Source organism: Microbacterium hydrocarbonoxydans (genome assembly GCF_011752045.1).
Classification (GTDB): Bacteria; Actinomycetota; Actinomycetes; order Actinomycetales; family Microbacteriaceae; genus Microbacterium.
The window spans coordinates 622,930-736,005 of the sequence record NZ_JAAKXW010000001.1 but is presented as its reverse complement, the minus strand read 5'-3'; the positions used below and the strand labels follow the sequence as shown (position 1 = coordinate 736,005).

104 protein-coding genes, 3 tRNA genes, 1 other RNA gene and 1 riboswitch (2 of these 109 cut by a window edge) are annotated in these 113,076 nt (G+C 70.0%); of the genes, 73 read left to right on the top strand and 35 right to left on the bottom strand.

Translation table 11 applies throughout. The annotated features are described in order from the left end of the window. Positions 1-257 carry the 3' portion of an HAD family hydrolase gene (locus G6G98_RS03495; RefSeq protein ID WP_208321415.1) on the top strand. 409 nt of this gene lie to the left of the window's left edge, so 257 of the gene's 666 nt are visible here — the last part of the coding sequence; its start codon lies off the left edge, out of view; its stop codon occupies positions 255-257. Between the two features lie 9 nt (positions 258-266). Here the strand turns inward: G6G98_RS03495 and G6G98_RS03490 are convergent, their stop codons facing one another. Continuing rightward, the gene (locus tag G6G98_RS03490) at positions 267-908 is read right to left on the bottom strand and encodes a class I SAM-dependent methyltransferase (protein WP_067351217.1); all 642 of its coding nucleotides are present in this window, start codon (positions 906-908) and stop codon (positions 267-269) included. A 68-nt stretch (positions 909-976) separates the two neighbouring features. Between G6G98_RS03490 and hflX the strand changes: the two genes are divergently transcribed. Continuing rightward, positions 977-2,488, top strand: coding sequence for a GTPase HflX (hflX, locus tag G6G98_RS03485; protein WP_067351220.1), 1,512 nt, complete (start codon positions 977-979; stop codon positions 2,486-2,488). A gap of 18 nt (positions 2,489-2,506) precedes the next feature. Here hflX and G6G98_RS03480 read toward each other — a convergent pair whose 3' ends face one another. Continuing rightward, positions 2,507-3,172, bottom strand: coding sequence for an SIMPL domain-containing protein (locus G6G98_RS03480; RefSeq protein ID WP_067351222.1), 666 nt, complete (start codon positions 3,170-3,172; stop codon positions 2,507-2,509). Between the two features lie 142 nt (positions 3,173-3,314). Here G6G98_RS03480 and ssrA point away from each other — a divergent pair. Then, positions 3,315-3,684, top strand: a transfer-messenger RNA (tmRNA) gene (ssrA, locus tag G6G98_RS03475). Between the two features lie 73 nt (positions 3,685-3,757). Here ssrA and G6G98_RS03470 read toward each other — a convergent pair. The 4 genes from G6G98_RS03470 to G6G98_RS03455 all read right to left on the bottom strand — a co-directional run bounded on the left by G6G98_RS03470 (position 3,758) and on the right by G6G98_RS03455 (position 6,881). Beyond that, positions 3,758-4,558 (bottom strand): hypothetical protein, encoded by an 801-nt coding sequence (locus G6G98_RS03470; protein WP_067351225.1) that lies wholly within the window; start codon positions 4,556-4,558, stop codon positions 3,758-3,760. Continuing rightward, positions 4,558-5,433 carry a hypothetical protein gene (locus tag G6G98_RS03465; protein ID WP_164233670.1) on the bottom strand — a complete coding sequence of 292 codons (876 nt, stop codon included), beginning with the start codon at positions 5,431-5,433 and terminating at the stop codon, positions 4,558-4,560. Before G6G98_RS03465 ends, G6G98_RS03470 begins: the two co-directional genes overlap by 1 nt. 61 nt (positions 5,434-5,494) lie before the next feature. Continuing rightward, positions 5,495-6,061, bottom strand: a complete 567-nt coding sequence (locus tag G6G98_RS03460; RefSeq protein WP_067351231.1) for a hypothetical protein — start codon at positions 6,059-6,061, stop codon at positions 5,495-5,497. Between the two features lie 22 nt (positions 6,062-6,083). Then, positions 6,084-6,881, bottom strand: coding sequence for an inositol monophosphatase family protein (locus G6G98_RS03455; RefSeq protein ID WP_067351235.1), 798 nt, complete (start codon positions 6,879-6,881; stop codon positions 6,084-6,086). Between the two features lie 148 nt (positions 6,882-7,029). Between G6G98_RS03455 and G6G98_RS03450 the strand changes: the two genes are divergently transcribed. Then, positions 7,030-7,102, top strand: a tRNA-Lys gene (locus G6G98_RS03450). Positions 7,103-7,284: 182 nt separating this feature from the next. Next, positions 7,285-8,385, top strand: coding sequence for a serine hydrolase domain-containing protein (locus G6G98_RS03445; protein WP_067351239.1), 1,101 nt, complete (start codon positions 7,285-7,287; stop codon positions 8,383-8,385). 10 nt (positions 8,386-8,395) lie between these two features. Here G6G98_RS03445 and G6G98_RS03440 read toward each other — a convergent pair whose 3' ends face one another. The 4 genes from G6G98_RS03440 to G6G98_RS03425 are packed head-to-tail and all read right to left on the bottom strand — an operon-like array spanning position 8,396 to position 11,389. Continuing rightward, entirely contained in the window at positions 8,396-8,869 is a 474-nt protein-coding gene (locus tag G6G98_RS03440) for a YbaK/EbsC family protein (protein ID WP_067351243.1), read from the bottom strand. Positions 8,870-8,902: 33 nt separating this feature from the next. Beyond that, a complete protein-coding gene (locus G6G98_RS03435; protein WP_067351247.1) occupies positions 8,903-10,129 on the bottom strand; it encodes an MFS transporter in 1,227 nt (408 codons plus the stop codon). Then, the gene (locus G6G98_RS03430; protein ID WP_067351250.1) at positions 10,126-10,560 is read right to left on the bottom strand and encodes a MarR family winged helix-turn-helix transcriptional regulator; all 435 of its coding nucleotides are present in this window, start codon (positions 10,558-10,560) and stop codon (positions 10,126-10,128) included. The genes G6G98_RS03435 and G6G98_RS03430 overlap by 4 nt, the downstream gene beginning before the upstream one ends. Positions 10,561-10,600: 40 nt before the next feature. After that, positions 10,601-11,389, bottom strand: a complete 789-nt coding sequence (locus G6G98_RS03425) for an IclR family transcriptional regulator (protein ID WP_067351253.1) — start codon at positions 11,387-11,389, stop codon at positions 10,601-10,603. A 105-nt stretch (positions 11,390-11,494) separates the two neighbouring features. On the opposite strand from G6G98_RS03425, the gene G6G98_RS03420 reads away from it, so the two are divergent. The 3 genes from G6G98_RS03420 to G6G98_RS03410 are packed head-to-tail and all read left to right on the top strand — an operon-like array spanning position 11,495 to position 14,116. Continuing rightward, positions 11,495-12,268 (top strand): CoA transferase subunit A, encoded by a 774-nt coding sequence (locus G6G98_RS03420; protein WP_164233671.1) that lies wholly within the window; start codon positions 11,495-11,497, stop codon positions 12,266-12,268. Between the two features lies 1 nt (position 12,269). Further along, entirely contained in the window at positions 12,270-12,917 is a 648-nt protein-coding gene (locus G6G98_RS03415) for a CoA transferase subunit B (protein ID WP_166706050.1), read from the top strand. 14 nt (positions 12,918-12,931) lie between these two features. Further along, entirely contained in the window at positions 12,932-14,116 is a 1,185-nt protein-coding gene (locus tag G6G98_RS03410) for an acetyl-CoA C-acetyltransferase (RefSeq protein ID WP_067351259.1), read from the top strand. A 100-nt stretch (positions 14,117-14,216) separates the two neighbouring features. Here the strand turns inward: G6G98_RS03410 and G6G98_RS03405 are convergent, their stop codons facing one another. Next, a complete protein-coding gene (locus G6G98_RS03405) occupies positions 14,217-14,495 on the bottom strand; it encodes a hypothetical protein (RefSeq protein ID WP_067351262.1) in 279 nt (92 codons plus the stop codon). Between the two features lie 10 nt (positions 14,496-14,505). Further along, complete coding sequence (locus tag G6G98_RS03400; RefSeq protein ID WP_067351265.1) at positions 14,506-15,699, bottom strand: PLP-dependent aminotransferase family protein; 1,194 nt, start codon at positions 15,697-15,699, stop codon at positions 14,506-14,508. A 157-nt stretch (positions 15,700-15,856) separates the two neighbouring features. Here G6G98_RS03400 and G6G98_RS03395 point away from each other — a divergent pair, with 157 nt between their 5' ends. The 3 genes from G6G98_RS03395 to G6G98_RS03385 all read left to right on the top strand — a co-directional run bounded on the left by G6G98_RS03395 (position 15,857) and on the right by G6G98_RS03385 (position 19,502). Continuing rightward, on the top strand, positions 15,857-16,888 hold the full coding sequence (locus G6G98_RS03395) for an iron ABC transporter substrate-binding protein (protein WP_067351268.1): 1,032 nt from the start codon (positions 15,857-15,859) through the stop codon (positions 16,886-16,888). A gap of 77 nt (positions 16,889-16,965) precedes the next feature. Further along, the gene (locus G6G98_RS03390) at positions 16,966-18,450 is read left to right on the top strand and encodes an ABC transporter permease (protein WP_243841985.1); all 1,485 of its coding nucleotides are present in this window, start codon (positions 16,966-16,968) and stop codon (positions 18,448-18,450) included. Beyond that, entirely contained in the window at positions 18,447-19,502 is a 1,056-nt protein-coding gene (locus tag G6G98_RS03385; RefSeq protein ID WP_067351271.1) for an ABC transporter ATP-binding protein, read from the top strand. The genes G6G98_RS03390 and G6G98_RS03385 overlap by 4 nt, the downstream gene beginning before the upstream one ends. Here the strand turns inward: G6G98_RS03385 and G6G98_RS03380 are convergent. Then, positions 19,481-22,057, bottom strand: a complete 2,577-nt coding sequence (locus G6G98_RS03380; RefSeq protein WP_067351274.1) for an AMP-binding protein — start codon at positions 22,055-22,057, stop codon at positions 19,481-19,483. The two genes, G6G98_RS03385 and G6G98_RS03380, sit on opposite strands and share 22 nt — an antisense overlap. Before the next feature lie 176 nt (positions 22,058-22,233). Between G6G98_RS03380 and G6G98_RS03375 the strand changes: the two genes are divergently transcribed. The 8 genes from G6G98_RS03375 to G6G98_RS03340 all read left to right on the top strand — a co-directional run bounded on the left by G6G98_RS03375 (position 22,234) and on the right by G6G98_RS03340 (position 32,375). After that, the gene (locus G6G98_RS03375; RefSeq protein WP_067351276.1) at positions 22,234-23,487 is read left to right on the top strand and encodes an MFS transporter; all 1,254 of its coding nucleotides are present in this window, start codon (positions 22,234-22,236) and stop codon (positions 23,485-23,487) included. A 48-nt stretch (positions 23,488-23,535) separates the two neighbouring features. Further along, positions 23,536-24,948, top strand: coding sequence for an alpha,alpha-trehalose-phosphate synthase (UDP-forming) (locus tag G6G98_RS03370; RefSeq protein ID WP_067351279.1), 1,413 nt, complete (start codon positions 23,536-23,538; stop codon positions 24,946-24,948). Between the two features lie 4 nt (positions 24,949-24,952). Continuing rightward, on the top strand, positions 24,953-25,750 hold the full coding sequence (otsB, locus tag G6G98_RS03365; RefSeq protein ID WP_067351282.1) for a trehalose-phosphatase: 798 nt from the start codon (positions 24,953-24,955) through the stop codon (positions 25,748-25,750). A 9-nt stretch (positions 25,751-25,759) separates the two neighbouring features. Then, positions 25,760-27,484: a dihydroxy-acid dehydratase gene (gene ilvD / locus G6G98_RS03360; protein ID WP_164233672.1), complete on the top strand. Its 1,725-nt coding sequence runs from the start codon at positions 25,760-25,762 to the stop codon at positions 27,482-27,484. 59 nt (positions 27,485-27,543) lie between these two features. Next, positions 27,544-29,349 carry an acetolactate synthase large subunit gene (locus G6G98_RS03355; protein WP_067351288.1) on the top strand — a complete coding sequence of 602 codons (1,806 nt, stop codon included), beginning with the start codon at positions 27,544-27,546 and terminating at the stop codon, positions 29,347-29,349. Positions 29,350-29,351: 2 nt separating this feature from the next. After that, positions 29,352-29,861, top strand: coding sequence for an acetolactate synthase small subunit (gene ilvN, locus G6G98_RS03350; RefSeq protein WP_067351291.1), 510 nt, complete (start codon positions 29,352-29,354; stop codon positions 29,859-29,861). 73 nt (positions 29,862-29,934) lie between these two features. Beyond that, positions 29,935-30,981, top strand: a complete 1,047-nt coding sequence (gene ilvC / locus G6G98_RS03345; protein WP_084788255.1) for a ketol-acid reductoisomerase — start codon at positions 29,935-29,937, stop codon at positions 30,979-30,981. A gap of 128 nt (positions 30,982-31,109) precedes the next feature. Continuing rightward, on the top strand, positions 31,110-32,375 hold the full coding sequence (locus G6G98_RS03340) for an alpha-L-fucosidase (protein WP_164233673.1): 1,266 nt from the start codon (positions 31,110-31,112) through the stop codon (positions 32,373-32,375). A 6-nt stretch (positions 32,376-32,381) separates the two neighbouring features. Here G6G98_RS03340 and G6G98_RS03335 read toward each other — a convergent pair whose 3' ends face one another. Further along, positions 32,382-33,512 carry an ROK family transcriptional regulator gene (locus G6G98_RS03335; protein ID WP_067351299.1) on the bottom strand — a complete coding sequence of 377 codons (1,131 nt, stop codon included), beginning with the start codon at positions 33,510-33,512 and terminating at the stop codon, positions 32,382-32,384. A gap of 170 nt (positions 33,513-33,682) precedes the next feature. On the opposite strand from G6G98_RS03335, the gene G6G98_RS03330 reads away from it, so the two are divergent. The 6 genes from G6G98_RS03330 to G6G98_RS03305 all read left to right on the top strand — a co-directional run bounded on the left by G6G98_RS03330 (position 33,683) and on the right by G6G98_RS03305 (position 40,705). Continuing rightward, positions 33,683-34,942, top strand: a complete 1,260-nt coding sequence (locus G6G98_RS03330) for an ABC transporter substrate-binding protein (protein ID WP_243841984.1) — start codon at positions 33,683-33,685, stop codon at positions 34,940-34,942. Positions 34,943-34,962: 20 nt separating this feature from the next. After that, positions 34,963-35,868 carry a carbohydrate ABC transporter permease gene (locus G6G98_RS03325; protein ID WP_067351301.1) on the top strand — a complete coding sequence of 302 codons (906 nt, stop codon included), beginning with the start codon at positions 34,963-34,965 and terminating at the stop codon, positions 35,866-35,868. Then, positions 35,858-36,784, top strand: coding sequence for a carbohydrate ABC transporter permease (locus G6G98_RS03320; protein WP_084788256.1), 927 nt, complete (start codon positions 35,858-35,860; stop codon positions 36,782-36,784). The genes G6G98_RS03325 and G6G98_RS03320 overlap by 11 nt, the downstream gene beginning before the upstream one ends. Before the next feature lie 2 nt (positions 36,785-36,786). Further along, positions 36,787-37,740, top strand: a complete 954-nt coding sequence (locus tag G6G98_RS03315) for an ROK family protein (RefSeq protein WP_067351304.1) — start codon at positions 36,787-36,789, stop codon at positions 37,738-37,740. A gap of 74 nt (positions 37,741-37,814) precedes the next feature. Then, positions 37,815-39,356, top strand: coding sequence for a M81 family metallopeptidase (locus tag G6G98_RS03310; protein ID WP_347877964.1), 1,542 nt, complete (start codon positions 37,815-37,817; stop codon positions 39,354-39,356). Then, the gene (locus tag G6G98_RS03305) at positions 39,353-40,705 is read left to right on the top strand and encodes an alpha-L-fucosidase (RefSeq protein ID WP_067351310.1); all 1,353 of its coding nucleotides are present in this window, start codon (positions 39,353-39,355) and stop codon (positions 40,703-40,705) included. Before G6G98_RS03310 ends, G6G98_RS03305 begins: the two co-directional genes overlap by 4 nt. Before the next feature lie 64 nt (positions 40,706-40,769). On the opposite strand, the gene G6G98_RS03300 is transcribed toward G6G98_RS03305, so the two are convergent. Further along, the gene (locus tag G6G98_RS03300; protein ID WP_067351312.1) at positions 40,770-41,705 is read right to left on the bottom strand and encodes a hypothetical protein; all 936 of its coding nucleotides are present in this window, start codon (positions 41,703-41,705) and stop codon (positions 40,770-40,772) included. Between the two features lie 81 nt (positions 41,706-41,786). Between G6G98_RS03300 and G6G98_RS03295 the strand changes: the two genes are divergently transcribed. From G6G98_RS03295 to serA, 3 genes are all read left to right on the top strand, one after another. Further along, the gene (locus G6G98_RS03295; RefSeq protein WP_067351315.1) at positions 41,787-42,254 is read left to right on the top strand and encodes a hypothetical protein; all 468 of its coding nucleotides are present in this window, start codon (positions 41,787-41,789) and stop codon (positions 42,252-42,254) included. After that, positions 42,251-42,601, top strand: a complete 351-nt coding sequence (locus G6G98_RS03290) for a hypothetical protein (RefSeq protein ID WP_067351318.1) — start codon at positions 42,251-42,253, stop codon at positions 42,599-42,601. The genes G6G98_RS03295 and G6G98_RS03290 overlap by 4 nt, the downstream gene beginning before the upstream one ends. A gap of 122 nt (positions 42,602-42,723) precedes the next feature. Continuing rightward, a complete protein-coding gene (gene serA / locus G6G98_RS03285) occupies positions 42,724-44,328 on the top strand; it encodes a phosphoglycerate dehydrogenase (RefSeq protein ID WP_067351321.1) in 1,605 nt (534 codons plus the stop codon). A 57-nt stretch (positions 44,329-44,385) separates the two neighbouring features. On the opposite strand, the gene G6G98_RS03280 is transcribed toward serA, so the two are convergent. Beyond that, positions 44,386-44,931, bottom strand: a complete 546-nt coding sequence (locus G6G98_RS03280) for a TetR/AcrR family transcriptional regulator (RefSeq protein WP_067351323.1) — start codon at positions 44,929-44,931, stop codon at positions 44,386-44,388. Between the two features lie 96 nt (positions 44,932-45,027). Here G6G98_RS03280 and G6G98_RS03275 point away from each other — a divergent pair, with 96 nt between their 5' ends. The 13 genes from G6G98_RS03275 to G6G98_RS03215 all read left to right on the top strand — a co-directional run bounded on the left by G6G98_RS03275 (position 45,028) and on the right by G6G98_RS03215 (position 56,938). Beyond that, positions 45,028-46,575 (top strand): MFS transporter, encoded by a 1,548-nt coding sequence (locus tag G6G98_RS03275; protein WP_084788257.1) that lies wholly within the window; start codon positions 45,028-45,030, stop codon positions 46,573-46,575. A gap of 73 nt (positions 46,576-46,648) precedes the next feature. Beyond that, positions 46,649-47,692 (top strand): 3-isopropylmalate dehydrogenase, encoded by a 1,044-nt coding sequence (locus tag G6G98_RS03270; RefSeq protein WP_067351326.1) that lies wholly within the window; start codon positions 46,649-46,651, stop codon positions 47,690-47,692. Positions 47,693-47,754: 62 nt separating this feature from the next. Continuing rightward, the gene (locus G6G98_RS03265) at positions 47,755-48,855 is read left to right on the top strand and encodes a branched-chain amino acid aminotransferase (protein WP_067351328.1); all 1,101 of its coding nucleotides are present in this window, start codon (positions 47,755-47,757) and stop codon (positions 48,853-48,855) included. Between the two features lie 257 nt (positions 48,856-49,112). After that, on the top strand, positions 49,113-50,060 hold the full coding sequence (locus tag G6G98_RS03260) for a hypothetical protein (RefSeq protein WP_164233674.1): 948 nt from the start codon (positions 49,113-49,115) through the stop codon (positions 50,058-50,060). A gap of 122 nt (positions 50,061-50,182) precedes the next feature. Beyond that, positions 50,183-50,959 (top strand): fumarylacetoacetate hydrolase family protein, encoded by a 777-nt coding sequence (locus tag G6G98_RS03255; RefSeq protein ID WP_067351336.1) that lies wholly within the window; start codon positions 50,183-50,185, stop codon positions 50,957-50,959. Then, positions 50,956-52,215: an MFS transporter gene (locus tag G6G98_RS03250; protein WP_164233675.1), complete on the top strand. Its 1,260-nt coding sequence runs from the start codon at positions 50,956-50,958 to the stop codon at positions 52,213-52,215. Before G6G98_RS03255 ends, G6G98_RS03250 begins: the two co-directional genes overlap by 4 nt. Then, a complete protein-coding gene (locus G6G98_RS03245) occupies positions 52,212-52,976 on the top strand; it encodes a class I SAM-dependent methyltransferase (RefSeq protein ID WP_164233676.1) in 765 nt (254 codons plus the stop codon). Before G6G98_RS03250 ends, G6G98_RS03245 begins: the two co-directional genes overlap by 4 nt. 52 nt (positions 52,977-53,028) lie before the next feature. Continuing rightward, complete coding sequence (gene gltX, locus G6G98_RS03240) at positions 53,029-54,534, top strand: glutamate--tRNA ligase (protein ID WP_164233677.1); 1,506 nt, start codon at positions 53,029-53,031, stop codon at positions 54,532-54,534. An 88-nt stretch (positions 54,535-54,622) separates the two neighbouring features. Then, positions 54,623-54,697, top strand: a tRNA-Gln gene (locus tag G6G98_RS03235). Positions 54,698-54,896: 199 nt separating this feature from the next. Further along, entirely contained in the window at positions 54,897-55,487 is a 591-nt protein-coding gene (locus tag G6G98_RS03230) for a sulfite oxidase-like oxidoreductase (RefSeq protein ID WP_164233678.1), read from the top strand. Beyond that, the gene (locus G6G98_RS03225; RefSeq protein WP_347877962.1) at positions 55,484-56,248 is read left to right on the top strand and encodes an FAD-binding oxidoreductase; all 765 of its coding nucleotides are present in this window, start codon (positions 55,484-55,486) and stop codon (positions 56,246-56,248) included. The genes G6G98_RS03230 and G6G98_RS03225 overlap by 4 nt, the downstream gene beginning before the upstream one ends. Then, positions 56,248-56,505, top strand: coding sequence for a DUF6510 family protein (locus tag G6G98_RS03220; protein WP_164233679.1), 258 nt, complete (start codon positions 56,248-56,250; stop codon positions 56,503-56,505). The genes G6G98_RS03225 and G6G98_RS03220 overlap by 1 nt, the downstream gene beginning before the upstream one ends. A gap of 64 nt (positions 56,506-56,569) precedes the next feature. Further along, a complete protein-coding gene (locus G6G98_RS03215) occupies positions 56,570-56,938 on the top strand; it encodes an A1S_2505 family phage non-structural protein (protein WP_067351354.1) in 369 nt (122 codons plus the stop codon). 5 nt (positions 56,939-56,943) lie between these two features. On the opposite strand, the gene G6G98_RS03210 is transcribed toward G6G98_RS03215, so the two are convergent. Further along, on the bottom strand, positions 56,944-57,129 hold the full coding sequence (locus G6G98_RS03210) for a DUF1918 domain-containing protein (protein ID WP_067351357.1): 186 nt from the start codon (positions 57,127-57,129) through the stop codon (positions 56,944-56,946). A gap of 97 nt (positions 57,130-57,226) precedes the next feature. Continuing rightward, positions 57,227-58,138, bottom strand: a complete 912-nt coding sequence (locus G6G98_RS03205) for a hypothetical protein (protein ID WP_164233680.1) — start codon at positions 58,136-58,138, stop codon at positions 57,227-57,229. Positions 58,139-58,248: 110 nt separating this feature from the next. On the opposite strand from G6G98_RS03205, the gene G6G98_RS03200 reads away from it, so the two are divergent. Beyond that, the gene (locus tag G6G98_RS03200) at positions 58,249-59,517 is read left to right on the top strand and encodes an MFS transporter (protein WP_164233941.1); all 1,269 of its coding nucleotides are present in this window, start codon (positions 58,249-58,251) and stop codon (positions 59,515-59,517) included. 45 nt (positions 59,518-59,562) lie between these two features. Here G6G98_RS03200 and G6G98_RS17265 read toward each other — a convergent pair whose 3' ends face one another. Continuing rightward, a complete protein-coding gene (locus G6G98_RS17265) occupies positions 59,563-60,273 on the bottom strand; it encodes an SRPBCC family protein (protein WP_208321414.1) in 711 nt (236 codons plus the stop codon). 207 nt (positions 60,274-60,480) lie between these two features. Between G6G98_RS17265 and G6G98_RS03190 the strand changes: the two genes are divergently transcribed. Continuing rightward, entirely contained in the window at positions 60,481-61,443 is a 963-nt protein-coding gene (locus tag G6G98_RS03190) for a DNA topoisomerase IB (RefSeq protein ID WP_067351370.1), read from the top strand. A gap of 15 nt (positions 61,444-61,458) precedes the next feature. Continuing rightward, complete coding sequence (gene pepN / locus G6G98_RS03185; protein WP_164233681.1) at positions 61,459-63,942, top strand: aminopeptidase N; 2,484 nt, start codon at positions 61,459-61,461, stop codon at positions 63,940-63,942. On the opposite strand, the gene G6G98_RS03180 is transcribed toward pepN, so the two are convergent. Both G6G98_RS03180 and G6G98_RS03175 read right to left on the bottom strand, forming a co-directional pair. After that, positions 63,939-64,457, bottom strand: coding sequence for a GNAT family N-acetyltransferase (locus G6G98_RS03180; RefSeq protein ID WP_164233682.1), 519 nt, complete (start codon positions 64,455-64,457; stop codon positions 63,939-63,941). The two genes, pepN and G6G98_RS03180, sit on opposite strands and share 4 nt — an antisense overlap. Then, entirely contained in the window at positions 64,457-65,095 is a 639-nt protein-coding gene (locus G6G98_RS03175; protein WP_164233683.1) for an MBL fold metallo-hydrolase, read from the bottom strand. The genes G6G98_RS03180 and G6G98_RS03175 overlap by 1 nt, the downstream gene beginning before the upstream one ends. 155 nt (positions 65,096-65,250) lie before the next feature. Between G6G98_RS03175 and G6G98_RS03170 the strand changes: the two genes are divergently transcribed. Continuing rightward, positions 65,251-65,323, top strand: a tRNA-Glu gene (locus G6G98_RS03170). Positions 65,324-65,429: 106 nt separating this feature from the next. Here G6G98_RS03170 and G6G98_RS03165 read toward each other — a convergent pair. Both G6G98_RS03165 and G6G98_RS03160 read right to left on the bottom strand, forming a co-directional pair. Further along, complete coding sequence (locus tag G6G98_RS03165; protein WP_084788259.1) at positions 65,430-66,524, bottom strand: DUF4349 domain-containing protein; 1,095 nt, start codon at positions 66,522-66,524, stop codon at positions 65,430-65,432. Then, entirely contained in the window at positions 66,521-67,078 is a 558-nt protein-coding gene (locus tag G6G98_RS03160) for an RNA polymerase sigma factor (RefSeq protein WP_164233684.1), read from the bottom strand. Before G6G98_RS03160 ends, G6G98_RS03165 begins: the two co-directional genes overlap by 4 nt. A 251-nt stretch (positions 67,079-67,329) precedes the next feature. Here G6G98_RS03160 and G6G98_RS03155 point away from each other — a divergent pair, with 251 nt between their 5' ends. The 7 genes from G6G98_RS03155 to G6G98_RS03125 all read left to right on the top strand — a co-directional run bounded on the left by G6G98_RS03155 (position 67,330) and on the right by G6G98_RS03125 (position 74,884). Further along, positions 67,330-68,334, top strand: coding sequence for a TerC/Alx family metal homeostasis membrane protein (locus G6G98_RS03155; protein ID WP_067351386.1), 1,005 nt, complete (start codon positions 67,330-67,332; stop codon positions 68,332-68,334). Positions 68,335-68,532: 198 nt separating this feature from the next. Further along, a complete protein-coding gene (leuC, locus tag G6G98_RS03150) occupies positions 68,533-69,984 on the top strand; it encodes a 3-isopropylmalate dehydratase large subunit (protein WP_067351388.1) in 1,452 nt (483 codons plus the stop codon). A 2-nt stretch (positions 69,985-69,986) separates the two neighbouring features. Next, positions 69,987-70,583 (top strand): 3-isopropylmalate dehydratase small subunit, encoded by a 597-nt coding sequence (gene leuD / locus G6G98_RS03145; protein ID WP_164233685.1) that lies wholly within the window; start codon positions 69,987-69,989, stop codon positions 70,581-70,583. 67 nt (positions 70,584-70,650) lie between these two features. Continuing rightward, positions 70,651-72,018 (top strand): UDP-N-acetylglucosamine 1-carboxyvinyltransferase, encoded by a 1,368-nt coding sequence (murA, locus tag G6G98_RS03140; RefSeq protein ID WP_164233686.1) that lies wholly within the window; start codon positions 70,651-70,653, stop codon positions 72,016-72,018. A 5-nt stretch (positions 72,019-72,023) separates the two neighbouring features. After that, on the top strand, positions 72,024-72,773 hold the full coding sequence (locus tag G6G98_RS03135) for a lysophospholipid acyltransferase family protein (protein ID WP_067351398.1): 750 nt from the start codon (positions 72,024-72,026) through the stop codon (positions 72,771-72,773). Continuing rightward, complete coding sequence (locus tag G6G98_RS03130) at positions 72,766-73,896, top strand: NAD(P)H-dependent glycerol-3-phosphate dehydrogenase (RefSeq protein ID WP_067351402.1); 1,131 nt, start codon at positions 72,766-72,768, stop codon at positions 73,894-73,896. Before G6G98_RS03135 ends, G6G98_RS03130 begins: the two co-directional genes overlap by 8 nt. Continuing rightward, positions 73,802-74,884 (top strand): D-alanine--D-alanine ligase family protein, encoded by a 1,083-nt coding sequence (locus G6G98_RS03125; protein WP_164233687.1) that lies wholly within the window; start codon positions 73,802-73,804, stop codon positions 74,882-74,884. Before G6G98_RS03130 ends, G6G98_RS03125 begins: the two co-directional genes overlap by 95 nt. Positions 74,885-74,921: 37 nt before the next feature. Here the strand turns inward: G6G98_RS03125 and G6G98_RS03120 are convergent, their stop codons facing one another. Next, a complete protein-coding gene (locus G6G98_RS03120) occupies positions 74,922-75,392 on the bottom strand; it encodes a DUF3515 family protein (protein WP_164233688.1) in 471 nt (156 codons plus the stop codon). 23 nt (positions 75,393-75,415) lie between these two features. Between G6G98_RS03120 and thiL the strand changes: the two genes are divergently transcribed. Continuing rightward, the gene (thiL, locus tag G6G98_RS03115; RefSeq protein WP_164233689.1) at positions 75,416-76,411 is read left to right on the top strand and encodes a thiamine-phosphate kinase; all 996 of its coding nucleotides are present in this window, start codon (positions 75,416-75,418) and stop codon (positions 76,409-76,411) included. Here the strand turns inward: thiL and rsmD are convergent. Further along, positions 76,381-76,986, bottom strand: coding sequence for a 16S rRNA (guanine(966)-N(2))-methyltransferase RsmD (gene rsmD, locus G6G98_RS03110; protein ID WP_164233690.1), 606 nt, complete (start codon positions 76,984-76,986; stop codon positions 76,381-76,383). The two genes, thiL and rsmD, sit on opposite strands and share 31 nt — an antisense overlap. A 140-nt stretch (positions 76,987-77,126) precedes the next feature. Between rsmD and G6G98_RS03105 the strand changes: the two genes are divergently transcribed. The 8 genes from G6G98_RS03105 (at position 77,127) to mutM (ending at position 85,170) form a co-directional block, all read left to right on the top strand. Continuing rightward, positions 77,127-78,782, top strand: coding sequence for a biotin carboxylase (locus G6G98_RS03105; protein ID WP_084788260.1), 1,656 nt, complete (start codon positions 77,127-77,129; stop codon positions 78,780-78,782). 20 nt (positions 78,783-78,802) lie between these two features. After that, on the top strand, positions 78,803-80,035 hold the full coding sequence (locus G6G98_RS03100; protein WP_084788261.1) for a serine hydrolase domain-containing protein: 1,233 nt from the start codon (positions 78,803-78,805) through the stop codon (positions 80,033-80,035). A gap of 36 nt (positions 80,036-80,071) precedes the next feature. Next, positions 80,072-82,243 (top strand): ATP-dependent DNA helicase RecG, encoded by a 2,172-nt coding sequence (locus G6G98_RS03095; protein ID WP_164233691.1) that lies wholly within the window; start codon positions 80,072-80,074, stop codon positions 82,241-82,243. A gap of 30 nt (positions 82,244-82,273) precedes the next feature. Beyond that, positions 82,274-82,771, top strand: coding sequence for a pantetheine-phosphate adenylyltransferase (gene coaD, locus G6G98_RS03090; protein WP_067351421.1), 498 nt, complete (start codon positions 82,274-82,276; stop codon positions 82,769-82,771). Positions 82,772-82,844: 73 nt separating this feature from the next. Beyond that, on the top strand, positions 82,845-83,393 hold the full coding sequence (locus tag G6G98_RS03085; RefSeq protein WP_067351425.1) for a YceD family protein: 549 nt from the start codon (positions 82,845-82,847) through the stop codon (positions 83,391-83,393). A 2-nt stretch (positions 83,394-83,395) separates the two neighbouring features. Continuing rightward, positions 83,396-83,605, top strand: coding sequence for a 50S ribosomal protein L32 (rpmF, locus tag G6G98_RS03080; RefSeq protein ID WP_019179169.1), 210 nt, complete (start codon positions 83,396-83,398; stop codon positions 83,603-83,605). A 13-nt stretch (positions 83,606-83,618) separates the two neighbouring features. Then, positions 83,619-84,311, top strand: coding sequence for a ribonuclease III (rnc, locus tag G6G98_RS03075; protein WP_067351428.1), 693 nt, complete (start codon positions 83,619-83,621; stop codon positions 84,309-84,311). Further along, positions 84,304-85,170, top strand: coding sequence for a bifunctional DNA-formamidopyrimidine glycosylase/DNA-(apurinic or apyrimidinic site) lyase (gene mutM / locus G6G98_RS03070; RefSeq protein WP_164233692.1), 867 nt, complete (start codon positions 84,304-84,306; stop codon positions 85,168-85,170). The genes rnc and mutM overlap by 8 nt, the downstream gene beginning before the upstream one ends. Positions 85,171-85,179: 9 nt before the next feature. Here the strand turns inward: mutM and G6G98_RS03065 are convergent, their stop codons facing one another. Then, positions 85,180-86,118 (bottom strand): Dyp-type peroxidase, encoded by a 939-nt coding sequence (locus tag G6G98_RS03065; protein WP_164233693.1) that lies wholly within the window; start codon positions 86,116-86,118, stop codon positions 85,180-85,182. Positions 86,119-86,191: 73 nt separating this feature from the next. Between G6G98_RS03065 and fdhD the strand changes: the two genes are divergently transcribed. Then, positions 86,192-87,076, top strand: coding sequence for a formate dehydrogenase accessory sulfurtransferase FdhD (gene fdhD, locus G6G98_RS03060; protein WP_164233694.1), 885 nt, complete (start codon positions 86,192-86,194; stop codon positions 87,074-87,076). Continuing rightward, positions 87,073-89,436, top strand: coding sequence for an FdhF/YdeP family oxidoreductase (locus G6G98_RS03055; RefSeq protein WP_208321413.1), 2,364 nt, complete (start codon positions 87,073-87,075; stop codon positions 89,434-89,436). Before fdhD ends, G6G98_RS03055 begins: the two co-directional genes overlap by 4 nt. Positions 89,437-89,445: 9 nt before the next feature. On the opposite strand, the gene G6G98_RS03050 is transcribed toward G6G98_RS03055, so the two are convergent. The 4 genes from G6G98_RS03050 to G6G98_RS03035 form a co-directional block, all read right to left on the bottom strand. Then, entirely contained in the window at positions 89,446-90,768 is a 1,323-nt protein-coding gene (locus G6G98_RS03050) for an FtsX-like permease family protein (RefSeq protein WP_164233695.1), read from the bottom strand. Then, complete coding sequence (locus tag G6G98_RS03045; RefSeq protein ID WP_164233696.1) at positions 90,765-91,460, bottom strand: ABC transporter ATP-binding protein; 696 nt, start codon at positions 91,458-91,460, stop codon at positions 90,765-90,767. Before G6G98_RS03045 ends, G6G98_RS03050 begins: the two co-directional genes overlap by 4 nt. An 86-nt stretch (positions 91,461-91,546) precedes the next feature. After that, the gene (locus G6G98_RS03040; protein ID WP_243841983.1) at positions 91,547-92,815 is read right to left on the bottom strand and encodes a GNAT family N-acetyltransferase; all 1,269 of its coding nucleotides are present in this window, start codon (positions 92,813-92,815) and stop codon (positions 91,547-91,549) included. A gap of 11 nt (positions 92,816-92,826) precedes the next feature. Then, the gene (locus tag G6G98_RS03035) at positions 92,827-93,105 is read right to left on the bottom strand and encodes a hypothetical protein (RefSeq protein ID WP_067351450.1); all 279 of its coding nucleotides are present in this window, start codon (positions 93,103-93,105) and stop codon (positions 92,827-92,829) included. Between the two features lie 526 nt (positions 93,106-93,631). Between G6G98_RS03035 and smc the strand changes: the two genes are divergently transcribed. The 3 genes from smc to G6G98_RS03020 are packed head-to-tail and all read left to right on the top strand — an operon-like array spanning position 93,632 to position 98,630. After that, a complete protein-coding gene (smc, locus tag G6G98_RS03030; protein ID WP_164233697.1) occupies positions 93,632-97,177 on the top strand; it encodes a chromosome segregation protein SMC in 3,546 nt (1,181 codons plus the stop codon). A 35-nt stretch (positions 97,178-97,212) separates the two neighbouring features. Continuing rightward, entirely contained in the window at positions 97,213-98,085 is an 873-nt protein-coding gene (ftsY, locus tag G6G98_RS03025) for a signal recognition particle-docking protein FtsY (protein ID WP_164233698.1), read from the top strand. 44 nt (positions 98,086-98,129) lie between these two features. Beyond that, positions 98,130-98,630 carry a DUF2004 domain-containing protein gene (locus G6G98_RS03020; RefSeq protein ID WP_067351460.1) on the top strand — a complete coding sequence of 167 codons (501 nt, stop codon included), beginning with the start codon at positions 98,130-98,132 and terminating at the stop codon, positions 98,628-98,630. 118 nt (positions 98,631-98,748) lie between these two features. Here the strand turns inward: G6G98_RS03020 and lipA are convergent, their stop codons facing one another. Further along, a complete protein-coding gene (gene lipA / locus G6G98_RS03015; protein WP_067351463.1) occupies positions 98,749-99,738 on the bottom strand; it encodes a lipoyl synthase in 990 nt (329 codons plus the stop codon). After that, on the bottom strand, positions 99,735-100,388 hold the full coding sequence (lipB, locus tag G6G98_RS03010) for a lipoyl(octanoyl) transferase LipB (RefSeq protein ID WP_164233699.1): 654 nt from the start codon (positions 100,386-100,388) through the stop codon (positions 99,735-99,737). The genes lipA and lipB overlap by 4 nt, the downstream gene beginning before the upstream one ends. A 98-nt stretch (positions 100,389-100,486) precedes the next feature. On the opposite strand from lipB, the gene G6G98_RS03005 reads away from it, so the two are divergent. Beyond that, complete coding sequence (locus G6G98_RS03005) at positions 100,487-101,068, top strand: TetR/AcrR family transcriptional regulator (RefSeq protein WP_164233700.1); 582 nt, start codon at positions 100,487-100,489, stop codon at positions 101,066-101,068. A 120-nt stretch (positions 101,069-101,188) separates the two neighbouring features. Here the strand turns inward: G6G98_RS03005 and thiC are convergent, their stop codons facing one another. Then, on the bottom strand, positions 101,189-102,943 hold the full coding sequence (gene thiC, locus G6G98_RS03000) for a phosphomethylpyrimidine synthase ThiC (RefSeq protein ID WP_164233701.1): 1,755 nt from the start codon (positions 102,941-102,943) through the stop codon (positions 101,189-101,191). Beyond that, a riboswitch (TPP riboswitch) is annotated at positions 102,938-103,045 on the bottom strand. Its footprint overlaps the gene before it by 6 nt. Before the next feature lie 85 nt (positions 103,046-103,130). Between thiC and ffh the strand changes: the two genes are divergently transcribed. Beyond that, positions 103,131-104,684 carry a signal recognition particle protein gene (gene ffh / locus G6G98_RS02995; protein WP_164233702.1) on the top strand — a complete coding sequence of 518 codons (1,554 nt, stop codon included), beginning with the start codon at positions 103,131-103,133 and terminating at the stop codon, positions 104,682-104,684. 172 nt (positions 104,685-104,856) lie between these two features. Continuing rightward, the gene (locus G6G98_RS02990) at positions 104,857-106,962 is read left to right on the top strand and encodes an endo-beta-N-acetylglucosaminidase (protein ID WP_164233703.1); all 2,106 of its coding nucleotides are present in this window, start codon (positions 104,857-104,859) and stop codon (positions 106,960-106,962) included. 120 nt (positions 106,963-107,082) lie between these two features. Here G6G98_RS02990 and G6G98_RS02985 read toward each other — a convergent pair whose 3' ends face one another. Together G6G98_RS02985 and kduI are read right to left on the bottom strand one after the other, a co-directional pair. Further along, positions 107,083-107,844: an SDR family oxidoreductase gene (locus tag G6G98_RS02985; protein ID WP_243841982.1), complete on the bottom strand. Its 762-nt coding sequence runs from the start codon at positions 107,842-107,844 to the stop codon at positions 107,083-107,085. Then, positions 107,841-108,659, bottom strand: a complete 819-nt coding sequence (kduI, locus tag G6G98_RS02980) for a 5-dehydro-4-deoxy-D-glucuronate isomerase (protein WP_067351479.1) — start codon at positions 108,657-108,659, stop codon at positions 107,841-107,843. The genes G6G98_RS02985 and kduI overlap by 4 nt, the downstream gene beginning before the upstream one ends. 135 nt (positions 108,660-108,794) lie before the next feature. On the opposite strand from kduI, the gene G6G98_RS02975 reads away from it, so the two are divergent. The 4 genes in view from G6G98_RS02975 to G6G98_RS02960 are tightly spaced (at most 33 nt apart) and all read left to right on the top strand, a layout consistent with a single transcriptional unit that may run on beyond the window. Then, on the top strand, positions 108,795-110,090 hold the full coding sequence (locus G6G98_RS02975; protein ID WP_164233704.1) for an ABC transporter substrate-binding protein: 1,296 nt from the start codon (positions 108,795-108,797) through the stop codon (positions 110,088-110,090). Next, complete coding sequence (locus G6G98_RS02970) at positions 110,090-111,010, top strand: carbohydrate ABC transporter permease (protein WP_164233705.1); 921 nt, start codon at positions 110,090-110,092, stop codon at positions 111,008-111,010. The genes G6G98_RS02975 and G6G98_RS02970 overlap by 1 nt, the downstream gene beginning before the upstream one ends. Further along, the gene (locus tag G6G98_RS02965; protein WP_084788263.1) at positions 111,007-111,891 is read left to right on the top strand and encodes a carbohydrate ABC transporter permease; all 885 of its coding nucleotides are present in this window, start codon (positions 111,007-111,009) and stop codon (positions 111,889-111,891) included. The genes G6G98_RS02970 and G6G98_RS02965 overlap by 4 nt, the downstream gene beginning before the upstream one ends. Positions 111,892-111,924: 33 nt before the next feature. Further along, positions 111,925-113,076, top strand: partial view of a hypothetical protein gene (locus G6G98_RS02960; RefSeq protein ID WP_164233706.1) — the start only. Its footprint extends 1,620 nt past the window's final position; 1,152 of the gene's 2,772 nt are visible here — the first part of the coding sequence; it begins with the start codon at positions 111,925-111,927; its stop codon lies off the right edge, out of view.

Here is a 113,076-nt window from a genome sequence, read left to right as displayed (position 1 = left end):
CGGAAGACGTCCGATCCGGCAAGCCTGCGCCGGATCTGTTCCTGCACGCGGCTTCGCAGCGCGGCGTCCCTGCCGAGCGGTGCGTCGTCATCGAGGACAGCCGCTTCGGCGTGCAGGCGGCGCGTGCGGCCGGGATGCGGGCCTACGGCTACGCCGGCGGCCTCACGCCCGCCGGATGGCTCATAGGAGACGACACCACCGTCTTCACCGATATGGCGAAGCTGCCCGACCTGCTCGGGATGGCGCCCTCGACCTGACCGCGCGGATCAGACGACGGTGACAGGCTCGGTGGGCGGGGTTCCGTGCTTGCGCACCTTCAGGATGCGGTAGCCCTTGCCGGTGGCGGTCCGGAACACGCTGTAGCCCGGCTGGAACGTGGCGGCGATCCACCGCTGCAGGGAGTCGGCGCCGAGATTGCGCTGCACGACGAGCCAGGCGTCGCTGCGCTCGTCGAGACGGGGGATCCACCGCTCGAGGAGGCCGTGCAGTTCATTCTTGCCCACCCGGATCGGCGGGTTCGAGCGGATCGTGCGGAAGGTCACGTCGTCGGGAACATCGTCGGGGAGTGAGGCGTTGACATTGCTGAGTCCGAGAGCCTCCGCGTTGCGTCGCACGAGGTCCAGGGCGCGCTCGTTCACGTCGACGGCCCAGACCGTCGCGTGCGGCGCGGCGAGAGCCATGGAGAGCGTGATGGGTCCCCATCCGCTGCCGAGGTCGAGAAGGTTGCCCCCGGGCGGCACTGGCGGCATGTTGGCGAGGAGGACTGCAGTTCCGGCATCCAGGCGATCCGGGCTGAAGACGCCGCCTGCGGTGGTGACGTCGAGCTCACGGCCTGCGAGCGACACACGGATCGTACGCAGATTCTCGGGGCTTGCCGGGGCCGCAGTGAAGTAATGGTCGGACCCCATACCGTGAGCGTACCGGACAGTGCGGGCTAAGGTTAAGGCTCGCAACAAAACCCAGAGATCAGGGACGGATGACGGAGACACCCACACACTCCACCGATGACGAGGCCGTCGAGCGCGTGCTCGCGAACGCCGAGAAGCGGACCGAGGCGCGCGTCTTCGGTGCAGCACAGGCGCTGCAGGACGAGGCCACGGCGGCTCACACCGCCACCGACGGCGCGCAATGGGACCTGGAGGACCGTCACGCGCTGCGCCGCGTCGCAGGACTCTCGACCGAGCTCGAGGACGTCACCGAGGTCGAGTACCGGCAGCTGCGGCTCGAGAACGTCGTGCTCGTCGGCGTGTACCCGCAGGGCGCTCAGGAGGATGCCGAGAACTCGCTGCGCGAGCTCGCCGCCCTCGCTGAGACCGCCGGTGCCGTCGTCCTCGACGGTGTGCTGCAGCGTCGCCCGCACCCCGATGCCGCGACCTACATCGGGCGCGGCAAGGCGCAGGAGCTGAAGGACATCGTCGCCGCGACCGGCGCCGACACGGTCATCGCCGACACCGAGCTCGCCCCGAGCCAGCGGCGCGCGCTCGAGGACGTCGTGAAGGTCAAGGTCATCGACCGCACGACCGTGATCCTCGACATCTTCAGCCAGCACGCGAAGAGCCGCGAGGGCAAGGCGCAGGTGGAGCTCGCCCAGCTCGAATACCTCCTCCCGCGTCTGCGCGGATGGGGCGAGTCGATGAGCCGCCAGGCGGGTGGCCAGGTCGGCGCCGGCGGTGCCGGAATGGGCTCTCGCGGTCCCGGTGAGACGAAGATCGAGCTCGATCGCCGCCGCATCCGCACCAAGATGGCGCTGCTGCGCCGCCAGATCCGCGATTTCGCCCCGGCGCGCGAGGCGAAGCGCGCCGAGCGCAAGCGCAACACGATCCCCTCGGTGGCGATCGCCGGGTACACGAACGCCGGCAAGTCGAGCCTGCTCAACGCCCTGACCAGCGCCGGCGTGCTGGTCGAGAACGCCCTGTTCGCGACGCTCGATGCGACGGTGCGTCGCTCCGAGACGAGCGACGGCCGCGTCTACACGCTCACCGACACCGTCGGGTTCGTCCGGAACCTGCCGCATCAGCTCGTGGAGGCGTTCCGCTCGACGCTGGAGGAGGTCGGAGACGCCGACGTCGTGTTGCACGTCGTCGACGGCTCGCACCCCGATCCCGCCGGTCAGCTGCAGACCGTCCGCGACGTGATGGGCGACGTGGGCGTGCGGGACATGCCAGAGATCGTCGTCTTCAACAAGGCGGACCTCCTCGACGAGGACGAGCGGCTCGTGCTGCGCGGCCTCGAGCCGAACGCGCACTTCGTGTCGTCGCGGTCGGGGGAGGGCATCCCCGAACTCCGGGCCGCGATCGAGGAGGCGCTGCCGAAGCCGGCCGTCGAGATCCGTGCGGTGGTCCCGTACGACCGCGGTGACCTCGTGGCGGCGATCCACGAGACCGGGATGCTGCTGTCGGTCGAGCACCGGGAGGAGGGAACGGCCGTGCACGCCCGTGTCTCCGAGCGTCTCGCCGCCGACCTGGCTCCGTTCGCGATCGAGAGCTGAGCCGGGCTTCGACCCGCGTCAGCGGGCGACGAAGCGCGCCTCGACGGTCGCGGAGATGACGATCTCCTCGGGCTCGTACTCCATAGCGGGCGCCGAGTCGGCGCCGAAAGCGGCGCCGCGAGCCTTCATCATCATCGGCGCCCCCGGCGCGGGCTGGCCGCTCGAGATCAGGCCGACGTCGGCGATCTCGAGCGGTTTCACCTCGTGCAGCCCGAGTGCTCCCGCGTAGGCCTGCGCGCGGGTCACGGCGACGCCGACGGCCTGTGCCGCCACCTGCCGTTCGACCTCGGCGCGGGTCTCGGCGGTGAGGTGCCAGTCCACCCAGCCGACCTCGACGCCGTCCCAGGGGGAGATGTCCGACACCCAGATCGAGAGCTCGGAGGCCTCGGCGAAGGTCGCAGTGAAGTCGACGCTCGCGTAGTACACCGGCGCGAGCCGCTTGCCCTCGTTGTTCCAGGGACGCTCGGCACGGACGGAGAGGCGCTTGCTGCTCCAGTCGACCACCGCGCCGGCATCCTTGCGATCGGTGATGCTCAGGCGGACAGGCTCGGCGAGACGTATCACGCGGTCGACGACGTCCGCTCGCTCTGGGCCCTCTGCGTGCACGCCGACGCGGACGGTGGCGCGCTCCGGCGCGATCCGCGCCTCGTGCTCGCCGCGGACGGTGACGGTGACATCGGTCATGGGGTGACTCTACGCCAGGCGCTCGGCGCGGCGCGGAATGGCGCGGGCCTCTCAGACGTTGTAGTCTGAGACGCTCGGGTGCAACAGCATCCGGTCTGGTAACTCCACAGTGCGACAGCGGCTCCTTCGAGAGAAGGTCCACGGGGCTGATCGGTTTCGACAGCGCCTGTGAATCCACGAGAAGCGGGCCGAGGATGCAGGGTTATCTCGTGAACGCTCCCTGCAAAACAATAAGTGCCGAATCCAAGCGCACTGACTTCGCCCTCGCTGCCTAAGCGAGCCCGATAGTCCGTCAGACCGTATGTGATTCCGATACGGATCCTGGCGTCATCTAGGAATCTTGCTGCGTGACGGCGCCTGGACGTCACGTGGGACTCTTCCCAGGCTGGGCTCGTCGACTTAGGTGTCTGTGACAAAGGTCGGAGCCGAGCAGAACGTCTGCACAGACTGCGCCCGGAGAAGGCGTGGAGACTCAGCGTTGGACGGGGGTTCGATTCCCCCCAGCTCCACCATGCCGCTGTCGCAGGAGAGAGGCCCTCGACGGACGTCCCAGGATGTCCGTCGAGGGCCTCGTCGCGTCTGACCTCAATCCCGCGGTGCTTCCAGCCTCACGTAGGCGTCGAACACGGCGTCCTCGGGGATCTCGTCGCCCATCACAGGGTCGTCGATCGGCGTCGGCGCCCAGTCGCACAGATCGTCGAACGAGCCGTCGGCTGCGGGGATGTCCGCCCACACGTGGCAGACCCCCACCAGCTCATCGTCCACATGAGCGAAGACGTAGATGTCGATGTTCTCTGCGGCCGTGTCGAGCTCGGAGGTTAGCTGAACCTCCACGTGGTCGGTCGAACTCGTCGACGCGATCGATGTGACATCGACGCCCCCGCCGTTCGCCGGGGCGCTCCATTCGATGTCGGTCTGCTCCATGACGATGGAGACGACTTCGCTCAGGTCCTCCGGGAGCTCGGCCTGCAGGATGCTGGAATCGCCGGGCGGGACGTACACGATGTCGAGGCCCCGTTCGACGATGGTGCCGTCCTCTCGGTACGAGGTGACGTCGAAGAAGGCGTAGGCCGCCTCGGCCCCGCTCTCATTGGTCAGCACGGCGTACACGCTGGCACGCTCGTTGTACGCCTGCACGGCCAGGGCGACCTCCTCCACCGTGAAGTCGGTGGCGGCCGAGATCTCGAAGCCGTCGATCGTCGTGGTCTCGCCCGATGCCTCAGCGGTCGGTGTCGGGGTGGGGAGGGGCTTCTCGACGGCGCCGTGCGCGCCGTTGAGAAGGACGACCGTCGACACGCCGAAGCCGATCGTGGTGAGAGTCAGCACGCTGAAGGCGATGGAGAGGGCGATCAGCAGTCGATTCCCCTGGGGCGAGGTGTCGTTCATCAGTAGTCCTCGTGGGCGATCGGGTCGAGCTCGAGGTAGGCGCGGAACTCGGCGTCCTTCGGGATGCGGTCATCCAGCAGGTGCTCGTCGCGCGTGACCGGTATGAGCTCGCACGTGGACACGAACTCGCCGCCGGCCGGGATGTCCGGAATGTCGGAGCAGTACCCGAACAGCTCCCCGTCGACGTAGCCGGCGAAGAAGAGATCAGGGGAGATCGGCGCGATGCTGAGCGTGGAGGTCAGGTTGCCGCCGACATAGAACCGCCTGTCGCTTCCCAGCGTGTCGGGGTACGTCAGCTCGATTCCGCCGGTCATCAGGGGCGGGCCGATCTCGACCCGGGTCTGCTCGACCGTGATCCGCACCACGTCGGACAGATCCTCGTTGAAGATGCCCTGGAAGAACCCCTCCTGCCCGGGGAGGATGTAGGTGCTGGCCGGGTTGCGGTTGACGATGCGCCCCTCGGCGTCGTACGCGGTGATGTCGAACGACGCATCGATGCCCGACGTCTGGTCGCTCCACGACATCGGCGCGACGAGGAGGGTGTACACCCCGTCGCGCAGGTCGCTCATGGCGTAATCGCCGAACTCGATGTCCGACCGGGTCACGACCTCGATCCCGCGGACCGTCTGCGTGCGGCCGCCGCTGTCGGCGGTCGATTCCGGAGTCGGCGTCGGCGTCGGCGGAGCGCTCGCGGCGGCCGGGCCCAGCAGCGAGAGCGTGGTCGCGCCGAGCGCGAGTGTCGCGACCAGCATCACGCAGCATCCGGCGATCAGCGCGATGACGAGCGGACTGAGCCGGCGCCTCGTCGTGACGGGTCGTTCAGGCTCCGGTGACGCAGCCCCTCCGGGATGCGTCGGCGGTGGCGGAATCGACATGACAGCTCCCTCCCCAGCACGTCAATCCCGTCAGCATAACCGGAGCGCGCGGGGATGGGAGTCAGCCCTGCCAGTCGATGAGGAGGAGGCTCTGTCGCGTGTCGGCGAACTTCACCCAGCCGTCGCCGAAGAGATAGGTCATGCCGTAGCCGGCGTCGTCGGTGCCCATCGCGTACTGGGGGTCCTCGGTGATGTAGATGCCGTCGGGGCCGTCCTCTCGCCGCCAGCCGGAGGCGAGCAGCGAGCTCTGGGCGCGCGTGGCGTCGTCGGCGCTGATCGCCGACCAGCCGTAGAGCTGTCCGTGATCGGAGGCCACCGAGTAGTCGGCCCAGAAGCAGAGCAGGCCATCGGTGAGCGTGACGTCGCCGATCACGAACTCCTTCTCCTGGAAGGTCCACCCCTCGTCGGTCAGCGCCTTGACAGTGCCTGCCGAGATGATCGTGTCGCACGCCGGCTCCGTCGAGGTGGGTTCGGGCGCCGGCGTATCCACGGGTTGAACGCTGGCCTCCGGCGTCGGCTCGGAGGCCTTCGACGTGGGTCTCGGCTCAGGTTCCGGCGCACCGGAGCACGCCGTGAGCGAGAGCGCGAGGAGGAGAGCGATCGTGGCGGAGGTGATGCGGGGGGTCATCGCTGGGCCTTGTCGGGTCGGGTCAGGGATGCAGCAGATCGAGCAGAGGCTCGTGGAGGATGCCGTTGCTGGCGAGCGTCGACCGGGCTGAGATCGTCTCAACGCCGTCGAAGGAGGTCATCCGGCCGCCGGCCTCCCGAACGATCGCGACGGCGGCTGCGATGTCGTACTCCTTGACGCCGAACTCGGCGACCGCATCGACCCGGCCCTCAGCGAGGAGCATGTACGCATACACGTCGCCGTAGGCGCGGTCCCGCCACACGCGGTCCGCGAGCCGGAGCAGCTGATCGAGGTGTCCGGACTCCGACCATTGGGCGATGCTCTGGAAGCTCACGCTCGCGTCGTCCAGAGACTCCACCGCCGAGGTGCGCAGACGTCGGGGACCGGCGTCGGTCGCCGTCCAGGCGCCGGCGCCGGCGGAAGCCCACCAGCGGCGCCCGAGTGCAGGCATGCTCACGACGCCGACCTGCGGCACGCCGTCGATCGCCAGCGCGATCATCGTCCCCCACAGCGGCACGCCTCGGAGGTAGTTCGCGGTGCCGTCGATCGGGTCGATGATCCACTGGCGATGCGTGTCGCCCTCGGCGCCGAACTCCTCGCCGAAGATGCCGTCCTGCGGGCGCTCGGCTGCGAGGACCGCACGGATCGCGCGCTCGGTCGCGAGGTCCGCGTCGGTGACGTGCGAGTTGTCCGCCTTGGTCGAGATGACGAGGTCGGCGCTGTCGAAGCGCGGCAGAGATTGGGCATCGGCCGCATCGGCGAGACGCAGGGCGAGGGCGAGGTCGTCGGAGAGATCGTCGACGCGGGGGGAGGCGGTCACGCTCCCAGGATAGTCGGCGGAAGCGACGGGCTCCGGAGTGCATGACGCATGGCGACACGCGCGGCGGTCGCTCTTCCTCGGCCTCGATTTCGCGTGGGGTCGATCGGCTGGTAATGTAATTCCTCGGCCGGGGGATTCCCCAGGCCACGCACCTCTAGCTCAATCGGCAGAGCAACTGACTCTTAATCAGTGGGTTCAGGGTTCAAGTCCCTGGGGGTGCACGGAACAGCCTCGGATTCTCTCGCCAGAGTCCGGGGCTTTTTCGCGTCCGCGTTCAGCAGGCGGACCCGTTGAGCTAGGGTTCCGGTGAAGCCGAAGCCGAAGCCGAAGCCGAAGCCGAAGCCGAAGCCGAAGCCGAAGCCGAAGCCGAAGCCGAAGCCGACCTGACGGGACGGAGTGCTCCATGGCCACACTGCAGGAGATCCTCGAGGTTCACGTCAGCCGCGGAACCGCGCCGGGCATCATCGGCGTGGATGGTGCGCCCGACGGCGCCATCGAGATCGTCACGGCCGGTGATCTCCGGGCGGACGCGATCGTACGCATCCAGTCCATGACCAAGCCGGTGCTCGCTGTCGCCGCGCTTCGACTCGTCCAAGCCGGACGAGTCGACCTCGACGATCCGGTGCAGACGTGGCTGCCTGAGCTGGCGGATCGTCGAGTCCTCCGCACGACGACATCCCCGCTCGAAGACACCGTGCCGGCAGAGACGCCCATCACTGTGCGCCATCTGCTGACGAACATGTCCGGGTACGGGGTGATGACCGAACCCGGCCCGCTGCAGGAGGCGATGGCTGCGAACCGCACGGAGGCCGGCCAAGAACCGGTGAGGCTCGGTGCAGACGACTGGCTGGCGGCGCTCGGCGAGCTGCCGCTCGCCTTCCAGCCGGGGGAGGGCTGGCGATATCACCACTCCTTCGGCATCCTCGGCATCCTGCTCTCGCGACTGGTCGGCGGCGACCTCGCCGGGCATCTCGCCTCAGATCTGTTCGATCCGCTCGGCATGGTCGACAGCGGGCACACCGTGCCGCTTCTGAAGGCGCATCGCTTGCCTGCCGCCCATCGCCACCACGTGACCGGCGGCCTTGTCGAGGTCGAGCCCGCGGCCGGCGGCTTCTCCGTCGCCCCGGCACCGTTCGACGTCAGTCACTCGGAACTCGTGAGCACGGCATCGGACTACGCCGCGTTCGCGCGGATGCTGGCGGCCGGCGGCCGACACGAGGACGAGGAGTTCCTCGCGCCGGATTTGCTCGCCCAGATGCGATCCGACCAGGTTCCGCCCGCCGTCAAGACACCCGAGAGCTTCTTTCCCGGATTTTGGGAGGGCGCCGGTTGGGGGTTCGGCGTGATGATGCAGACGGACGGGCCGCACGCCGGGCGGTACGGATGGTCGGGCGGGCTCGGTACTGACTTCTACATCGACCCTGACGGCTCGTTCCGGATCGTGCTCACGCAGGTCGAGATGGGGGCGGAGATCATGGGACTGCTGGGGGACGTGACGCGCTGAATGCGAACGCTCAGGTGACCGAGATCACCTCGCCGTCGGTGAGCGCCCGCAGGCCCGCGAAGGTGAGCGGCATGACCGTGTGCGGATGACCGGCCGCCGCCCAGATCACCTCGTGCTCCTCGAGAGCCTCGTCGATGTAGGTGCGTAGGGGAGCGGGATGCCCGGCGGGGGCGACGCCGCCGATCGCCTGTCCTGTCGCCTCGCGGACCACGGATGCCGGGGCCATGACGACCTCCGCGGCGCCGATGCTGCGCGCCAGGGTGTCGAGAGAGGCGCGGTGGCCGCCGCTGGTCATCACGAGCACCGGGTCGCCGTCAGCGAGGAAGACGAGGCTGTTCGCTATCGCGGCGACAGGGCATCCGATCGCCGCGGCGGCCTCGACGGCCGTGCGCGCGGAATCGGGCAGTACGCGGATCTCGGTGTCGATGCCGGCCTCGGCGAGATGCTGCTTGACGAGCAGGCTGCGTTCGGGAAGAGCGGTCACCGCCCCACCGTATCGAACGCAGCCCGCGTCGGCTCAGGCGGCGTCGCCCAGCAGGATCGCCTCGGCATCCTCTGCGAGAGCGTCCTCCGGCTGGTCGTCGATGTGAGCCAGCGTGCGGCGTCCGAGCATCACGGTGAGGGCGGCGAGCAGCACGGCGACGGCGGCGACGAGGTACGGCACGGTGGCGTTGAAGCCGTGCCAGAGGGCCGCAGCGAGCGGCGGGGCCACGGCGCCGCCGAGGAAGCGCACGGCGGAATAGGCCGACGAGGCGACGGATCGGGGGAGGTCCGTGGCCTCCATGACGGCCTCGGTGAGGACCGTGTTCATGACGCCGAGCAGCAGCCCGCCGACGACGATGCAGACGACCAGCGCGGTCGCCGAGGCCACCAGCAGCCCGGCGACGATGAGGTCGAGGGCGAGCAGGGGGAGCACGACGAGGATGATCGTCGTGCGCGGCATCCGGCGCATGAGCGCAGGCGCGACCCACACGCTCGTGAGCGCGAGCGCGACGCCCCAGCCGAAGAAGGTGAAGCCGATGCCCATGGCCCCGAATCCCAGGGGGAACGGAGAGAAGGCGAGGAGGATGAAGAACCCGATGTTGTAGAACAGGGCCGCGACAGCCAGAACCGCGAGCGCCGGTTGCCGCAGGGCCTTGAAGGGTGCCGAGAAGGCGACCGGCTCGCGCTTCCCGCCAGGGCCGCGCAGCAGCAGGAGCACCGCGATGAAGGCGATCGCCATGAGCGCCACCACCCCGAAGAACGGCGCGCGCCAGCTCTGCTCTCCGAGGATGCCGCCGAGAAGAGGCCCGATGGCGATGCCGAGGCCGAGCGCAGCCTCGTACAGGACGATCGCCGCGCCGCTGCCGCCCGACGCGGCGCCCACGATCGTCGCGAGAGCCGTGGAGATGAACAGGGCGTTGCCGAGACCCCAGCCGGCACGGAACCCGATCACTGCGTCGACGCTGCCGCTGAGGGCGCACAGCAGCGCGAACGCGACGATGAGGGCGAGTCCGATCAGCAGCGTCATCTTGGCGCCGATCCGGCTGGAGATCCAGCTGGTCACCAGCATCGCGAGGCCGGTCACGGCGAGATAGCTGGTGAACAGCAGCTCGGTCTCGACCGGGGTCGCCTCGAGCGATTCGGCGATCGCAGGGAGGATCGGGTCGACGAGGCCGATGCCCATGAACGCGACGACGCAGGCGAAGGCGACGGCCCAGACCTGCGCCGGCTGCTTCCATACGGATGATGCCGGGGTGCTCAACGTGCTGCTCCTGTCGATTCTGTGCTGTGGGCGGCGAGGATCTCTGCCGCGCGGGTGAGGACGGCCCAGTCGTCTTCGCCCAGGTCGGCGAAGCGAGGCGCGAGCGTGTCGCGGAACTCCGTCCGCCAGGCGTTCAGCGCGGCTGTGCCCCTGGCCGTGATGCCGACCACGGTGGCTCGGGAGTCGGCGGGGTCGGGGGAGCGCAGGACCAGGCCGTCGTGCTCGAGGCCGCCGATGAGCCGCGTCATGCCGGGCTGCGTGGTGCGGGCCGCCGCCGCGAGCTCGCCCACGCGTTTCGGCCCTGCCGTGTCGAGCAGGCTCAGCACGCGCCACTGCGCCGCGGGCGCGTCATTGCCGGCGTCCTGCGCGGCGATGCGGGCGAGCGCATACCCCGAGAGGACGAGTGAAGGGATGACATCCACGCGATTCATACCATCAAGTATATACCCGATGATATGTAAAGTGGCCGGGTCAGCGTCGCGCGCTGGCGATCCGCGCCGACAGCTGATGCGCGTGCGCGAGCAGCGTGCGTCCGAGATCGGCGATCCGATCGGGGCCGAAGCGGAAGCCGACACCGGTCAGGCTGAGGGCCCATTCCGGTCGTCCGGCTCGATCGAACACGGCGGCCCCGATGCCCCAGCTGCCCTCGACGATCAACCCGGGGTTGATCGCATAGCCCCGCTCCTTCGTCTCGGCCAGCCGTGCGCGGAGAGGCCGTTCGCCGTGCGCGCGGCCCCAGTCGCCCTCCAGCTCCGGATGCCGCTCCAGGTAAGCATCCACATCGTGGTCAGGCAGGAACGCGAGGATGGCGAGGCCTGCGCTGGCCACGCCGAGCGGGAACCGCACGCCCTCGCTCAGCACGAACGAGCGGATCGGGAACGATCCCTCCTCGCGCAGGAGGCACACCGTCTCGTCGGCGCGGCGCACCGAGAAGAACGCGCTCTCCTCGGTCTTCACCGCCAGCGAGCGCACGATGTCGCGGGCGAGAGCGGTCACGTCGTAGCGCGCAGCGGCCACTGTGCCCATGAGGAAGAGCTCTGGTCCCGGCATCCATCGCGCGCCCTCGTCGTCGCGGTCGACGAGGCCCTCGGCGCGCAGGGCGGTCAGCAGGCGATGGGCGGTGGAGCGGGAGAGGTCCGCCGCGCGTGCGAGCTCCTGAAGGCCCGCGCCGTCCGCTCCGGACGCAGTCACGAGTCGCAGCAGATGCGCGGCGCGAGCGATCGCCTGAGCGCCGGGCACGCTCCGGGAAGGACGTTCCATAATGTGGACGCTACTCGGCGATCCGCCCACATCGCAAGAACCGCCTTCCGCTCCGGCGCGGGAAGACGGATGCTGGGACCAGGACACGTCTTCGAAGGAGCATCCGTGATCGACAAGCAATGGGCATCGGCCGCCGAGGCGGTCGCGGACATCGGAGACGGAGCCTCCCTCGCGGTCGGCGGATTCGGTCTCTCCGGCAACCCGATCGCGCTCATCGAGGCGCTCCTGGCTCAGGGCACCAGGGATCTCAGCGTCGTCAGCAACAACTGCGGGGTCGACGACTGGGGACTCGGCGTGCTCCTCGGGGCGCAGCGCATCCGCAAGATGACCTCCTCCTACGTCGGGGAGAACAAGGAGTTCGAGCGGCAGTTCCTGTCCGGGGAGCTGGAGCTGGAGCTCACCCCGCAGGGGACGCTCGCCGAGAAGCTCCGCGCCGGCGGCTCCGGCATCGCGGCGTTCTACACGCAGACCGGTGTCGGCACGCAGGTCGCGGAGGGCGGCCTGCCGCGCCGGTACAACGCCGATGGGAGCGTCGCCGTCGCCTCGCCGGTGAAGGACGTGCGCACCTTCGACGTGAACGGGGAGCCGAAGGAGTTCGTGCTCGAGGAGGCGATCACCACCGACTTCGCGCTCGTGCACGCGGCAGCCGGCGACCGGCACGGCAACCTGATCTTCAACAAGGCCGCGCGCAACTTCAACCCGCTCGCGGCGATGGCGGGCCGGGTGTGCATCGCCCAGGTCGAGCGGCTCGTCGAGCCGGGTGAGCTCGACCCCGACCGCATCCACCTCCCCGGCGTCTACGTGCACCGCATCGTCGAGGTCGGCACCGACATCCCCAAGCGCATCGAGCGACGCACCGTCGCTGCGGAAGGAGCCTGAAATGCCCCTCACCCGAGACGAGATGGCCGCCCGCGCCGCCGCCGAACTGCAGGACGGCGCCTACGTGAACCTCGGCATCGGCCTGCCGACGCTCGTGCCGAACCACGTTCCTGCGGGCGTCACGGTCGTGCTGCAGTCCGAGAACGGCATCCTCGGCGTCGGGCCCTACCCTCGGGAGGACGCCGTCGACCCCGATCTCATCAACGCGGGCAAGGAGACGGTGACCACTCTCCCGGGAGCGGCGTTCTTCGACTCGGCGACGAGCTTCGGGATGATCCGCGGCGGCAAGATCGACGCGGCGATCCTCGGCGCGATGCAGGTGTCCGCGACCGGTGACCTGGCGAACTGGATGATCCCGGGCAAGATGGTGAAGGGCCCGGGCGGCGCCATGGACCTCGTGCACGGGGCCGGCCGGGTGATCGTGCTCATGGAGCACGTCGCGAAGGACGGCTCCGCGAAGATCGTCCACGACTGCTCGCTGCCGCTCACGGGGCGAGGCGTCGTGGATCGCATCATCACCGACCTCGCGGTCATCGACGTCACCGATGAGGGGCTCGTGCTCATCGAGACCGCCCCGGGGGTGAGCGTCGACGAGGTCGTCGCCGCCACAGAGCCGCCTCTCGTCGTCGCCGACGAGCTCAAGAACTGAAGGACAGAAGGATCATGACCGCCACCGACATCGTCATCGTCGCCGCCGCCCGCACTCCGCAGGGGCGGCTGAAGGGCCAGCTCGCGTCGTTCACCGCGCCGCAGCTGGGATCCTTCGCCATTCGCGGCGCGCTCGAGCAGGCCGCGATCGACCCCGCCGAGATCGATGCGGTCATCGTCGGGCAGGTCCTCGCCGCGGGCTCAGGGCAGAACGCGGCCCGCCAGGCGGCGATCGGCGCAGGCATCGGATGGGATGTCCCCGCTCACTCCGTGAACAAGGTCTGCCTCTCCGGTCTCACGGCGATCATCGACGCCGCCCGGATGATCCGCACCGGCGACGCCGAGGTCGTCGTCGCCGCCGGGATGGAGTCGATGACCCGTGCTCCGCACCTGCTCATGGGCTCGCGCGACGGCTGGACCTACGGTTCCGTCGAGGTGCTCGACCACATGGCCTACGACGGGCTCACCGACGCCTACGACCGGGAGAGCATGGGCGCGTCGACCGAGCGCCACAACGCCCGGTACGAGCTCACCCGGGAGGACCAGGATGCCGTGGCGGCCCTGTCGCATCAGCGCGCGGCCGCGGCGCAGGAGTCCGGCGTGTTCGACGCGGAGATCGTCACCGTGTCCGTCCCTCAGCGCCGCGGCGAGCCCATGCTGGTCACGAAGGACGAGGGCGTGCGCCCCGACACCACCGTCGAGTCGCTCGCCGGCCTGCGTGCCGCCTTCGCCGAGGGCGGCTCGATCACGGCCGGCAACTCCTCGCAGATCTCGGACGGCGCCTCCGCCGTCGTCGTCACGACCCGGGCGAATGCCGAGGCGAAGGGCTGGCCGGTGCTCGTCACGGTCGGTGCGAGCGGACAGACCGCCGGCCCCGACAACTCGCTGCAGGCGCAGCCGGCACGCGCGATCGAGAAGGCCTGCGAGAAGCAGGGCATCGCGCCCGCCGACCTCGACCTCGTCGAGATCAACGAGGCCTTCGGCGCCGTGGTGGCACGATCGCAGCGGGAGCTCGGGCTCGATAGCGGGATCGTGAACATCCACGGCGGCGGCATCGCGATCGGTCATCCGATCGGGGCCTCCGGCAACAGGCTCGTCGTGCACGTCGCACACGAGCTCGCCCGTCGCGGCGGCGGGACCGCGGCCGTCGGACTCTGCGGCGGCGGCGGTCAGGGAGAAGCGCTGATCCTCACCCGCTGACGTTCTGACGCCCACGCCCCATCTGACGTCCACGCCCCATCGGAGCGGCGCCGGTCAGGTGGGGCGTCGCGCAGTGCGAATCAGGGCACGTCGGCGCGGCTCAGCGCGCGATGTCGTGGACCTTCTTCTTCCTGCTCTTCTCCGCCTTCGCACGCTCTTTGGCGAGCTTGGCGGCGACAGGGGAGTCGGCGGCCACCGGCAGGCCGCGCTCGGCGCGCCGGGCGTCGACCGCCGTGCCGATGGCCAGGGCGAGGGTGATGCCCCAGCTCAGCCAGGCGAGCACGGCACGCCAGGTGATCGGCGCCTCGCGAGAGCCGCGCAGCAGCGTGGCTCCGGCGGTGATCGCTCCGATGAGTCCGGTCCCGAAGAGGTAGCGCATGCCCCTTACGCTACCCGGCCGAGGAGAATGCCGCGCCGAGCCTTGAGAGACCGATGCGGATGCGCTCGGGGGAGTAGGTCGTGAACGAAAGTCGCAGAGCCCTCACGTCGGCCGGCCCGGCGAAGAAGGGGGAACCGGGGACGAACGCCACGTCATGCGAGAGCGCGGTCGCGAGCGCGGCGGTGGCGTCCATCCCCTCCGGGAGTCTCGCCCACACGAACATCCCCCCGTCCGGCCGGTTCCATTCGCTGCCCGCAGGCAGGGCCTGGGGAAGGGCGTCCAGCATCGCGTCCCGGCGCGCCGCGTAGGCGCCGCGGATCCGGTCGAGGGCATGGGACGCACGTCCGGACGTCAGGTATTGGGCGGCCGCCGCCTGGTCGATGGTCGAGGTGTGCAGATCCGCGGCCTGCTTGGCGATCGTCACGGTCGGCCGGATGTCGGCGGTCGTGCGCACCCATCCGATGCGGAGGCCGGGAGCGATCACCTTCGAGAAGCTGCCCAGGCTCAGCACGTGATCGGGGGCGAGCGTCGCGAGCGAGGGGAGCGGCGCTCCCGAGTAGCGCAACTGCCGGTAGGGCTCGTCCTCGACGATCCGGAACCCGTGGCGCTGGGCGGCGTCCGCGATGCGCTCCCGTGCCGCCAGGTCGTGGGTCCGTCCGGTCGGGTTCTGGAAGGTCGGCACCGTGTAGAAGAACCTCGGGCCGTGCTCGGCGGCGAGCCGCTCCAGAGCGTCGAGGTCGAGCTCGTCACCGGTGTAGGGCACCCCGATGACCCGGGCGCCGGCGAGCGCGAACGTCTGCAGCGCGGCGAGATAGCACGGCTCCTCGACGAGGATCGCGTCGCCGGGGTCGAGGAGCGCCGTGGAGAGCAGCCCGAGTCCCTGCTGCGAACCGGTCGTGACGATGAGGTCGGAGGCGGCGGTCGGCAGTCCATCGGCCGTGTACTGCCGCGCGACCTCCTCCCGAAGGGCGTGGTTCCCCTCCGAGGTCGAGTACTGGAGCACGGCGGGCGTGCGCAGGACCTCGTCGTAGGCCGCGCGGATGCCGTCGAGATCGAACAGCTCCGGCGCCGGGAGGCCGCCCGCGAAGGAGATCACCTCGGGACGCTCGGTGAGCGCGAGCAGCTCCCGCACCGGCGACGTCTTCGCGGAACCGGCGCGGGCGGAGCGGCCGGGGAGGGCGACGATCGAGGTGCTCGGGGACATGGACACGGGGCCTCCTCGGACTCGGCGGGTCCGACCACCCTACAAGCCGACTCCCGCCCTCGAGACCCGCGCGCCGGTCACCGGCAGTCACGGGCCGAGCGGAGCACCCGGCGACTCGGATAGCATAGGCGAGCCTTACCTTCTGAGAGGAACCCGCATGTCGAAGGTCCCGTTCCGCCTGCTCGCGCTCGCCACCGCGGCGACCGCCGCCGCCGCTCTGGCCGGCTGCGCCCCGGCCGCAGAGAAGCCGTCAGCCGATGACGAGGCGCTCGTCATCTACAACGCGCAGCACGAGCAGCTGACGGAGGAGTGGACGAAGGCGTTCACGGAGGAGACCGGCATCGAGGTCTCCATCCGCAACGGCGGCGACAGCGAGCTCGCCAACCAGATCGTCGTCGAGGGCGAGGCCTCGCCCGCCGACGTCTTCCTCACCGAGAACTCCCCGGCGATGTCGCTCGTCGAGGAGGCCGGTCTCTTCGCCCCTGTCGACGAGGCGACCCTGGAGGCTGTCCCGGCGTCCTTCCGCCCCGGCAGCGGCGACTGGGTCGGAATCGCCGCCCGCGACACCGTGCTGGTCTACAACCCCGACCTCATCTCCGAGGACGAGCTCCCGGCCTCGATCATGGAGCTGCAAGACCCGAAGTGGAAGGGCCAGTGGGGCGGCGCACCCGGCGGCGCCGACTTCCAGGCGATCGTCTCCGCGATCCTCGAGGTCGAGGGAGAGGATGCCGCCGAGGCGTGGCTCGAGGGCATGAAGGAGAACGCCAAGATCTACCGCAACAACATCGTCACGATGAAGGCGGTGAACGCCGGCGAGGTGCCGATGGGCATCATCTACCACTACTACTGGTACCGCGACCAGGCCGACACGGGAGAGAACACCGAGAACACCGCCCTGCACCGGTTCGCCCCACAGGACGCCGGCGCCTTCGTGAGCATCTCGGGTGGCGGCATCCTCGCCTCCAGCACGCGCGCCGGGGAGGCGCAGGAGTTCCTCGCATGGCTCGTCGGGGAGCAGGGCCAGACGATCCTCGGCGAGGGCTACAGCTACGAGTACCCGGTCGCGAGCGGCATCCCCGCGCGCGATCCGCTGCCGGCGCTGGAGACCCTGGGCGCTGTCGAGATCGACCCGTCGGCGCTGAACAGCCCGAAGGTGATCGAGCTGATGACGCAGGCAGGGCTGCTCTGACCCAGCAGATCGCGCCGCAGGGGTCCGCGCCGACGCGGATCCTCCCGCCTCGACGGCGCCCGGTTCCCTTCGGCCTCGTGGCCGTGGTCGCGGTCGCCGCGCTCCTCGCCCTGATCCCGGTCGGCTATGTCGTCGTGTCGACGGCGGGGACGGGCGCCGAGCAGCTCGGCGCCCTCCTGTGGCGGCCGCGGATCGCCGAGCTCCTCGTCAACACCGTGCTGCTCGTCGTGCTCGGGGTGACGGCATCCGTCGTCGTGGGCGTCGGCGGCGCCTGGCTCGTGGAGCGCACGACCCTGCCGCTGCGCCGCTTCTTCGCGGTCGCCCTCGCGGCGCCGCTCGCGATCCCCGCCTTCGTGACGAGCTACGGCTGGGCGACGCTCGCCCCGTCGATCTCCGGGCTGTGGGGCGCCGTGCTGATCTCCGCCTGCGCGTACGCGCCGCTGATCTACCTGCCTGCCGTCGCCGCGCTGCGCGGACTCGACCCCGCCCTCGAGGAGACGGCCCGCTCTCTCGGCCACGGATCATGGAGGGTCTTCTTCCGAGTGATCCTCCCGCAGCTGCGCATCGCCACGCTCGGCGGCGGACTCGTTGTGTCGCTCCACCTGCTCGCCGAGTACGGCGCTTACGCCTTCCTGCAGTTCGACACCTTCACCACGGCGATCATGGACGCGTACCGCGCGAACTTCGGCGGCGCGAACGCCGCCTCGATGGGGGCGGTGCTCACCGCGCTGTGCCTCATCCTCGTCGCCGGGGAGTCCCGCCTGCGCGGACGCGCGGAGTACTTCTCCCTCGGAGGCACGCGAGTGGCACGTCGCGTCGGTCTCGGGGCCGGGACGGCTCCGGCTGTCGCGGCGCTCGTCGTCGTGGTCACGGCATCCCTGGTCGTCCCGCTGTCGACGGTCGTGCGCTGGCTCCTGCTCACCGATGCCGCGGACTGGGCGCCCGTGTGGGCGCCGATCGCGCAGACGGTGGCGTACGCCGTGGCCGGCGCGCTCGCGTGCACGGCCCTCGCGCTTCCGATCGCCTGGCTGGCGGTCCGGCACCGCGGGCGCCTGAGCCGCGTGCTCGAAGGGTCGTTCTACCTCGCCGGAAGCCTCCCCGCCATCATCGTCGCCCTGGCCCTCGTGGCCGCGGCGCTGCGGCTGGTCCCGGCGGTCTACCAGACGGCGGTCACCGTGGTCGCCGCCTACGTCATCCTCTTCCTGCCCCGCAGCCTCGTCCCCGTCAGGGCCGGGCTCGCGCAGATCCCGCCCGGCTGGGAGGAGGCCGCCCGCTCCCTCGGCGCGTCGCCGACCCGGGCGCGGCTGCGCATCACCCTCCCGCTGCTCGTGCCGGCGATGGCGAGCGGCGCCGCGCTCGTCGCGATCGGCGCGGCGAACGAGCTCACCGCCACGCTCCTGCTCGCCCCGACGGGCACGGCCACCGTGGCCACCGCCTTCTGGTCCGCCGCCTCCAACGTGGAGTACATCGCCGCGGCCCCCTTCGCCCTCGCCCTGGTCATCCTCTCGGTGCCCGCGGTCCATCTGATGTTCTCTGAGGCCACCTCACGGAGGAGCGCATGAACCTTCGTCTCGCCGATGTCGGAAAGTCCTTCGGCGCGGTCCCCGTGCTGTCCGGCGTGACGCTCGACGTCCCGCCGGGTTCCCGGATGGCCCTCGTCGGACCGTCCGGCAGCGGTAAGAGCACGCTCCTGCGGATGATCGCGGGATTCGAGCGGCCGGATGCCGGGAGCATCCGCCTGGGCGACACGGTGCTCGCCGACGAGCGCACGGTCGTGCCGGCTCACCGCCGGGGCATCGGCTACGTCCCCCAGGACGGCGCGCTCTTCCCGCACCTGTCCATCGCGCGCAACATCGCGTTCGGGCTCCCGCGGAGCGCCGACAGGGCCGCACGGGTCCGCGAGATGATGGAGCTCACCTCCCTCGATCCGGCCCTCGCCGAGCGTGCCCCGCACGAGCTGTCCGGCGGCCAGCAGCAGCGTGCGGCTCTCGCCAGGGCGCTCGCCCCGGCACCGCGCGTCCTGCTTCTCGACGAGCCTTTCAGCGCCCTGGACACGGCCCTGCGGAGCCAGACCAGGGAGGCGACGATCGACATCCTCGAGCGCGCGGGCGTCACCAGCGTGCTCGTCACGCACGATCAGGACGAGGCGCTCTCGTTCGGCGACCTCATCGGCGTCGTCGGGCGCGGAGTGCTCGCCCAGTCGGGGGAGCCGGCGGCCGTCTTCGATGCCCCGGTCGATCTGGAGGTCGCGAGATTCCTCGGCGCCGCCCTGGAGCTGCCTGCCCGGCGGACCGGTCAGGGTGAGGTGCGCTGCGCGCTCGGCACGATCGCCCTGCGGCATGACTTCGCCGGCCCGGCATCCGAGGGCGTCGTGATGATCCGGCCCGAGCAGGTGATGTCGACGCCGGCCGGCGCCGGGCGGGTCGACGCGACGATCACGGCGCGCCGGGCCACCGGAGCGCGGTCCGAGCTGCGCCTGGTCGTCGACGGAGGCGAGGCCGTGCGGTTCTGGCTGCCCGTGCCGACGCACCGCGCGCTGGTGACCAGGGATGGGGACGCCGTGGGGCTCGTCGTCGACGGCGGAGGCGTGTTCTACGCGCCGGACGGGCGCTGAGCGCTCTCGCGCCGGGCGCCTGCGAGCCGGCGGGCTGAGGCTGCGACCCATCGGTGCACGGCCCAGGCCGCGATGCCGACGACGAAGGAGAGCACGGTCCCGGCCAGGGGAGCGCCCGCCTCGAACGGCGGGTACACGACCCAGTGGGTCAGGTAGACGAAGAAGGATGCCGAGGCGATCAGCGTGAGCGCCGGGTGGATGACGGCGGGCACGCGCACGGAGGGGATCCAGATCAGCGCGAGCACCCCCGCCAGCACGATCCCCTCGCGCAGCGGCTCACCGAAGAAGCCGGCGATGAGCAGCGCGGAGGCGATACTCACGACGACCCGCCGGGGCCCGGTGTCGGCGCGGGCGATCGCCCAGCCCAGGGCGAGGCACCACAGCACCGTGGGCAGGGCGTAGCGCTCGACGTGGTGCGCCTCGACGCCGATCAGCGCGAACCGCAGCGTCACCGCGCCCGCGAGCACGGACAGGGCGAACGCCCAGGGGGCGCCGCGCTCCAGCCTGTCGACGGCGCGGATGCCGAAGGCGACGGCCAGCGCGATCGCCGTCCACACGAACGCTTCGAGGAACCAGAACTGCCATTGCTCGTTCCACCGCCCATCCGACGGGACGGTGTTGTTCAGCAGCAGGGCGGTGGCCGGCGCGTACTTGCCGCTCAGCAGCGCGACGGCCGAGATCCACAGCACCGCCGGGACGGCGACCTGCGCCGCGACACCGAGCAGGCGCCGTGGACGCGACCCCTGCGGGGCGAGCGCGAAGCGGACCAGGTTGTACCCGGCGACGACGAGCAGCAGGTGCGCGCCGCCCTTGAGCGAGAACCCGTCGGCGAGGAAAAGGTCGGCGTGGGTTCCGACGATGAGCACGATCGCGAGCGCGCGGAGCAGGACCGGGGTCTCCAGCGCACGCGTCCGGCGGGAGCGTGCCGGGCTCCGGGTGGGTTCGTGCGCGGCCGGGGCGGCGAGGTCGCGCGGGGAGCGCGAGGGCCAGTCCCGGGGGAGCGGGCCCAGGAGCTCCTCGAGACGCACGGATGTCTCCACGTAGCTCAGAGAGTCCCCGCCCAGATCGGCGAAGCTGTCGTCGACGGTCGCCTGCGGGGTGTCCGTGCACAGTGCGAGCACGGCCCGCACCCGCTCAGGCGTGACGCCGTGCCCCTGGTCGGAGCCCGGGGCGGGCTGCGTCTGTGAGGCAGCCCGGTGGTGCGCGAGGAGCGCCGCGTTGTCCGGCTTTCCGGAGGAGGTCACCGGGAAGGCGTCGACCAGGTGCACGCGGACGTGGCGTCGGGGGATGCCGATGCGCCGGGCGACCGCCGCAGCCGCCTGCGTCACGGAGCGGGCGTCGCGCACGAAGACGAGGAGCTCCTCGCCGTCGGCGGCGACGCGCGCCGGGATCCTCTCGGCCTCGAGTTCCCGCTGCACGCCGTCGAGGTCGATCCGGAGCCCGTAGATCTTCACGAACCGGTTGAGCCGGCCGACGATCTCGACATAGCCGTCGGGGCGCATCCTGGCGAGATCTCCGGTGCGGAGCTCCTCGATGTCGCGGCCGCGCGACAGATCCTCCGGGGACTCCGCGTAGCCCATCATGACGTTGTCGCCGGAGTACACGAGCTCGCCGGCACCGGAGTCGTCTGGGCTGTCGATGCGGAACGCGCCGCCGGGAACAGGGCGTCCGATCGATCCGGCGCCGCTGATCGCGTCCCGCGGGGGCAGATACGACATCCGCGCCGTCGCCTCGGTCTGACCGTACATGGTGAAGAAGTCGAAGCCGAGGGTCTCGCCCGCCGCGGCGTAGCCTCGCACGCGCTCGGGGGCGAGCCTGCCGCCCGCCTGGGTGACGTAGCGGACCGTGTGCGGCAGGCGGCTTGCGCCGCCGACGGCATCCAGAAGGTCGAAGGTGTACGGGACCCCGGCGAACCCGGTGATGCCGCCCTCGGCGGCGCGGGACCAGAACCCGTCGTCGGACACCGAGTCCTCGCTGAGCACGAGCGCGGCGCCGACGAGGAGGTGGCTGTGCAGCACGCTGAGCCCGTAGCAGTAGTGCAGAGGCAGGGTGGTCGCGGCGCGGTCAGAGGAGGTGAGTCCGAGGTACTCGGCGATCGCCGCGGCGTTGGAGACGAGGTTCGTCGCGGAGAGGCGGACGAGCTTCGGCGATCCGGTCGACCCGGACGTGCTCATCAGCAGCGCGAGGTCGGGATGCAGCTCGTGGGCGGTCCCGGGCCGGCGCTCTCGGAGCGCACCGCCGGAGAACACCACGTCGGGGTCGAAGCGCTCCTGCAGCGCCCTCCGCGTGCGGACGGACGGCTCGTCGTCGCCCGCCGGCACGAGGAGCACGGGGTGCCCGCCGCAGAGGGCCGCGAGATAGGCGGCGACGGCCTCGACGCTGCTGCGCGCCTCGACCATGACGAGACGCCGGGTGGTGCCGAGCACCTCCGCGAGGCCGTCGATACGGCGGCGGAGCTCGCCGTAGGTGATGGTCTCGCGGTCGCCGAACAGCGCGGGCGCGTCTGTGGCGCCGCGCAGCAGATCGACTGCGGGAAGGGGGGTGACGGGAAGCACGGGCTACTCCTTGCAAGGTGAGCCTAACCTATGAAGCTGAATGCCGCGGATGGTGTGACGGGCGGATAGAATCGATTCCGGGCGCACAGCGCCCGGAAGCTGTGTAACTACCGGCCGTCGGCATCCCGGCGGACAGCGGCGGCACCCGAACCCGCGTCCGCGGACGCGCGAGAGCCATGACACACGCACCATCGCAGACACCTGCGCCGGCCGAGCAGACCCTGCTCCGGATCGCCGGCCTGCCCTACTTCCTGATCGCGTTCGTCGCGCGACTGCCGTTCGCCATGATGGTCGTCGGCGTCCTCACCGTCGTCGTCTCGGCGCGCGGCTCGCTGTCGCTCGGCGGACTCACCTCCGCGGCCGTCGGCGTCGGCACCGCCTGCTTCGGCCCCCTCCTCGGCGCCGCGGCTGACCGGTTCGGCCAGCGCACCGTCCTGGCCGTGCTCGCAGTCGCGAACGGCGCCATGCTCGTGCTGTTCACGGTCGTCGTCTACGGCGCGGCCGCGGACCCCTTCGTGCTGCTCTCCGCGTTCGGCATCGGAGCCACGGCGCCGCAGGTCGCACCGATGTCCCGCTCCCGGCTGGTGACGATGATCACCGAGCGGATGCCGGAGGCGGTGCGCCCGCGGACCATCTCCGGCACCATGGCCTACGAGTCGGCCGCAGACGAGACCGTGTTCGTCTTCGGGCCGTTCCTCGTCGGCGTCCTCGCCTCGGCGATCGCCCCGTGGGCGCCGCTGGCCTGCGCCGCCGTGCTCACCGTCGCGTTCGTGGGGGCGTTCGCCCTGCACCCCTCAGCCCGCGCCATCTCCATCCACCGCTCCGCCGACGGCACGGCGCCCTCCGCCGCATCCGAGCTGTTCGCCCCCGCGCTGCTGGTGGTCGTGCTCGGCGTCGTCGGCGTCGGGCTGTTCTTCGGCACGATGCTCACCGCTCTCACGTCCTTCATGGCCGACCGCGGCGTGCCGGAGCAGGCCGGTCTGCTCTACGGGGTGATGGGCGTCGGCTCGGCGGTGCTCGCGCTCGGCGTCGCCTGGCTCCCGCCGCGGTTCTCCCTGCGCGCCCGCTGGCTCGCGTTCGCCGGCATCCTCCTCGCCGGGAGCGTGCTGCTGCTCGTCGTGGACTCCGTGGGGCTCATGATCGTGGCGCTCGCGATCATGGGCGTGGGCATCGGCCCGACGCTGGTGACCCAGTACAGCTTCGGCGCCGCCAGGGCACCGCTCGGCAGGTCCGCCACGGTCATGACCATGCTGGGCTCCGGCATCGTGGTCGGGCAGTCGATCGGCGCCGCGGTCACCGGGGAGCTCGCCGAATCGGCCGGCACGCCGACGGCGCTCCTGCTGCCCGTGATCGCGGCATGCGTCGCCTTCGCAGCCGGTCTGGCGAACTGGCGTCTCTCCGCCGTCCGGCCGCGTTCCGCCCGCGGCTGAGCATCCTCGATAGCCTGGGGTGACCGATCGCAGGCGTGAGGAGCCCCCATGACCGTCGCAGAGTTCGTCGTCGTCGCCAACAGGCTGCCGGTCGACCGGATCGTCGGCCCCGACGGGGAGGAGAGCTGGCGGACCTCGCCAGGTGGCCTGGTCGCCGCGCTCGAGCCGATGATGCAGAGCATGCACGGTGCGTGGGTCGGCTGGCCGGGACAGGCGGATCTGGAACTCGAGCCGTTCGAGGCCGACGGCATCCAGCTCGTCCCCGTCCCGCTCAGCGAGCAGGAGGTCGCGGACTACTACGAGGGGTTCTCGAACGACACGATCTGGCCGCTCTACCACGACGTGATCGCGCCCCCGCAGTATCACCGGGAGTGGTGGGATGCGTACGTCACGGTGAACCGCCGGTTCGCGCAGGCCGCGGCGGCGGCGGCCGCGCCGGACGGCACGGTCTGGGTGCACGACTATCAGCTGCAGCTGGTGCCGCAGATGGTGCGCGAGCTCCGGCCGGATGTGACCATCGGCTACTTCCATCACATCCCGTTCCCCGCGCACGGCCTGTACGCGCAGCTGCCGTGGCGCGATCACGTGCTGCGCGGGCTGCTCGGAGCCGACGTCATCGGGTTCCAGCGCGTGCAGGACGCGACGTACTTCCTCACGGCGGTCCGCCGCCGGCTCCGCTACGAGGTGAAGGGGCCGACGGTGGCCGTGCCGGCCGGAGAAGACGGCGCCGTCCGCACAGCCGTCGCCCGGGCCTTCCCGATCTCGATCGACACCGCCCCCTATCTCGAGCTCGCGGCGCGTCCTGATGTCAGGGCCCGCGCCGCCGAGATCAGGGCGAGCCTGGGGAACCCGTCCCGCATCCTCCTCGGCGTCGACAGGCTCGACTACACCAAGGGGATCGGGCACCGGATCAAGGCGTACGGCGAGCTCCTCGCCGAGGGGCGGCTGCACGTCGAGGACGTCACTCTCGTCCAGGTGGCCAGCCCCAGCCGCGAGCGCGTGGACGCCTACGTGCACCTGCGAGACGAGATCGAGCTCGCGGTCGGCCGGATCAACGGCGACACCGACACGATGGGCCACACCGCGATCAGGTACCTGCACCAGGGCTACCCCAGGGAGGAGATGGTCGCGCTGTATCTCGCCGCCGACGTCATGCTCGTCACCGCGCTGCGCGACGGGATGAATCTCGTCGCCAAGGAGTACATCGCCACCCGCGCGGACAACCGTGGCGTGCTCGTGCTCAGCGAGTTCACCGGTGCCGCCGATGAGCTCCGTCAGGCGGTGCGGGTGAACCCGCACGACATCGAAGGGCTGAAGGACGCCATCATGACCGCCGTCGAGATGCCCGCGGCCGAGCAGGGACGACGGATGCGGGCGCTGCGGCGTCGTGTGCTCGAGAACGACGTGAACACGTGGTCCTCCTCCTTCCTCGCCGCCCTCGCCGACGTCCGCGAGCGCTGATCGCATGACCCGATCGTGGACCCCCGGAACCGCTGACGCCGCGCTGAGCGCGATCGCCGCCACGCCGCGGCTGGTGGTCGCACTCGACTTCGACGGCACGGCCTCGCCGTTCGTGACGGACCCGATGTCTGCTCGCGCGCTGCCGGAGGTCGTCGTGCAGGTGGAGCGCCTCACCGCGCTCCCGGACACCGTCGTCGCCTACGTGTCGGGGCGCAGCATGGACGACCTCCGCGTGATCACGGAGCACACGGACGATTCGCCGATCGTCCTCGCGGGGTCGCACGGAGCGCAGTACTGGTATCCCGGCAGCGGCGACGCCGACGCGCGCGGGGAAGCCGCGGAGGATGCCGAGCGCGAGGCCCTGTGGGTCGCCGCCCGGCCGATCATCGACCGCTACGAGGGGGTGGAGCTCGAGCAGAAGACCTTCGGGATGGGAGTGCACACCCGCGCGGCGTCCCCCGAGATCGAGGAGCAGGTGTTCGCGGCGATCGACGCCCTCGTCGCCGAGCAGCTGCCGCACTGGCGGCGGCGCGCGGGCAACCGCGTGCTCGAATTCTCCTCACGGGCCGAGGGCAAGGATGCCGCCATGCAGGCGCTCCGTGAGCGCTTCGACGCCACCGGCATCCTGTTCGCCGGCGACGACGTGACGGATGAGGACGCGATGCGCGTGCTCTCCGACGGTGACCTCGGCGTGCGAGTGGGCCCGGGGGAGACCGCCGCGACGCTCCGTGTGGACAGTCCACAACAGATCGCCGCGCTTCTGGAGCAGCTGGCGGACGAACGCGCCGCGCGTCGGGAATAGACTGCCGTCATGTCCTCGCTCGATAACGCCGCGAACGCGTCCGCAGACATCGACATCAAGCCCCGCAGCCGCGTCGTCACCGACGGCATCGAGGCGACCACCTCCCGCGGCATGCTCCGCGCCGTCGGCATGGGCGACGCCGACTGGGAGAAGCCGCAGATCGGCATCGCCTCCAGCTGGAACGAGATCACCCCCTGCAACCTGAGTCTCGACCGGCTCGCACAGGGCGCCAAGGAGGGCGTGCACGCCGGCGGTGGCTACCCGCTGCAGTTCGGCACCATCTCCGTGTCCGACGGCATCTCGATGGGCCACGAGGGCATGCATTTCTCGCTCGTGTCCCGCGAGGTGATCGCCGACTCCGTCGAGACCGTGATGATGGCGGAGCGCCTGGACGGATCGGTCCTCCTCGCCGGCTGCGACAAGTCGATCCCCGGCATGCTCATGGCCAGTGCCCGCCTCGACCTCTCCAGCGTGTTCCTCTACGCAGGCTCCATCGCCCCGGGCTGGGTCAAGCTCTCCGACGGCACCGAGAAGGACGTCACGATCATCGACTCGTTCGAGGCGGTCGGCGCCTGCCGTGCCGGCCTCATAAGCGAGGAGGACCTCAAGCGCATCGAGTGCGCGATCGCGCCCGGCGAGGGCGCCTGCGGCGGAATGTACACGGCGAACACCATGGCATCGGTCGCCGAGGCGCTGGGACTCAGCCTCCCCGGCTCCGCAGCACCGCCCGCGGCCGACCGCCGTCGCGACTACTTCGCGCACCGCTCCGGCGAGGCCGTGGTCAACCTCCTCCGGCAGGGGATCACCACCCGCGACATCCTCACCAAGGAGGCGTTCGAGAACGCGATCGCCCTGGCGATGGCGCTCGGCGGCTCCACGAACGTCGTGCTGCACCTGCTCGCGATCGCCCGCGAAGCCGAGGTCGAGCTCAGCCTGCACGACTTCAACCGCATCGGCGACAGGGTGCCGCACGTCGCGGACATGAAGCCCTTCGGCAAGTACGTCATGAACGACGTCGACCGTCACGGCGGCATCCCGGTGATCATGAAGGCGATGCTCGACGAGGGACTCCTGCACGGCGACGCGCTCACCGTGACCGGCAGGACCCTCGCCGAGAACCTCGCCGAGCTCGACCCGCAGCCGATCGACGGCACGGTCATCCACACCTTCGACAACCCGATCCACGCGACCGGCGGCCTCACGATCCTGCACGGATCGCTCGCCCCGGAGGGCGCGGTCGTGAAGACCGCAGGCTTCGACGCCGCGGTGTTCGAAGGCCCTGCGCGCGTGTTCGAGCGCGAGCGCGCCGCGATGGACGCCGTCGCCGAGGGGACCATCGAGCCCGGCACCGTGATCGTGATCCGCTACGAGGGCCCCAAGGGCGGCCCTGGCATGCGCGAGATGCTGGCGATCACCGCGGCCATCAAGGGCGCGGGGCTCGGAAAAGATGTACTACTCTTGACAGACGGACGATTCTCAGGCGGCACAACCGGCCTGTGCATCGGCCACATAGCACCCGAAGCGGTGGACGCAGGTCCCATCGCCTTCGTGCGCGATGGTGATCTGATACGGGTCGATATCGCAGCTCGCTCTCTCGACCTACTCGTCGACGAGGCGGAGCTCGCCTCCCGCCGCTCTGGCTGGGAGCCGCTTCCCCCGCGCTATACCCGTGGCGTTCTTGCCAAGTACTCACGTCTCGTGCGCTCTGCCGCAGAAGGCGCGACGACCGGCTGACTCGCGTCGTGCCCCTCGGCATCCGACGCGCCGCCCACAGACCACCCAGAAGGAAAGACATGACTGCTGACTCCGTCTCGGCCGTGCCGAGGCCGCCCGCCCGCCAGACCGCCGCTCCCGAGCTCACCGGAGCGGAGGCCGTCGTCCGCTCGCTCGAGCTCCTCGGCGTGACCGACGTCTTCGGTCTCCCCGGCGGCGCCATCCTGCCCGTCTACGACCCGCTGATGTCGGCAGCGAGCCTGCGACACATCCTCGTCCGTCACGAGCAGGGCTCCGGTCACGCGGCCGAGGGCTACGCGTCGGCATCCGGCAAGGTGGGCGTCTGCATCGCCACCTCCGGCCCCGGTGCCACGAACCTCGTCACCGCGATCGCGGACGCATACATGGACTCCGTGCCGCTGCTCGCGATCACCGGCCAGGTGTTCTCGACGCTGATGGGCACGGACGCGTTCCAGGAGGCCGACATCGTCGGCATCACGATGCCGATCACCAAGCACTCTTTCCTCGTGAAGGACGCGGCGGAGATCCCGCGTGCGATCGCCGCGGCGTACGAGATCGCTTCCACGGGCCGCCCCGGCCCGGTGCTCGTCGACATCACCAAGGACGCCCAGCAGGCGACCGCGCCGTTCGTCTGGCCGCCGAAGATCGACCTGCCCGGCTACCGCCCGGTGACCAAGGCGCACGGCAAGCAGATCCAGGCCGCCGCGGCCCTGCTCGCCGAGGCCAAGAAGCCGGTGCTGTACGTGGGCGGCGGCGTGATCCGCGGCCGGGCGTCGGCGGAGCTCCTGGAGCTCGCCGAGGCGACCGGTGCGCCGGTCGTCACCACGCTGATGGCCCGTGGCGCCTTCCCCGACTCGCACCCGCAGCACCTCGGCATGCCGGGCATGCACGGCACGGTTCCCGCGGTGCTCGCCCTGCAGGAGGCCGACCTGCTCGTGTCCCTCGGCGCGCGGTTCGACGACCGCGTCACCGGCAAGGCCGCGCTGTTCGCTCCGCACGCCAAGGTCGTGCACGTCGACATCGATCCCGCGGAGATCTCCAAGATCCGCACCGCCGATGTCCCGATCGTGGGGGATGTGCGCGACGTCCTGATCGACCTCGAGACCGCCTTCCGCAGTGCCACCGGCAACACCAAGCCGGACATCGAGGAGTGGTGGTCGTACCTCGACGGCCTCCGCAAGGAGTTCCCGCTCGGGTACGCGCCCACGACCGACGGCCTTCTGGCCCCGCAGTACGTGATCCAGCGCATCGGCGAGCTGACCGGCCCGGAGGGCATCTATGCCGCCGGCGTGGGGCAGCACCAGATGTGGGCGGCGCAGTTCATCAAGTACGAGCGCCCGAACGCGTGGCTGAACTCCGGCGGAGCCGGCACCATGGGGTACTCGGTGCCCGCTGCGATGGGCGCCAAGGTCGCCGAGCCCGACCGCCCGGTGTGGGCGATCGACGGCGACGGCTGCTTCCAGATGACCAACCAGGAGCTCGCGACCTGCACGATCAACGACATCCCCATCAAGGTCGCCATCATCAACAACTCCTCGCTGGGCATGGTCCGCCAGTGGCAGACGCTGTTCTACGACGGCCGGCATTCGAACACCGACCTGAACACCGGACACGGCACCGCGCGCATCCCGGACTTCGTCAAGCTCTCCGAGGCCTACGGCTGCCTCGCGATCCGGGTGGAGAAGGAGGAGGAGGTGGATGCGGCAATCAAGCTCGCCCTCGAGACGAACGATCGTCCCGTGGTGATCGACTTCGTCGTCAGCGCCGACTCCATGGTGTGGCCGATGGTGCCGCAGGGCGTGAGCAACAGCTACGTCCAGTACGCCCGCGACCACGCACCCGCTTTCGAAGACGAGGAGGACTGACCATGTCGACTCACGTGCTGAGCCTGCTGGTGGAGAACACCCCCGGCCTCCTGACCCGCGTCGCCGGCCTCTTCGCCCGTCGCGGCTTCAACATCGACTCCCTCGCGGTGGGCGTCACCGAGGTGCCCGGCATCTCGCGGATCACCGTCGTCGTCGACGTCGAGGACCTCCCGCTGGAGCAGGTGACCAAGCAGCTGAACAAGCTGATCAACGTCATCAAGATCGTCGAGCTCGATCCGTCGAACTCTGTGCAGCGCGACCACATGCTCGTCAAGGTGCGCACCGACAACGCGACCCGCTCCAACGTGATCGAGGTCGTGAACCTGTTCCGCGCCTCGGTCGTGGACTACGCACCGGACGCGCTCGTGGTGGAGGTCACCGGCGACAAGGGCAAGGTCGAGGCGATGCTGAAGGCGCTCGAGCCCTTCGGCATCAAGGAGATCGCCCAGTCCGGACTCCTCGCGATCGGCCGTGGCGGCAAGAGCATCACAGAGCGCGTCCTGCGCGGCTGAACCCACTGATCGGTCGTCGAGCGAGCGAAGCGAGACGAAACGCCCGATCCCCCAGAGAACTTCACGAACCACAATCAAGGAGAAACAACAAGTGAGCACCGAGATCTTCTACGACGCAGACGCCGATCTGTCCATCATCCAGGGCAAGAAGGTCGCGATCGTCGGCTACGGCTCTCAGGGACACGCCCACGCGCAGAACCTGCGCGACTCGGGCGTCGAGGTCGCGATCGCCCTCAAGGAGGGCTCGAAGTCCGCCGCCAAGGCGGAGGAGGCCGGCTTCCCGGTGAAGACCGTCGCCGACGCGACCCAGTGGGCCGACCTCATCATGATCCTCGCGCCGGACCAGCACCAGCGCACGATCTACAGCGAGTCGATCGCCCCGAACCTCACGGCGGGCAAGACCCTCGCCTTCGCGCACGGCTTCAACATCCGCTTCGGCTACATCGACGCTCCCGAGGGCGTCGACGTGATCCTGGTCGCGCCGAAGGCTCCCGGTCACACCGTTCGTCGTGAGTTCGTCGCGGGCCGCGGCATTCCGGACATCATCGCCGTCGAGCGCGACGCCTCCGGCACCGCCTGGGCGACCGCCCTCTCCTACGCGAAGGCGATCGGCGGCACCCGTGCCGGCGTCATCAAGACGACCTTCACCGAGGAGACCGAGACCGACCTGTTCGGCGAGCAGGCCGTGCTCTGCGGTGGCGTCAGCCACCTCGTGCAGGCCGGCTTCGAGACCCTCGTCGAGGCGGGCTACCAGCCGCAGATCGCGTACTTCGAGGTGCTCCACGAGCTGAAGCTCATCGTCGACCTCATGTGGGAGGGCGGCATCGCCAAGCAGCGCTGGTCGGTCTCCGACACGGCCGAGTACGGCGACTACGTCTCCGGCCCGCGCGTGGTCACGCCGGAGGTCAAGGCCTCGATGAAGGCCGTGCTCGACGACATCCAGTCGGGGGCCTTCGCCAAGCGCTTCATCGACGACCAGGACAACGGCGCCGAGGAGTTCCTCTCGCTCCGCGCCCAGGAGGAGTCGCACCCCATCGAGGCGACCGGCAAGGAGCTGCGCGCTCTGTTCGCCTGGAAGCAGCAGGACGAGGACTACGTCGACGGCAGCGCTGCGCGCTGATCCGACCACGTGACGGCAGCGCTGCGCGCTGATCCGCTCGCAGGAAGAGGGCGTCCCCCTGAGGGGGCGCCCTCTTCGCGTGCCTGTGCGACCCGTAGACATCCGATGTCTGTGAGTAGAATGGGGGTATGCGACAGGACTGGTTCGACCGCGCCCGCTTCGGGATGTTCGTGCACTTCGGCCTCTACAGCGGCGCCGCCCGGCATGAGTGGGTGCAGAACTACGAGCGGCTCACGGATGCCGACTACCGGCAGTACTTCGATCACTTCGAGCCTGATCTGTTCGACGCGCGCGCGATCGCGCGACGGGCGCGGGAGACGGGCATGGGCTACGTGGTGCTCACCACGAAGCACCACGAGGGCTTCTGCCTCTGGGACTCCGCCCACACCGACTTCACCGCGACGACGGCGTGCGGTCGCGATCTCGTCCGCGAGTTCGTCGACGCCGTCCGGGCCGAGGGGCTGAAGGTCGGGCTCTACCACTCGCTCATCGACTGGCACCACCCGGACTTCACGGTCGACTGGAACCATCCGCGCCGCGACGATGACGAGGCCGCCGCACTGAACGACGGACGGGACATGGCCCGCTATCGCGCCTACCTCCACGGACAGGTGCGGGAACTGCTCACCGGGTACGGCGACATCGACTATCTCTTCTTCGACTTCACCTACCCGGAGCAGAAGGACGGCTGGCAGGGCAAGGGGCCGGAGGACTGGGATTCGGAATCGCTGCTCGCGATGTGCCGGGAACTCCAGCCGGGGATGCTCGTGAACGACCGCCTCGGCATCCCCGCCGATTTCGTCACGCCCGAGCAGTACCAGCCGACCTCGCCGCTCACCCTGGACGGCGCTCCCGTGGCGTGGGAGGCGTGCCAGACGCTGAACGGCTCGTGGGGATACGACCGGGACAACACCGATCAGAAGCCGGCGACCCTGCTCGTGCAGATGCTCGCGGACTCGGTGTCCATGGACGGCAACATGCTGCTCAACATCGGACCGGACGGGCGGGGTGCGATCGCCCCCAGGGACGAAGCCACCCTCGGCGAGATCGGCGAGTGGATGCGGCTGCACAGCGCGGCCGTCGTCGGAGCCGGTCACGCCCCCTTCGAGCCGCCGCGGGAGGGCGTGTACACGCGCCGCGGCGACCGCCTCTACCTGCACCTGTTCACCTGGCCGCTCGGCCACGTGCACCTTCCGCATCTCGCCGGCCGGGTGAGCTACGCGCGCCTGCTGAACGACGGCTCCTGGCTCCGCACGACGGACGCCGACCCGGAGCAGGTCGCCTCGAACATGACCCCGGCGGGAGAGGCGGCAGGCACCCTCACCGTCCACCTCCCTGTGCGGCGTCCCGATGTGCTGGTCCCCGTGATCGAGCTCACGCTGGCAGGGGAGTGAGCCCCGTCAGCGGCGGCTGAGGGAGAGAGCCTGGCGGGCGGACCACGCCGCGCCATGGAGCACCCCGTCGCGGCCGGTCGCCGCCCGCTCGATCCGCAGGCTCTGCGTGGCGATCGGGAGGCAGCCCTCATAGATGCTGCTGCGCACGGCGGCGATGAACGGCTCGAACTCGGTGAGCTCGCCGGTCACGAAGACGGCGTGCGGGTTGAAGAAGTTGACGACACTGGACAGCACCATCCCGAGCTGCGTCCCTGCGGCTCTGATCAGGGTGATCGCATCGGGGTTCTTCGCCCTTGCGAGGCCGAGCATCTCCACCGTGGAGCGCACCTCAGGGTAACCGCGGTCGGCCAGCTGGCGGGCGATGCCCTCGCCGCTGGCGACCGTCTCCAGGCAGCCGGTGTTGCCGCAGGCGCAGGGGATGTCCATGCCCTGTGCGACCCTGGTGTGCCCGATGTCGCCTTCCACACCTGTCGCGCCCTTGTGGATGCTGCCGTCGACGATGACGCCGCTGCCGATGGCGCTCCCCGCCAGGACGGTGATGCTGTGCTTCGACTGCCCGAAGTGGGTGATGTGCTCGCCCAGCGCGGTGAAGTTGGCATCGTTGTCGATGCTCACCGGCACCCCGTATCGGTCCGCGAAGTGCCGGTCGACCCGGAAGTCCGGCCAGATCGACATGCGGAACTGCCGGCTCTCCTCTTCAGGCGGGCCGACGGGTCCCCGGAGCCCGATGCCGATGGCCAGGATGCTCGATGAGCCGACCAGACGGTCGAAGAGCTCCGTGACACGTCCGAGCGTCGCGAGGGGCCCATCGGCGAGGTCGATCGCGATCTGCTCCACGCGCTCGAGTGCCCCGGTGAGATCGTGCACGCCGACACGGGCGCGGTGCCATCCGATCGTCGCGGTGAGGATCTTTCCGCCATCTCCAGCCAGACGCAGCAGTCGCGGGCGGCGCCCTCCGCTCGAAGCGCCGTCGCCGATCTCCTCGACGATGCCGGCGTCGATCAGGGTCTGCACGCGAGTTCCGACGGTCGAGGGTGCAAGGCGCAGCTCCTCGGCCAGCACACGACGGGACCGGGCTCGACCGGACGAGATGAGGTCGAGGATTCGTCGGGTGGTTGCATCTGACTCGCTGCTCATCGTCTGACATCCTTGCGTACTTTGACGGTGGGTGATGAAACTGTGACCCCAAACATCGGATGTTCGTGTTGCATCCGGATGAGAACTGTGACACGGTGACTTCATACGAAAGCGTACAAGGTTATTTCGATCGGCGAAATAACCTTCCCGAACCCGCGAGGAGTCATTCAATGAAGAAGATGCGTGTGGGAGCCGTCGTCGCCGTCGCCGGCGTCGCGGTCGCCATGACCGGCTGCGCCGGATCGACAGGTTCCGCAGGCTCCGGGGGAGACGACACGATCGTCGTCGACATGTGGGCGGGCTCCGCCGACGACACCAAGGCGCTGGAGGCGCAGATCGAGGTCGCCGAGGAGCAGAACCCCGACCTGAAGATCGAGCTGCGCACGGCGCCGTGGGGCGACTTCTTCACGAAGCTCACAACGAACATGGCATCCGGCAACATGGCCTGCGTCACCGGGATGAACAGCGGCATGCTCGCCAGTTACACCGACGGCTTCGCCGAGCTCACCGCGGACGACCTCGAGACCGCGGGCCTCGCGGAGAGCGACTTCGCTCCGGGCGCGACGGAGATCCTCAAGAACAAGGGCACCCTGTACGGCCTGCCGTTCGACGTCGCCACGATGCTGGTGTACTACAACGCAGACCAGCTCGCCGCCGCCGGGGCCGAGACTCCCGCCGCCGGTTGGACCTTCGAGGACTTCGAGGCCACCGCCAAGTCCGCGACCCGCGACGGCAAGTCCGGCTTCGCGGTCGGCATGGGCGACTTCCAGTGGCAGGCGCTCCCGATCGCCAAGGCCGGCCAGCAGCCGGTGACGGAGGACGGCACGCTGCAGATCGACGACGAGAAGTTCGTCGACGCGGCCACCTGGTACGCCGGCCTCGTCACCGAGCAGAAGGTCGCGCTTCCCGTCGCGTCGGCATCCGACGGCGGCTGGGGCGAGAACCAGTACTCCAGCGGCAATGCCGCGATGGCCGTCGACGGCACCTGGAACGCGGTCAGCTACCTGAACAACGAGTCCGGATTCACCGCCGGCATGGCCCCGCTGCCCTCCGAGGACGGCGAGTCGCTGAGCCTCATCCTCGGCTCCGGTTTCGGCATCTCGAAGACCTGCGAGAACAAGGAGGCTGCTCTGAAGGTGCTCGGCTCGCTGCTCAGCGCCGATGCACAGGACTACATCGCCTCCTCCGGGCGCAGCTACCCGGCCCGTGCCGAGAGCCAGCCGCTGTACTTCGAGTCCATCGACGAGAAGTACCGCGCGCAGGTCGAGGAGGTCTTCACCGCGGCCTTCGAGAACGTCCAGGGGCAGTACGTGAGCGATGACTGGGCGAAGGTGGGCACGTACGTCCAGCCGCAGCTCGTGAGCGTCTACAACGGGCAGGAGACCATGGCGAACGTCCTCGCCTCCGCCCAGCAGCAGTTCGGCAAGTAAGAGACGCAGGAAGACGAGTGATGACCACCAACGCGCGACGTCGGGGGTCTCTCGCCAAGGCCGAGGGCCGTCAGGCGCTGGGGTTCGCAACCCCCGCCCTGGCGGGCCTCGCCGTGTTCACCGTCGTGCCCGTCGTGCTCTCCATCGTGATGAGCTTCTTCGACTGGCCGACGTTCGGCGAGAAGACCTTCATCGGATTCGACAACTACCTCCGCCTGTTCGCCTCCAGCCCCGACTTCTGGCCGGCGCTGCGGAACACCGCGGTGTTCACGATCCTCTACGTCCCGCTGAACGTGATCCTCTCGCTCATCCTCGCGATGGCGCTGGGACCGCGCATCCGCGGTCGCGGGGCCCTCCGCGTGCTCTTCTTCATCCCCGTCGTGACGCCGATGGTCGCGAACGTCCTGGTGTGGAAGATGCTCCTCCAGCCGCAGGGGCTGTTCAACGGCGCCTCGCAGAGCTGGTTCGGCATCACGCTGCCGAACTTCCTCGCCGACCCGCAGTGGGCGATGATCATGGTCGTCGTGATGAGCGTCTGGCAGGGCGTCGGCTACAACATGCTGATCTTCTCCGCCGCACTCGAGCAGCTGCCCGAGTCGGTGATCGAGGCCGCGCGCATCGACGGCGCCAGCGGGCTGCGGATGCAGCTCGGCGTCGTCGTCCCGATGATCTCCCCGGCGATCTTCTTCTCGACGATCATGACCATGATCACCTCGCTGCAGGTGTTCGCGCAGCCGCAGCTGCTCACCGGTGGCGGCCCCGGCAACGCCACGCAGCCGCTGGTGCAGTTCATCTACAACCAGGGATTCAAGTTCCAGGAGCTCGGCCTCGCCGCCGCCGGGGCCTGGATCCTCTTCGCCCTCATCATCGTCATCACCGCCCTGCAGTTCGGCGCGCAGAAGAAGTGGGTGCACTATGAGCACTGACCTGTCCACGGCATCCGTGGTCCTCGACGACGAGCACGGCGGGCATGTCGAGGTCGAGCGGCGCAGCCGCACCCGCGCCCCGCTCACCGCCGCGGAGCGCACCCGTCTGGTGATCGCGCACGTCCTCGTCTACCTCGCCGCGGCGGTGTTCGTCTCACCCATCGTCTACGCCTTCTTCTCGGCACTGAAGCCCAACTCCGAGATGTTCACGATGCCGCCGACGCTGATCGCCTCGGAGGTGCGCTGGTCGAACTTCCTCGACGTCTTCGCGTACGGGCCGTTCCTCACCTACATCGGGAACTCCTTCTTCGTGGCGATCGCCGGCACCCTGGTGGTGCTCTTCGTGTCGACGACCGCCGGCTACGCCTTCGGACGGCTGCGCTGGAAGGGACGCGACGCGGTGTTCGTCCTGTTCCTCGCGACGCTCATGGTGCCCGCGGAGGTCCTGGTGATCCCGATGTTCCAGGTCATGCAGTGGTTCGACTGGGTCGACACCTACCAGGCGCTGATCCTTCCGTTCGCCTTCACCGCGTTCGGCACGTTCCTCATGCGGCAGTTCTTCCGCGGCATCCCCTACGAACTCGAGGAGGCGGCCCGCGTCGACGGCGCCGGACCCGTGCGCTCGTTCGTGCAGATCATCCTCCCGCTCGCGAAGTCCGCCGTCGCCGTGCTCTCGGTCTTCACGTTCCTGTCGTTCTGGAACAGCTACCTGTGGCCGCTGATCGTGACCGTCGACTACAACGCGCACGGCACGCTGCCCGTCGGCCTCGCCAGCTTCTCGGGTCTGACCGGAACACGGTGGGATCTGCAGATGGCTGCGGCGATCATCTCGATGATCCCGACGACCGTGCTCGTGATCGCGCTGCAGAAGCACCTGGTCAAGGGCATCGCGATGGCCGGGCTCGGCGGGCGGTGAGCATGGACGCTCGGAATCAGGGGACGGCCCTGCCCGCAGAGGGCATCGTCGGGATCGACATCGGCGGGACGAAGATCGCCGGGCTGCTCGTCGACGGCCAGGGCGTCGTGCTCGCCCGCGGCAGCGTGCCCGCACCGGCGAGCGAGGGCGGCGCGGCGATGGCGGATGCCGCCGCAGGGCTCGCGCGAGACCTCGCCGGGCGTGCGCGCGCGACGCTCGTCGCCGCCGGCGTCGGCGCGGCCGGGGTGATCGATCATGAGACCGGCGCCGTGCGCGCCGCCTCGGCGACCTTCGCCGGCTGGGCGGGCTTCCCGCTCGCCGAGGAGCTCGCGTCCCGCCTCTCGGTTCCGGTGAGCGTCGAGAACGACGTGAACGCCTTCCTCCTCGGCGAGGTCGCCGGCGCGTACCGTGCGGAGCAGGACGTGCTCGGCATCATGCTCGGCACCGGTGTAGGCGGCGCCGTGATCATCGCGGGAGAGCTCCGTCATGGACCCAACGGGGCCGCGGGCGAGATCGGGCACACTCCCGGCTACAGCGATCTGGTGTGCACGTGCGGTCAGACCGGTCACCTGGAGACGCTCGCTTCCGGCACCTCCATCGGGCTGCGCTATGCGAGCCGCGCGGGCGGTGCCGTCCTGGATGCCCGTGCGGTCGCGAACCTGGCGCGCAGCGGCGACGCCGACGCCACCGCCGTGTTCCGCGCGGCCGGCCGCGCCGTCGCGCTCGCGTGTGCGAGCGCGGCCACTCTCCTCGACCTGCCGCGAGCGATCGTGGGCGGGGGAGTGGCCGAGGCCTGGGACCTTCTCGAGCCGGCGATCGAGGAGACCCTGCGCACCGACGCTCCGGTCTCCGGTCTGCCGCTGCGGATCACCCCGGCGACCCGCGGGACGGATGCCGTCGCCCTCGGCGCCATCGAGTCCGTGCGCCGTGCGCTGACGCCGGCGGGAGCGCGCTGATGACGACCACCGAAGCACGGGAACAGGAAGAGGAGCGGCACGTGACCGAACGCCCGGAGGCCAGCGAGCTCTGGATGGGAGCCCTTCCGCCCGTCGCGGACGGCGGGCTGACGAGGCCGCGCATCGGCATCGGCGGCATCTCCATCGAGTCGAGCACGTTCTCGCCGCACATCTCCGGCGACGAGGCGTTCACGATCCGCACCGGGGCGGAGCTGCGCGCCTACTACCCGTTCCTCGATGAGGGGCGCGAGCTCGCGGAGGCCGCCGACTGGGTGCCGCTCACGCACGGACGCTCGCTGCCCGGCGGCGCGGTCGATCCGGAGACATACCGTCGCATGAAGCAGGCCATCGTGGACGGCATCCGCGCAGAGGGACCGTTCGACGGATTCTTCTTCGACATCCACGGCGCGATGAGCGTCGTCGGGATGGAGGATGCCGAGGGCGACCTCGCCCTCGCCGTGCGCGAGGCCCTGGGACCGGACACCCTCGTGTCCACATCGATGGACCTCCACGGCAACGTCTCGGAGACCCTGCGTGACGCCGTCGACCTGCTCACCTGCTATCGGATGGCGCCGCACGAGGACTGGCTGAACACCAAGGAGCGGGCGGTCTGGAACCTGCTCGCACGGCTCCGCGGCCCGCACGGCGCCGATCCGCTTGCGCGCCGCCCCTTCACCGCCTGGGTTCCGGTGCCGGTGCTGCTCCCCGGAGAGAAGACGAGCACGCGCCTCGAGCCGGCTCGCGGCATCTACGCGGCACTGCCCGGCATCGAGGCACTCCCCGGGGTCGTCGATGCCTCTGTGTGGATCGGCTACGCGTGGGCGGACGAGCCGCGGTGCCAGGCCTGCGTCGTCGTCACCGGCGACGACTGCACCCTCATCGCCCGCGAGGCGGAGCGCATCGCACGGAGGTTCTGGGACGCCCGCGAGGACTTCGAGTTCGTGGCCGAGACGGGCTCGCTCGACGAGGCTCTCGGCAAGGCGCTGGCGCCGACGGCGCGGCGTCCGTACCTGATCTCCGACTCCGGAGACAACCCGACCGCCGGAGGAGCGGGCGACGTCACGTGGACTCTCGCGCAGCTGCTCCAGCGCCCCGAGCTCACCGACGGCTCGCGCACCACACTCGTCGCCTCGATCTTCGATGCGGATGCCGTCGCGCAGGCGGTCTCCGCGGGTGTGGGCGCGACGGTGACGCTGTCGGCAGGCGCGAAGGTGGACGCCGGGCCGCACGGTCCCGTCACGATCACCGGAACCGTGTACTCGGTGAAAGAGGGGGACCCCGACGCCGGCACTCAGGTCGTGATCGCCGTCGGCGGGCTGCACGCGATCATCACAGAGCGGCGCAAGCCGTTCCACCACCTCCATGATCTCCGGATGCTCGGCCTGGAGCCGACGACCGCGGACATCGTCGTCGTGAAGATCGGCTACCTGGAGCCCGAGCTGTACGACCTCGCGGCGGACTGGACGCTGGCCCTGACGCCCGGCGGAGTGGACCAGGACCTGCTGCGCCTCGGCCATCGCCGCCTGAGCCCCGGGGTGTATCCGTTCGATCCGTCGGGAGAGCCGGCACTGACGGCGACGGTCGTGCGTCGCGGCGAGGGGAGGATCCGCGCATGATGAACTTCGAGAAGCGCACCGGCCCGGATCTCGGTGCCGACGCCCCTGTCTATCCGAGTCACGGCGTGCCCGACTGGTACCGCGACGCGAAGCTCGGCTTCTTCGTGCACTGGGGCCTCTACTCCGTGCCGGCGTGGGCCGTGCAGCACGGCGAGGGCGTCGACATCCCGACTGAGGATGCGTACGCCTGGCACCAGTACGCGGAGTGGTACGGCAACACCGTGCGCATCCCGGGCAGCCCGACCTGGGAGCGTCACCAGCGGGTGTACGGCCCCGGCGTCTCCTACGAGGACCTCGCGGACCGCTGGGACGCCGCGGCCTTCGACGCCGACGCCTTCGTCGGGGAGCTGGTCGACGCCGGCGCCCGGTACATCGTGCCGACGACGAAGCACCACGAGGGCTTCTGCCTCTGGGGCACGGAGACGACCGGCTTCAACGCGGTCGCGCGCGGGCCGCGTCGTGATCTCGTCGCGGAGTTCCACGATGCCACCCGGCGTGCCGGCGCGAGGTTCGGCGTGTACTACTCGGGCGCGCTCGACTGGCATGTGAGCGACTTCCCGCCGATCGAGTCGGACACGGACCTGTTCCGCCACCGTCGCAACGACGAGCACTTCGCCCGGTACTCCGCGGCGCAGCTCGACGAGCTCGTCGCGAGGTTCTCCCCGGACCTTCTCTGGAACGACATCGAGTGGCCGGATGCAGGCAAGGGGCGGGAGGACCACGGCGTCGCCGCGCTCCTGTCGCGCTACTTCGACGCGGTGCCGGACGGGGTGGTGAACGACCGCTGGGGCGTCCCGTACCACGGCTTCCTCACCCGCGAGTACACGCACATCCCGGACATCATCCCGCAGCCCTGGGAATCGACGAGAGGTCTCGGATACTCCTTCGGCTACAACCAGGACGAGGATGCGCGGCACTCGCTCTCCGGCGCGGAGCTGGTGCGTCTGCTCGTCGACGTGGTGGCGAAGAACGGCAATCTGCTCATCAACGTCGGACCCGCCGCGGACGGCTCCATCCCCGAGCTCCAGCGCGACGCGATGCGCGACCTGGGCGCGTGGCTCCGCACCAACGGCGACGCGGTCTACGGCACGCGTCCATGGATCCGGATGGGGGAGGAGACGGGAGCGCCCCGCCGGTACACGCGCTCGGCGGACGCCGTTCACCTGCATGCGATGGACCCGGAGGCAGGCGAGATCGCACTGCCGGTCGAGTTCGGCGACGTCCCGGTGCGCTGGGCCGACGGGACGCCGGTGCGCACGGACGCCGATGCTCACGGCATCCGCGTCGCCGAGATCCCGGCCGGGCTGCGCGGAGAGCCCGTCGCGGTGCTCACCGCGGTCGGGATCTGATCCTGGAAGACACGGACGAGGCCCGGTGCTCACGCACCGGGCCTCGTCATTCACGCGGGGCGGGTCACTCCGCCGGCGCCTCCTCGGTCTCCGCGTCCTCGATCTCGATCGGAGCGTCCGACGGGTCCGCCCAGAGCGGGGCCGGGAGCACCGTGTCGGTCGAGCCGTCGCGGATGGCGCGGAGCGCCTCCACGATCTCCGCCGAGTTCTCCGGCACGGCCAGGCCGCAGGTCTTCAGCTCGGAGGCGAACTCGAGCGTGAGGCGGGTCTTGCCTGCGGCGACCGCCTCCGCCGTCGTGCCGGTGACCTTCTCGCTGCCGGTCTGGATGTCGGGAACCTCGTCGCAGACGTGGTAGACGCCGCCGCCGGCGACCCAGACCACCTCGTCCTTGCCGAGCAGCTGGATCACCGTGGACTGGTCGGCGGTGTACTTCTCCACGGACGGCGGGTTGAAGTCGATGCCGAGGACGACGGCGAGAGCCGCGAGCACGATGCCGACGATGCCGGCGGTCGTCTTCTGACCCTTGTCCATGTCCTTGTTCAGGAAGATGAGGATGATCAGCGGCACGAAAGCGATGATCGCGATGATCGCGCCAAGCTGGTTCTGCACGAAGAAGCGGAACGTGTCGGACCGGCGCGCGGGGTCGAGGCGGTTCGCCTTCTTCCACAGGAACGATCCGGTGATCGACAGGGCGGCGATCACGACGAGGAGAACCAGTAGCGTGATGAAGGCCCACTGCGGGAACGTCGCCGTCACACCCTGCTCTTCGAGGAGACCCGTGTCGGGGTCGCGCACGAGCGTGCCGTCCTCGCCGACGAACTCGCGCTGACGCAGCAGCCAGAAGATGCCCACCGCCTCGGCCGCGATGGCCACGGCCCACAGCACGGCGGCGATCCAGCGGAACGTCGTCGCCTTCGACTTGGCCTCCGGCGTGGGCTTCCAGTTCGCGGGCGGTTCTGCCGCCCCGGATGCCGATGGGCCGCTGTTCTGTTCAGCCATCTTGAGATTCCTTCCCCCTGGCGCGCGTCCGCGGCTCAGTCAACCGAGAGCCTAGTGGACCGGGTGTCCTACGCTGGGGGCATGAGCTCCGATTCCGACGACGCCCTGAACTGGGAGGGCGATGAGGCCGTGCCGCCGAAGGACGCCGCGCTGCCGACCGGCTGGAATGCCGTCGGCAAAGGCAGCGAGGCCGTGGGCAGGCTCGAGCAGGACGGCACGGTCACGGCGCCCGCCGAGGCGGGGGAGCGGCCTCCGCTGAGCACAGCCATGCTCCTGATCCTCGGGGTCGTCGGCGGCATCTACCTGCTGTACAGCATCGGCTGGGTCGTCGGCGGGCTGCGCCTGAAGCCTCTCGCGAACCTCATCGTCGCAGACGCCATGTACGTGCCCTGGTTCGTGCTCGCCGTCGCCGCGCCGGCGCTCTGGTTCCTCGCCGGCTGGGTGCTCACCCGGGGCAGGGCCGCCTGGCTGCGCGTCACCGTGCTGCTGCTCGGTGTCGTCCTGCTCGTACCCTGGCCCTTCGTCACCGTGGGGGTGATCGGATCATGACCGAGGAGCACTCCGCACCCGCACCGGCCGGATCGCCGCGCTGGCTGGTCGGGCTCATCGTCGGGCTGGCCGGGCTCTTCTACGCCTACGCCGTCTGGAACGCGGTCGCGCATCTCATCGGGATGGCGCGGGCCGGTCTCACCGGCATCGGCTGGGTCACGCTGATCTTCGGTGTGCTCTTCCCCGCGATCGTGTTCGCCTTCGCGTACGCGATCGGGCGTCGGCGGAACGCAGGAGAACTGGGGCTCGTGCTGCTGGCCGGCCTCGGCGTCGTCGCGGTGTTCTGGCTGAGCCTCATCGGATACAGCGTCCTGAACATGGACGAGCTGGTCACCATCGCTGCCTGACGCGGGCCGTCACACGGCACGGAGCATCCGGAGCCCTCGGGTACAGTTGACGTGATCGCGCCCCCGACGGTGTGCGGCGCATCGGCCCCTCCCGCCTGTCGCGCTGCCCTGAAGGATCCACTGTGCCGAAGCCCGTCGTGCTCATCGCCGAAGTACTCTCTCCCGCCACGATCGAGGCCCTGGGCCCCGACTTCGACGTCCGCAACGTCGACGGCACCGACCGCGAGGCGCTCTTCTCGGCGCTGGCCGACGCGGACGCCGTGCTGATCCGCTCGGCGACCCGCATCGACGAGGAGGCGCTGAGCCACGCCCCGAAGCTCAAGGTCGTCGCCCGTGCCGGCGTCGGCCTCGACAACGTCGACATCAAGGCGGCCACCACGGCCGGCGTCATGGTCGTCAACGCGCCCACCTCGAACATCGTCTCCGCCGCCGAGCTCACCGTCGGCCACATCCTCAGCCTCGCCCGCCGGATCCCCGCCGCGCACGCCTCGCTCGCGGGCGGTCAGTGGAAGCGCAGCTCCTTCACCGGGGCGGAGCTCTTCGAGAAGACGGTCGGCATCATCGGCCTCGGCCGGATCGGCGCCCTCGTCGCGGCGCGCCTCGCGGCCTTCGACATGCGCGTCGTCGCCTACGACCCCTACGTCACCTCCGCGCGCGCCCAGCAGCTCGGCGTGCAGCTCCTCTCACTCGACGAGCTCGTCGCCGAGTCCGACTTCATCACGATCCACATGCCGAAGACCCCGGAGACCACCGGGATGCTCGGCGCCGAGCAGTTCAAGGCCATGAAGCCGACCGCCTTCGTCGTGAACGTCGCGCGCGGCGGCCTGATCGACGAGGCCGCACTGCACGAGGCCCTCGTCGCCGGCGAGATCGCCGGTGCCGGGCTCGACGTGTTCACCTCCGAGCCCCCGGCAGAGGGCGGCACCGCTCAGGCGCTGCTCGACCTGCCGAACGTGGTCGTCACCCCGCACCTCGGGGCCAGCACCGACGAGGCCCAGGAGAAGGCCGGCGTGTCGGTCGCCCGCTCCGTGCGCCTCGCCCTCGGCGGCGACCTGGTCCCGGATGCCGTCAACGTCGCCGGCGGCGTCATCGACCCGTACGTGCGCCCCGGCATCGCACTCGTCGAGAAGCTCGGCCAGATCTTCTCAGCCCTCGCCACCTCGCCGCTCACCAGCCTCGACGTCGAGGTGCACGGCGAGCTCAACGACTACGACGTGAGCGTGCTGAAGCTCGCAGCGCTCAAGGGCGTCTTCACGAACATCGTCAGCGAGACCGTGTCGTACGTGAACGCGCCGCTGCTGGCCGAGCAGCGGGGCATCGCCGTCCGCCTGCTCAAGGACGACGTCAGCGACGAGTACCGCAACGTCATCACGCTGCGCGGTGCGCTCTCCGACGGCAGCCAGCTCGCCGTCTCCGGCACGCTCACCGGTCCGAAGCAGACCGAGAAGCTCGTCGGGATCAACGACCACGCGCTCGAGCTGCCGATCGAGAAGCACCACGTCGTGATGCTCTACACCGACCGTCCCGGCATCGTGGCCGTGTACGGCCAGAAGTTCGGCGAGGCGGGCATCAACATCGCGGGCATGCAGATCGGCCGTCTCGCAGCGGGAGACCAGGCCCTCAGCGTGCTGACCCTGGACTCGCCGGTGCCCGACGAACTGCTCGACGACGTCCGCACCGCGATCGACGCCGACCTGTTCCGTCAGATCGAGATCACCGAGGTCTGAGCGACGCAAGCGAAGAGGGCGGGACGCGCACGCGTCCCGCCCTCTTCGCATTCGCGGTCACGGTGCGGTGGCGCGCAGCACGAGGTCGGTGAGGGCCCGGAGGTCGGCGCCGCTCGGCACGAGGCGGTCGGGCCCGTGCACGTCGAGCGAGTTGTTGAAGTAGAGGCCGTCGCTGAGCAGCATCACGAGGTCGACGCTCGCGGAGTCGCGCACGTGCGGACGGATCGCGTCCTCCCAGCGGCGTCGCGTCCGGCGGAGGGCGTCCGCGGCAGGCAGCGATCCGCCCTGCGCGAGCCGGGAGGCTGCGATGAGCGCACGGTCGAGCGCGTCATCCTCCATCACAGAGGTCCGGACGTAGTAGGCGACGGGCCCCTCCTCTGCAGAGGCCATCCGCTCGAGGTCCGCGTCGTTGAGCCTCTCCAGGCGGTCGAGCAGGCCGGCGACCAGCTCGTCCTTCGACTTGAAGTGGTAGAGCAGCCCGCCCTTGGACACCCCTGCGGCCCTGGCCGTGGCCTCGAGAGTCGCGGTCCGTTCACCGTCGGCGATCACGATCGACTCGAAGGCGTCGAGGACGCGCTCGCGGGCGAGGGGAGGTCGGGGCATGCGGTCCTCTGTTCGGAAGGGGAGCTGTCGGACATCTGTTACTATACCAGCTGGACGGTTCAGTAATGGAGCCGCCATGATCCTGAGAGGTGTTCCATGACGCGCACTGCGTCGATCCCCGTCGTCGGCGACGACGTCCAGGCGGATGCTCCCCGTGTCGGGGCCCGCGGCTGGGCGGCACTCGTCGTGCTCATGCTGCCGGTGCTCCTGGTGTCGGTCGACAACACGGTCCTGAGCTTCGCGCTCCCCGAGATCTCGATGGCGCTCTCGCCGTCGGGCGCCGAGCAGCTGTGGATCATCGACGTGTACCCTCTCGTGCTCGCCGGGCTCCTCGTCACGATGGGAACCCTCGGCGACCGGTTCGGCCGCCGCCGGCTGCTGCTCATCGGCGCGACCGGATTCGCGGCCGTCTCCGCACTCGCGGCGTTCGCCCCGACCGCCGGCCTCCTCATCGCCGCCCGGGCGCTGCTCGGCTTCTTCGGCGCCATGCTCATGCCGTCGACGCTCTCGCTGCTGCGCTCGATCTTCCGCAACCGCGACCAGCGCCGCCTCGCGATCGCCGTCTGGGCAGCCGGCTTCTCCGCCGGATCGGCTCTCGGCCCGATCGTCGGGGGCGCGCTCCTCGAGCACTTCGCCTGGGGATCGGTGTTCCTCATCGCGGTGCCCGTGCTCATCCCGCTGCTCATCGGGGCGCCGCTCCTGGTCCCGGAGAGCCGCGACCCGAACCCCGGCCGCATCGACGCGATCAGCATCCTCCTGTCGATGGCGGCGATGATCCCGGTCGTCTACGCGATCAAGTCCCTCGCGACCGAGGGGCCGTCCCTCTCGGCAGCGGGCTGGGCCGTGCTCGGCCTCGTGATGGGCGCGCTGTTCGTGCGCCGCCAGCTGCGCGCCGACATCCCGATGCTCGACATGGCGCTGTTCCGCAGGGGCTCGTTCTCCGGCGCGATCCTGGTCAACCTGCTCAGCGTCGTCGCCCTCGTCGGCTTCCTGTACTTCGTGTCGCAGCACGTCCAGCTGGTGCTGGGGCTCACTCCGATGACCGCCGGCTTCGCCCTCGCGCCCGGCATGCTGGCGATGATCGTCGCCGGCCTGCTCGTCGTCCCGATCTCTCGTCGGGTGCGCCCGGCGGTGCTGGTGCCCGCGGCCCTCGTCTTCTCGGTGGCGGGGTACCTCATCGTGGCGTTCGCGGCGGCCGATCACGGCATCGCGCCGCTCGTGCTCGCGTTCGTGGTCCTCGCGATCGGCATCGGCGCGGCGGAGACCGTGTCGAACGAGCTCATCCTGTCCAGTGCCCCCGCGGAGAAGGCCGGCGCCGCCAGCGCGGTCTCCGAGACGGCGTACGAGCTCGGCGCCGTGCTCGGCACCGCGATCCTCGGCGGCATCATCACGGCCTTCTACCGCGGCGCCCTCGTCCTCCCGGACGGCCTGCCCGCGGATGCGGCGCACGCCGCGCGGGAGACCCTGGCCGGTGCCTACACGGCCGCTCAGAAGCTCCCCGCGGAGCTCGGCGACGCGCTGTGGCAGGCCGCCGCCGCCGCCTTCGGCTCCGGAGTCCTCGTGACCTCGCTGATCGGCGCCGGACTCGTCGTGACGGCAGGGGCGATCGCGGCCGTCACACTGCGCAAGGCACCCGCGCACTGACCAGTACGCTGGGAGGACCGGCCCGCCCGACGCCGTCGGAGCGCGGCCGGTCCATCCCGATGCAAGGAGTGTCATGTCGCGTGTCGTGAAGCTGGCCGTCATCCCCGGTGACGGCATCGGCCCCGAGGTCATCGCCGAGGCCGAGAAGGTGCTCGACGCCGTCACGGCCGGAAGCGGCGTGACCTTCGAGAAGTCCCGCTTCTCGCTCGGCGCGGCCCGCTACCTCGAGACCGGCGACACGCTCACCGACGAGGATCTGGCGGCGATCTCCGCGCACGACGCGATCCTCCTCGGCGCCGTCGGCGGTCAGCCGGGCGACCCCCGGCTGAAGGATGCGAACATCGAGCGCGGCCTCCTGCTGAAGCTCCGCTTCACGCTCGACCACTACGTGAACCTGCGCCCGTCGAAGCTGTTCGCCGGCGCACCAGGCCCTCTCGCGAACCCGGGCGAGATCGACTTCGTCGTCGTGCGCGAGGGCACCGAAGGCCCGTACGTCGGCAACGGCGGGGCCATCCGCAAGGGAACCCCGCACGAGGTCGCGAACGAGACGAGCGTGAACACCGCCTTCGGCGTCGAGCGCGTCGTCCGCTACGCCTTCGACCTCGCAGAGCGCCGTCGCAAGAAGGTCACCCTCGTGCACAAGACCAACGTGCTCGTGCACGCGGGTGCGATCTGGCAGCGCATCGTGAACGAGGTCGCGGCCGAGCACCCTGACGTCGCAGTGGACTACCTGCACGTGGATGCGGCGACGATCTTCCTCGTCACCGACCCCTCGCGCTTCGACGTGATCGTGACCGACAACCTCTTCGGCGACATCCTCACCGACCTGGCCGGCGCGGTCACCGGCGGCATCGGCCTCGCGGCATCCGGGAACATCAACCCCGACGGCGCGTTCCCGTCGATGTTCGAACCGGTGCACGGCTCGGCGCCGGACATCGCCGGACAGCAGAAGGCCGACCCGACGGCGGCGATCCTCTCGATCGCGCTGCTCCTCGACCACCTCGGCCTCAGCGCCGAGTCGGCACGGGTCAGTGCCGCCGTCGAGGCGGACATCGCCGCCCGCGAGGGCGCGCGAACCACGGCGGAGATCGGCTCCGCGATCACTGCACGCCTCTGATCGACAGGCGTAGGCTGAGACGGCGCGAGGATGCGCCCACCCACGAGGAACGGAAAGACGAGATGACGACCATCGATGCGCAGGCGACCGTGGCTCCGCTGGAGTTCGCCGTGACGAAGAACCTGAACGCGGCATCGCCCGCCCGGGTCGCCGAGGTGCTGGAGAGCCCCGGGTTCGGCGTCGTGTTCACCGATCACATGGTCGACATCTGCTGGTCGGTGAACGGCGGCTGGCACCGTCCGCGCGTGCAGCCGTACGGTCCGATCCCGCTCGACCCGGCGGCATCCGTCCTGCACTACGCGCAGGAGATCTTCGAGGGCATCAAGGCCTACCGGCACGCGGACGGCTCGATCCACACCTTCCGCCCGGACCGCAACGCGGCCCGTCTGCAGGCGAGCGCCCGCCGTCTCGCGCTGCCCGAGCTGCCGACCGAGTACTTCATCCAGTCGCTGCGCGAGCTCATCGCCGTCGACGGCCGCTGGGTGCCGTCCGGCGCCGACCAGAGCCTGTACCTGCGTCCGTTCATGTTCGCCAAGGAGGCCTTCCTCGGCGTCCGCGCGGCGCAGAAGGTCGCCTACTACGTGATCGCCAGCCCCGCCGGCGCCTACTTCCACGGCGGCGTGAAGCCGGTGCGCATCTGGCTGTCGGAGGACTACGCGCGCGCAGGAAAGGGCGGCACGGGCAAGGCCAAGACCGGCGGCAACTACGCCTCGAGCCTCCTCCCGCAGGCGGAGGCCAGCGCCAGGGGCTGCGACCAGGTCGTGTTCCTCAACGAGCACCGCAACGTCGAGGAGCTCGGCGGCATGAACGTCGTGTTCGTCTTCAAGGACGGCCGCGTCGTCACCCCCGAGTCCGACAGCATCCTCGAGGGCATCACGCGCGACTCGCTGCTGCAGCTCGCGGCCGACCGCGGCTACACCGTCGAGAAGCGTCCGATCTCGATCGACGAGTGGCGCGAGGGCGTCGCCTCCGGCGACATCGTCGAGGTGTTCGCGTGCGGCACCGCCGCCGTGGTCACCCCGATCGGCGCGCTCGTCGGTGAGGGCTTCGAGGACGAGCAGCCGCTCGGCGAGCTCGCCCTGTCGCTGCGCGAGGAGCTCACCGACATCCAGTACGGGCGTCGCGAGGACCGGCACGGCTGGCTCCTCCGCCTGGACGCCTGACTCTCGTCTTTCCTTCTTTCCTTCCGCCGAGACCCCGTCCTGTCGCCCAGACCCCCAGTTGTCTGCGCAGATAGGGCGGGGTCTCGGCGATAGCACGGGGTCTCGGCGGGGTACGGAGGGGCGGGCGACACTGATCCTGCACAGGTGCGCCGATCGGGAAGATCGGGGCGGGAACGTGTGGATGACGACACCCAGGGGTATCGACGCGCCACGATGAGCGGATGCCACGACGGATCTCATTCTCCGAAGCGTCCAGGATGCTGCGATCGCGCAGCGACATCCTCGACACCGGGGTCACGGAGCGCCAGCTCGCGGATGCCCTGCGATCGGGAGCGCTGAAGCGACTTCACCGCGGCTCCTACGTCACCAAGACGGACTGGGACGACCTGTGGGGCGAGGGCCGCCAGCTGCTCCGGGTGATCGCCGTCGACCGGGCGGCCCAGGCGCCGCAGAGTCGCGTCTATGTCGGAGTGTCGGCTGCCGTTCTGTGGGAGCTTCCGCTGTACCGGCACAGCCCGGACTCGGTCCACACTCTGATCCGCGGCACTCGGCACACTCGGACCGTGTCCGGCGTCGTCCGTCACGACCTCGACGTGCGTGAAGACGACATCGTCGTCCGGCACGGGCTGCTGTGCACATCGCTCACGCGAACGGTCTTCGATCTGGCGAGGAGGGGCAGCTGCGACCTTGCGCTCGCTGCGGCTGACGCAGCGCTCGGCCAGGTCGCGGTCGATCGTCATAGGCAGGACCCCGATGCGGCGGCGACGTGGAGAGAGGACCTCGCACGACTGGAGAAGCCCGGGCTCCGCGGCATCCGTCAGGCTCGCTGGGTCGCCGGTTTCGCCGACGGCAGGGCGCAGCTTCCCGGCGAGAGCGTGAGCCGGCTGCAGCTGTTCCGACTGGGATACAGAGCACCAGAGCTGCAGGTGCCCGTCATCGGCGCCGGCGGGGACGAGTACTTCCTCGATTTCGGGTTCCGAGGTGCGCGGAAGTTCGGCGAGTTCGACGGTGAAGGCAAGTACCTGGAGTCCGATCTTCGCCGAGCAGAGACTCCCTCGGATGCCGTGCTCCTGGAGAAGCAGAGGGAGGACGACATCCGCGGAGTCACCGGGTGGGGATTCGCCCGCTGGGGGAGCGCGCACATCCGCACCCCGGATGCGCTGGGTGCGAGGCTCCATGCTTTCGGCATCCACCCGCCGGGGTGATGCCGAGCGCCGAGACCCCGTCCTCTCGCCGAGACCCCGTCCTGCCGACGTCGACAGGACGGGGTCTCGCCGGCAGGTGGGGGTCTCGGCGGGAACTGCGCAGACGGGCATAGGCTGGACGGGTGAAGATCGCCCGATTCAGCCACGACGACGCCATCATGTACGGGATCGTCGACGAGTCCGACCTGGTCGTGCTCGCCGGTGACCCGATGTTCGCAGGGTACGAGACGACGGGCGCGCGGGTGCCGCTCGCGGACGCCGTACTGCTCGCCCCGGTGATCCCGCGCTCCAAGATCGTCTGCGTGGGCAAGAACTACCACGACCACGCCGCCGAGATGGGGGGAGTGGCCCCCGAGGAGCCGCTGCTGTTCCTGAAGCCGAACACCGCGGTGATCGGCCCCGGCGACGCCATCGTGCGGCCGGCGCTGTCGGAGCGGACCGAGTACGAGGGCGAGCTCGCCGTCGTCATCGGGAAGATCGCCAAGAACGTCAAGGCGGCGGATGCTCTCAGCCACGTGCTCGGGTACACGATCGGCAACGACGTGACCGCGCGCGACCTGCAGCGCAAGGACGGCCAGTGGTCGCGGGCCAAGGGCTTCGACACGTTCTGCCCGCTGGGACCCGTCATCGAGACCGACTTCGATCCGGCATCCGCCACGATCGAGACCCGCGTGAACGGCGAGGTGCGCCAGCACGCCCCGCTCACCGACATGATCCACTCCGTCGCGACCATCATCGAGTACGCCTCCGCGGTGTTCACCCTGCTCCCCGGAGACGTGATCCTCACCGGCACCCCCGCGGGCGTCGGCACGTTCGAGGCGGGCGACACCGTCGAGGTGGAGATCACCGGTCTCGGCATCCTCCGCAGCGCCGTGCGCGACGCGCAGCCCGCGTCGTGACCGTCGCGCTCAGCACCGCGCAGCAGGCGGCCGTCCAGCGACGCACCGTCCTCATCCTCTCCATCGGTCAGGTGCTCGGCGGCATCGCCTTCGGCGCGACCGTCTCGCTCGGGGCTCTCCTCGCCGCCGACATCTCCGGCAGCGACGCCCTCTCCGGGCTGGCGACGGCGTCCGTCACCCTCGGCGCGGCGCTGTGCGCCATCCCGCTCGCTCGCCTGGCCGCCCGCGTCGGCCGGCGTCGCGCGCTGACCCTCGGCAACCTCTTCGCACTCGTCGGCATCGGGGTGGTGATCCTCGCCGCCTCCGTGCGCGTCTTCCCGCTCCTGCTCGCCGGCATCCTCATGATCGGCGCCGGCAACGCAGGGAACCTGCAGTCGCGCTTCGCCGCCACGGATCTCGCCGCGCCCGCGCACCGCGGCCGCGACCTGTCGATCGTGGTGTGGGCGACGACGATCGGCGGCGTCGCCGGGCCCCTCCTCCTGGGCCCGGGCGAGATCGTGGGAGCCGCCATCGGGATGCCGCCGCAGACCGGCTCCTACGCGTTCTCCTTCGTCGCCCAGTGCGCGGCGCTGCTGCTGTACGTCGTCGCGCTGCGGCCCGACCCGCTCCTCGCCGCACAGAAGCTCGCGCAGGCCGCCGCCGCCACGACCGGTGCGACGGTGGCTGACCGGCCGGCGGTCGCCCGCTACGCGATCTTCGCCGTCGCCGGTTCCCACGTCGTGATGGCCTCCGTGATGGCGATGACTCCCGTGCACCTCTCGCACATGGCGCACGGTGCGCACGGCACGGCACCGTCGCCCGCCGACGTGTCGGCGCTCGTCGGCGTGACGATCGCCCTGCACGTCGGCGGCATGTATGCGCTCTCCCCGCTGTTCGGCATCCTCGCCGACCGCTGGGGCCGCCTGCGCGTCGTCCTCCTCGGCCAGGTGCTCCTCGCCGGGGCCCTCGGCTTCGCCGTGTTCGCCGGGACCGAGCCGTGGGGTGTCATGGTCGCCCTCATCCTGCTCGGTCTGGGCTGGAGCGGAGCCACCGTGGCCGGCGCGGCTCTGCTCACCGAGGCAAGCGCCCCGGAGCTGAGGACCCGCCGGCAGGGGCGCAGCGACTCCCTGATGAGCCTCTCGGCCGCCGCCGGCGCGGTGCTCGCCGGTGTCATCCTCTCCAACTTCCAGTACGCGGGGCTCGGCATCGCGGCATCCGTCCTCGTGGTCGCGATCATCGCGTTGTCTCCGCTGGCCCGCAGCGGCGGAGCCCGTTGAAGGACTGGGGCGGGCGCGGCGAGGCGTACGCGGCGTCCTACGCGGGCCTGTGCGCGGGTACCGCCGATGCTCTCCTCTCCGCACTCGGAGCGCCAGAGGACCGCAGCCTGCTCGACGTCGGAGCAGGGACGGGGCTGCTCGCGGCGGCCTTCGCCGACGCGGGATGGGCCACGACGGCGTGCGAGCCGGAGCCGACCATGCGGGCGGTCGCCGAGCGGGAGCATCCGGGACTCCGCGTCGTCGACGGGGCCCTGCCGGATCTGCCGTTCGTCGCGTCGAGCTTCGACGCGGTCGTCGCGAACTTCGTCCTCAACCACGTCGCCGATCCGCGTGCGTCGGCGCGCGGACTCGCCCGGGTCTCGGCCGGGCTCGTCGCCGCGACGATCTGGACCACGTCGCCGTCCTGGCTCTGGGTCGAGGTCTGCGAGCTGGCGGGGCTGACCCCGGTGACGGGGGAGAGGCTGCCACCCGAGAAGGACTTCGAGCGCACGGCCGACGGATTCGAGCGGATGCTGCGCGACGCCGGCTGGCAGAACCCGGAGGTGTCGGAGCTCACCTGGACCTGGCGGGCCGAGCCGTCGGCGCTGTGGGCGTCGGCGGAAGGCGGGGTCGGCGGCGCCGGCCTGTTCTACGGCGGTCTCGACCCCGACGACCGCGCCCGGTTCCGGGAGGCCTTCGAGCGGGTCTGCGCCACGCGATCGACCGGCGGCCCGGTCCCGCTGTCGCACACGGCGGCGATCGCCGTCGGCCGCGCCCGCTGAGCATCCGGCACCCGCACGGCGACGGGGGCGCTGCCCGTAGGATTGGAAGGCTATGGCTACTCCTCACCCCCTCACCACGACCGCAAGCGGTGCCGACGTCCGCGTCCGCTTCTGCCCCTCTCCGACCGGCCTGCCGCACGTCGGCATGGTGCGCACCGCCCTGTACAACTGGGCGTACGCCCGCCACACCGGCGGCAAGATGGTGTTCCGCATCGAGGACACCGACGCCGCTCGTGACAGCGAGGAGAGCTTCCGCCAGCTCGTCGACGCGCTCACCTGGCTCAAGATCGACTGGGACGAGGGCGTCGAGGTCGGCGGCCCGCACGAGCCGTACCGTCAGTCGCAGCGTCACGACATCTACCGCGGGGTGATCGACAAGCTCGTCGCCACCGGGGCGCTCTACGAGAGCTACTCCACGGCCGAGGAGATCGACGCCCGCAACGAGGCGAACGGCCGCGCGAAGCAGCTCGGCTACGACAACTTCGACCGCGACCTCACCGAGGAGCAGAAGGCCGCCTTCCGTGCGGAGGGACGCCAGCCCGCGCTGCGCCTTCGCGTGCCGGACGAGGACCTCACCTACGTCGACCTCATCCGCGGCGAGGTCACCTTCCCCGCCGGCTCCTTCCCCGACTTCGTGGTCGTGCGCCCGAACGGCGTGCCGCTGTACACGTTCGTGAACCCGGTCGACGACGCGCTCATGGGAATCACCCACGTGCTCCGCGGCGAGGACCTGATGCCCTCCACCGCGCGCCAGCTCGCACTGTACGCGGCTCTCATCGATGCCGGCGTCACGACCTTCGTGCCCCGCTTCGCGCACATGCCGCTCGTGCTGGGGGAGACCGGCAACAAGAAGCTCTCCAAGCGCGACCCGCAGGCCGACCTGTTCCTGCATCGCGACCGCGGATTCATCCACGAGGGCCTGCTGAACTACCTCGCCCTGCTCGGCTGGTCGATCGGCCCCGACCGCGACGTCTTCTCGCTGGAGGAGTTCACCGCAGCCTTCGACATCGTCAACGTGAACCCGAACCCGGCCCGCTTCGATCAGAAGAAGGCCGAGTCCATCAACGGCGACCACATCCGGATGCTCGACGAGAAGGACTTCGCCGAGCGCATCGTGCCGTACCTGGCCGCCGCCGGGCTGTTCGACGAGCCCACCCACGAGCAGCTCGTGCTCGCCTTCCGCGCCGCCCCGCTGATCCAGGAGCGCGTGCAGCTGCTCGGCGAGGCGCCCGGCATGCTCGGCTTCCTGTTCGCCGACGAGGTCTCCTACGACGCGGACGCGCTCAAGGGGCTTCCGGCCAACGCCGGCGAGGTGCTCGACGCCTGCGTCGCGGCTCTCGAGCCGGTCGCCGACTTCACGCCGGCCGCGATCCAGGATGCTCTCGCGTCCGCGCTCATCGACGGCCTCGAGCTGAAGCCCCGCGTCGCCTACGGCCCGCCGCGCGTCGCCATCACCGGCCGCCGCGTCTCGCCGCCGCTGTTCGAGTCGATGGAGCTCCTCGGCAAGGACGAGTCGCTGCGTCGCCTGCGCGCGCTGTCGGCGCAGCTGGCGGGCTGACGACGCGCCCGGGGCCGCGCCGCCGTTTTGGCGATCAGCGCGGCCTCGGGTAAGCTTGAATCTCGGTGCGAGGCTCCGGTTTCGCCCTTGGGGTATGGTGTAATTGGCAACACGGCTGATTCTGGTTCAGTTGTTCTTGGTTCGAGTCCAGGTACCCCAGCCAGACGAGAACCCCTGCATGAGCAGGGGTTTTGTCGTTTCCGGCGCGATGAGGCCGGCCGCCCGGCCGGCCGGGCGCTGAATCATCGACTGTGGCGTCCCTCGAACGGCGGCTTGACGAGAATCGTGGTGGCGGCAGGCGTTCGCGAGTGACAGTATGAGCGTGTTCAGGCCGTAGTGCCTTCCCTGGAGAGGGGTTCGCGATGTCGTTCATCACCCGAGGCTTCACCGGCCGGCGCCGCGATCAGGACGACCGGCTGCCACCGGGTCAGACGCTCGTGCACGACTTCCCGGTGCTCTCGGCCGGCCCGACGCCACAGATCTCCACCGACGAGTGGGAGTTCTCCGTCCACAGTGCGGCGGGCGAGCGGCGGTGGAGCTGGGACGAGTTCCAGCAGCTCGAGATCGAGGATGTGGTCGTGGACATCCACTGCGTCACGCACTGGTCCAAGCTCGGCACCCGCTGGCGGGGCGTCTCCGTCGACACCCTCCTCGCGGACGTCGACACGCAGGACGAGTACGCGATGGCGCACAGCTACGGCGGCTACACCACCAACGTTCCCCTCGAGGATCTCCTGGACGGCAGAGCGTGGATCGCCTTCGAGTTCGAGGGCGAGCCTCTCGATCCCGAGCACGGGGGACCTGCCCGGCTGCTCGTGCCGCACCTCTACTTCTGGAAGAGCGCGAAGTGGATCCGCGGGCTCGAGCTGCTGCCCGACGACGAACCGGGGTTCTGGGAGCAGAACGGGTACCACCTGCACGGGGATCCCTGGAAGGAGGAGCGCTACTGGTGAGCGATGTGACGCAGCGCGTCCTCCCGCGCACCGCGTGGTACACGGCCGAGGTCGTCGAGACCCGGCGGGAGACACCGACCGCCGCGCGCATCCGACTCGACGTCGCAGGGTGGCCGGGGAACCTCCCGGGCCAGCATCTCGACGTCCGGCTCACCGCCCCGGACGGCTACACGGCGACCCGGTCGTACTCGATCGCCTCCGCGGGCGGGGAATCGCAGGTCGTCCTCGCCGTCGCCCGCGTTCCCGACGGCGAGGTGTCGCCGTTCCTCATCGACGAGCTGAGGAAGGGGGATCAGCTGGAGGTGCACGGCCCGCTCGGCGCCTACTTCGTCTGGCGCGCTCCCGTCGACGGCTCGGCCGGCCGGCCGGTGCAGCTCATCGCCGGCGGATCCGGGGTCGTCCCGCTCTACGCGATCGCGCAGGCGCACGTCGACGCCGGCGACGCCACGCCGTTCCGGCTGCTGTACTCGGTGCGCACCCCCGAGGACGTGTTCTTCGCGGAGGAGCTCGCGGCGGCAGCCGCGGGACCCGCACCGTTCGCCGCCGACTACATCTACACGCGGCGCGCGCCTGCCGGCAGTGACGCGCCGGTCGGCCGCATCACCCGCGAGCGCGTCGCCGCGACGACGCTCGCTCCCGAGGCCGACCCCCTCGTCTACGTGTGCGGGGCCACCGCCTTCGTCGAACGGGTCGCGTCCTGGCTCGTCGAACTGGGGCACGATGCGCGCGCGATCCGCACCGAGCGCTACGGAGGAACCTGATGCAGCACTTCGACGGGAATCTGCTCGCGGGAGCCCTGGCTGACCTGCTCGCCTTCGACGCGACCACCGCGCGGGCGCGATGCAACGGCTGCGGCAGCGTCGGCGAGATCGCCACGATGATCGTGTTCCGCAGCGCGGCCGGGACCGTCGCCCGCTGCGCGGCGTGCGGGCAGGTCCTGCTCACGATCGTCCAGACCGGGGAGCGCACCTTCGTGAACTTCACCGGCACGGGCGCGATCGAGATCCCCCGGGATTAGCGGCGGCCTCGCGTCAGGTGTCGTGGGGCCGCCTCCTCAGCGCGGCCCGGCGTATCGTTCCGGCATGGAGATCACACCTGAGCGGATCACGCAGCTCGAGCCGGACGAGGTCTTCGTCTTCGGCTCCAACAGCGGCGGCCTCCACGGCGGCGGTGCGGCACGCATCGCGCACGAGCGATTCGGCGCGGTCTGGGGCGAAGGCCACGGGCATCACGGCCAGAGTTACGCCATCGACACGATGAGCGGCCTCGGGGCGCTGGCAGCCGACGCCGGCGCCTTCGTCGCCTACGCGAGGGCTCACCCCGAGCTGCGGTTCCTGCTGACACCTGTCGGATGCGGGATCGCCGGCTACACCGCAGCGCAGGTCGCACCGCTGTTCACCGGCATCCCGGGCAACGTCAGCGTGCCGGCATCCTTCCTGCCGTACCTCTGACCCGCCTACTCCGCGTGCTGGATGTGCGTGTCGGATCCGGGGAACACCAGGCCTTCGTGGCCATCGGTCCACCGCACGAGATAGGGCGGAGCGCCGTCTTCGCCGCGCACCTCCAGCACCTCCGCCTCGCGGCGATGCTGAGTGTCGGTGCGTCCTTCCACGAGCAGGTGGTCGCCGACCTTCGCCTTCATGGTCCTCACCTCCGGGTAGATGCGGTGTCGCTCATTCCACTGTCCCGCGAGGTCGCCGCGCGGGCAAGGGGTTCTTCTGAGGCGGGGAGGCGATGCGTCAGCGGCACTCGCCGATGAAGCCGAGGTAGCAGACGGCCTCGTGCGTGACGGCGGGGCGTCCGTCGTTGTTGGAGACCTCCCGCGTGGCCGTCTCGGCGGCTCTGTGGAGGTTGCCGAACGAGCCGAGGGAGGCCACGGTGTAGCCGTCCCCGTCCTGAGCCTTCATCTCCTCGATGGCGGCGCTGTACTCGTCGCAGAGCGCCGCGGCGTCCGCGGTGAGCTGCACGTCCACGCAGGCGCCGTTGTACGTCGCGACCATGAGGTTGGTGCAGTCGGTCCAGTCCTGGTCGACCCAGCACGGGTTCACCGTGTCCATCGTCACGTCGTAGCGGCCGGTCTCGTACTCCTCGGTGTGGAAGGTCTCCGGCTGCTCGGGCACATCGATCTTGGTCCAGTGCCGTGCGGTCGCGAATGCCGCGACCACGACGACGATCGCGATGAGGATCAGGGCCCCGATGACCGAGAGCGCCACCCAGAGCCCGGCATTGCGCCTGCGCGGGCCCGCGGCGACCGCGTCTGCGGCGGGGATGCCATACGGATACGGCTGCGGCTCCTGGGCGCCCACGAAGCCGTACGGCGGCGGTGCCGCTGCCGGGTCGTAGGCGGGCGGAGGAGCAGCCGCGTACAGAGGCGCGGTCGGCTGGGCGTCTCCCGGATAGGAGGGAATCGGAACCCGGTGGCCGACGGCATCGCCCGGCGCCGCGTACGCGGCCGGAGCCGTGTGCGCGGCGGGCGCCGGAGCCGCGGCGGCGGGCGGCGCGGGCTGGGTGGCGAGCCAGTACTCGTACCAGTTCCGCGAGGCCGTCGCGTCGTCGTGGACGCGCTGCGCCTCGTCGTCGGCGAGGCGGATGCCGAGCGACTCCCGCACGTCGGCTCGCAGGAGGGACGCGCGGAACTCGTCGAGTGACATCGGCATAGTCGAGATGATCTCAGACGCCCGCGACCTCCGGCAATGCGCGCGGGAAACCGCGGCGAGGCCCGGATGTCCGTGGCATCCGGAAGAATGCTCTGGTGACCGGTATGAGGACGTTCTGGAGTGCGCTGCCCACCGAGGGGCGCTGGCTGCTGTCGACCGTGGCGATCCAGACATTCGGGCGCGGTATGACGCTGCCGTTCACGATCATCTACCTGCACGAGGTGCGCGGCTTCGAGCTCGGCCTCTCGGGCGCTCTGATGAGCCTCATCGCCATCACGGGGCTCGCCGTCACCGGGCCGGGAGGCACGCTCATCGATCGCTACGGCGCGCGCCGGGTGATGATCACGGGGATCGTCGCGATGATCGCCGGCTGCACGCTCCTCGCGTTCGCGACCCATCCGGCGGTCGCCGCGGTGGCGGTGATGCTGATCGGCGTCAACTTCGGTGTCTCGTGGCCCGGTTTCAACGCGCTGATCGCGACCGTCGTCGACGGGGAGGTGCGGCAGCAGTACTTCGGGGTGAACTTCGCGCTCGTGAACCTCGGCATCGGCATCGGCGGTGTGATCGGCGGGTTCTTCGTGAACGTGCACGACCCCGGCACTTTCACGGCGATCTTCCTCATCGATGCCGCGACCGCGCTCGTCCCCCTGGCGCTGCTGCTCGGGCCGCTGCGGCATGTCCGCACGCAGCCCGACCCTGACGACGACGCCACCGAGACGGAGGCAGGGGGCTATCGCGAGATCCTGCGACGGCCGGCGGTGCTGTGGCTGACGCTGCTCACCTTCCTCGCGGTCTTCATCGGCTACGGGCAGATGGAGGCGGGCTTCCCGGCATTCGCGCGGCAGGTGGCCGTCGTCTCGACTCAGGTCGTCGGCATCGCATTCGCCGTCAACACCGCGGTGATCGTGCTCCTCCAGTTCGCCGTCCTGAGGCTCATCACCGGCAGGAGGCGCACCCGCGTCATGCAGGTGATGGCGCTGATCTGGGCGCTCTCCTGGGTGATCCTCGGTGCGACCGGCTTCCTGCCCGGCACGCTCGCCGCGGCGATCGGCGTGATCGCGTACATGGGCGTGTTCGCCTTCGGGGAGACGATGCTGCAGCCGACGGTTCCGGCGATCTACAACGACCTGGCGACCGACCGCACCCGCGGGCGATACAACGCGATCAATTCGGCCGCGTTCCAGGGCGGCGCGATCACCGGCCCCCTGGTCGCCGGCGTGCTGCTCGGCGAGCAGCTGGACGCCTGGTTCATCGGCCTCATGGTGGCGGGCAGCCTCGCCGTGGGGGTGCTGGCGCTCGTCCTGGAGCGTTCGGTGCCGGCGGCGGCGAACGGCGCCGTGCCGTCGGCATCGCCCGTGTCCGAGACGACCTGAGCGCTCGCCCGGCGAGAAGGGGGAACGCCGGGCGGGCCGGCCGGCTCAGACGCTCAGATCGGGGTCGTCGCCTCGGACGGTGTCCCGCCGAACGGTCGGCTCATCCGGGCCGAGTGTCGTCCCTCCTGCTCCGGTGCTCGTCTCGTCGGTACCCGTCCCGCCCCCTGCGCGGGTGGTCTCGTCGGGTCCGAGGGTCGTCCCCCCGGCTCCGTGACTGGTCTGCTCCGTTCCGAGGGGCGTACCCCCTGCTCCGGGAGTCGTCGCTCCCGCCCCGGGGAGCGCCGGTCCCTGCGCCTCCGGGTGGGTGACGCCGCCGTGGACCTCACCACGCCAGGCTCCGGTCGGGGTCCGCCTCTCCTCGATGAACTCCTTGAACCTCAGGAGGTCGCGCTTGACGGCCATGCCGTCCAGCTGAAGCGCGGCGCCCGCCTTCTCGACGAATCCCGTCGGTTCCCACTCCATGCTCAGCTCGACATGGGCCCCGGCATCCGTCGGACGGAAGGAGACCCTGCCGGCGTGCGCCTCGTCGACGCTGCGCCAGCTGATGTGATCGTCGGGGACCTGGTCGACGATCCGCGCGTCGAACTCCCGACGGGCGCCGCCGACGTTCACCACCCAGTGGGTGAGGGTGTCATCGATCTGGGTGACGTCCTCGACCGCGCTGAGGTAATGCGGGAAGGACTCGAACTGGGTCCACTGCTCGTAAGCCGTTCGGACCGGCACGTCCACGTCGACATCGGCGGTGATGGTGCTCATGATGTTCTCCGTTCTCTTCTCTCGATGTGCCCGCCCCACGCTAGGCACTCACGGCGGTCGGACCGAGGGGGTTGAACTTCCGCGGAAAGCCGTCTAGGAGTCGCCCCGGCCTCCGCGGTTAGCACGGCCCGGCGACAGATGCCACGGGTTTGATCAGGAGGGGCGTAGGCGGCATCCTCGTGCCGTTCACCGAGAAAGGCGGGGGAGATGGCTGGACTGATCCGCGTGATGCCCGGGGAGGACTCCGGCTTCCGCAGAGTCCGCGCAGGGTCCGGGTACAGATACCTCGACGAGTCCGGCGCGCCCGTGCCCGAAGCGGACAGGGAGCGCATCCGGGACCTGGCGATCCCCCCGGCATGGGAGGACGTCTGGATCGCCGCCGACCCCCTCGCTCATATCCAGGCGGTGGGCACCGATCAGGCCGGTCGCCGGCAGTACCTCTACCATCCGCTCTGGCGCGCCCGCAGAGACCGGCGCAAGTTCACCCGGGCGCTGCGCCTCGCCGAGGCGCTCCCTGCGGCCCGCAGGCGGGTCACCCGCGCCCTGCAGGAGCCTGGGCTCACGCGTGAGCGCGCCCTGGCGGTCGCCTTCCGCCTTCTCGACGACGCGGCGCTGCGCATCGGCTCCGAGCGCTACCTCGTCCGCCACGGCAGCCGCGGTCTCACCACCTTGCGGCGCCGGGACGTCAGCGTGGACGGCGAGCACGTCGCGCTCCGCTTCCCCGCCAAGAGCGGCCGCACCGCGTCGATCGACATCACCGACGCACTGCTCGCCGACGCTCTCGCGGACTTCGCGGTCGGGTCGCCCCGCGCGGCGCTGCTCGCGTACCGGAGGGGACGCCGCCGCGTGCGGCTGACCTCCGCCGAGGTGAACGCGCATCTGCGCGAGATCACCGGAGCGGCCTTCACGGCGAAGGACTTCCGCACCCTCCACGGCACGATCCTCGCCGCGGACGCCCTCGCCCGGATCGGCGTGCTCGACACGAAGGCGGAACGGCGTCGCGCTGAGCGCCTGGCCGTGCAGGCGACGGCGTCGGCGCTGGGCAACACGACCGCGGTCGCCCGCGGGAGCTACATCGACCCGCGGGTGTTCCGCCAGTACGCGCGGGGGAGGACGCTCGATCTCGACGTGACACCGGAGACCGCGATCCGCAGGCTTCTCGGCGCCTGATGCCAGGATGGAGGGATGGACACAGCCAACCTCACCCGGGAGGAGACCGCGGCGCGATCCGCAGCGGTGTCCGTCCGCAGCATCCGCGTCGAGCTCGACCTCACCGGCGCTCCCGAACGGGCCCGGACCGGGTTCCCGAGCGTCACGACCCTCGAGTTCGACGCGGACACGGCGGAGACCTGGCTGGACTTCATCGGCGAGCGCGTCGACCGCGTCGTGCTCAACGGCATCGAGCAGGACGTCGCCTACGACGGCGCGCGGATCTCGCTGAGCGGGCTCACCGCGTCGAACACCGTGCGGGTCGAGGCCGTCGGCGCCTACAGCCGTTCCGGCGAGGGGCTGCACCGCTTCCACGACCCCGTCGACGACGAGACCTACCTGTACACGCATTACGAGCCGGCCGATTCGCGCCGCGTCATGGCCTGCTTCGAACAGCCGGACATGAAGGCGGCGTACACCTTCGTCGTCGACGCGCCGGCCGGCTGGGAGGTCCTGTCCAACCAGGCGCCCGCGAAGACCGATCTCGGCGTCGGGGTGCAGCGGGTCGAGTTCGCGCCCACCCTGCCCCTCTCCGGTTACATCACCGCGATCGCCGCGGGGCCCTACGCGCGGGTGGACGGGGAGTGGCGGCGTGACGACCAGCGCATCGCCCTCGGTGTCTTCACGCGGCGCTCGATCGCCGAGCATCTGGAATCCGACGAGATCCTCGAGGTCACCCGGCAGGGACTCGACTTCTTCACCGATGCCTTCGCGTACCCGTACCCATGGGGCAAATACGACCAGATCTTCGTCCCCGAGTACAACATCGGAGCGATGGAGAATCCCGGCCTGGTGACCTTCACAGAGGCCTACCTCTCCCGCGGCGCGGCCACCGACGCTCAGCGGGCCTCACGGGCCAACACGATCCTGCACGAGATGGCGCACATGTGGTTCGGCGACCTCGTCACGATGAAGTGGTGGGACGATCTCTGGCTCAAGGAGTCCTTCGCGGACTACATGGGCTCCCACGCCTCCGCCGTCGCCACCCGCTTCCACGACGCGTGGGTCAAGTTCGCCGCGAACCGCAAGACCTGGGCGTACCAGCAGGACCAGCTGCCCACCACGCATCCGATCGTCGCCGACATCACCGACCTCGAGGCTGCGAAGCTGAACTTCGACGGCATCACCTACGCCAAGGGTGCGGCGGTGCTGAAGCAGCTCGTCGCCTTCGTCGGCGATGACGCCTTCTTCGAGGGCGCACGACGCTACTTCGCCGCCAACGCGTTCGGCAACACGACGCTCGAGGACTTCCTCGTGCAGCTCAGCGCGGTCTCCGGGCGGGACATGAGCGGGTGGTCGAGGGCCTGGCTGGAGACCTCCGGCATGTCCACGCTCCGGACGGAGAGGGATGCCGACGGCGGTCTGTTCCTCGTACAGACCGATCCGCGCCCGCACCGCCTCCGGATCGGCCTCTACGACCGGGTCGACGGCCGCATCGTGCGCCGCGACCGGATCGAGCTGGACATCGTCGACGAGCGGACGCCGATCGACCTCCCGGATGCCGACCTCGTGCTGCTCAACGACGACGACCTGACCTACGCGAAGGCTCGCCTGGACGAGCGGTCATTGGCGACGGTCGAGGAGTCCCTCTCCGTGATCGAGGACCCGCTTGCGCGCGCCCTCGTGTGGTCCTCGCTGTGGAATGCGACCAGGGACGGTGATCTCGACGCCGTGCGCTACCTCTCGATCGTGCGCACGCACGCCCCCGAGGAACCCAGCATCGGCCTGCTGGCAGGCATCCTGCCGCACGCGATCTTCGCGCTCCGTCATTACGTCGCCGACCATGATCGCGAGGAGGCGCAGCGCGCCTGGACCGAGACGACCTGGCAGTCGCTGCAGCAGGCCGGCGCCGGCAGCGATGCACAGCTCTCCTGGGCCAGGGCGCTCGCGACGGCATCCGCCTTCGACGACCTCCGCCACACCGAGATCCGGGGCATGCTCGACGGCGTCGTGCCCGAGGGGCTCACCGTCGACCCCGATCTGCGCTGGCAGCTGCTCACCGCGCTGATCACGACCGGGCATGCGGACGCCGCCGACGTGACAGCGGAGCTGGAGCGCGACGACACCGGTGACGGTCGGACGGCTGCGCGCCGGGCCCTGGCCTCGCGACCGGATGCCGGCGTCCGTGCCGCCGCGTGGGAGGCCGCCTGGAGCGAGCTCTCCCTGAGCAACGATCACCTCGACGCCGAGATCGCGGGTTTCCGTGCCGGAGGCCGGCGCGACCTCGTCGCGGGATTCGACGAGGAGTACTTCGACCGCATCCTCGACGCCTGGCTCACCCGCAGCATCGAACTGGCGAGGCGCCTCGTGGTCGGGCTGTTCCCGGCGACGGAATCGCTCGACCTCGTCGACGCCTGGCTGGAGGCCCATGAGGATGCGCCGGCCGCGCTCCGTCGCGTCGTGGTGGAGCAGCGCGACCACCTCGCGAGGGACCTGCGGGTGCGCGCAGCGCGGAACTAGGCCGGCTGCACCGTGATCCCCATCACGGTGCGCACGATCCACGGATGGGCGCGGTCGTCGTCGATGTGCGTCATTCCGAGCTTCTCCGCGACGCGACGCGATGCGAGGTTCTCAGGATGGACGATGGCGGTGAGCAGCGTGGGGGAGAGTTCCTGCTTGACGAGTGCGAGGCACGCCCCGGCAGCCTCGGTGGCGAAGCCGCGCCCCTGCAGGTCGCGGCGGACGTGATACCCGACCTCGAGCACGGGGGAGCCGTTCACCGCCTGCCAGGTGATGCCGCAGTCGCCGACGAAGCCGCCGTCATGCGTCTCGACGATCCACAGTCCGTGCCCGTGCTCGGCATAGCGCTCCCGATTCCCCTCGATCCAGGCGCGGCTCTCCTCACGCGTCTTCGGCGCCGGGTAGAACGCCATCACCTCGGGATCGCCGAGCAGCGCGGCCATGGCGTCGAGGTCGTCCGTGCTCATCTCGCGGAAGCGCAGCCGGTCGGTCGGGGCGGGCAGGAGGCGCCGCATCAGAGGTCGAGGGCTTCGCCTGGCTCGAGCACGAAGAACTCTCCGCCGCCCTGCACGGTCGCCCACTGCAGGCGCTGGCGATGCATGCCCTTGCCGATCACCGACAGCGTCATGTCGTGCGTCCCGAACGCGCGCCGCGGCTTCACGGCGAGGACGTAGTCCATCGCCTCGCCGATCTTCAGCCACGGTGCGCCCAGCGGTGCTGCGAGAGTCCGCACCTCCACTCCTTCGGGGACGGCGTAGGAATCGCCAGGGTAGTAGAGCTCGTCGTTGACGAGGACTCCCACGTTCTCGATCACGGGGATGGAGGAATGGATGGCGGCGTGCACGCCGCCGAAGAAGCGGAGCGTGAAGTCGCCGGCCTCGACAGTGTCGCCCGGAGCCACCACCGTGATGTCATAGCCCTTCGCTGCACGGGCGACACCCGCCGGAGCATAGATGGGCGTCCCGGGTGCGGCACGCAGCAGCCGGTCGAGGTGCTCGGGCGTCCAGTGATCCGGATGCTCGTGCGTGATGACGATCGCGACGAGATCTCCGAGATCGTCCAGAGGGGACGTGAATGAGCCCGGATCGATGACGAGGGTCTCGTCGGTCTCGTCGATGCGGAGACAGGCATGTTCGAACTTCGTGACGCGCATGGGACGAGTCAACTCCTTCGCGCCTCCCTGGGCAAACCCTGTGCGGATGCCGCGCCACGCCCGGGATTCCGTGGTCCCGGCGTCGATTTGGCGAGCGAAGAAACCGCATGTCATACTTGAACAGTTGTCGCGCTGAGGAAACGAAAAGCGCAGACGGCCCCATCGTATAGCGGCCTAGTACGCCGCCCTCTCACGGCGGTAACGCGGGTTCGAATCCCGCTGGGGTCACACAACACGACGAAGGCCCCCGATTCTCCGGGGGCCTTCGTCGTCCCCGGCGTCGCACGCCGAAGAGGCCGCTCCGGATGCTCCGGAGCGGCCTTCCGTGCGGCTCTCAGTCGCCGTCGGCGGCGGTTGCCGTCCGGCGGTTCCGCCGTACGCGGCGGATCAGCCAGACGATGAGCACCACGAGAGCGGCGACGGCGACCCAGGGGAGGATGAACCCGAACGCGATCACGAGGGCGTTCAGCGAGACGACCAGGCCGTTCCAGCCCGCCAGCAGCCCGTCGCCGAATCCGGCGGGGTCGGCCGTGGTCGGCGCGGTGGCCTTCGTGAGCTGGACCTGCAGCGAGGACATCGCGACCTGATCCTCCAGAGCGGCGAGCTGCTGCTCATAGGATTCCAGCTGCGCCTGGCGATCGGTGAGGGCGACCTCAGCCTCGATGAGCTCGGACACCGTTCCCGATTGGGACATCAGCTCGGTGAGCCGCTGCACGGAGGCCTTCAGTGAATCCACCCGCGCCCGCAGATCGATGGCGGTGGAGGTGACATCCTGCTTCGAGATCGACGAGGACAGCACCTCGCCGGTCTTCCCGAGCTCGTCGATCACGGCGGTGAGTTCGTCGGACGGCACGCGGATGCCGATCCACCCGTAGCCGGAGTCCGGGGGCACCGGCATCGAGGTGTCGTCGACCGCCGTCGCCTTGCCGACCTCCGTGCTCTCCACGTAGCCGTCGTGCGCCTCCGCGAGCGCGGCGATGGCGTCGGCGGCCTTCGCGACGTCCTTCACCTGCACGGTCGCGTTCGCCGTGGCGATGATCTCGCGCCCGGCCTCGGGGGAGACGGTCTGGACCAGGGATTCGGCGGAGTCCGCCGCACCGGGCGCCACCTCGGCGCTGCGGTCGGGCGACGTGGCGCCGGTCATCGGAGCGGACTCGTCGACAGCGCCGCCGCCGCTCCCGTCCGCGGTGATCGACGCGGAACCGCCGACGGCGCTGAGGATCGGGGGCGTGACCAGGACACCGACCGCGAACGCGGCCGCGATGCCGGCGCCGGTGAGCCAGCGGCGACGGCGCGCGCGGGACCGGTCGGCCGCCGGACGCCGGGGGGAGCGCTCGCCCTCGATCTCGGCGAAGACGGCGCTCTCGATGCGGGCGATCGTCGTCTCGGACAGATCGGGCAGCTCTTCAGTGGGGATGTGGTCGTTCATGCGTCGCTCGCTTCCTTCACGGCACCGCGCAGCTGGGTGCGGACTCGGGAGAGACGGTTCCGGACGACGGCGTGGCTGACGCCGAGCTCCTCGGCGGCGGCCTGGTAGGCGTAGCCCTCCGTGGCGCACAGCCGGAAGATCTCCCGGTCCAGCTCGCTCAGGTTCCCGACGGCGGCGGCGATGCGCTCCGCCAGGGCGGCGGTGATCACCTGCTCCTCGACGCTCACGGTCGACGGCAGGCTCTCGTCCGGCGCATCCGTCGTGTGCGCCCGGTCCCGAAGGCGCCGGCGCAGGCGGTTCGCGGCCTGGAAGCGGCAGATCGTCGCCAGCCACGGCAGGATCGACTCGCCCTGCAGCTCGAAGCCGGGCAGCTTCCGCCACGCGGCCACGAAGGTCTCCTGCGTCACATCCTCGGCATCGGCGGCGGAGCCGAGGATGCCGTGGGCGATCCAGTAGACCGGCCGGACGTGCGCGCGGTACAGCTCGCGGAAGGCGTTCTCGTCGCCTGACGCGGCCTGTGCCGCCCATCTCTGATCACTCGTCTGCACGGGCATCCTGTTTCCGTTCGGTGTCTCTCACCAGGAAGTGTCGGCGATCGCCCCATCGTCTCAGATGACGTCGGGGCCGCGGTTTCACCACGCGCCGCCGACTCCGGTACGATGGCTCCTGCGAGAGGGAGTATCCCGGATCCGCGCGGAACGTCATCACGAGCACCGAAAGAGCTGCTCCGGACGCGCGACGCACTCAGTGCGGGGGAGAGACTTTCGGCTTCTTTCCGACCCCTCCCGAAAGGTGCAGTGCGCCCTTGGACATCCCCGTCTGGTTCGAGATCACCTCGATGGTCGTGATGACGATCATCCTCATCGCCGACCTCCTCCTCATCAAGCTCCGCCCGCACATCCCGTCGACCAAGGAGTCGACGCTCTGGGTGGCCTTCTACGTCGGCCTCGCCCTGCTGTTCGCCGTGCTGCTCGGCAACGTGGCCGGCTGGCGCAACGCCGGCGACTTCATCACCGGCTGGGCTCTGGAGTACAGCCTGTCGATCGACAACCTGTTCGTCTTCGTGCTGATCATGGCGCAGTTCGCGGTGCCGCGGCGTCTGCAGCAGCAGGTGCTGATGGTCGGCATCATCATCGCGCTCGTGCTCCGCGGTGCGTTCATCCTCATCGGCGTCGCGGTGATCGAGAACTTCTCGCCGATCTTCTACGTCTTCGGCGCCTTCCTCATCTACACGGCGATCAAGCAGGCGATGCCCGACGGCGAGCACGACGAGGAGGTGCAGCGCGAGGCCTTCATCGTCCGCGTGCTGCGTCGCCGCATCGACATCAGCGACGGCTATGACGGCGCCAGGGTGCGCACCACCGTCGACGGCAAGCGCATGTGGACCCCGATGATCATCGTGTTCATCACGATCGGCGTCACAGACCTGACCTTCGCGATCGACTCGATCCCCGCGATCTTCGACATCACCACCAACCCGTTCCTCGTCTTCGCGGCGAACATCTTCGCGCTGATGGGCCTGCGCCAGCTGTACTTCCTGCTCGGCGATCTGCTCGACCGCCTGCGCTACCTGCACTACGGAATCGCCGTGATCCTCGGCTTCATCGGCGTGAAGCTGATCCTGCACGCCCTGCACGTCAACGAGCTGCCGTTCATCAACGGCGGCCACCACGTCGAGTGGGTGCCGGACATCGACAACATGGTCTCCCTCGGCGTCATCCTCGCCTCGATGGCGGTGGCCACCATCGCCAGCCTCGTCGCCTCCTCTCGCGAGAAGCGCGCGGAGAAGAAGGCCGCGATCAGCGAGTGAGACCGGCGGCGGCCGGCGCGGTCCGATCCGCTCCGTCCGCCGCTGTCGTCACACCGCACGGACCGGCGTCCGAGCGGTGGTAGCCTGACGTCATGCGGATCGTGCTCCTTCTTAGCGGCCGCGACGAGACCTCGTTCTGAGCCCCTCCTCGTCGCGGAGTCCATCGTGGGCCGAACCGCCAGCTTCAGGAGAACCTCAATGAACACCCCTGCATCCGACGCCGCCGTTGCACGCCCCCGCACCCTCGCCGAGAAGGTCTGGGACGACCATCTGGTCGTGAAGGGAGAGGACGGGCAGCCCGACCTCATCTACATCGATCTGCATCTCGTGCACGAGGTGACCAGCCCGCAGGCCTTCGACGGCCTCCGTGCGGAGGGTCGGCCGCTGCGTCGACTCGACCTCACGATCGCGACCGAAGACCACAACACTCCGACGTGGGACATCGACAAGCCGATCGCGGATCTCACCAGCCGGACCCAGATCGACACGCTGCGGAAGAACGCCGAGGAGTTCGGCGTCCGCCTGCACTCGCTCGGCGACGCCGAGCAGGGCATCGTCCATGTCGTCGGCCCGCAGCTCGGCCTGACGATGCCGGGCATCACCGTCGTCTGCGGAGACTCGCACACCTCGACGCACGGCGCGTTCGGCGCGATGGCGTTCGGCATCGGCACCAGCGAGGTCGAGCACGTCATGGCCACGCAGACGCTGCCGCTGAAGCCCTTCAAGACCATGGCCATCAACGTCGAGGGCACGCTCAAGCCCGGCGTGACCGCGAAGGACATCATCCTCGCGGTGATCGCGAAGATCGGCACCGGCGGCGGGCAGGGATACGTCCTGGAGTACCGCGGCAGCGCCATTCGTGCGCTGTCGATGGAGGGGCGGATGACGATCTGCAACATGTCGATCGAGGCCGGCGCCCGTGCCGGCATGGTGGCCCCCGACGAGACCACCTTCGCGTACGTCGAGGGCAAGCCGCACGCCCCGAAGGGCCAGGACTGGGAGGATGCGGTCGCCTACTGGCGCACGCTCCCCACCGACGAGGGCGCGGTGTTCGACGCCGAGGTCTTCATCGACGCCGACGAGCTCGAGCCGTTCGTGACCTGGGGAACCAACCCCGGTCAGGGCAGTTCGCTGTCGGCATCCGTCCCGGACCCTGCCGAGATCGCCGACCCGAACGAGCGGGCGGCGGCCGAGCGGGCGCTGGAGTACATGGACCTCAAACCGGGCACGCCTCTCAAGGAGGTGCCGGTGGACGCGGTGTTCATGGGCTCGTGCACCAACAGCCGCATCGAGGATCTCCGCGCCTTCGCGTCGATCATCGAGGGCAGGAAGAAGGCCGACGGCGTCCGCGTCATGGTCGTCCCGGGTTCCGCGCGAGTGCGGCTCGAGGCCGAGGCCGAGGGGCTGGACAAGATCATCAAGGACTTCGGCGCCGAGTGGCGCTTCGCCGGATGCTCGATGTGCCTGGGCATGAACCCCGACCAGCTAGCGCCGGGGGAGAGGTGCGCATCCACCTCGAACCGCAACTTCGAGGGCCGTCAGGGCAAGGGAGGGCGCACCCACCTCGTGTCGCCGCTGGTCGCCGCGGCGACCGCGATCCGCGGCACCCTGTCCAGCCCGAGCGACCTGAACGAGACGGCGGAGGTCTGATCATGGAGAAGTTCACCACCCACACCGGCATCGCGGCCCCGCTGAAGCGGTCCAACGTCGACACCGACCAGATCATCCCCGCCGTGTTCCTGAAGCGGGTCACCAAGACCGGCTTCGACGACGCGCTCTTCCACGCGTGGCGGCAGGACCCCGAGTTCGTGCTGAACCAGGCGCCGTTCCAGGGAGCCTCCGTGCTCGTCGCCGGCCCCGACTTCGGCACAGGGTCCAGCCGCGAGCACGCCGTCTGGGCGCTGCGCGACTTCGGCTTCAAGGTCGTCCTGAGCCCCCGTTTCGCGGACATCTTCCGCGGCAACTCCGGCAAGCAGGGACTCCTGGCCGCGACGATCTCCGACGAGGATCTCGAGCGCATCTGGGCCGAGATCGACCGGAATCCCGGGGCGCAGATCACCGTGAACCTGGAGGACCGCACCGCGTCCATCGGCGACGTCCAGGCCGACATCGGGATCGACGATTACACTAGGTGGCGGCTCCTCGAAGGGCTCGACGACATCGGGCTCACGCTGCGCAACGAAGACAGGATCGCGCAGTTCGAGGCCCGCCGCGAGTCGTGGCGGCCCCGGACCCTCCCCGTTCAGTGACACGGAGGGGGCGGGGGAGCCAGGGGCGACCCGCCCCCGATTACCGTGTGATGAAGTGAGGCTCCGAATGACGACACCCGTGCGCGACGCTCTCCCGGACGGAGCTCCCGCTCTCACCGGAGACGTCCTCGCCATTCGAGGAGGCCGCCCGCTGCGCGGACGCGTCGATGTCAAGGGCGCGAAGAACCTCGCCACCAAGGCCATGGTCGCGACCCTTCTCGGTGAGACGGCGAGCACGCTGCGCGACGTGCCCGATCTGAGCGACGTCGCCGTGGTGCGCTCCCTGCTCGAGGTGCACGGCGTGCAGGTCGCGCCGGGCGATGAGCCCGGCTCTCTCGTGTTCGACCCGAGCGGAGTGGAATCGGCGCACTTCGAGGAGATCGACGCCCACGCCGGCGCGTCGCGCATCCCGATCCTCTTCTGCGGACCGCTCCTGCACCGCCTCGGCCAGGCCTTCATCCCCGACCTCGGCGGATGCCGCATCGGCGACCGTCCCATCGACTTCCACCTGGACGCCCTGCGCAAGTTCGGCGCGGTCGTGGAGAAGCTGCCCAGCGGCATCCGTCTCTCCACGCCCCACGGGCGTCTGCACGGCGCGAACATCCACCTCCCGTACCCCAGCGTCGGCGCGACCGAGCAGGTGCTGCTCACCGCCGTCCGCGCCGAGGGCACGACGGAGCTGCGCAACGCGGCCATCGAGCCGGAGATCATGGATCTCATCGCGGTGCTGCAGAAGATGGGCGCGATCATCTCCTACGAGCCCAACCGCGTCATCCTCATCGAGGGCGTCGAGCACCTGCGGGGTTACGACCACCGGTCGATCTTCGACCGCAACGAGGCCGCCTCCTGGGCGTCTGCGGCGCTGGCCACCGATGGCGAGATCTTCGTCGGCGGAGCGAAGCAGCAGGAGATGCTCACCTTCCTCAACGTGTTCCGCAAGGCCGGCGGATGGTTCGACATCCAGGAGGACGGCATCCTCTTCCGTCGCGCCGGCGAGCTGCAGCCGGTCGTCGTCGAGACTGACGTCCACCCCGGATTCATGACCGACTGGCAGCAGCCTCTCGTCGTGGCGCTCACCCAGGCGAACGGTCGCTCGGTCGTGCACGAGACCGTGTACGAGAACCGGATGGGGTTCACCGACGCGCTCGTCAAGATGGGGGCGGACATCGTCGTGCATCCGCACGGCCTGCAGGACGGACCGCGGCGCGTCCCCCGGCGAGAGCTGGAGCAGGCGGCCGTCATCACCGGACCCACTCCGCTGCACGGTGCCGACATCGTCGTCCCCGACCTGCGAGGCGGGTACAGCCACGTCATCGCGGCGCTCACCGCAGAGGGCGAGTCGAGGGTCTCCGGCGTGGACATCCTCAGCCGCGGCTACGAGAAGTTCCTCGCCAAGCTCGACGCCCTCGGCGCCGACTTCGACGTCATCCGGTGACCCCGATGGGTTCCCGGTCCGAGACGCGGCGGCCCAGCCTGTTCTGGCCGCTCGCGGCGATCGTCGTGCCGCTGATCTCGCTGCTCGCGAAGATCCGCATCACCGGACGCGAGAAGCTCCCTGCCGAGGGGGCGTACGTCCTCGCGCCGAACCACTACTCCGAGTTCGACCCGCTGATCGTCGCGGTCGCCGTGTGGCGGCTGGGACGCGCGCCGCGGTTCATGGCGAAGGACAGCCTGTTCCGGATCCCGGTCGTCGGCTGGATCCTCCGGTCGACCGGCATGATCCCCGTCGCCCGATCGTCATCGGCGTCGGCCGCGAAGCAGACGCTCAAGCAGTCCGAAGAGCTCGTCGAGCACGGCCGCGGTGTCATCGTCTACCCGGAGGGGACGCTCACCCGCGATCCCGACCTGTGGCCGATGCGCGGCAAGTCCGGCGCGGTGCGCCTGGCGCTTGCCGACGACATCCCGCTCATCCCGATGGCGCAGTGGGGCACCCAGGCGATCATGGGCCGCTATCAGAAGGGGATCAGCCTCTGGCCGCTGCGCAAGCCGATCGACGTCGTCATCGGCGATCCGGTGGACCTCTCCGACCTCCGCGGGCGGGGCAACGAGCCCGCCGTGCTGAGCGAGGCGACGAAGCGGCTGATGGCCGCGATCACCGCGCTGCTCGAGCAGATCCGCGACGAGAAGGCCCCTGCGGAGCGCTGGAACCCTGCATCACACGGACAGAAGGAGACGGGCCGCCTTGACTAAGAGAGCCGTTCCCGCTGGTCCCCGCGTCGCCGTGATCGGCGCCGGAAGCTGGGGCACCACCTTCGGGAAGATCCTCGCCGACGGCGGCGCCCAGGTCACCATGTGGGCGCGCCGTGCGGAGCTCGCGCACGAGATCGACGAGGCCAAGCGCAACTCCCGCTACCTGCCCGGCATCAACCTGCCGCGGACCATGGCGGCGACGCACGAGCTCGCGCACGCGCTCGAAGGCGTCGAACAGGTCTACCTGTCGGTGCCGAGCCAGTCGCTGCGTGAGAACCTGAAGGCACTGCGTCCGCTGCTCGCGGAGAACGACGCGAAGATCGTCAGCCTCATGAAGGGCGTCGAGCGATCCACGGGCCTGCGGATGAGCCAGGTGATCGAGCAGGAGCTGCGCTGCGATCCGGAGCGCATCGCTGTGGCCTCAGGACCGAACCTGGCGCTGGAGATCGCCCGCGAGCAGCCGACGGCCGCCGTGATCTCCTCGCGCAGCCTGGAGACGGCGGAGGAGATCGCGCGAGCGGCACGCAACCGCTACTTCCGCACCTTCGTGAACACCGACGTGATCGGCACGGAGTTCGGCGGCGTCCTGAAGAACCTCATCGCGGTGGCCATCGGCATCGTCGACGGCGTCGGCTACGGCGAGAACACGAAGGCGTCGATCATCACCCGCGGTCTCGTGGAGATGACCGACTTCGCGGTGGCCAACGGCGCGCACCCGGAGACGCTGCAGGGACTCGCGGGGCTCGGCGACCTGATCGCGACGTGCCAGTCTCCGCTGAGCCGCAACAACACGGCCGGGCGCCTGCTCGGCCAGGGCTACAGCTTCCAGGATGTCGTGAAGCAGATGCAGCAGACCGCGGAGGGGCTCGCTTCCGTCGCCCCGGTGCTGCAGCTCGCCCGCGAGTCCGAGGTGGACATGCCCATCGTCGAACAGGTGAAGATGGTGCTCGACGGGAAGATGAACCCGCGCGACATCGCACCCCACCTGACGACGGACGACGACACCCCGCAGGGGGAGAGGACCAACTATGGACAAGCAGACGGTGGTGGTCCTCTTCGGCGGGCGTTCCAGCGAGCATTCGATCAGCTCCGCAACGGCGGGCGGGGTGCTCGGCGCGATTGATCGCGACCGCTACGCGGTGATCCCGGTGGGGATCACCCGTGAGGGTGCCTTCGTCCTCGAGGAGGACGACCCCGCGAAGTTCCCGCTGGACGCCGCGCACCTGCCCGAGGTCGTCGACAACGGCACCCGCGTGCTCTGGCCCGAGCCGGGCGGCGACCGCACGCTGCGCGTCGTGCGCGCGGACGGGGAGATCGACGTGTTCGGAGAGATCGACATCGTGCTGCCGATCCTGCACGGACCGCACGGCGAGGACGGCACCATCCAGGGGTACTTCGACACGCTCGAGGTTCCCTACGCCGGCGGCGGCGTGCTCGATTCCGCGATCTGCATGGACAAGCACTTCATGAAGATCGCTCTGCAGGCCGCCGGCATCGCCGTCGCCCCCTGGGTCACGGTCAGGGCGCGGCAGTGGGCGGCGGATGCCGAGGGTGTGCGTGCTTCGGCCGCGGCGCTCGGACTGCCGCTGTTCGTGAAGCCGGCCCGCGCCGGATCCAGCGTCGGCGTCTCCAAGGTGGAGGACCCGTCCGAGCTCGACGCCGCCCTCGCCGTGGCGTTCGCCGAGGACGACAAGGTGCTCATCGAGACCGGGGTCGCCGGGCGCGAGATCGAAGTCGCCGTGCTCGAGGGCGCCGACGGCATCCGCGCCTCGCTCCCCGGCGAGATCGTGCTCACCTCCCGGGGCTTCTACGACTTCGAGGGCAAGTATCTCGGCGGCGACGGCGTGGACGTCGTCTGCCCGGCCGAGCTCACGGATGCCGAGATCGCCGCGATCCAGGATGCGGGGGTCCGTGCGTTCGAAGCCGTCGACGGCCGCGGTCTCGCACGGGTCGACATGTTCCTCACCGCGTCCGGCGAGCTGGTCGTCAACGAGCTGAACACGATGCCCGGCTTCACGCCGATCTCGATGTTCCCGAAGTGCTGGGTCGCGTCCGGGCTCGGCTACGGAGACCTCATCTCCGAGCTGATCGAGGCCGGTCTGCGCCGCTGACCGCGACGACCGGCGCTCGGCGGAAGCCGTGCGCCGGTCAGCCCGGCCGGTCGCTGCAGGTCATCGTGGCCGGCAGCAGGCCCGACTGGATGCTGGTGGAGATGCTCTCCACGACCGTCGCGAAGTCGATCTCCTCGCCGCGGCGGATGCTGATCTCGACGGCGGGGTCGCGGCCGAACGAGACCAGGCGCTGACGCTCGTCCTCCTGATCGAGGACGAGCCAGTCGACGCCGCCGAGGGTGACGCACTCCAGCGTCTGGGGAGCCGGTGGTTCGACGCCGCACCGCAGCACGACCGTCGGCTCGCCCCAGGCGCCGGTGGCCTGCGCGTCGGTCCATACGCGGTCGAGATCGCCGATGGCGTCGGGCAGCAGCACCGACACCGCCGCGCAGTGCGGATCGTTCGCGTCGGCCGCTGGCTCGAGGTGGATCGTCGTCGAGCAGCCGGACAGGACCCAGGCGAGGGCCACGGCCCCCGTGGCGACGGCGAAGCGGCGAGAACGGGGCATGGTTCCAGGCTACCTTTGACAGCATGCCCTCCCGACCCGACGACGATGACCCGCGCCTCGGCGACCTCTCCGAGGGGACGATCCTGCGGGCGATCCTGGCCCGGACGGTCCCGGCGACGCATGCGCTGATCGGCCCGGGCGACGACGCGGCCGTGGTCGCCGCGCCGTCCGGTTCCGTTGTCGCGACGACGGACACGCTCGTGCACGGCCCGGACTTCCGGCTCGCCTGGTCGAGCGGCTACGACCTCGGCTGGAAGGCCGCAGCGGTGAACCTCGCGGACGTGGCGGCCATGGGAGCGCGGCCGACGGCGCTGCTCGTCGCCCTCGCCGTGCCGCGCGATCTCCGGCTCTCCTTCGTCGAGAGCCTGGCAGACGGCTTCCGGGAGGCCTGCGAGGCGCTGGCGCCCGGATGCTCCGTGGTGGGCGGCGACCTCACCGTGTCCGACGTCCTCACCGTGGCGGTGACGGCACTCGGCGATCTCGAGGGGCGCGCCCCGGTGACCAGGGCGGGTGCCGCACCCGGCGACGTGATCGCCGTCGCCGGTGAGCTCGGCAACGCCGCGCACGGCCTGGCTGTGCTGTTCGGGCGCTTCCGCGACGGCGAGACGCCGATCCCCGTCGATCCGGCCCTTCTCGCACCCGGAGAGAGCGCGGCGGTGGCCGCACAGCTCCGTCCTGCTCCTCCCATCGGGCTCGGTCCGTTCGCGGCCGTCGCAGGGGCGACGGCGATGATGGACATCTCGGACGGACTCGCCCTCGATGCGCGGCGGATGGCGGCGGCATCCGGCGTCACGATCGCCCTCGACAGGGCGGCGCTGGGTGAGGCGCCTGGGCGGGCGCTGGCAGGCGGCGAGGACCACGCGCTGCTCGCCGCCTTCCCCCCGGGTGTGCTGCCGCCGGGATTCCGGGTCATAGGCGCGGCGAGGGCTCGCGGCGATGAGGATCTCCTCTGCGACGACGCCCCTGTGGACGTCTCCGGATGGGACCCCTACCGGGACTGGGATTCGGCCGCGGGCTGAGACTCCTCGGCCTCGGAGGCCGGCTCACCCCACCAGAGGGTTGTGTCGCCGTAGGTCTTCTCCCGGAAGAGCTCCAGCCCGGCTGCTGCGAAGTCCGGAGGCGTCGCGCGGCGGGCGCGCTCGACGACGACGATCGCGTCGGGGGAGAGGAGCGGAGCGAGCGCGATGAGGTCGCCCGTCATCGCCTCATCCTCGAGGTCGTAGGGCGGGTCGGAGAACACCAGGTCGAACGGCCCCGCTGCGCGCTGCAGGAACGCGCGGACGGGACTCTCGTGCACGCGTGCCGGGGGCAGCCCGCTCGCCTTCGCCACGATCGCCGCATTGCGGCGAACGATCGCGGCCGCCGGACGGCCCCGCTCGACGAGGTCGGCGGATCCTCCGCCGCGGCTGAGCGCCTCCAGGCCGAGAGCGCCGGAGCCGGCGTAGAGGTCGAGCACGCGCGCGCCGGCGATCGCGTCCGCGGACTCCAGCGCGCCGAACAGCGACTCGCGCACCCGGTCGCTCGTCGGCCTGGTGCCGGAACCAGGGACCTCGAGTCGCGCTCCTCGGGCCCTCCCGGCGATGATCCTGGTCACCCGTTCACGATACGGCAGCGAAGGTCGACGGAAACACGAGAAACAAGAGTAGGTTCGGGATTGTCGGCGGGGTTGCGACCTGGCATGATCGTCACACCCCCGACAAGAGCACCGCCCTGCCCTGATCGAGGAGGATCACAATGGCAACACCCCGTAAGACCCCGGCGAAGCGCACCACCACCGCACGCAAGACAACGGCGAGTCGCGCGAAGCCGGGTTCGAAGCGCGAGACCGTTCCGCCCGTGGATCTGGTCACGGGGCCGCTGCCGACCGCCGAGCCGACCCTCGACGCCGAGGATCTCTCCGGGGAGCAGGGGGTCGTGCTGGAGCCGCCAGCGATCACTCACGCCCTGCGGAACATGTCCGAGATCCGTCACTACTTCCGCACGAACCGGACGCCGGTGTTCTTCGTCGGAGCCTCCGCGTTCAATCTCCTCGGCCTCGACCGCTGGGTCCGCGGCTTCTCCTACATCGCCTACTACGACAGCTGGCAGGGTGCGCATCCGCGCGTGTTCAGCCCGATCGACAAGCCGTACGTCGATTTCCAGAGCGGCGAGGAGATCAACAACTGGCTGCTGCGCCACCACGAGGTCCGGGCTCACATCGCGCGCCTCACGCCCGCCGGCGAACGGCCGCGGATAGCGATGGTGTTCTTCGACGAGGAGACCGAGGCGATCTGCGAGGAGCTCGGCTTCGAGCTGATACTCCCCCCGGCGAAGCTCCGCGAGCACCTGGACTCGAAGATGGTGACGACGAGGATCGCCGACTCGGTCGGCGTGGCGAGCGTGCCCAACATCATCACGACCGTCGACTCCTGGGCGGATGTCGTGGCGGCGGCGGAGAAGGCGGGGCTCGGCACCGACCTCGTGATCCAGACCGCCTACGGCGATTCCGGCAAGACCACGTTCTTCGTGACCGACGAGTCCGGGTACGACCGGATCGCCGACGACCTGCGCGGCGTCGAGGTGAAGATCATGAAGCGGATCAACAACCGCCCGATCGCCGTCGAGGCGGTCCTCACGCGGCACGGCACGATCGTCGGCCCGTTCATGACCGAGATCACCGGCCACGGCGCGCTCACGCCCTACCGCGGCGGCTGGTCGGGCAACGAGATGTTCCCCGGCGTCCTGGAGACGGATGCCCGTCACCGCGCCACCCAGCTCGTGCGCCGTCTCGGCGACCGGCTCGGGCAGGAGGGGTATCGCGGCTTCTTCGAGGTCGACGTGCTCCTCGACACCGACACCGGCGAGGTGTACCTCGGCGAGCTGAACCCGCGCATCTCCGGGGCCTCGGCGATCACCAACGTGACGGCGGGCGCCTATGCCGACGTGCCGCTGTTCGTGTTCCACCTGCTCGAGTTCGCGGGCGTCGAGTTCACCCTCGATGTGGACGAGATCAACGAGCGCTGGGAGGAGCTCGCTGCGGCAGACGTGTGGAGCCACATGGTGATCAAGCACACCGTGGACACCGTGGAGCACATCGACGTCGCTCCGCCGACCGGCCGTTACGTGTACGACCTGCAGGGACGGCTCGTGTTCTCCCAGGGCGACCTCGACTGGCACCTGCTGCACAGCGAATCCGAAGCGTTCTACCTGCGGATCTACGGACCGGGCGACTACCGCTGGAAGGGCGCCGACCTCGGCATCCTCGTCACGAAGGGGCGCCTGCAGACTCCGGCGGGCGAGCTGACGATCCGGGCGAAGCACCTCATCGACTCGGTGCGGGCGATGTACGCGGCGACGCCGCTGCCGCCGGCCGAGGTCGTGGAGGTCGCCGAGCACGGTTCGAAGGCCTGACCTGTGCGATACTCGCCTCGATGATCTTCGAAGCTGACGCCGAACCCGAAATCGCCGGCATCGACCCTTCCGTCGCGCCTGCCGTCGTCGCAGTGGGGGCTCCGCCCCCGCTCGACGAGTGGCAGCGTGCACCGTATCTGGAGTGGTCGATGCAGCACATCGCCGACTTCCTGCCGGTGCATCCGATCGCGCGCGGAGAGCGGGTCACGCCCATGCCGGCGGTGCCTGCCGACCTGTCCCTGATACCCGTCGCGCACCCGTGGGAGACGCGATCGGCGTCGTTCGACGACGTGATGGCGACGACCCACACCGACGGTTGGATCGTCACCCGCGACGGCGCGGTGATGGGGGAGCGGTACTTCAACACGATGCAGCCGGCGACGGCGCACCTGCTGATGTCGGTGAGCAAGTCGCTGACGACGACGACCGCGGGCATCCTCGTCGGCGACGGCGTCCTCGACCCCGAGGCCGCCGTCACCGCCTACGTGCCCGCGCTGACCGGGTCCGGCTATGACGGCGCGACCGTCCGGCACCTCCTCGACATGCGCACCGGCGTGCGCTTCTCGGAGGACTACCTGGATGCCGACGCCGAGGTGCGACTCCTCGAGCAGGCGATCGGCTGGGCTCCCCGTCGTCGCGCCGACGTCCCCGGCACGCTCCTCGAGCTGCTGGCGAGTCTGGACGCGGAGCACGAGCACGGGGGCCGCTTCGAGTACAAGTCCTGCGAGACCGACGCCCTCTCGTTCGTCATCGAGGGAGCGACCGGCGTGCACGCCGCCGAGGTGATGTCGCGCCGCCTGTGGCAGGAGATGGGCGCCGAGTTCGGCGCGCACGTGGGGATCGACTCCGTCGGCGCCGGGATGTTCGACGGCGGCGTCTCCGCCGCGCTGCGCGACCTGGCCCGGTTCGGCCTTCTCTACCTCCGCGACGGCGCGGCGCTCGACGGCCGGCAGGTGCTGCCCCCCGCGTGGGTGGCCGACACCTTCGCCGGAGGCGCGGACTCGCGCGGGGCGTTCGCGAACGCACCGGAGCCGACGCTCATGCCCGGCGGCATGTACCGCAACGGCTTCTGGTTCCCGTACGAGGGCTCCGACGTCGCGCTCGCCCTGGGCATCCACGGTCAGATGGTCTACATCAACCGCGCCGCCGGGGTCGTCGCGGCGAAGCTGTCGAGCTGGCCGACGCCGCAGGACGGCGAGAAGCTGCTCTGGACCATCCGTGCCTTCGATGCGGTGGCCAGAGCCATCGCATGAGCAGCGGTGTCGGATGCGGCGGATAGGGTCGGAGGCATGCCGCTCACGCTCGACTCGACTCTCGAGGAGGCCCTCGGAGACGCTCCGGCGAAGACGCTGAACCGTGCCTTCGGCATGTCCACGGTCGGCGACCTCCTCTCGCACTACCCGCGGCGATACGCCGACCCGGGGGAGCTGACGCCGATCCGCGAGCTGCCGCTCGGGGAGACCGTCACCATCGTGGCGGAGGTGCTGTCGTCGAGCGCGCGGGTGATGCGCAACCGTCGCGGGGCGATGGTCGACGTCGTCATCGGCGACGGCATCGGTCGGATGTCCCTCACCTTCTTCGCGAAGAACCTCGGCGCGGCCCAGTGGCGCGCCGACCAGCTCGCCGTGGGCCGCCGCGGCGTCTTCTCCGGCAAGGTCGGCGAGTTCAACGGCGTGACGCAGTTCGCGCATCCGGAGTACGAGCTGTTCGACGACGAGGACGCGGCCCGCCGCCGCGCCGACGCCCGTGCGGCCGAGCTCATCCCCATCTACCCGGCGACCTCGAGCATCCAGACCTGGCAGATCGCGAAGTTCGTCGGACGGGTCCTCGACGGGCTGTCCGAGGTCCCCGATCCGCTCTCCGCCGACGTCAGGGCGAAGGAGGAGCTCCTCGGGGCGAGGGAGGCGATCGAGCGCATCCACCGTCCGCGCACCCGCAACGACATCGACCCCGCCGTCCGCACCCTGCGGATGCATGAGGCGCTCACCCTTCAGACCGCGCTCCTGCAGCAGCGCGAGGAGGTGCGAGCCCTCGCGGCGACGTCTCGTCCGGCCGCGCCCGGGGGACTGCTCGAGCGCTTCGACGCGTCCCTGCCGTACACGCTCACACCCGACCAGCAGAGCGTCGGCGCGCAGATCGCCGCGGATCTCGTCGGCTCCTGGCCGATGAACAGGCTCGTCCAGGGCGAGGTCGGCTCCGGCAAGACCCTGGTCGCCCTGCGGGCGATGCTGCAGGTGGCCGAGTCCGGGGGACAGGCCGCGCTGATCGCTCCGACAGAGGTCCTCGCGGCGCAGCATCTGCGGTCGATCGCGAAGATGCTCGGTCCTGACCTCGCGCCGCTCGTGATGCCCACCCTGCTCACCGGGCAGATGACGGCGGCGGAGCGGCGCAAGGCTGCGCTGCGGGTGGCCTCCGGGCAGGCCCTCATCGTCGTCGGCACCCACGCGCTGCTGGGGGAGAAGACCACGTTCGCGGACCTGGGACTGGTCGTGGTCGATGAGCAGCACCGGTTCGGCGTCGAGCAGCGCGAGGCGCTCCGTGCGAAGGGATCGAGCCCGCATGCACTGGTCCTCACCGCCACGCCGATCCCGCGCACGGTCGCCATGACCGTGTTCGGCGATCTCGACACCTCGGTGATCCGCACCATGCCCGCCGGCCGCGCGGGCATCCAGTCGTTCGTCGCACCCCTGGCCGAGCACCCCGGCTGGTTCAACCGGGTGTGGGAGCGCGCGGCCGAGGAGATCGCCCAGGGTCGTCAGGTGTTCGCGGTGTGCGCGGCGATCGACACGACGAAGAAGACCGCGGAGGCCGGGGACCAGCCGCCCCAGCCGGAGGGTGCAGCCGGACCGCGCTGGGGCGTCGTGCAGCTCGACGAGGCTCTCTCCACCCATCCGACTCTGGGCGGGCTGCGGCGCGCGGTGCTGCACGGACGCATGCCCTCGGACGAGAAGGACGCCGTGATGCAGGCGTTCGCGCGGGGCGACATCGACCTGCTGCTCGCCACGACCGTCATCGAAGTGGGCGTCGACGTGCCCAACGCGTCGACGATGATCGTCCTCGACGCCGACCGCTTCGGGGTCTCTCAGCTCCACCAGCTGCGCGGACGCGTCGGACGCGGCGGTGTGCCAGGGCTGTGCCTGCTGGTGACCGAGGCCGAGGCCGGCTCGGTGGCCCGTGAGCGGGTCGACGCCGTGGCCTCCACGCTCGACGGCTTCGCACTCGCGGAGGTGGATCTGGAGCTCCGCGGAGAGGGCGACGTCCTCGGTGCGGCGCAGGCCGGCGTGCGGTCCTCCCTCAAGCTCCTCCGGGTCGTGAAGGACTCCGGACTCATCGTGCGCGCCAGAGAGCTCGCCGAGGGCATCCTCGCAGCGGATCCCGACCTGTCCGCCCACCCCGGGCTGCGCGCGGCGATCTCGCGGCGCGTGAGCGACGACGACCGCGCCGCGCTCGCGAAGAACTGACACGGTCGCGGCGTGCCCTAGGCTGGATCCATGAGCAGCCGGATCGCCGTCGTGCCGGGTTCCTTCGATCCGCCGACCCTGGGTCATCTCGATGTCATCCGCCGGGCCGCCCGGCTGTACGACGAGCTCCACGTCCTCGTCGTGCACAACCCCGGCAAGGAGGCGATGCTCCCGATCGCGCAGCGCCTCGCGCTGCTGGAGCAGTCCATCGCCGAGGACGGCATGGAGGGCGACATCGTCGTCGGCTCCTGGAGCATGGGCCTGCTCGTCGACTACGCGCGCGACGTGAACGCCGGCGTGCTGGTGAAGGGCATCCGATCCCAGATCGACGTGGCCTACGAGTCGCCGATGGCGATCGTGAACCGCCATCTCGCCGACATCGAGACGGTGTTCCTGCTGCCCGACCCGTCGCACGCGATGGTGTCCAGCTCGCTCGTCCGCCAGGTCGCCGGCCTCGGCGGGGACGTCTCGCCGTTCGTGCCTCCGGCGGTCGCGGCGTTCCTCGACACGGGTGCGCGCGGCCTCTGACCGTGCCTCCGCCGAGGCGCGCACTCGGTCCGGCCACAGCAGGAGCCGGTAGCATGGCCGGGTGAGAACCCGAATGAGCGGCCCCTTCGTCCTCCCCGTCCGCGACATCGTCCGACGGCCGGGCGAGATGCGCGAGCATCAGTTCACGGTCACCCTGACCGATCAGTGGGGCGAGGGCATCGTCGCCTACGAACCCGGTTCCGAGGTGGATCTCGACGTCCGTCTGGAGTCCGTTCACGAGGGCATCCTCGTCTCCGGAACGGCGGATGCCGAGTACAGCGGAGTGTGCGGACGATGCCTCACCGACATCACCCGGCCTGTCGAAGTCGAGTTCCAGGAGCTTTTCGCGTATCCTGGTGAGGAAGAAACTGACTTCGAGGTTCAAGACGACCACGTGGATCTTGAAACTCTCGTCAGGGATGCGGCCGTATTGTCGCTTCCATTTCAGCCGGTGTGTCAGCCGGACTGCCCGGGTCTCGACCCGAGAACGGGTGAGAGGCTGACCGTGAGCACCGGGACGGAGCAGGCCGCTCCCATCGATCCTCGATGGAGTGCGCTCCAGCAGATCACAGACCAAGACGGCACGGCAGAGAGCCGTGCCGCCGAGAAAGAAGAGAGCTAGTCATGGCTGGTAACCCCCCGAAGCGCAAGGTCTCCCGTTCCAACACCCGCTCGCGTCGCGCGCAGTGGAAGGCGGAGGCCCCCACGCTCGTCAAGACCATCGAGAACGGCAAGGTCGTCTACAGCCGCCCGCACCAGGCGAAGGTCGTCACCGACTCGCAGGGCACCGAGCTCTTCCTGGAGTACAAGGGCCGCAAGGTCGCGGACGTCTGAGTCTCGAAACATCGTGACGGAGGTCCCTCTGGGCGGGAAGGGGCTCTCGGGCAAGCTCCGCGTCGAGATCGACGCGGAGCTTCTTGAGTTGGCCCTCACCCACCGTTCCTACGCGTACGAGCACGGCGGGATCCCGCACAACGAGCGTCTCGAGTTCCTCGGCGACTCGGTGCTGGGGCAGGCTGTCACGGTGATGCTCTTCACCACGCATCCTGAGCTCGACGAGGGCGAACTGGCGAAGCGGCGCGCGAGCGTCGTGTCGACGGTCGCCCTCGCCGAGGTCGCCCGAGGCATCGATCTCGGCAGCCACCTTCTGCTCGGGCGCGGGGAGGAGCAGACCGGCGGTCGCGACAAGGACTCGATCCTCGCGGACACCATGGAGGCCGTGATCGGCGCGACGTATCTGTCCGCGGGACCCGAGGCCGCGACGAAGCTGGTGCTGCGGCTCACGGAGCCGCTGCTCGCCGACCCCGAGCGCTACGGCGCCGCGATGGACCCGAAGACGAGCCTGCAGGAGCTGGCCGCGCGCGTCGGCGCCACCCCGCCGCAGTACTCCGTCGAGGCGAGCGGTCCCGACCACGACCGCCGCTTCACCGCCACGGTCGTCGTCGGCGATGTGAGCATGTCCGGCAACGGCAGCAGCAAGAAGACCGCGGAGATGGCGGCGGCACTCAGCGCCTGGCGCGTGCTCAGCGACCGTGCCTGAGCTGCCCGAGGTCGAGGTCGTGCGCGCCGGACTCGCGCCGGCGGCGATCGGCTCCCGGATCAGCGCCGTCAGCGTGTTCGACGAGCGAGCCCTCACCCGGCATCCGGCCGGTGCGGCCGATTTCGCGGCCCGTCTCGAAGGACGGAGGTTCGCCGCCGCCGAGCGGCGGGGCAAGTTCCTCTGGCTTCCGCTCGACACCGGCGACGCCGCCCTCATCGCGCACCTGGGCATGAGCGGGCAGATGCTGCTCCGGACCCCGGATGCCGTCGCCGAACGACACGAGCGCATCCGCATCCATCTCGAGCATCCGGCCCACGGCGAGCTCGCCGTCGTGTTCTCGGATCAGCGCACGTTCGGGTCACTGGCGGTGGACGCGCTCATCGCCGATGGGGATTCGCAGATCCCGTCACAGGTCGCGCACATCGCCAGGGACCCCATCGACCCCGCGTTCGACGACGACGCGTTCCGCGCGGCGCTCGGGCGCCGAAGCAGCGCCATCAAGAGGGTGCTGCTCGATCAGGGCGTGATCAGCGGCGTGGGCAACATCTACGCGGACGAGTCGCTGTGGGCGGCCCGCATCCATCCGGAGACCCCTGCGAGCGCTCTCTCCACGCAGGCGGTCCGCCGGCTGCTCGCCGAGGTGCGGGCGGTGCTCGCCAAGGCGCTCGCTGAGGGCGGCACGAGTTTCGACGCCCAGTATGTGAACGTGAACGGCCAGGCCGGCTATTTCGCGCATTCCCTCAACGCCTACGGGCGCGGAGGCGAGCCGTGCCCGCGCTGCGGCGGCAGCATCCGCCGCGTGGCGTTCATGAATCGCTCCAGCCACTACTGCCCGCGCTGCCAGCGGCGCGCGCGCTGACCCGCGGCTTCAGCCGAGGCCGGCGAGGAACGTCGCAGACGGCGCGAAGAACGTCGTTCCCGTCTTCGCGATCGAGAAGTCGAGCAGGCGGTCGTGCAGGCCGGGCGGATCGCCGAGGAACATCCGTTCCAGCATCCGCTCGATGACCCACAGGTGCCGGGTGTAGCCGATGAAGTAGGTGCCGAACTCCCCGGCGGCAGGGCTGCCGAACGGCATGTTGTCGCGGAGGATGTCGTGCTCCCCGCTCTTGTCGCTGATGGTGGCGAGGGTCTTGTGCGCCTTCTGCACGCCATCCGGAGCGTCGTCCAGCTCGAGGTTGTCCGCCTTGCGATGCCCGATGATCGCCTCCTGCTGCTCGGTGCTCAGCCTCTGCCAGGCGGACAGGTCGTGCAGGTACTTCTGAACGACGACATAGCTGCCGCCGGCGAACGCCTCGTCCTCCTCACCGACCAGGGTGGCCGCGGGGAGGTCGGGACCGATCGGGTTCGCCGAGCCGTCGACGAACCCGAGCAGATCGCGGGCGTCGAAGTACCGGAACCCCGCGACCTCGTCCTCCGTGCGGATGCCGGTTCCGAGGGACTCGAGCAGCAGCCGTTCCAGTTCGAAGCACAGGTCCTGCCGTTCGGAGCGGATGTGGAAGAGCAGGTCTCCCGGAGTGGACACCGCGGTGTGCGCGGGGCCTGAGACCTCGCGGAACGGTCGCAGCTCTGCCGGCAGGGGGTGACCGGTGAGAGCCGTCCACACTCTGCTGCCGATCCCGACCGTGCAGGAGAGACGGGCGCCGAGGTCGCGGAAGCCGACGGACTTGACGACATCGTCGATGCCGGCGAGGGCTGCGCGGATCGTGCCGATCGCGTCGTCGGCGACCGTGACGACGAGGAACACGGCGGCGCGAGTGAGGGGTGCGTCGACCTGTTGGGGCGCGATGGGCACGCGGCGTTCGGACATCGGAGGACCTCCTCGATCAGCGAGAGGCTAGCAGTGGCGGCCGCGCGGCGCAGTGAGGAGTACGCTCGGAGCCGTGGGACGCATCACGACACGACGGCCGGTGCTGAAGATCGCGCTCGACGGCGAGGCGCGACGGATGCCGGACACGCTCGCCGTCGAGGAGCCGCTGGAGATCCGCGTCCTCGGAGCGCCGCTCGCCGTGACGATGCGCACTCCCGGCCACGATGTCGAACTGGCGGCGGGATTCCTCGTCTCCGAGGGCGTCATCTCCACGGGATCGGATTTCCGGACGGCGATCCACTGCGGCGGGCCGGGCACCGGAGGCGCGGAGAACACCTACAACGTCCTCGACGTGGCGCTCGCTCCCGGCGTCCGTCCGCCCTCTGCGGATCTCGCCCGCTCGTTCTACACGACGAGCTCCTGCGGAGTGTGCGGCAAGGCGAGCATCGAAGCGGTCGAGACCGTGTCGGCGTATGACCTCTCTGTCGACGACACCCCCGTGGACGCCGAACGACTCGCCGCCTTCCCCGGGATGCTCCGTGCGAACCAGGATGCCTTCGACAAGACCGGCGGCCTGCACGCCGCAGCCCTCTTCGACGCGTGGAGCGGGGAGATGCTCGTGCTCCGCGAGGACGTCGGCCGGCACAACGCGGTCGACAAGGTCGTCGGCTGGGCCGTGCTGAACGATCGCCTTCCGCTGCGCGGCACCGTGCTTCAGGTCTCCGGGCGGGCGAGCTTCGAACTGGTGCAGAAGGCGGCGATGGCGGGCATCCCCGTCCTCGCCGCCGTCTCGGCGCCGTCGTCGCTGGCCGCCGAGCTGGCGGAGGCTCGCGGGCTCACCCTCGTGGGATTCCTGCGAGGGCGTTCGATGAACGTCTATGCGCATCCGCACAGGGTGACGATCGCGACGGGAGCGTCGGAGGATTCCGCGCTCCAGGTGGAGGGAGCAGGATCATGACGGATCTGGATGACGACACGAAGCAGGGTGCGGCGCTCGGATTGATGCCGGACGTGCCCCGTCAAGGCGGATACGGGCCTCTCACGACGCGTCCCTGGTCCTGGGGCGACTACCATCACCCGGCGGCCGGATGGGGCGCCGCGCTCTCCGTCGGTCAGGTGCTGCTGCGATCGCAGGCGCCTGTGACAGGCGCACTCGCGATGCTCAAGATGAACCACCCGATCAAGGGCTTCGACTGCCCGGGATGCGCGTGGCCGGACGATCAGCAGGGCCTGCAGCTCGACATCTGCGAGAACGGCATGAAGCACGTCACGTGGGAGATGACGCACAAGCGAGTCGGCAGCGGATTCTTCTCGCAGCACACCGTCACCGAGCTCTCGGAGTGGACCGACTTCGACCTCGAGAACGCCGGACGCCTCACAGAGCCGATGGCATACGATCCGGAGACCGATCGATACGCGCCGATCAGCTGGGACGACGCGTTCGCCCTCATCGGCGAAGAGCTGCGGGGGCTCGACAGCCCCGATGAGGCGACCTTCTACACGTCAGGCCGTCTCAGCAACGAAGCCTCCTTCCTTTATCAGCTGATGATGCGCGAGTACGGCACGAATAACATGCCGGACTGCTCGAACATGTGCCACGAGGCATCCGGCCGCGCGCTCAAGGCCTCCATCGGCACCGGCAAGGGCACGACGACCCTCGAGGACTGGGAGCAGACCGACCTCCTCTTCCTGATCGGGGTGAACGCGGCGTCGAACGCCCCGCGGATGCTCACGGCGCTCTCGAACGCGGTGAAGAACGGTGCACAGGTCGTGCACGTCAATCCGCTGGTCGAGGCGGCATCCCGGCGCACGATCGTGCCGCACGACTTCGTCGACATGGCGCTGTTCAAGACTCACGCGACCGGGACGCTCGATCTGCAGGTGCGGCCGGGTGGGGACATGGCGCTGATGCGCGCCGTCGCGAAGGTCGTGTTCGAGGCGGCGGAGACCGACCCCGGGGTGCTCGACTCCGGCTTCATCGAGAGCTACACGCAGGGCTTCGCCGAGTACCGCGCCCTCGTGGAGGCGACCTCCTGGCAGGAGCTCGTGGTCCAGTCGGGCCTCACCGAGGAGCAGCTGCGGCACGCCGGTGAACTGTACCTCAAGGCGGACAAGGCGATCATCAGCTGGTGCCTGGGCGTGAGTCAGCAGGAGCACGCGGTCGACATGGTGCGCGAGTTCACGAACGTGCTGCTGCTGCGCGGCAACATCGGGCGTCCCGGTGCGGGGCCCGCGCCGGTGCGGGGGCACAGCAACGTGCAGGGCAACAGGACCTGCGGCATCGATCACCACGCACCGGCTTGGCTGCTCGACCGGCTCGACGCCGTGCTCGGGATCACGTCTCCGCGGACGCCGGGTCTGGACACGGTCGCCAGCATCCGCGCGATGCATGAAGGAGCGGTCAAGGTGTTCGTCGCGCTGGGCGGCAACTTCGTCTCGGCCGTCCCCGACCCCGTGCACACGGCGCAGGCCATGACCCGGTGCCGTCTCACCGTGCAGGTGAGCACGAAGCTGAACCGGAGTCACCTGGTGCACGGGAAGAAGGCGCTGATCCTGCCGTGCCTCGGTCGCACCGAAGCAGACGAACAGGCGTCGGGACTGCAGGGGCAGACGGTCGAGGACGCGATGAGCATGGTCCATCTCTCGGTGGGCAAGAAGAAGCCGGCATCCGAGCACCTGCTGTCCGAGCCGGACATCATCGCGCGCATGGCCAGAGCCACGATGCCGGACAGCCCTCTGCCCTGGGAGTCGTACGTCGCCGACTACGACGCCATCCGCGACGTGATGGCCGAGGTGCTGCCCGGATTCGAGGGTTTCAACGACCTCATCAGGCAGCCGAACGGGTTCAGGATCCCGCAGCCCGCGCGCGAACTCGACTTCCGCACCCCGAGCGGCAGAGCGGAGTTCTCCGGGGCACCGCTCTACGACGTGCGGCCGCCGTCGGAGGACATGCTGGTGCTGCAGACGATGCGCTCGCACGACCAGTGGAACACCACCATCTACTCCAACAACGACCGCTATCGCGGGGTGAAGAACCTGCGAGAGCTGATCTTCATGAACGCGGAGGACATGAAGGACCGGGGGATCGCCCAGGGCGATCTCGTGGACATCGTCTCCACATCGAAGGACGGTTCGCTGCGCGAGCTCCGTCAGTACCGTGCCCTCGCGTACAACACCCCGCGGGGGAGTGCGGCGGGCTACATGCCGGAGATGAACGTCCTGATCGGCCCCGCCGACTACAGCGCGCAGAGCGATCAGCCCCTGATGAAGAGCATCCACGTCCGGGTCAGCCCGGCGCGGAGCGCCCGGCCGAGCTGACCAGGCGGCTCACGCAGGCTGGAAGGAGCGCACCAGCAGCGGACGCGTGGCGGTGGTGCTCAGCCAGACCACGCCGATGCCGGCCCCCACGACGAGCACGATCGTCATGATCGAGATCGGCGCGGTGATCAGCGCGATGCCGAGCAGCGGGAACACGAGCACCGCCGCGCACAGCGCGGACCCGATCGCGGTGACCAGGAGCGGCGACATGATCGCGCGGCGGCGCGCCCTGTCGACGGTCTCCACCGGCATCCCGAGGTGGTGCAGGCTGCGGTGAAGCTCGCGCTCGTCCAGGATCGCGGAGGCCTGGTTCACGCCGACCGAGACGGCGACCATGAGGAACGAGGCGATGAGCGTGATGACGAGCCCGGTGCGCATGTCGGCGACGAGGATGAGATCGGCGGACGCCGCATCCGACGTGCTCATCACGTTCATGAGCGATACCCCGGTTCCGGCGAACACGGCCATGAAGCTCGCCATCGCGATCCCCCCGACCTGACGCCAGGCGGCCTTGGGGGAGTCCAGCACCATGCGGGCCGCGAGCAGGCGATCGGGACGCTCGGCGCGACGGAGCTGGCGGGAGGCCGAGACCTTCAGCACCCACGGGCCGACGAGGTTGAGCACCGCGAGAGATGCGCCGAAGACGGCGGCGAGGACGACGATCGTCGTGACGAGACCGCCGATCGACGGGAACACCTTGATGAGCACGAAGGACACCGCGATGACACCGACCGCGATGACCGCGCGGAGCCAGTGCACGGTCGAGACCGTGGAGCGCATGCGCACGCCGAGGGGGGAGATCACGACACGGCGCAGGCCGAGAGCCGCGCTGCCTGCCGCGACGAGCAGCACCCCCAGGACGACGGCGAGGAGGGAGAGCGGCGACAGCAGCACGGCCTGCAGCCCGAGCGGCTCGCCCCGGAACGGGATGAGCCCGATCAGCGGACTGACGGCGAGGTATCCGAATACGCCGGCCACGGCGCCGATCCCGGCGACGAGCGCCGACTCGACGACCGTGGCGACGCCGACGCCGAGCGGTGTGACGCCGAGGAGCCGCAGGGTGGAGAGGCGCTCGTCGCGCCGGCGTGCGGAGAGCCGGGCCGCCGCGCCGCCGAGACCGGCCAGGGGCACGAGGAGGAGCACGAGGGCGATCGCGGCCAGCGCCTGGTAGAGCGGAGCATACTCATCGCTCCAGGTCCAGAACGACTGCGCGCCGCCGATCGCGGTGAGCACGAGCGCGGTGACGACGCCGAAGGCGACGATCGGGAGCGCGAGGACGCTGTTCTGTCCCGGTGCGGGACGAAGGAGCAGGGCGAGGACCCGCGGGTTCATGCGGCCACCGCCGAGGACACGATCCGGCCGTCGCGGACGGCGACGACTCGCGAGCAGCGTGCGGCCACCTCGGGGTCGTGCGTGACGACCAGCAGAGTGCGTCCCTGACCGGTGGTGGACCAGAGGAGCGCGTCCATCACCTCGCCCGAGGTGTGCGAGTCGAGCGCGCCGGTCGGCTCGTCGGCGAAGACGAGCTCGGCCCCGGTTGCCTGCGCGCGGGCGATCGCGACGCGCTGCGCCTGGCCGCCAGACAGCTCGCCGATGCGGCGGTCCTCCATGCCGGCCAGCCCGAGGGCCGCCAGCCAGGATGCCGCGTGCTGCACGGCATCCGCTCTTCTCACGCCGTTGATCATCGAGGCCAGCGCCACGTTCTCGACGGCGGTGAGCTCAGGGATCAGCAGCCCCTGCTGGAAGACGAAGCCGAAGCGCTCGCGGCGCAGCCGCGATCGAGCCGACTCGCCGAGCGCGGTGACCTCCACCGGGGCGCCTGCGGAGGGGCGGAACGTGACGGACCCGGCATCCGGGGTGATGATCCCCGCGAGCACGTGCAGGAGGGTGGTCTTTCCCGATCCGGACGCGCCCATGATCGCCACCGACTCGCCGCGCCGGATCGTGACGTCGACACCGGCGAGGGCGCGGGTGCTGCCGTAGGTCTTCGTGAGGGCATGGGCTTCGAGCACGGAATCGTTCATGATCCCAGCCTCCCGGTCGCCTCGCGGCCGGTGCATCGGCCGGGCGGATGATCCCGCGCCGGCCGACTACACCGATCGGATGACTCTCAGAGCTTCTTCTGCCACGCGCCCGCGTACGACACGGGAACGAATCCGACCGCCTCGTTGATGTCGAGCATGGGGCGGTTCTCCTCCGCGTTGAACGTGGAGACGACCCGCGACTGCGGCATCAGGTCCCGCCAGCGGAGCAGGTTCGCGCACTTCACGACGGTGCCGAGCCGGTGCCCGCGATGATCCTTCGCGACGAGGGTGCCGAACTGGTGGGTGACGCCGGCGCGGTCGGCGCCGATGAGCAGCTCGTTGTACGCCACCAGCGTGCCGGTGGGCACGTGCTCGACGGCGACCACCGAGACGGCCTGACCTGCGCCGGTGATGCGGGCCTCACGGCGCACCACGCGGTCCGCGTCCCACTGCTCGGCGACGAAGTCCATGTCGCCGCTCGGCGCGTCGGTCGAGAGCCGGGCGAGCACCGCAGCGTAGCCCGCACGGAGCTCCGGCGGCGTCGGCATCATCCACTCGACGATCCGGTAGTCCTCGCCGGCCGCGGCGAGCGCGCCCGCCAGCATGGCACGCACCGGCTCGGCATCGGCGCGCAGATCGAACTCGCTGTTGCGCTCGACCTGCTCGAGCGTGAAGCTCCTGCTCTCGAGGAGGTCGGAGAGGCGGGTGGCCGGAATGCGCCCCCAGCCTGTGCGGGGGACCAGCATCCGCTCGCCCTCCTCGGGACGGTGCAGGGACCAGAGCTGCACGACGCGGCGACCGTGCTGGAGCGCCTCGCGCTCCGCGAGAGCGAGGAGCTCCTCCTCGATGCCGCGCCCCCAGTGCTCGCTCGGGACGAGCAGGTCCACCTCCGCGGCGTGCGCATCCTCCTCCTGTGCGTAGGACACGGTCACCATGCCGACGATGTCGGCGCCGTGACGGGCGACGAACCCGGTGTTCACCGTGTCGGTGCCGTCGTGCCAGGCGGGAAGCATCTGCGCCGCATCCGGGGCGAGATCGGGGAGACCGACCTCCTCCTCGCAGATCCGGCGGTTCAGCTCGCCGTAGGCGCGGAACTCGGCGGCGTCGGGCGCATCGAGCGTCTCGGGGACGATGAGCGGGGTGATCGTCAGAGCGACGGTGGTCATGACAGGTCCTTCTCGGTGGGATGGTTGGTCGTTCGAAGGGTGAGGCCGCTCGTCCCGGCCGGTGGTCTCCCGGTAGACGGCGTTGCGGACGCCGGCGAGCTCGCGGAACTCGCCGGCGTCCGCTGCATCCGCCCGAGCGGGAAGCACGAGCGGATGCAGGGTCGCACCTGCGGAGAGCGGATTGCTCATGGTGACTCCGATCAGCGCAGCTGGCGCTGCAGATCGTACGTGAGCAGGGCCCACGCCTCGGCGGGCGTGCGGTCGCGCTCGAGGCGGGCGATCGCGTCCCCGATGTCGGCGGTGCGGCGGCGCTCGGCGCGAGGGCGCTGAGCCCTCTGGAGCAGCCAGACGCCGATCCGGAGGGAGAGGCGATCAGCGAGAGCGAGCTCGCGCAGTTCGCCGGGGGCGGGGATCTGGAGGACCTGCTGGTCCTGCGTATCGGGCGGGTGGACGGTGCTGCGGTACAGCGTGGTGTTCACGGTGATTCCTTCGATGGGTTCTGTGGATGGGTGCGAGAAGCGCCGAGTCGGACCAGGAGGGCCGACGGCGGGACGCGGTTGAGTGAGCGGAACCCGGATGCCGCAGGAGCGGCGTGCGCCGGGGTCGGCGGTGATCCGTGATCCGAGACGGATCAGAGGGTGGGGCGCGGAGAGGCGACGGAGAGGAAGCCCGGGCAACGGGCAGAGTCCTCCGGTTGCGCTGCTACGAGATCGCGCCGAGGCGGTCGCCGGCGGTCACCGAGTGAGCGCGGCGCGGCGCGGAGTGCGCTGGCGCGGCGAGGCCAGTGGCCTGTGCGTTGAGCTGAATCATCATCGGTAACCTCCTTTCGTGTGGCGATCCGGTGGTTACCGTAGCGAAGGATTCTCAGGCTCGTCAAGCACCGGGCGTGTCGCACGGCGTGTCGCGGCGTGTGCGGGTTCATCCGGTGCCCGCGCGGGATGCCGGTCCTGGCCAGGGATTCCGGTAGCGTAGCGAGGTGATTCGACCCGGACGAACGGTGGCCGCATGCATCTGAAGAGCCTGACCCTCAAGGGGTTCAAGTCCTTCGCGCAGCCCACGAGCTTCGTCTTCGAACCCGGCGTCACCTGCATCGTCGGACCCAACGGATCCGGCAAGTCCAACGTCGTCGACGCCCTCGCCTGGGTGATGGGGGAGCAGGGCGCGAAGACGCTCCGCGGCGGCAAGATGGAGGACGTCATCTTCGCCGGCACCTCGACGCGCGGTCCGCTCGGACGCGCCGAGGTGCAGCTCACCATCGACAACGGCGACGGCGCGCTCCCGATCGAGTACGCCGAGGTCACGATCAGCCGCACGCTGTTCCGCAACGGGTCCAGCGAGTACGCGATCAACGGCGAGAGCTGCCGCCTCCTCGACGTGCAGGAGCTCCTCAGCGACTCCGGTCTCGGTCGCGAGATGCACGTCATCGTCGGCCAGGGGCGGCTGGACACCGTGCTCCAGGCATCGCCCGAGGACCGCCGGGGCTTCATCGAGGAGGCCGCAGGAATCCTCAAGCACCGGCGGCGCAAGGAGAAGACCCTCCGCAAGCTGGATGCGATGGAGACCAACCTCACCCGGCTGAGCGATCTCGCCGGGGAGATCCGGCGTCAGCTGAAGCCGCTCGGACGTCAGGCCGAGATCGCGCGCGAGGCGCAGACGATCGCCGCAGTGGTCCGCGATGCGAAGGCCCGCCTCTTCGCCGATGACGTCGTCGCGCTGCGCGCCGCGCTGGCCGACCACACGCGTACGGAGCAGGAGCGCCACACCGAGCGTCTGGTGCTCTCGGATCAGGCCGAGGCCGTCAGGGCGAACATCGCCCGCCTCGAGCAGGCGCAGAACTCCGCGGCGGTCGACCAGGCTCGCAGCGTCGCCTTCGGGCTCGAGCAGGTGCAGGAGCGGATGCGCGGCCTGTACACGCTCGCGAACCAGCGCCTCGCGCTGCTGGGATCCGAGGAGGACGACGCCGCGGTCACCGCCGTGACCGTCACCCAGGCCACGATCGACGAGGCGAAGGACGAGATCACCGAGATCTCCGCAGGCCTCGGAGACGCCCAGGACGCGGCGGTGGCGGCGAGCCGCGAGGTCGTGCACGCCCGCGCCGAGCTGGACACCCTCGACGTCGACATCGCGGAGCAGAGCGCACTGGTCTCCGAGTACGACATGCGGCTCACGTCGCTGCGCGGCGCCGCGGACGCGGCGGCCTCCGCCCTCGCCGCCGTGCGCGGAGCGGTTCTGCGGCAGCAGAACGCGCTGGACGCTGCCGAGTCCCGCCGGAGGGAGGCCGCGGAGGCGCTCGAGCTCATCGAGGTCGCGGAGGCGCCGGAGGGCACGGCAGCCGAGCACTCCGCCGCATACGAGAGCGCGCAGCGCGCCGCGACGGCCGCCGAAGCCGAGCGGGAGACCCTGCGCGAGCGGTTGCACGCCGCGGAGCGCGAGGTCGATGCGCTCACCGCGAAGGCCGCAGCCCTCGGCAGCGCCCTCGCGATCTCCGGAGGCGCTGCGGAGATCGTGAAGACGGGCGGTCCCGGAGTCCGCGGGCTCGTCGGGGATGCCGTGCAGGTGCGCGCGGGCTTCGAGGCGGCTGTCGCCGCCGTGCTCGGCCCGCTCGCCGAGGGTGTGCTCGTCGACGCCCCTTCGGACGCGTTCCTGCTCGCCGCCGAGTCAGCCGACGAGCATCGCGGAGTCGTTGAGTTCGTCATCGCCGACGCGCCGCGCCCCGCCGTCGAGCTGCCGTCACTCCCGGGAGTCACCCCGGCGGTGGAGACGGTCAGTGCGCCCGACGGCGTGCTCGGCATCCTCTCGCACGTGCTCGTCGCCGACGACCTCTCTGCGGCCCGGTCGGCACGCGCGGCTCTCGATGTCGCGGGGGACACGACGACCACGATCGTCACCCGCGCTGGGGACGTCGTCACCGCGCAGACGCTGCGAACGGGTTCAGGCGGGGAGAGGTCGCGGCTGGAACTGGCCGCCGAGCGCGACGCCGCGAACGAGCGGCTCGCAGAGATCCAGGTCGTCGTGGACTCGCTCCGCGAGGCCAGGGAGGATGCGAACGAGGCCGTCGAGACCACGAGACGGCACGCCAAGGACGCCCTGCGCGCCCTGCGCGAGCACGATGCCGCGCTCGCGACCCATGCCGAGCAGGTGAACCGCATCACCGTGCGGCACGAGTCCGCGGCCGCGGAATGCGAGCGGCTCGAAGCAGGACTCGCCCAGGCCCAGGCGGCTGTGACGGATGCCGAGGAGAAGGCGCAGGCGGCGAAGGCCGAGCTCGACGAGGCGGTCTCCGCCCCGCGCCCTGTGCTGGACGCGTCCGCTCGCGACGGCCTCCTCGAAGCGCTCGAGCAGGCGCGCGAGGGGGAGGTCAGGGCGCGGCTCGAGGTGGAGACCCTCCGCGAGCGCGTGCGGGCCGCGCAGGCCAGGGTCGTGAGCCTCGAGCGTCAGCGCGAGCAGGAGCGGGATGCCGCCGCCGAGGCGGCACGGCGGGCGGTGATCCGGCGTGCGCAGCGGGAGTCGGCATCCGGTGTCGCCGAGGAGCTGCCGCGCATCCTCGACTCCCTGGACCGATCCGTGACCGAGGCGCGGGTCGCCCTCGCCGAGGCCGAGGCCGCGCGCTCTGCGCAGAACCAGGAGCTCACCGCGCTGCGCGCGCAGGAGACCTCTCTGCGCGAGCGGCTCGCCGGGCTCACGGAGAGCGTGCACGGCCTCGAGCTCCAGATCCACGAGAAGAAGCTCCATCTGCACAGCCTCCTCGAGCGCGTCGCCTCCGAGCTCGCCCTCGACGAAGATATTCTCGTTGCGGAATATGGCCCGGACCAGCTGGTCCCGCGGGATCCCGGTGCGGAGGCGCCGGATGGCGAGTCGACGGAGGACACCGCGATCCCGTTCGACCGGCGCATCCAGCAGCGCCGGCTCGCGGATGCCGAGCGCAAGCTCGCCCAGCTGGGACGCGTCAACCCTCTCGCCCTCGAGGAGTTCGCCGCACTCGAGCAGCGGCATGCGTTCCTCACCGAGCAGCTCGCCGATCTCACGCAGACGCGGCAGGACCTCCTGACGATCATCGCCGACCTCGACGAGCGCATGCAGACGATCTTCGCGAGCGCGTTCGAGGACACGAAGGAGGCCTTCGGGCAGGTGTTCCCGCTTCTCTTCCCCGGCGGGTCGGGCAGCATCTCGCTCACAGATCCCGACAACATGCTGACGACCGGCATCGAGGTGTCGGTCAGGCCGGTCGGGAAGAAGATCGAACGCCTCTCGCTGCTGTCCGGCGGCGAGAGGTCGCTGGCGGCGGTCGCCCTGCTCGTCGCGATCTTCAAGGCGCGGCCGAGCCCCTTCTACATCCTCGACGAGGTGGAGGCGGCGCTCGACGACGCCAACCTCGGCCGGCTCCTGACCGTGTTCGAGCAGCTCCGCGAGAGCTCCCAGCTGCTCGTCATCACGCACCAGAAGCGCACCATGGAGATCGCCGACGCCCTCTACGGCGTCTCCATGCGCCAGGACGGCGTCTCCGCCGTCGTCGGGCAGCGGGTCGGCGACCGCGCCGCGGCAGCCAGCTGAGAGGCGCGCCGGGCCGGTGCCCGTAGGCTGGTGTCATGGCGGAGAAGTCCTGGTCCCTCACCCGTGCGCTGCGCGGGATGTTCGTCAAGCCCACGATCGACGAGACGACGTGGGAGGACCTGGAGACGGCGCTCATCACCGCCGACTTCGGCCCCGACATCAGCGAGCGCATCGTCGATGAGCTGCGCGAGAAGGTGGAGCGGTTCCGCACGACGGATCCGCAGGACCTGCAGCGGATGCTCCGCGAGACGCTCGAGGAGCACTTCGCGAAGTTCGACACCACCCTGAAGCTCACAGAGCGCCCCGCTGTCGTGCTCGTCGTCGGGGTGAACGGCGTCGGCAAGACGACGACCATCGGGAAGTTCACGAAGTTCCTCCGCGGCTACCAGCGCAGCGTCGTGGTCGGCGCCGCAGACACCTTCCGTGCGGCCGCCGTCGACCAGCTCGCCACCTGGGCCCAGCGCGGGGGAGCGGCGATCGTCCGCCCCCAGCAGGAGGGCCAGGATCCGGCATCCGTCGCGTACCAGACCATCGAGTACGCCCAGCGCGAGGGCATCGAGATCGCGATCATCGACACCGCGGGGCGCCTGCACACCAAGGGCGGGCTGATGGATGAGCTGTCCAAGATCCGCCGCGTCATCGAGAAGCAGGCGCCGATCAGCGAGGTGCTGCTCGTGCTCGATGCGACCACGGGGCAGAACGGCGTGATGCAGGCGGAGGCCTTCCTCGAGCACGCCGGCGTCACCGGGCTCGTGCTCACGAAGCTCGACGGATCCGCCAAGGGCGGCTTCGTCCTCGCAGTCCAGGAGCGCACCGGCATCCCCGTCAAGCTGCTCGGACAGGGCGAGGGGATCGACGACCTGACCGGTTTCACCCCCCACGTCTTCGTGCGGTCGCTGGTCGGCTGAGGACAGGACTACCGGAGCAGGCGAGAGGCTGGTTTCATAGCGTTATGGCGATCGAACACGACTACTTCGGACTCCTCTCGTCGGGCCCCGACGGGTCGATCTTCTGGTCTGAGACGGTCGAGCTCGGCGACCAGGCCGTCACCGTCGATCTCACGGCTCCGGATCAGGAGGACGTCTCTCCAGAGGCCCTCGACATCGCCGCATCCCTCATCTCCGGCCTCGAGAGCGTCGACGCCGCAGCGCGCCGCGGGATGCTCTCCGAAGTGGACGACCGCACCAGCGAGGTGACCGAGTACATCCTGCAGCAGCAGGAGGCCTATGGTGACGAGCTCGCCGATGTGCTCGTCGACGTGAGCGGCGACGCCGCGGTGGACATCATCCGCTCGCTGCGCCTGATGAGCATGACGATCCTCGCCGACGAGCACGGCGGGTCCGAGCCGTTCGCGGTGCTCGAGTATGCGCTCGACTCCGGCTCCACCGACGACGTCCTCCTCGTGAACCTCGGTTCCGACGGCGGCGTGCAGTCGGTGATGAGCGCCGACTGAGCCCGCCGGCACGGCATCCGGCCCCGCCACAACAGGCGTACACGCGAGAACAGGCGGATCCGAGACGGATCCGCCTGTTCTCGTGCGATCGCCTGTTCTCGCGAACAGGGCAGCGGCCTCAGACCGCCTGAGCGAAGCCCAGGTCGGCGCTCTCCGCGATGTGCGCGAGGTGCGGCGGGATCTCACGTCCCTTGGAGATCATCGACTGCGCCCACAGGCGTCCGGCACGGTACGACGAGCGCACCAGGGGACCGGCGAGCACGCCGAGGAAGCCGATGCGCTCGGCCTCCTCCTTGAACTCGACGAACTCGTCCGGCTTCACCCAGCGCGCCACGGGCAGGTGGCGCGGGGAGGGGCGCAGATACTGCGTGATCGTGATGATGTCGCAGCCCGCGTCGTGCAGGTCGTGCAGCGCCTGGACGACCTCCTCGGGCTCCTCGCCCATTCCGAGGATGAGGTTGGACTTGGTGATGAGTCCGGCGTCCCGAGCCTGCGTGATCACGTCGAGGGAGCGCTCGTAGCGGAAGGCCGGGCGGATGCGCTTGAAGATGCGCGGGACCGTCTCGACGTTGTGCGCGAAGACCTCGGGGCGGGCCTCGAAGACCTCGCCGAGCAGCGCGGGGTCGCCGTTGAAGTCGGTGGCGAGCAGCTCGACGCCCGTGTTGGGGTTCATGGCGTGGATCTGGCGGACCGTCTCGGCGTTCAGCCAGGCGCCGCCGTCGGGCAGGTCGTCGCGGGCGACGCAGGTGACGGTGGCGTAGCGGAGGTTCATCCGCACGACGCTCTCCGCCACGCGGCGCGGCTCGTCGGTGTCGTAGTCCGCGGGCTTGCCGGTGTCGATCTGGCAGAAGTCGCAGCGGCGCGTGCACTGCGAGCCGCCGATGAGGAAGGTCGCCTCGCGGTCCTCCCAGCACTCGAAGATGTTCGGGCAGCCGGCCTCCTGGCAGACCGTGTGCAGGTCCTCGCTCTTCACGAGCGAGTGCAGGGCCGTATACTCCGGCCCCATCTTCGCCTTCGTCTTGATCCACTCCGGCTTGCGCTCGATGGGGGTCTCGGCGTTGCGGATCTCGAGGCGGAGGAGCTTGCGTCCCTCGGGTGCGGCGGTCATGCGGGGGCTCCTGCGTACTCGGCGGATGCGTACTCGTCGGTGAAGGCGTTGATCACGCCGGCGAGGATGTCGGCGGGGGAGATGTCGGCGCCGATGATCTCGCTCACCGTCGTGACGCCGGCATCCGTGATCCCGCAGGGGATGATGCCGCGGAAGCCCGCCAGCGTGTTGTTGCAGTTGATCGCGAAGCCGTGCATGGCGACGCCCTGCTGCACGCGCACGCCGATCGCCGCGACCTTGTCCTCGGAGAGAGGGCGACGGACCCAGACGCCGCTGCGCCCCTCGACCTGATACCCGTCGACGCCGAGCGGGCGGAGCACATCGATGAGCAGCCGCTCCAGACGGCGCACGTGCGCGACGACGTCCATCGGCTCCGGCAGCCGGACGATCGGGTAGCCGACGAGCTGTCCGGGGCCGTGCCAGGTGATCTTCCCGCCGCGGTCCACGTCGATGACCGGCGTGCCGTCCTGTGGTCGCTCATGCGGCTCGGTGCGCTTGCCCGCCGTGTAGACGGCCTCGTGCTCCAGCAGGATCAGCGTGTCCGGCCGGGTTCCGGCGACCACCTCTGCGTGGATGCTGCGCTGCAGGTCCCATCCTTCGGTGTAGGGGACGAATGCCGGTGCGATGCCGGCGTTGAGGATGTCGAGCATGCTCGCAGGCCCTCTCAATCAGTAATTGGACGCCGTATAACAATACCCCGTCAGGGCCGCCGTCGGGTCTTTCCGATGAGGCGCGGTACCGTGAGGGGATGAGCACGAGCAGAGCCGGCCGCCCCAAGGCGTCCTCGCGGGAGACGCTGTCCGAGGCGGCGTGCGAGCTCTTCCTCGAGCGCGGCTACGACGCGACCTCGGTCGCCGACATCACGCAGCGCGCGGGGGTCAGCCGGTCCAGCTTCTTCAACTACTTCTCGTCGAAGAGCGATGTGCTGTGGTCGGGGCTCGACGCGCGGATCGCGACGGCGGCGGATGCTCTCACCGCTCTCGGCCGGGACGGCGACGCGGGGACCGTCCGAGCCATCCTCCGCGCGATCGTCCGGGACTTCGCGCCCGATCCTCTGGCTCTCGCCCTGCGCAACCGGACGGCGATGGGCCTCGACGACGAACTGGTGCGGGATACCGGGGTGCGTCAGGTCAGACTCGCCTCGGCGATCTCGGAGGCCGCGCGCGCGGCGGGCATGAGCGTCATCCATGCGGACATCGTGGGGGCCGCGCACGCCGCCGCCCTGTTCTCCTCGCTCCGTGTCTGGGCGGAGCGGGGTGCGGGGTTCGGCCCGCCGGAGAGCACCCTCGACGAGGCACTGCGCGGAATCGACGACCTGCGCTGGACGTAGTCGCGGACGTTCGGCGGTGCAGGCGGCCGAGCTTCTCGGCATCCCGGCATCCACCGCTCGCGGTCGCCATCAGCGGGCGAAGGAGGAGCTCCGCGCCGCTCTCGGCGCGGAGCCCGTGTCTCAGTCGGCGGGGGCTACGACGACGCGCGGTGCGGGCAGATAGACCTGGGACCCGGTCTCCCGGAACTCCCTGCTCTTCTCCCGCATCCCGGCGTTCGCTCCGGCGATGGCCGCCTGGGCCTCTGCGGAACCGAAGTCCCGCCGGATGTCCTGGCTGATCCGCATGGAGCAGAACTTCGGCCCGCACATCGAGCAGAAGTGGGCGGTCTTCGCAGGCTCGGCGGGCAGCGTCTCGTCGTGGAACGCCTCTGCCGTGTCCGGATCAAGGGACAGCGCGAACTGATCGCGCCAGCGGAACTCGAAGCGCGCCTTCGACAGCGCGTCGTCGCGATCCCGGGCGCCCGGGTGCCCCTTGGCGAGGTCGGCGGCGTGGGCGGCGATCTTGTAGGTGATCACGCCCGTCTTCACGTCGTCCCTGTCGGGAAGCCCCAGGTGCTCCTTCGGCGTCACGTAGCAGAGCATGGCCGTGCCGTACCGGGCGATCTCGGTCGCGCCGATGGCCGAGGTGATGTGGTCGTAGCCGGGCGCGATGTCGGTGACGAGGGGGCCGAGCGTGTAGAATGGCGCACCCTTGCACAGCTCCTGCTGCCTCTCCACGTTCTCGCGCACGAGGTGCAGCGGCACATGACCCGGGCCCTCGACCATCACCTGCACGTCGTGCTCCCAGGCCCGCTGCGTGAGTTCGGCGAGGGTGTCGAGCTCGGCGAACTGCGCGGCGTCGTTGGCGTCGGCCGTCGAGCCGGGGCGCAGTCCGTCGCCCAGCGAGAAGGCGACGTCGTAGCGGGCGAAGATCTCGCACAGCTCGTCGAAGTGCGTGTAGAGGAAGTTCTCCTCGTGGTGCGCGAGGCACCATCCGGCCATGATGGAGCCGCCGCGCGAGACGATGCCGGTGACGCGGTCGGCCGTGAGCGGCACGTAGCGCAGCAGGACGCCGGCGTGGACGGTCATGTAGTCGACGCCCTGCTCGCACTGCTCGATGACGGTGTCGCGGAACACCTCCCAGGACAGGCGCTCCGCCTGTCCGTCGACCTTCTCCAGCGCCTGGTAGATCGGGACGGTGCCGATCGGCACGGGGGAGTTGCGGATGATCCACTCCCGGGTCGTGTGGATGTCGTCGCCGGTGGAGAGGTCCATGACGGTGTCGGCGCCCCAGCGGGTAGCCCACTGAAGCTTGTCGACCTCCTCGGCGATGGAGCTCGTGACGGCTGAGTTGCCGATGTTCGCGTTGATCTTGACGAGGAACGCGCGGCCGATGATCATCGGCTCGGACTCGGGGTGGTTGATGTTGCTGGGGATGATCGCGCGACCCGCTGCGAGCTCGCTGCGGACCAGCTCGACGTCGCAGTCCTCGCGGAGGGCGACGAACCGCATCTCCGGCGTGATCTCGCCGCGGCGCGCGTAATGCATCTGGGTGACGGTGCGTCCTGCGATGGCCCGGCGTGGCACCGGGCGTGCGCCCTTCCACTCCGCCGAGGCGGCGCCGCGCCGGACAGCGGCGCGGCCGTCGTCGAGCAGGTTCCGCTCGCGCCCGGAGTACGGCTCGGTGTCGCCACGCCCGCGGACCCATGGCTCCCGGAGCGGTGGCAGCCCGCGCAGCGGATCGCTGCCTGGTCCCGCCGTGCGGTACACCCGCAGCGGCGGGTTCTTCTCGCCGTCCGGCGAGTCCTCCTGCGAGATCTCGGTGATCGGCACCCGGATGCCGGACCCCGGGTCCTCGATGTAGGACAGGGAATGGGATGCAGTGGACGTACCCATATCAGGCTCACTTCCTTCGCCGGCATTACCCGGACAGGTTCGACGGTCGCAGGCCGCGTCAGCCTGATCTCAGCCCATGCGTGGGCACCCGTGTGGTCAGAGGAAAGCTACCACGGTCTCGGACGAGCGCCGGACTCCCGGCGCAGGCCGAATCGCGCAGGTCGACTCGCGTAGAATCGACAGCACCATGGCTACGTTTGGCACGCTCTCCGATCGGCTCACCGAGACCTTCCGCAACCTCCGCACGAAGGGAAAGCTCACCGCCGCCGACGTCGACGGCACCGTGCGCGAGATCCGTCGCGCACTGCTGGACGCCGACGTCGCCCTCTCCGTCGTCAAGGAGTTCACCGCGAGCGTGCGCGAGCGCGCGCTCGGCGACGAGGTCAACAAGGCGCTGAACCCCGCGCAGCAGGTCGTGCAGATCGTCAACGAGGAGCTCATCAAGATCCTCGGCGGCGAGCAGCGTCGGCTCCAGTTCGCCAAGACGGCACCGACGGTCATCATGCTCGCGGGTCTTCAGGGCTCCGGCAAGACGACCTTCGCCGGCAAGCTCGCGAAGCAGCTTGAGGGCGAGGGACACACGCCGCTCCTCGTGGCCGCCGACCTCCAGCGCCCGAATGCCGTGAACCAGCTCCAGGTGGTCGCCGAGCAGGCGGGAGCCACCGTCTACGCACCCGAACCCGGGAACGGCGTCGGGGATCCTGTGAAGGTCTCCCGGGACGGCGTCGAGCACGCCCGACGCCACCAGCACGACGTCGTCATCATCGACACCGCGGGGCGTCTCGGCGTCGACGCCGAGCTGATGAAGCAGGCCGCCGACATCCGCAGGGCGACGGACCCGGACGAGGTGCTGTTCGTCATCGACGCCATGATCGGCCAGGATGCCGTGAACACGGCCAAGGCCTTCCAGGAGGGCGTCGACTTCACCGGGGTCGTCCTGTCGAAGCTCGACGGCGACGCCCGCGGCGGTGCGGCGCTCTCGGTCGCCTCTGTGACCGGCCGCCCGATCATCTTCGCGTCGACAGGGGAGCGCCTCGAGGATCTCGAGCCGTTCCACCCGGACCGCATGGCGAGCCGGATCCTCGATCTCGGCGACATCCTCACCCTCATCGAGCAGGCGCAGCAGGCCTTCGACGAGGAAGAGGCCATGAAAATGGCCGAGAAGCTCGCGAACGAGGCCTTCACCCTCGAGGACTTCCTCGACCAGCTTCAGCAGATGAAGAAGATGGGCTCGATGAAGAAGATGCTCGGGATGCTCCCGGGCATGGGCCAGATGAAGCAGCAGCTCGAGGACTTCGACGAGCGCGAGATCGACCGCACCGAGGCGATCATCCGCTCGATGACGCCCGGCGAGCGCCGCAACCCGAAGATCCTCAACGGCTCGCGTCGCCTGCGCATCGCGCGCGGCTCGGGGATGACGGTCACCGACGTGAACCAGCTCGTGCAGCGCTTCGAGCAGGCCGCGAAGATGATGAAGACGGTCGCCCGCGGCGGCACCCCCAACATCCCGGGAATGGGCCCGGTGCCCGGCATGGGGCGGCCCGGCGCGTCGTCGAAGCGCGGCAAGAAGGGCAAGTCGAAGGGTGCTTCCCGCTCGGGGAACCCCGCCAAGCGCGCGGCGCAGAACGCCGGACTCACCCCCAGCGCGAACCCGGCCGGCTCCGGTTTCGGACTCGGCGGCCAGAAGGCGCCGAGCGAGGCCGACCTCGCCGAGATCCAGAAGCTCTTCGGCAAGAACTGACCCCCGCGGCCCGCGGGACATCGGTCCGACGCACGGGAGCGATGTCCGGCTTTCCTTGCCACGCCTCGCTAAATCGCTATAGTTAACGACCACGACGGTCCGCCGCAGGACGAAGAACAGTCCACCTCCCTCGGTCCGCCGTGATCGCAACGAAGCGCAGACGAGGAGCATCATGACCGAGATCAGTCGCAGAACCTTCCTGACCGTTGGCGGAGTCGGGCTCGCCACTCTGCTGGTGGGCAGCCCCGCAGCCGCAGCGAACGCGAGTGGCCTTCGCGTCCCGGCTGCGGCGAGCTCCGCCCCCGTGCCGGCATCCGGAGGCACTCCACCGGGGCCCTACACCTTCGGATGGGCCGCCGACGATCTGCTCGAATTCGATCCCGCCAGCACCCCGTGGGCGCGTCATCTCCGCTGCCTGATCCCGCGTGCTCCCCGCATCGCTCCGTTCGCCGCCACCCAGGCGCACCCGGACCTGGATCCCGAGGTGCAGCTGTCCACGCTCACCATCGACGATGCCGGCAGCGTCTACGAGGGCCACAATCAGCCGATCGGCCTGGAAGCCCAGGTCTACACTCAGCGCTACTGGTCCTACATCGACATCTGGGGCACCTGGCATGGGCAGGTCAAGGGCTCCGAGCCCATCCAGCTCGTGGACGGCAAGCGCGTGCCCGATCGACCGTACGGCGTCATCGACATCCCGAATCCAGGGTGGACGGAGGCGGCGCACAAGAACGGCGCGCTGTCCATCGGCGGATGGTTCTGGCCGCGTCCGCTCGACTTCGACGCGTTCCTCGTGCAGCGCGGCGACGGATCGTTCCCCGTGGCGGACAAGCTGATCGAGGTGCGGAGGTATTTCGGGTTCGACGGCCTGTTCATCAATCAGGAGGCCACGGTCACGCCCGAGCAGATCACGAGGTTCAAAGACTTCCTGCGCTACATCAAGCGCGCCGATCCCGACTTCTACCTGCAGGGGTACGATTCGGCGAACTTCGACGAGGGATACGTCACGTACGAGAATCGCCTCAGCGCTGACAACCTGCGGTGGCTGGGCACCGCGGATGCGCCGATGTTCGACTCCATCTTCCTGAACTACTGGTGGCAGGCCGAGGACGGAGGCGCCGATCCTGATCTCACGGCCAGTGCCGCTGCGGCCGCCGCCGCCGGGTACGACGCCCGCAGAGTCGGCTTCGCAGGGGTCGAGCATCAGAAGGGCGGATTCCGGCCCGAGGAGGACTTCGGCAGCGTGGCGGGTCCGGGGCGCCCCGCTCCGACGTCCGTGGCCCTGTTCGTCGACAGTCAGATCTGGATGGATGCCTCCTGGCGCGGCGAGACGGCCACTGCAGAGGGGCGCGCGGCGAGCAGGGATCTGGAGCAGAGGTTCTGGTCGGGTCCGACCGGGAACCCGGCGAGCTCCGGACGGCTCGAACCGCGCAGGCCTCCGTACCGTACCGACGTGCTGAACTACCGGCAGTGGGACGGCATCGCACACTGGATCGCGGAGCGCTCCCCGTACGGAGACCTTCCGATCACGACGGACTTCAACGTCGGCGTCGGCTCCGCGTTCTTCCTCGACGGCGTGAAGGTGCGCGACGGCGGCTGGGACAACATGGGCTGTGCTGATCGTGCCCTCACCTGGCAGTACTGGACGGAAGGCGGGCTCTCCGTCGCCCTCGACGAGTCGGTCAGCTACGGCAGCGGCCACAGCCTGGCGCTGCACGGTGACGGCGTGCTCCACCTGTTCAAGACCGACCTCACGACGTCCGGCGACATGGCGGTCGATGTCAGGGCGCAGGATCTCGGCGCGGCGGAGCTCGGGATCACCTGGAAGGAGTCGCCGGAGAGCATCGAATGGCATCCGCTCGAGCGCGCGGGCGAGACCTCCTGGGCCCGGTGGAGTGCGGACATCGCCGTGCGTGGCCGGCGGATCGCTCGCATCTCGCTCCGCACCAGCGGCGACGGACGCCTGGGCCGTGTGTCGCTGCGCGAAGCGGGCAAGCCGCTCAAGCCCGCGAAGCCGGCGGGGTTCGCGGTCACCGACGCCGGCGAGGCGGGCGGCGGCCGACGGCACCTCGCGTTCGAATGGAAGCTGCAGCAGGATGCCGCCGGGTACGACGTCCTTCAGGTCGGGAGCGGTTCGACCACGTGGCTCGGCCGTGTGCACCGAGACGTCTTCTTCGCCGAGGCGGTCGACCTGTCCGCCGGCCGGCGGTTCCAGCTCGTCGCGGTCGGTGCGGACGCGCACCGCAGCGCACCGGCGACGGCATCCCTCGGGTCGTAGCCCGTCATCGCGCAGACGGCGCCGCACCCCATCGAGGTGCGGCGCCGTCTGTCGGTGCGCCCGGTCGTGGGGTGCTTCGCGCTCCGGTGACCCGGCCGTGCGCGTCGCGGACGGCGCGAATCAGCGTGCGAGCCAGCCTCCGTCGACGACCAGCACGTGACCGTTGATGTACGCGGCGTCGGGACCGCAGAGGAAGGCGACGGCGCCGCCGATGTCGCTCGGCTCCCCCCAGCGACCGGCGGGGATCCGCTCCCGGATCTCCCGTTCCCTGGAGTCGTCGGCACGGAGAGGGGCGGTGTTCTCCGTGCTGATGTAACCCGGAGCCACGCAGTTCACCGTCACGCCGTGGCGCGCCCACTCGTTCGCAAGGGTCTTCGTCATGCCGACGACGGCGTGCTTGCTCGCGGCGTAGGAGACGACGTTGATGCCGCCCTGGAACGACAGCAGCGACGCGATGGTCACGATCCGACCGAAGCCCCGCTCGACCATCGAGCCGCCGAGGGCCTGCGCGAGCGCCCAGCCCGAGTTGAGGTTGACGTCGAGTACCCGCTGCCAATCGCTGCGAGCGTGATCGACCGCCGGCTCCCGATGGATGATGCCGGCGTTGTTCACCAGGAGATCGATGTCTCCGCGTGCCGCCAGTTCCGCGCCCACCCGGTACGCCGCGTCGACATCGGCGAGGTCGCACTCGACGACCTCGACGTCGTGCCCCTCGTCGCGCAAGCACGCGGCACCGCCCCGGACGGAAGAGCGGCCGACGAGCACCAGCTGCGCGCCGCGCTCCGCGAGGGCCCTGGCACAGGCGAGGCCGATGCCGGAGCCCGCTCCGGTGATCACGGCGCGCCGGCCACGCAGCGGCGCCGCGAGGTCGTGCCCGATCACTTCAGCAGCTCCGGGGACACGGGGGCGACGTCCCCGTAGTCGACGTTCTCGCCCGCCATCGCCCAGACGAAACTGTAGGCGCCCGTCGCCGACCCGGAGTGGATCGACCAGGGGGGCGAGACCACCGCGTCCCGATCGTGGAGGATGAGATGCCGCGTGTCATCCGGCCTTCCCATCAGGTGCACGAGCGGGTTCGCCTCCAGGCCGTCGTAGAGGTAGACCTCGGTGCGGCGGCTGTGCACGTGGGCCGGCATGGTGTTCCACACAGAGCCCGGCTCCAGGGTGGTGATGCCGAGCACCAGCTGGTTCGACCGGATGCCGTCAGCGTGGACGTACTTGCGGATCGTGCGGTCGTTCGCGCCCTCCGGTGACCCGAGACGCAGGGCCTCGACGCCGTCGCGGGTCGCGATCGCCGCCTCGCCAGGGGCGTGCGCGGGAGCTGAGACCAGGTACAGCACTCCGTCGCCGGCGACCTCGATGTCGCGCGTGCCCAGCGGCAGGTAGAGCACGTCGTGACGCCGGAGGACGAAGTCCCCCGCGGAGGAGGAGACGCGCAGTTCGCCCTCCAGCCCGACGAGCGCGGCCTCCCTGCGCTCGAGCAGGAAGTCCGCCGCGAGCAGCTCCGGCGCGTCGAGCGGGGCCGAGCCCCCCGTGAGGCGGATGCCTCCGAGGAGGATCCGATCGTCGTGCGCATAGGTGAACGAGAACGCCCCCTCGCCGAAGAGATCCGAGACGACGAACCGGCGGCGCAGGGATTCGCCGTCGAGGGCGCCGAGATCATCCGGATGGGTGCTCCACAGCTCTGTGCAGGTCATGGAGGGTGACTCCGATCTTTTCCGTTGAGTGGGAAAGGGTTCCTATACAACTGAATTCTAGGTCACAATGGATCCGTTGTCACGGGTGTCCGTCCGGCCCACCCGATTCTGATCAAGGAGGATCCGTTGGTACACATGCGAAAGCGAGCAGCCATGGCGCTCGCACTCGGAGCATCCGCCCTTCTCGTGGCGGGTTGTGCGCCCGGTCAGCTGGAGGACGACTCGCCGCAGACCGTCCAGACCATGAACCCGGAGGATTTCGCCGGGTTGTCCCTGACGTACATGTACTTCACCGACGGCCCCGATGAGGAGGCCACGCGCCAGCTCATCGCCGACTTCGAGGAGGAGTACGACGTCACCGTGGACCTCGAGATCCTCCCGTACGCCGACATGGTGACCTCGACGCTGAACCGCCTCTCCGGAGGCAACGCCCCTGACGTCGTCCGGCTCACCAGCCTGACCGACTTCCGCGACGATCTCCTCGTGCTCGACCCGTACCTCGGCGAGGGGTACGGCGACGAGTTCCTCGACGGTCCGACGAAGGCGGTGCGCAACGATGACGGAGAGATGATCGCCGTGCCGAGCGACCTCACCATGAACGGCCCGTTCATCAACACCGACCTCTTCGAGGAGGCAGGCGTCGACATCCCCTCCGAGTGGACCTGGGAGGAGATGCTCGATGCCGCCAAGGAGGTCAAGGAGGCCACCGGAGTGCCGTACGCGTTCGCGATGGACAAGTCCGGTCACCGGCTCTCCACGATCCTCAGCCAGTACGGCACCCAGCTGCTCGACGAGGACGGCAACGCCCTGGACATCGACAAGGCGGAGGAGGCGCTGACGCCGCTCGTCGACATGATGGCGGACGGCGACATGCCGGCCGACTTCTGGCTCGGCTCCGGGTCGCGCTACGAGGGGGCGAACGAGATCTTCCTCGCCGGGGAGACCCCGATCTACCTGTCCGGCAACTGGCAGGTCGCGCAGTTCGCGAAGAACGCGACCTTCGACTGGGCCGTCGCGCCCGACCCCTGTGCAACGGAGTGCGGCGGGTTCCCCGGCGGCAAGTTCATGGCGGCGTTCAAGCAGTCCGAGAACCCGGCTCTGGCCGCGGAGTTCGTGCGCTTCATGAACACGGCGGAGAACCAGGAGACCTTCGTGACGGTGGCCGGCGCCCTCCCGACGCGCGCCGACCTCTCCGAGAGCGGCGTCACCTACCCGGACGAGGTCGCCCAGGAGGCGATGGACGTGTTCCTCGCCGATCTCCTGCTCACCCCGGAGAGCGGATTCGAGGCGACGGCGAACCCCGCGTTCTCCGCATCCGCCACCGAACTGGTCGAGGCCCTGACGCGAGTGGTCGGCGGCACCGAGGACCTCAAGACGGCGCTCACCGGGCTGAGCGGCAAGATCGACGGCCTTGTCGAGGAGCTGGGCTGATGAGCGCCGCAGTCGCCCCCGCCCGTCCATCGCGCAAGCGATGGACGGGCGGGGGATGGGGGATGAAGTGGGCGCCCTATCTGTTCCTGATCCCGAACATGGCGATCTTCGCCGTGTTCACGATCTACCCGGCGCTCAACGGCTTCAACATGTCGCTGTACGAATCGAACAACGGCCGCACCTTCCGCCCCGTCGGGACCGACAACTATCGGAAGATCCTCACGGACGCGGAGTTCTGGGACGTCGCGCGAAACACGGCGGTCTTCGCGATCGCGTTCGTCGTGCTGGGCACCGCCATCGCCCTGGCGGTCGCCGCGCTCGTCAATGCGCAGAACCGAGGCAAGACGTTCTTCCGCGCCGTCTTCTTCATCCCGGTGCTCGTGTCGCCGGTCGTCGTCGGCCTGATCTGGAACTGGATGCTCGAGCGCCAGAACGGCCTCGTGAACATCGCCTTGGGCGCCGTCGGCATCCCTCCGGTGCCGTGGCTCGTCGACAGCGGCTGGGCCATGGTGTCGATCGTGCTCGTCGGCATCTGGATGCAGGTGGGTTTCTACATGCTCATCCTGCTCGCGGGGCTGCAGGCCATCGATCCCGCGCTCTATGAGGCCGCGCGGATGGACGGGGCGAACTGGTGGGAGCAGTTCCGTGTGATCACGGTCCCGCTCCTGCAGCCGAGCCTCGTCGTGGTCGTCGTGCTCGGCACCATCCACGGATTCCAGTCCTTCGACTTCATCTGGACGCTCACCGGCGGCGGGCCTGTCGGCGCCACCACCCTGATGGTCCAGTACATCTACGAGAACGGATTCCAGTCGCCCATCCGCTACGGCGTCGCGACCGCGGGCGGCGTGCTGCTGTTCCTCGTCGTGTTCTCACTCACCATCGTCAACTGGCTGATCAGCCGAAGGAGGGAGGCGGTATGAGCGAGACACGGACCATCGTGGTCCCCTCCCCGCCGAAGCGCACCTGGACCTCGATCGGCGAGGGCAGGGTGCGCGTCTCCGACGCGCTCCGCGTCGTCGTCCTCACCGCCGGCGCCCTCGCGTGCCTGGTGCCGCTCGTGTGGATGTTCCTCGGATCGTTCAAGACGCCGACCGAGCTCGCGCAGCGCCCGCCGACGTTCCTGCCGGCATCCTGGGGGCTCGACAACTACGCGGAGGCGCTGAGCAGGTTCAACTTCCTGCAGTACCTCACGAACAGCGTGATCGTCACCGTCGCGGCGACCGCGATCACCCTCGTCATCAACGCGATGGCGGCGTACGCGCTGGCGAAGTACAACTTCCGGGGGAAGAACTTCCTGTTCATCCTGACGCTCGCCACCATCATGATCCCGCTCCAGGTGATCCTGATCCCCGTCTACCAGGTCGTCGCGTCGCTCGGCCTGGTGAACACGCTGTGGGGCATGATCATCCCGGCCGCGGCGACCCCGACCGGCGTGTTCCTCCTGCGCCAGTACATGCTGTCGATCCCCGACGAGCTGATCGAGGCGGCGCGCGTCGACGGCTCGGGCGAGTTCCGCACCTTCGTGCAGATCGTGCTGCCGCTGTGCAAGCCGGCCCTCGCGGTCGTCGCGATCTTCTCGGTGATGTGGCGCTGGAGCGACTTCCTGTGGCCGCTCGTCGTCGCGCAGAGCGAGTCGGTGTACACGCTGCCGGTCGCGCTCGCCCGCTTCAACGCCGAGCTGACCGTGCCGTTCAACCTGATCCTCGCCATGGGGGTCGTCGCGACGATCCCCGTGCTGGTCATCTTCCTGATCTTCCAGAAGCAGATCGCCACCGGAATCGCCAACACCGGCATCAAGTAGCCCCCCGAAAGCACCACCCGACGAGAAGGACCGATGTCTCACCCCCTACCCCCTTCAGGACGAACTGTTCACACGACGGACCCCGACGGCACCGTCCGGGACTGGCTGGCCTCCCCGGCCTGGGCACGCCCCTGCGACGACCTCGAGGCCTTCCTGGTCGCGACCGGAGACCCGTGGGGTGAGGAGCGGCGGTTCTCGGACGGACTGCCCTCCGCGTCCGACGGCCGATGGGTGCTCACCCAGGGGCCGGACGTCGGCCCGTTCAAGGAGCGGCTGCTCGCGGCGCACCGCACGGACGACGGGCAGGAGCTGCCGGAGATCTCCGAGGGGGCCGCCATCGGCTGGACCGCGTTCGGAGAGCGCTTCGAGGGAGCCTGGCGTCGCGTGCGCACGGGCTGGGACGGATACGCCGACTGGTCGGCGTTCTGCTTCACCCCGGAGTACCGTGCGTCGATCGCCGCCACGGTGCTGGAGGTCGATCAGGCGGAATGGCGCACCTTCGAGCTCAGCACGACCGGTCCGTTCGTGCTCTGGGTGGACGGCGAGATCGTGCTGCGCGGCGACACCGTGTCGTACATGGAGCCCGAGACCCACAGCATCCGGCTCCGGCTGCACTCGCGGACCACGACGGTGCACCTGGCGACGTGGCAGGTGGCGTTCCGCGAGGTGCGTCATGTGGCGAGACTGCGGGTCATCGGGTTGCCGGTGCGCGTGGTCATCCCTTCTCCGGCTGCGGATGAGACCGTCGCGCGCCTCGCTGACGGAGTGCTCTCCCGCATCGCCTCGACGAGCTGGGCGCAGGAGGAGCACACCGCCGTGCTGCAGGCCCCGCGCGGCGTTCCGCTGCGCATCCGCGTCGGCGAGGGGGCCTGGCAGCGGGTGACCTCGGACGCGGACGGCCGGGTGTTCTACTCGCTGTCCGGCGCGGAGGAGGAGGAGGACGAGGGCGCCGACGTCGCGCGCTCCGCCGGCGCGTCGATGCTCTCGACCGGCGAATCGATCGTCGAGGTGGGCGTGGACGACGTGCGCTGCCCGCAGACCGTGCGACTGAAGGTGGCGCTGCTGCCGCAGGACAGCCGCACGGTGAGCGAGGGCGATCCGACGACCTGGCGTGCCGAGGTCCTCGCTCACGTCGGCGCGGCGGGCGAAGACGTGCGGGAGGTCGGGGTGGCCGGTGTGCTCGCC

Coding starts and splice junctions, on each gene's coding strand:
- G6G98_RS03480 (WP_067351222.1), bottom strand. CDS start 3,172: ATGACCGATGTCACCGTCACCGTCCGCGGCGAGCACGAGGCGCGGATC.
- G6G98_RS03425 (WP_067351253.1), bottom strand. CDS start 11,389: ATGGAACGTCCTTCCCGGAGCGTGCCCGGCGCTCAGGCGATCGCTCGC.
- G6G98_RS02975 (WP_164233704.1), top strand. CDS start 108,795: ATGCGAAAGCGAGCAGCCATGGCGCTCGCACTCGGAGCATCCGCCCTT.
- G6G98_RS03315 (WP_067351304.1), top strand. CDS start 36,787: ATGGACGCTCGGAATCAGGGGACGGCCCTGCCCGCAGAGGGCATCGTC.
- G6G98_RS03375 (WP_067351276.1), top strand. CDS start 22,234: ATGACACACGCACCATCGCAGACACCTGCGCCGGCCGAGCAGACCCTG.
- G6G98_RS03175 (WP_164233683.1), bottom strand. CDS start 65,095: ATGCGCGTCACGAAGTTCGAACATGCCTGTCTCCGCATCGACGAGACC.
- G6G98_RS03300 (WP_067351312.1), bottom strand. CDS start 41,705: ATGGCTGAACAGAACAGCGGCCCATCGGCATCCGGGGCGGCAGAACCG.
- lipA (WP_067351463.1), bottom strand. CDS start 99,738: ATGACCGCCGCACCCGAGGGACGCAAGCTCCTCCGCCTCGAGATCCGC.
- ftsY (WP_164233698.1), top strand. CDS start 97,213: ATGGCGGAGAAGTCCTGGTCCCTCACCCGTGCGCTGCGCGGGATGTTC.
- G6G98_RS03330 (WP_243841984.1), top strand. CDS start 33,683: ATGAAGAAGATGCGTGTGGGAGCCGTCGTCGCCGTCGCCGGCGTCGCG.
- G6G98_RS03460 (WP_067351231.1), bottom strand. CDS start 6,061: ATGACCCCCCGCATCACCTCCGCCACGATCGCTCTCCTCCTCGCGCTC.
- rpmF (WP_019179169.1), top strand. CDS start 83,396: ATGGCTGGTAACCCCCCGAAGCGCAAGGTCTCCCGTTCCAACACCCGC.
- G6G98_RS03020 (WP_067351460.1), top strand. CDS start 98,130: ATGGCGATCGAACACGACTACTTCGGACTCCTCTCGTCGGGCCCCGAC.
- G6G98_RS03180 (WP_164233682.1), bottom strand. CDS start 64,457: ATGCGGCGCCTCCTGCCCGCCCCGACCGACCGGCTGCGCTTCCGCGAG.
- G6G98_RS03430 (WP_067351250.1), bottom strand. CDS start 10,560: ATGAATCGCGTGGATGTCATCCCTTCACTCGTCCTCTCGGGGTATGCG.
- G6G98_RS03065 (WP_164233693.1), bottom strand. CDS start 86,118: ATGTCCGAACGCCGCGTGCCCATCGCGCCCCAACAGGTCGACGCACCC.
- G6G98_RS03260 (WP_164233674.1), top strand. CDS start 49,113: ATGCTGCGATCGCGCAGCGACATCCTCGACACCGGGGTCACGGAGCGC.
- G6G98_RS03270 (WP_067351326.1), top strand. CDS start 46,649: ATGTCGCGTGTCGTGAAGCTGGCCGTCATCCCCGGTGACGGCATCGGC.
- G6G98_RS03135 (WP_067351398.1), top strand. CDS start 72,024: ATGGGTTCCCGGTCCGAGACGCGGCGGCCCAGCCTGTTCTGGCCGCTC.
- G6G98_RS03490 (WP_067351217.1), bottom strand. CDS start 908: ATGGGGTCCGACCATTACTTCACTGCGGCCCCGGCAAGCCCCGAGAAT.
- G6G98_RS03395 (WP_067351268.1), top strand. CDS start 15,857: ATGTCGAAGGTCCCGTTCCGCCTGCTCGCGCTCGCCACCGCGGCGACC.
- coaD (WP_067351421.1), top strand. CDS start 82,274: ATGAGCAGCCGGATCGCCGTCGTGCCGGGTTCCTTCGATCCGCCGACC.
- G6G98_RS03210 (WP_067351357.1), bottom strand. CDS start 57,129: ATGAAGGCGAAGGTCGGCGACCACCTGCTCGTGGAAGGACGCACCGAC.
- G6G98_RS03335 (WP_067351299.1), bottom strand. CDS start 33,512: ATGAGCAGCGAGTCAGATGCAACCACCCGACGAATCCTCGACCTCATC.
- otsB (WP_067351282.1), top strand. CDS start 24,953: ATGACCCGATCGTGGACCCCCGGAACCGCTGACGCCGCGCTGAGCGCG.
- kduI (WP_067351479.1), bottom strand. CDS start 108,659: ATGACCTGCACAGAGCTGTGGAGCACCCATCCGGATGATCTCGGCGCC.
- G6G98_RS03165 (WP_084788259.1), bottom strand. CDS start 66,524: ATGAACGACCACATCCCCACTGAAGAGCTGCCCGATCTGTCCGAGACG.
- G6G98_RS03325 (WP_067351301.1), top strand. CDS start 34,963: ATGACCACCAACGCGCGACGTCGGGGGTCTCTCGCCAAGGCCGAGGGC.
- G6G98_RS03050 (WP_164233695.1), bottom strand. CDS start 90,768: ATGAACCCGCGGGTCCTCGCCCTGCTCCTTCGTCCCGCACCGGGACAG.
- G6G98_RS03160 (WP_164233684.1), bottom strand. CDS start 67,078: ATGCCCGTGCAGACGAGTGATCAGAGATGGGCGGCACAGGCCGCGTCA.
- G6G98_RS03355 (WP_067351288.1), top strand. CDS start 27,544: ATGACTGCTGACTCCGTCTCGGCCGTGCCGAGGCCGCCCGCCCGCCAG.
- G6G98_RS03290 (WP_067351318.1), top strand. CDS start 42,251: ATGACCGAGGAGCACTCCGCACCCGCACCGGCCGGATCGCCGCGCTGG.
- G6G98_RS02990 (WP_164233703.1), top strand. CDS start 104,857: ATGACCGAGATCAGTCGCAGAACCTTCCTGACCGTTGGCGGAGTCGGG.
- ilvN (WP_067351291.1), top strand. CDS start 29,352: ATGTCGACTCACGTGCTGAGCCTGCTGGTGGAGAACACCCCCGGCCTC.
- ffh (WP_164233702.1), top strand. CDS start 103,131: ATGGCTACGTTTGGCACGCTCTCCGATCGGCTCACCGAGACCTTCCGC.
- G6G98_RS02965 (WP_084788263.1), top strand. CDS start 111,007: ATGAGCGAGACACGGACCATCGTGGTCCCCTCCCCGCCGAAGCGCACC.
- ilvD (WP_164233672.1), top strand. CDS start 25,760: ATGTCCTCGCTCGATAACGCCGCGAACGCGTCCGCAGACATCGACATC.
- G6G98_RS03415 (WP_166706050.1), top strand. CDS start 12,270: ATGCCCCTCACCCGAGACGAGATGGCCGCCCGCGCCGCCGCCGAACTG.
- G6G98_RS03305 (WP_067351310.1), top strand. CDS start 39,353: ATGATGAACTTCGAGAAGCGCACCGGCCCGGATCTCGGTGCCGACGCC.
- gltX (WP_164233677.1), top strand. CDS start 53,029: ATGGCTACTCCTCACCCCCTCACCACGACCGCAAGCGGTGCCGACGTC.
- G6G98_RS03370 (WP_067351279.1), top strand. CDS start 23,536: ATGACCGTCGCAGAGTTCGTCGTCGTCGCCAACAGGCTGCCGGTCGAC.
- G6G98_RS03200 (WP_164233941.1), top strand. CDS start 58,249: ATGAGGACGTTCTGGAGTGCGCTGCCCACCGAGGGGCGCTGGCTGCTG.
- smc (WP_164233697.1), top strand. CDS start 93,632: ATGCATCTGAAGAGCCTGACCCTCAAGGGGTTCAAGTCCTTCGCGCAG.
- thiL (WP_164233689.1), top strand. CDS start 75,416: ATGCCCTCCCGACCCGACGACGATGACCCGCGCCTCGGCGACCTCTCC.
- G6G98_RS03100 (WP_084788261.1), top strand. CDS start 78,803: ATGATCTTCGAAGCTGACGCCGAACCCGAAATCGCCGGCATCGACCCT.
- G6G98_RS03045 (WP_164233696.1), bottom strand. CDS start 91,460: ATGAACGATTCCGTGCTCGAAGCCCATGCCCTCACGAAGACCTACGGC.
- G6G98_RS03280 (WP_067351323.1), bottom strand. CDS start 44,931: ATGCCCCGACCTCCCCTCGCCCGCGAGCGCGTCCTCGACGCCTTCGAG.
- G6G98_RS03340 (WP_164233673.1), top strand. CDS start 31,110: ATGCGACAGGACTGGTTCGACCGCGCCCGCTTCGGGATGTTCGTGCAC.
- G6G98_RS03310 (WP_347877964.1), top strand. CDS start 37,815: ATGGGAGCCCTTCCGCCCGTCGCGGACGGCGGGCTGACGAGGCCGCGC.
- G6G98_RS03410 (WP_067351259.1), top strand. CDS start 12,932: ATGACCGCCACCGACATCGTCATCGTCGCCGCCGCCCGCACTCCGCAG.
- pepN (WP_164233681.1), top strand. CDS start 61,459: ATGGACACAGCCAACCTCACCCGGGAGGAGACCGCGGCGCGATCCGCA.
- G6G98_RS03465 (WP_164233670.1), bottom strand. CDS start 5,433: ATGTCGATTCCGCCACCGCCGACGCATCCCGGAGGGGCTGCGTCACCG.
- G6G98_RS03230 (WP_164233678.1), top strand. CDS start 54,897: ATGTCGTTCATCACCCGAGGCTTCACCGGCCGGCGCCGCGATCAGGAC.
- lipB (WP_164233699.1), bottom strand. CDS start 100,388: ATGCTCGACATCCTCAACGCCGGCATCGCACCGGCATTCGTCCCCTAC.
- hflX (WP_067351220.1), top strand. CDS start 977: ATGACGGAGACACCCACACACTCCACCGATGACGAGGCCGTCGAGCGC.
- thiC (WP_164233701.1), bottom strand. CDS start 102,943: ATGGGTACGTCCACTGCATCCCATTCCCTGTCCTACATCGAGGACCCG.
- G6G98_RS03265 (WP_067351328.1), top strand. CDS start 47,755: ATGACGACCATCGATGCGCAGGCGACCGTGGCTCCGCTGGAGTTCGCC.
- G6G98_RS03215 (WP_067351354.1), top strand. CDS start 56,570: ATGGAGATCACACCTGAGCGGATCACGCAGCTCGAGCCGGACGAGGTC.
- G6G98_RS03040 (WP_243841983.1), bottom strand. CDS start 92,815: ATGAGCAATCCGCTCTCCGCAGGTGCGACCCTGCATCCGCTCGTGCTT.
- G6G98_RS03470 (WP_067351225.1), bottom strand. CDS start 4,558: ATGAACGACACCTCGCCCCAGGGGAATCGACTGCTGATCGCCCTCTCC.
- G6G98_RS03120 (WP_164233688.1), bottom strand. CDS start 75,392: ATGCCCCGTTCTCGCCGCTTCGCCGTCGCCACGGGGGCCGTGGCCCTC.
- G6G98_RS03400 (WP_067351265.1), bottom strand. CDS start 15,699: ATGTCCCCGAGCACCTCGATCGTCGCCCTCCCCGGCCGCTCCGCCCGC.
- G6G98_RS03125 (WP_164233687.1), top strand. CDS start 73,802: ATGGACAAGCAGACGGTGGTGGTCCTCTTCGGCGGGCGTTCCAGCGAG.
- G6G98_RS03085 (WP_067351425.1), top strand. CDS start 82,845: ATGAGCGGCCCCTTCGTCCTCCCCGTCCGCGACATCGTCCGACGGCCG.
- G6G98_RS03405 (WP_067351262.1), bottom strand. CDS start 14,495: ATGCGCTACCTCTTCGGGACCGGACTCATCGGAGCGATCACCGCCGGA.
- G6G98_RS03105 (WP_084788260.1), top strand. CDS start 77,127: ATGGCAACACCCCGTAAGACCCCGGCGAAGCGCACCACCACCGCACGC.
- G6G98_RS03275 (WP_084788257.1), top strand. CDS start 45,028: ATGACGCGCACTGCGTCGATCCCCGTCGTCGGCGACGACGTCCAGGCG.
- G6G98_RS03055 (WP_208321413.1), top strand. CDS start 87,073: ATGACGGATCTGGATGACGACACGAAGCAGGGTGCGGCGCTCGGATTG.
- G6G98_RS03295 (WP_067351315.1), top strand. CDS start 41,787: ATGAGCTCCGATTCCGACGACGCCCTGAACTGGGAGGGCGATGAGGCC.
- G6G98_RS03190 (WP_067351370.1), top strand. CDS start 60,481: ATGGCTGGACTGATCCGCGTGATGCCCGGGGAGGACTCCGGCTTCCGC.
- G6G98_RS03220 (WP_164233679.1), top strand. CDS start 56,248: ATGCAGCACTTCGACGGGAATCTGCTCGCGGGAGCCCTGGCTGACCTG.
- G6G98_RS03005 (WP_164233700.1), top strand. CDS start 100,487: ATGAGCACGAGCAGAGCCGGCCGCCCCAAGGCGTCCTCGCGGGAGACG.
- leuD (WP_164233685.1), top strand. CDS start 69,987: ATGGAGAAGTTCACCACCCACACCGGCATCGCGGCCCCGCTGAAGCGG.
- G6G98_RS03445 (WP_067351239.1), top strand. CDS start 7,285: ATGGCCACACTGCAGGAGATCCTCGAGGTTCACGTCAGCCGCGGAACC.
- leuC (WP_067351388.1), top strand. CDS start 68,533: ATGAACACCCCTGCATCCGACGCCGCCGTTGCACGCCCCCGCACCCTC.
- G6G98_RS03385 (WP_067351271.1), top strand. CDS start 18,447: ATGAACCTTCGTCTCGCCGATGTCGGAAAGTCCTTCGGCGCGGTCCCC.
- G6G98_RS17265 (WP_208321414.1), bottom strand. CDS start 60,273: ATGAGCACCATCACCGCCGATGTCGACGTGGACGTGCCGGTCCGAACG.
- G6G98_RS03095 (WP_164233691.1), top strand. CDS start 80,072: ATGCCGCTCACGCTCGACTCGACTCTCGAGGAGGCCCTCGGAGACGCT.
- G6G98_RS02970 (WP_164233705.1), top strand. CDS start 110,090: ATGAGCGCCGCAGTCGCCCCCGCCCGTCCATCGCGCAAGCGATGGACG.
- G6G98_RS03205 (WP_164233680.1), bottom strand. CDS start 58,138: ATGTCACTCGACGAGTTCCGCGCGTCCCTCCTGCGAGCCGACGTGCGG.
- G6G98_RS03320 (WP_084788256.1), top strand. CDS start 35,858: ATGAGCACTGACCTGTCCACGGCATCCGTGGTCCTCGACGACGAGCAC.
- murA (WP_164233686.1), top strand. CDS start 70,651: ATGACGACACCCGTGCGCGACGCTCTCCCGGACGGAGCTCCCGCTCTC.